Origin of the sequence: Geofilum rubicundum JCM 15548 (genome assembly GCF_000974365.1) — a bacterium.
Lineage (GTDB): Bacteria > Bacteroidota > Bacteroidia > Bacteroidales > Marinilabiliaceae > Geofilum > Geofilum rubicundum.
Window position 1 is genome coordinate 115,343 of sequence record NZ_BAZW01000001.1, and the last position, 115,343, is coordinate 230,685.

Annotated in this window: 89 protein-coding genes, 7 pseudogenes and 2 riboswitches (1 of these 98 cut by a window edge); of the genes and pseudogenes, 44 read left to right on the plus strand and 52 right to left on the minus strand. The window is 47.4% G+C overall.

Features of this window, described 5'->3' with window-relative positions:
• Positions 1–301 precede the first annotated feature (301 nt).
• The 5 genes from JCM15548_RS00490 to JCM15548_RS00505 all read right to left on the minus strand — a co-directional run bounded on the left by JCM15548_RS00490 (position 302) and on the right by JCM15548_RS00505 (position 8,108).
• A complete protein-coding gene (locus JCM15548_RS00490) occupies positions 302–1,909 on the minus strand; it encodes a RagB/SusD family nutrient uptake outer membrane protein (RefSeq protein WP_062121964.1) in 1,608 nt (535 codons plus the stop codon).
• 39 nt (positions 1,910–1,948) lie between these two features.
• A complete protein-coding gene (locus JCM15548_RS00495) occupies positions 1,949–4,996 on the minus strand; it encodes a SusC/RagA family TonB-linked outer membrane protein (protein WP_062121965.1) in 3,048 nt (1,015 codons plus the stop codon).
• A gap of 27 nt (positions 4,997–5,023) precedes the next feature.
• A complete protein-coding gene (locus JCM15548_RS22400) occupies positions 5,024–5,809 on the minus strand; it encodes a cadherin repeat domain-containing protein (protein WP_227625271.1) in 786 nt (261 codons plus the stop codon).
• Entirely contained in the window at positions 5,761–6,459 is a 699-nt protein-coding gene (locus JCM15548_RS22405) for a hypothetical protein (protein WP_227625272.1), read from the minus strand. Before JCM15548_RS22405 ends, JCM15548_RS22400 begins: the two co-directional genes overlap by 49 nt.
• 62 nt (positions 6,460–6,521) lie before the next feature.
• Complete coding sequence (locus JCM15548_RS00505) at positions 6,522–8,108, minus strand: glycoside hydrolase (RefSeq protein ID WP_062121966.1); 1,587 nt, start codon at positions 8,106–8,108, stop codon at positions 6,522–6,524.
• 331 nt (positions 8,109–8,439) lie between these two features.
• Between JCM15548_RS00505 and JCM15548_RS00510 the strand changes: the two genes are divergently transcribed.
• The 9 genes and pseudogenes from JCM15548_RS00510 (at position 8,440) to JCM15548_RS00550 (ending at position 22,912) form a co-directional block, all read left to right on the plus strand.
• Positions 8,440–8,658, plus strand: coding sequence for a two-component regulator propeller domain-containing protein (locus tag JCM15548_RS00510; RefSeq protein ID WP_062121967.1), 219 nt, complete (start codon positions 8,440–8,442; stop codon positions 8,656–8,658).
• A gap of 83 nt (positions 8,659–8,741) precedes the next feature.
• A complete protein-coding gene (locus tag JCM15548_RS00515; protein ID WP_062121968.1) occupies positions 8,742–10,295 on the plus strand; it encodes a ligand-binding sensor domain-containing protein in 1,554 nt (517 codons plus the stop codon).
• Entirely contained in the window at positions 10,262–12,538 is a 2,277-nt protein-coding gene (locus JCM15548_RS00520; RefSeq protein WP_369403659.1) for a hybrid sensor histidine kinase/response regulator transcription factor, read from the plus strand. The genes JCM15548_RS00515 and JCM15548_RS00520 overlap by 34 nt, the downstream gene beginning before the upstream one ends.
• Before the next feature lie 105 nt (positions 12,539–12,643).
• Positions 12,644–16,849 (plus strand): hybrid sensor histidine kinase/response regulator transcription factor, encoded by a 4,206-nt coding sequence (locus JCM15548_RS00525; protein WP_062121970.1) that lies wholly within the window; start codon positions 12,644–12,646, stop codon positions 16,847–16,849.
• Between the two features lie 181 nt (positions 16,850–17,030).
• Entirely contained in the window at positions 17,031–17,759 is a 729-nt protein-coding gene (locus JCM15548_RS00530) for a peroxiredoxin (protein ID WP_062121971.1), read from the plus strand.
• Between the two features lie 292 nt (positions 17,760–18,051).
• Positions 18,052–19,014, plus strand: a pseudogene (locus JCM15548_RS26530) (dihydroxy-acid dehydratase domain-containing protein); the annotation flags it as partial.
• Positions 18,994–19,638: a hypothetical protein gene (locus tag JCM15548_RS26535; RefSeq protein WP_439645436.1), complete on the plus strand. Its 645-nt coding sequence runs from the start codon at positions 18,994–18,996 to the stop codon at positions 19,636–19,638. The pseudogene JCM15548_RS26530 and the gene JCM15548_RS26535, both read left to right, overlap by 21 nt.
• A gap of 478 nt (positions 19,639–20,116) precedes the next feature.
• Positions 20,117–21,385, plus strand: a complete 1,269-nt coding sequence (locus JCM15548_RS00545) for an NAD(P)/FAD-dependent oxidoreductase (protein ID WP_062121973.1) — start codon at positions 20,117–20,119, stop codon at positions 21,383–21,385.
• 72 nt (positions 21,386–21,457) lie between these two features.
• Complete coding sequence (locus JCM15548_RS00550; protein WP_062121974.1) at positions 21,458–22,912, plus strand: protein adenylyltransferase SelO; 1,455 nt, start codon at positions 21,458–21,460, stop codon at positions 22,910–22,912.
• A 92-nt stretch (positions 22,913–23,004) separates the two neighbouring features.
• Here the strand turns inward: JCM15548_RS00550 and cbiB are convergent, their stop codons facing one another.
• The 6 genes from cbiB to cobC form a co-directional block, all read right to left on the minus strand.
• Entirely contained in the window at positions 23,005–23,946 is a 942-nt protein-coding gene (gene cbiB / locus JCM15548_RS00555) for an adenosylcobinamide-phosphate synthase CbiB (RefSeq protein ID WP_062121975.1), read from the minus strand.
• Positions 23,925–24,503, minus strand: a complete 579-nt coding sequence (locus JCM15548_RS00560) for an aminotransferase class I/II-fold pyridoxal phosphate-dependent enzyme (protein WP_227625308.1) — start codon at positions 24,501–24,503, stop codon at positions 23,925–23,927. The genes cbiB and JCM15548_RS00560 overlap by 22 nt, the downstream gene beginning before the upstream one ends.
• Positions 24,389–24,949 (minus strand): aminotransferase class I/II-fold pyridoxal phosphate-dependent enzyme, encoded by a 561-nt coding sequence (locus JCM15548_RS22410; protein ID WP_062121977.1) that lies wholly within the window; start codon positions 24,947–24,949, stop codon positions 24,389–24,391. Before JCM15548_RS22410 ends, JCM15548_RS00560 begins: the two co-directional genes overlap by 115 nt.
• Before the next feature lies 1 nt (position 24,950).
• Positions 24,951–25,748 (minus strand): PhzF family phenazine biosynthesis protein, encoded by a 798-nt coding sequence (locus tag JCM15548_RS00570; protein ID WP_062121978.1) that lies wholly within the window; start codon positions 25,746–25,748, stop codon positions 24,951–24,953.
• Positions 25,749–25,752: 4 nt separating this feature from the next.
• Positions 25,753–27,216, minus strand: a complete 1,464-nt coding sequence (locus JCM15548_RS00575; RefSeq protein ID WP_062122103.1) for a cobyric acid synthase — start codon at positions 27,214–27,216, stop codon at positions 25,753–25,755.
• A 163-nt stretch (positions 27,217–27,379) separates the two neighbouring features.
• A complete protein-coding gene (gene cobC / locus JCM15548_RS00580) occupies positions 27,380–27,916 on the minus strand; it encodes an alpha-ribazole phosphatase (protein WP_062121979.1) in 537 nt (178 codons plus the stop codon).
• Here cobC and JCM15548_RS26540 point away from each other — a divergent pair.
• Positions 27,900–28,244, plus strand: coding sequence for a hypothetical protein (locus tag JCM15548_RS26540; protein ID WP_262486825.1), 345 nt, complete (start codon positions 27,900–27,902; stop codon positions 28,242–28,244). The two genes, cobC and JCM15548_RS26540, sit on opposite strands and share 17 nt — an antisense overlap.
• Here the strand turns inward: JCM15548_RS26540 and JCM15548_RS00585 are convergent.
• The 5 genes from JCM15548_RS00585 to JCM15548_RS00605 all read right to left on the minus strand — a co-directional run bounded on the left by JCM15548_RS00585 (position 28,183) and on the right by JCM15548_RS00605 (position 33,566).
• Positions 28,183–28,671: an adenosylcobinamide-GDP ribazoletransferase gene (locus tag JCM15548_RS00585; protein ID WP_062121980.1), complete on the minus strand. Its 489-nt coding sequence runs from the start codon at positions 28,669–28,671 to the stop codon at positions 28,183–28,185. The genes JCM15548_RS26540 and JCM15548_RS00585 overlap by 62 nt on opposite strands.
• Positions 28,672–28,684: 13 nt before the next feature.
• A complete protein-coding gene (gene cobT, locus JCM15548_RS00590; protein ID WP_062121981.1) occupies positions 28,685–29,680 on the minus strand; it encodes a nicotinate-nucleotide--dimethylbenzimidazole phosphoribosyltransferase in 996 nt (331 codons plus the stop codon).
• A gap of 142 nt (positions 29,681–29,822) precedes the next feature.
• A complete protein-coding gene (gene cobU, locus JCM15548_RS00595; protein ID WP_062121982.1) occupies positions 29,823–30,329 on the minus strand; it encodes a bifunctional adenosylcobinamide kinase/adenosylcobinamide-phosphate guanylyltransferase in 507 nt (168 codons plus the stop codon).
• 155 nt (positions 30,330–30,484) lie between these two features.
• Complete coding sequence (locus JCM15548_RS00600; protein WP_062121983.1) at positions 30,485–31,600, minus strand: DUF5074 domain-containing protein; 1,116 nt, start codon at positions 31,598–31,600, stop codon at positions 30,485–30,487.
• 61 nt (positions 31,601–31,661) lie between these two features.
• Complete coding sequence (locus JCM15548_RS00605; protein ID WP_062121984.1) at positions 31,662–33,566, minus strand: TonB-dependent receptor; 1,905 nt, start codon at positions 33,564–33,566, stop codon at positions 31,662–31,664.
• Positions 33,567–33,668: 102 nt separating this feature from the next.
• Positions 33,669–33,883: riboswitch (cobalamin riboswitch) on the minus strand.
• Between the two features lie 574 nt (positions 33,884–34,457).
• Here JCM15548_RS00605 and JCM15548_RS00610 point away from each other — a divergent pair.
• The 3 genes from JCM15548_RS00610 (at position 34,458) to JCM15548_RS22420 (ending at position 36,667) form a co-directional block, all read left to right on the plus strand.
• Positions 34,458–35,333 (plus strand): pirin family protein, encoded by an 876-nt coding sequence (locus tag JCM15548_RS00610; protein ID WP_062121985.1) that lies wholly within the window; start codon positions 34,458–34,460, stop codon positions 35,331–35,333.
• 171 nt (positions 35,334–35,504) lie between these two features.
• Positions 35,505–35,948 (plus strand): AAA family ATPase, encoded by a 444-nt coding sequence (locus JCM15548_RS22415; RefSeq protein WP_062121986.1) that lies wholly within the window; start codon positions 35,505–35,507, stop codon positions 35,946–35,948.
• Entirely contained in the window at positions 35,945–36,667 is a 723-nt protein-coding gene (locus JCM15548_RS22420; RefSeq protein ID WP_062121987.1) for an ATP-binding protein, read from the plus strand. Before JCM15548_RS22415 ends, JCM15548_RS22420 begins: the two co-directional genes overlap by 4 nt.
• A gap of 7 nt (positions 36,668–36,674) precedes the next feature.
• On the opposite strand, the pseudogene JCM15548_RS26025 reads toward JCM15548_RS22420, so the two are convergent.
• From JCM15548_RS26025 to JCM15548_RS00645, 7 genes and pseudogenes are all read right to left on the minus strand, one after another.
• Positions 36,675–36,911: pseudogene (locus JCM15548_RS26025) on the minus strand (DUF2867 domain-containing protein); the annotation flags it as partial.
• Between the two features lie 168 nt (positions 36,912–37,079).
• Positions 37,080–37,844: a cation efflux transmembrane domain-containing protein gene (locus tag JCM15548_RS00625; protein WP_439645434.1), complete on the minus strand. Its 765-nt coding sequence runs from the start codon at positions 37,842–37,844 to the stop codon at positions 37,080–37,082.
• A gap of 154 nt (positions 37,845–37,998) precedes the next feature.
• Positions 37,999–40,068: a glycoside hydrolase family 88 protein gene (locus JCM15548_RS20845; RefSeq protein WP_083984893.1), complete on the minus strand. Its 2,070-nt coding sequence runs from the start codon at positions 40,066–40,068 to the stop codon at positions 37,999–38,001.
• A gap of 117 nt (positions 40,069–40,185) precedes the next feature.
• The gene (locus JCM15548_RS00635; RefSeq protein ID WP_062121989.1) at positions 40,186–41,016 is read right to left on the minus strand and encodes an ABC transporter ATP-binding protein; all 831 of its coding nucleotides are present in this window, start codon (positions 41,014–41,016) and stop codon (positions 40,186–40,188) included.
• Positions 41,006–41,530 (minus strand): FecCD family ABC transporter permease, encoded by a 525-nt coding sequence (locus JCM15548_RS24870; protein ID WP_262486826.1) that lies wholly within the window; start codon positions 41,528–41,530, stop codon positions 41,006–41,008. The genes JCM15548_RS00635 and JCM15548_RS24870 overlap by 11 nt, the downstream gene beginning before the upstream one ends.
• Positions 41,527–42,021, minus strand: coding sequence for a FecCD family ABC transporter permease (locus JCM15548_RS24875; RefSeq protein WP_262486827.1), 495 nt, complete (start codon positions 42,019–42,021; stop codon positions 41,527–41,529). Before JCM15548_RS24875 ends, JCM15548_RS24870 begins: the two co-directional genes overlap by 4 nt.
• Positions 42,018–42,893, minus strand: coding sequence for an ABC transporter substrate-binding protein (locus JCM15548_RS00645; RefSeq protein WP_062121990.1), 876 nt, complete (start codon positions 42,891–42,893; stop codon positions 42,018–42,020). Before JCM15548_RS00645 ends, JCM15548_RS24875 begins: the two co-directional genes overlap by 4 nt.
• Before the next feature lie 41 nt (positions 42,894–42,934).
• Positions 42,935–43,117: riboswitch (cobalamin riboswitch) on the minus strand.
• 46 nt (positions 43,118–43,163) lie between these two features.
• Between JCM15548_RS00645 and JCM15548_RS22425 the strand changes: the two genes are divergently transcribed.
• The 3 genes from JCM15548_RS22425 to JCM15548_RS00655 all read left to right on the plus strand — a co-directional run bounded on the left by JCM15548_RS22425 (position 43,164) and on the right by JCM15548_RS00655 (position 46,751).
• Entirely contained in the window at positions 43,164–44,681 is a 1,518-nt protein-coding gene (locus tag JCM15548_RS22425; protein WP_262486828.1) for an FAD-binding oxidoreductase, read from the plus strand.
• Complete coding sequence (locus tag JCM15548_RS22430) at positions 44,681–46,090, plus strand: (Fe-S)-binding protein (protein WP_262486829.1); 1,410 nt, start codon at positions 44,681–44,683, stop codon at positions 46,088–46,090. The genes JCM15548_RS22425 and JCM15548_RS22430 overlap by 1 nt, the downstream gene beginning before the upstream one ends.
• Positions 46,091–46,220: 130 nt before the next feature.
• Complete coding sequence (locus tag JCM15548_RS00655) at positions 46,221–46,751, plus strand: GNAT family N-acetyltransferase (RefSeq protein ID WP_062121991.1); 531 nt, start codon at positions 46,221–46,223, stop codon at positions 46,749–46,751.
• 129 nt (positions 46,752–46,880) lie between these two features.
• Here JCM15548_RS00655 and JCM15548_RS00660 read toward each other — a convergent pair whose 3' ends face one another.
• The 6 genes and pseudogenes from JCM15548_RS00660 to JCM15548_RS00685 all read right to left on the minus strand — a co-directional run bounded on the left by JCM15548_RS00660 (position 46,881) and on the right by JCM15548_RS00685 (position 50,881).
• The gene (locus JCM15548_RS00660; protein WP_062121992.1) at positions 46,881–47,246 is read right to left on the minus strand and encodes a type II toxin-antitoxin system HicB family antitoxin; all 366 of its coding nucleotides are present in this window, start codon (positions 47,244–47,246) and stop codon (positions 46,881–46,883) included.
• 84 nt (positions 47,247–47,330) lie between these two features.
• Entirely contained in the window at positions 47,331–47,573 is a 243-nt protein-coding gene (locus tag JCM15548_RS00665) for a type II toxin-antitoxin system HicA family toxin (protein ID WP_062121993.1), read from the minus strand.
• Between the two features lie 96 nt (positions 47,574–47,669).
• Positions 47,670–47,822, minus strand: a complete 153-nt coding sequence (locus JCM15548_RS22435; RefSeq protein WP_262486845.1) for a DprA-like winged helix domain-containing protein — start codon at positions 47,820–47,822, stop codon at positions 47,670–47,672.
• A 156-nt stretch (positions 47,823–47,978) separates the two neighbouring features.
• A pseudogene (gene dprA, locus JCM15548_RS26030) lies at positions 47,979–48,775 on the minus strand (DNA-processing protein DprA); the annotation flags it as partial.
• Positions 48,776–48,817: 42 nt separating this feature from the next.
• Complete coding sequence (locus JCM15548_RS00675) at positions 48,818–49,267, minus strand: hypothetical protein (RefSeq protein WP_062121994.1); 450 nt, start codon at positions 49,265–49,267, stop codon at positions 48,818–48,820.
• Between the two features lie 573 nt (positions 49,268–49,840).
• Positions 49,841–50,881 carry a DUF4934 domain-containing protein gene (locus JCM15548_RS00685; RefSeq protein WP_062121996.1) on the minus strand — a complete coding sequence of 347 codons (1,041 nt, stop codon included), beginning with the start codon at positions 50,879–50,881 and terminating at the stop codon, positions 49,841–49,843.
• Between the two features lie 338 nt (positions 50,882–51,219).
• On the opposite strand from JCM15548_RS00685, the gene aroB reads away from it, so the two are divergent.
• Both aroB and JCM15548_RS00695 read left to right on the plus strand, forming a co-directional pair.
• On the plus strand, positions 51,220–52,293 hold the full coding sequence (gene aroB / locus JCM15548_RS00690; RefSeq protein ID WP_062121997.1) for a 3-dehydroquinate synthase: 1,074 nt from the start codon (positions 51,220–51,222) through the stop codon (positions 52,291–52,293).
• A gap of 6 nt (positions 52,294–52,299) precedes the next feature.
• Positions 52,300–53,523, plus strand: coding sequence for a 3-phosphoshikimate 1-carboxyvinyltransferase (locus JCM15548_RS00695; RefSeq protein ID WP_062121998.1), 1,224 nt, complete (start codon positions 52,300–52,302; stop codon positions 53,521–53,523).
• On the opposite strand, the gene JCM15548_RS00700 is transcribed toward JCM15548_RS00695, so the two are convergent.
• Positions 53,518–54,963, minus strand: coding sequence for an acyl-CoA dehydrogenase family protein (locus tag JCM15548_RS00700; protein ID WP_262486830.1), 1,446 nt, complete (start codon positions 54,961–54,963; stop codon positions 53,518–53,520). The genes JCM15548_RS00695 and JCM15548_RS00700 overlap by 6 nt on opposite strands.
• Before the next feature lie 336 nt (positions 54,964–55,299).
• On the opposite strand from JCM15548_RS00700, the gene JCM15548_RS00705 reads away from it, so the two are divergent.
• From JCM15548_RS00705 to JCM15548_RS21390, 4 genes are all read left to right on the plus strand, one after another.
• Entirely contained in the window at positions 55,300–55,833 is a 534-nt protein-coding gene (locus JCM15548_RS00705; protein WP_083984894.1) for a cold-shock protein, read from the plus strand.
• 274 nt (positions 55,834–56,107) lie between these two features.
• A complete protein-coding gene (locus JCM15548_RS21385) occupies positions 56,108–56,374 on the plus strand; it encodes a hypothetical protein (protein ID WP_157482276.1) in 267 nt (88 codons plus the stop codon).
• Positions 56,337–56,777, plus strand: coding sequence for an Hsp20/alpha crystallin family protein (locus tag JCM15548_RS00710; protein ID WP_062122000.1), 441 nt, complete (start codon positions 56,337–56,339; stop codon positions 56,775–56,777). Before JCM15548_RS21385 ends, JCM15548_RS00710 begins: the two co-directional genes overlap by 38 nt.
• A complete protein-coding gene (locus tag JCM15548_RS21390) occupies positions 56,764–56,949 on the plus strand; it encodes a hypothetical protein (protein WP_157482278.1) in 186 nt (61 codons plus the stop codon). Before JCM15548_RS00710 ends, JCM15548_RS21390 begins: the two co-directional genes overlap by 14 nt.
• Positions 56,950–57,029: 80 nt before the next feature.
• Here the strand turns inward: JCM15548_RS21390 and JCM15548_RS24880 are convergent, their stop codons facing one another.
• The 6 genes and pseudogenes from JCM15548_RS24880 to JCM15548_RS00730 all read right to left on the minus strand — a co-directional run bounded on the left by JCM15548_RS24880 (position 57,030) and on the right by JCM15548_RS00730 (position 61,775).
• Positions 57,030–57,377, minus strand: coding sequence for a type IX secretion system membrane protein PorP/SprF (locus tag JCM15548_RS24880; protein ID WP_262486846.1), 348 nt, complete (start codon positions 57,375–57,377; stop codon positions 57,030–57,032).
• Positions 57,260–58,114, minus strand: coding sequence for a PorP/SprF family type IX secretion system membrane protein (locus tag JCM15548_RS00715; RefSeq protein ID WP_262486831.1), 855 nt, complete (start codon positions 58,112–58,114; stop codon positions 57,260–57,262). The genes JCM15548_RS24880 and JCM15548_RS00715 overlap by 118 nt, the downstream gene beginning before the upstream one ends.
• Positions 58,115–58,124: 10 nt before the next feature.
• Positions 58,125–58,487 (minus strand): T9SS type B sorting domain-containing protein, encoded by a 363-nt coding sequence (locus JCM15548_RS00720; RefSeq protein ID WP_062122001.1) that lies wholly within the window; start codon positions 58,485–58,487, stop codon positions 58,125–58,127.
• A gap of 42 nt (positions 58,488–58,529) precedes the next feature.
• Positions 58,530–58,649 (minus strand): annotated as a pseudogene (locus tag JCM15548_RS26545) (PKD domain-containing protein); the annotation flags it as partial.
• Between the two features lie 52 nt (positions 58,650–58,701).
• Complete coding sequence (locus JCM15548_RS26035) at positions 58,702–59,070, minus strand: PKD domain-containing protein (RefSeq protein WP_083984895.1); 369 nt, start codon at positions 59,068–59,070, stop codon at positions 58,702–58,704.
• Entirely contained in the window at positions 58,986–61,775 is a 2,790-nt protein-coding gene (locus tag JCM15548_RS00730; protein ID WP_157482280.1) for a PKD domain-containing protein, read from the minus strand. Before JCM15548_RS00730 ends, JCM15548_RS26035 begins: the two co-directional genes overlap by 85 nt.
• Before the next feature lie 502 nt (positions 61,776–62,277).
• Here JCM15548_RS00730 and JCM15548_RS00735 point away from each other — a divergent pair.
• Positions 62,278–63,189: a proline dehydrogenase family protein gene (locus JCM15548_RS00735; protein ID WP_062122004.1), complete on the plus strand. Its 912-nt coding sequence runs from the start codon at positions 62,278–62,280 to the stop codon at positions 63,187–63,189.
• 82 nt (positions 63,190–63,271) lie between these two features.
• On the opposite strand, the gene JCM15548_RS00740 is transcribed toward JCM15548_RS00735, so the two are convergent.
• Positions 63,272–64,567 (minus strand): MATE family efflux transporter, encoded by a 1,296-nt coding sequence (locus JCM15548_RS00740; protein WP_062122005.1) that lies wholly within the window; start codon positions 64,565–64,567, stop codon positions 63,272–63,274.
• 152 nt (positions 64,568–64,719) lie between these two features.
• Here JCM15548_RS00740 and JCM15548_RS00745 point away from each other — a divergent pair, with 152 nt between their 5' ends.
• The 3 genes from JCM15548_RS00745 to folE all read left to right on the plus strand — a co-directional run bounded on the left by JCM15548_RS00745 (position 64,720) and on the right by folE (position 66,823).
• A complete protein-coding gene (locus tag JCM15548_RS00745) occupies positions 64,720–65,319 on the plus strand; it encodes a superoxide dismutase (RefSeq protein ID WP_062122006.1) in 600 nt (199 codons plus the stop codon).
• A 152-nt stretch (positions 65,320–65,471) separates the two neighbouring features.
• Entirely contained in the window at positions 65,472–66,047 is a 576-nt protein-coding gene (locus JCM15548_RS00750) for a superoxide dismutase (RefSeq protein ID WP_062122007.1), read from the plus strand.
• Positions 66,048–66,199: 152 nt separating this feature from the next.
• Positions 66,200–66,823 (plus strand): GTP cyclohydrolase I FolE, encoded by a 624-nt coding sequence (folE, locus tag JCM15548_RS00755; protein ID WP_062122008.1) that lies wholly within the window; start codon positions 66,200–66,202, stop codon positions 66,821–66,823.
• On the opposite strand, the gene JCM15548_RS00760 is transcribed toward folE, so the two are convergent.
• Positions 66,817–67,683 (minus strand): DUF4249 domain-containing protein, encoded by an 867-nt coding sequence (locus tag JCM15548_RS00760; RefSeq protein ID WP_062122009.1) that lies wholly within the window; start codon positions 67,681–67,683, stop codon positions 66,817–66,819. The two genes, folE and JCM15548_RS00760, sit on opposite strands and share 7 nt — an antisense overlap.
• A gap of 23 nt (positions 67,684–67,706) precedes the next feature.
• Complete coding sequence (locus JCM15548_RS00765) at positions 67,707–70,052, minus strand: TonB-dependent receptor (RefSeq protein WP_227625273.1); 2,346 nt, start codon at positions 70,050–70,052, stop codon at positions 67,707–67,709.
• Between the two features lie 191 nt (positions 70,053–70,243).
• Here JCM15548_RS00765 and JCM15548_RS00770 point away from each other — a divergent pair, with 191 nt between their 5' ends.
• The gene (locus tag JCM15548_RS00770; protein WP_083984897.1) at positions 70,244–70,849 is read left to right on the plus strand and encodes a porin family protein; all 606 of its coding nucleotides are present in this window, start codon (positions 70,244–70,246) and stop codon (positions 70,847–70,849) included.
• A 9-nt stretch (positions 70,850–70,858) separates the two neighbouring features.
• On the opposite strand, the pseudogene JCM15548_RS26040 reads toward JCM15548_RS00770, so the two are convergent.
• Positions 70,859–73,839: pseudogene (locus tag JCM15548_RS26040) on the minus strand (PEP/pyruvate-binding domain-containing protein).
• A gap of 275 nt (positions 73,840–74,114) precedes the next feature.
• Here JCM15548_RS26040 and JCM15548_RS00780 point away from each other — a divergent pair.
• The 7 genes from JCM15548_RS00780 (at position 74,115) to JCM15548_RS00800 (ending at position 79,817) form a co-directional block, all read left to right on the plus strand.
• The gene (locus JCM15548_RS00780) at positions 74,115–74,699 is read left to right on the plus strand and encodes a TetR/AcrR family transcriptional regulator (protein WP_162198154.1); all 585 of its coding nucleotides are present in this window, start codon (positions 74,115–74,117) and stop codon (positions 74,697–74,699) included.
• A gap of 70 nt (positions 74,700–74,769) precedes the next feature.
• Complete coding sequence (locus JCM15548_RS00785; protein ID WP_062122012.1) at positions 74,770–76,119, plus strand: TolC family protein; 1,350 nt, start codon at positions 74,770–74,772, stop codon at positions 76,117–76,119.
• Positions 76,098–76,256, plus strand: coding sequence for a hypothetical protein (locus JCM15548_RS24890; protein WP_157482284.1), 159 nt, complete (start codon positions 76,098–76,100; stop codon positions 76,254–76,256). Before JCM15548_RS00785 ends, JCM15548_RS24890 begins: the two co-directional genes overlap by 22 nt.
• A gap of 63 nt (positions 76,257–76,319) precedes the next feature.
• Positions 76,320–77,321: an HlyD family secretion protein gene (locus JCM15548_RS00790; RefSeq protein ID WP_062122013.1), complete on the plus strand. Its 1,002-nt coding sequence runs from the start codon at positions 76,320–76,322 to the stop codon at positions 77,319–77,321.
• A gap of 13 nt (positions 77,322–77,334) precedes the next feature.
• Complete coding sequence (locus tag JCM15548_RS00795; protein ID WP_062122014.1) at positions 77,335–78,531, plus strand: ABC transporter permease; 1,197 nt, start codon at positions 77,335–77,337, stop codon at positions 78,529–78,531.
• A gap of 39 nt (positions 78,532–78,570) precedes the next feature.
• Positions 78,571–78,786 carry a hypothetical protein gene (locus JCM15548_RS21400; RefSeq protein ID WP_157482286.1) on the plus strand — a complete coding sequence of 72 codons (216 nt, stop codon included), beginning with the start codon at positions 78,571–78,573 and terminating at the stop codon, positions 78,784–78,786.
• Positions 78,747–79,817 carry an ABC transporter permease gene (locus JCM15548_RS00800; protein ID WP_157482288.1) on the plus strand — a complete coding sequence of 357 codons (1,071 nt, stop codon included), beginning with the start codon at positions 78,747–78,749 and terminating at the stop codon, positions 79,815–79,817. The genes JCM15548_RS21400 and JCM15548_RS00800 overlap by 40 nt, the downstream gene beginning before the upstream one ends.
• Positions 79,818–80,060: 243 nt before the next feature.
• Here the strand turns inward: JCM15548_RS00800 and JCM15548_RS00805 are convergent, their stop codons facing one another.
• The 7 genes and pseudogenes from JCM15548_RS00805 to gdhA all read right to left on the minus strand — a co-directional run bounded on the left by JCM15548_RS00805 (position 80,061) and on the right by gdhA (position 85,961).
• Positions 80,061–80,540 (minus strand): ExbD/TolR family protein, encoded by a 480-nt coding sequence (locus tag JCM15548_RS00805; RefSeq protein WP_062122016.1) that lies wholly within the window; start codon positions 80,538–80,540, stop codon positions 80,061–80,063.
• Between the two features lies 1 nt (position 80,541).
• A complete protein-coding gene (locus JCM15548_RS00810; RefSeq protein ID WP_062122017.1) occupies positions 80,542–81,123 on the minus strand; it encodes an ExbD/TolR family protein in 582 nt (193 codons plus the stop codon).
• 53 nt (positions 81,124–81,176) lie between these two features.
• A complete protein-coding gene (locus tag JCM15548_RS00815) occupies positions 81,177–81,623 on the minus strand; it encodes a hypothetical protein (protein WP_062122018.1) in 447 nt (148 codons plus the stop codon).
• Between the two features lie 9 nt (positions 81,624–81,632).
• Entirely contained in the window at positions 81,633–82,463 is an 831-nt protein-coding gene (locus tag JCM15548_RS00820; RefSeq protein WP_062122019.1) for a MotA/TolQ/ExbB proton channel family protein, read from the minus strand.
• A gap of 300 nt (positions 82,464–82,763) precedes the next feature.
• Positions 82,764–83,789: an asparaginase gene (locus tag JCM15548_RS00825; protein WP_157482290.1), complete on the minus strand. Its 1,026-nt coding sequence runs from the start codon at positions 83,787–83,789 to the stop codon at positions 82,764–82,766.
• A gap of 27 nt (positions 83,790–83,816) precedes the next feature.
• The gene (locus tag JCM15548_RS00830; protein WP_083984899.1) at positions 83,817–84,590 is read right to left on the minus strand and encodes a TatD family hydrolase; all 774 of its coding nucleotides are present in this window, start codon (positions 84,588–84,590) and stop codon (positions 83,817–83,819) included.
• A gap of 34 nt (positions 84,591–84,624) precedes the next feature.
• Positions 84,625–85,961: pseudogene (gene gdhA, locus JCM15548_RS00835) on the minus strand (NADP-specific glutamate dehydrogenase).
• A gap of 436 nt (positions 85,962–86,397) precedes the next feature.
• On the opposite strand from gdhA, the gene JCM15548_RS00840 reads away from it, so the two are divergent.
• From JCM15548_RS00840 to JCM15548_RS24895, 6 genes are all read left to right on the plus strand, one after another.
• Complete coding sequence (locus JCM15548_RS00840; protein ID WP_083984900.1) at positions 86,398–93,669, plus strand: SprB repeat-containing protein; 7,272 nt, start codon at positions 86,398–86,400, stop codon at positions 93,667–93,669.
• 62 nt (positions 93,670–93,731) lie between these two features.
• Positions 93,732–94,523, plus strand: coding sequence for a SprB repeat-containing protein (locus tag JCM15548_RS00845; protein WP_227625313.1), 792 nt, complete (start codon positions 93,732–93,734; stop codon positions 94,521–94,523).
• 473 nt (positions 94,524–94,996) lie between these two features.
• The gene (locus tag JCM15548_RS22450; protein ID WP_369403661.1) at positions 94,997–100,399 is read left to right on the plus strand and encodes a SprB repeat-containing protein; all 5,403 of its coding nucleotides are present in this window, start codon (positions 94,997–94,999) and stop codon (positions 100,397–100,399) included.
• Entirely contained in the window at positions 100,330–103,656 is a 3,327-nt protein-coding gene (locus JCM15548_RS00855; protein WP_062122024.1) for a PKD-like domain-containing protein, read from the plus strand. Before JCM15548_RS22450 ends, JCM15548_RS00855 begins: the two co-directional genes overlap by 70 nt.
• Positions 103,635–108,446 (plus strand): PKD domain-containing protein, encoded by a 4,812-nt coding sequence (locus JCM15548_RS00860; protein WP_157482292.1) that lies wholly within the window; start codon positions 103,635–103,637, stop codon positions 108,444–108,446. The genes JCM15548_RS00855 and JCM15548_RS00860 overlap by 22 nt, the downstream gene beginning before the upstream one ends.
• A 30-nt stretch (positions 108,447–108,476) precedes the next feature.
• Positions 108,477–108,794, plus strand: a complete 318-nt coding sequence (locus tag JCM15548_RS24895) for a type IX secretion system membrane protein PorP/SprF (RefSeq protein WP_062122026.1) — start codon at positions 108,477–108,479, stop codon at positions 108,792–108,794.
• Here the strand turns inward: JCM15548_RS24895 and JCM15548_RS26665 are convergent.
• A complete protein-coding gene (locus JCM15548_RS26665; protein ID WP_500778311.1) occupies positions 108,773–108,874 on the minus strand; it encodes a DUF2740 family protein in 102 nt (33 codons plus the stop codon). The two genes, JCM15548_RS24895 and JCM15548_RS26665, sit on opposite strands and share 22 nt — an antisense overlap.
• On the opposite strand from JCM15548_RS26665, the gene JCM15548_RS24900 reads away from it, so the two are divergent.
• The 4 genes from JCM15548_RS24900 (at position 108,845) to JCM15548_RS00885 (ending at position 111,630) form a co-directional block, all read left to right on the plus strand.
• The gene (locus tag JCM15548_RS24900; protein ID WP_500778312.1) at positions 108,845–109,219 is read left to right on the plus strand and encodes a type IX secretion system membrane protein PorP/SprF; all 375 of its coding nucleotides are present in this window, start codon (positions 108,845–108,847) and stop codon (positions 109,217–109,219) included. The genes JCM15548_RS26665 and JCM15548_RS24900 overlap by 30 nt on opposite strands.
• Positions 109,180–109,548: a type IX secretion system membrane protein PorP/SprF gene (locus tag JCM15548_RS24905; RefSeq protein ID WP_305047366.1), complete on the plus strand. Its 369-nt coding sequence runs from the start codon at positions 109,180–109,182 to the stop codon at positions 109,546–109,548. The genes JCM15548_RS24900 and JCM15548_RS24905 overlap by 40 nt, the downstream gene beginning before the upstream one ends.
• Before the next feature lie 111 nt (positions 109,549–109,659).
• Positions 109,660–110,262 (plus strand): OmpH/Skp family outer membrane protein, encoded by a 603-nt coding sequence (locus JCM15548_RS00880; RefSeq protein ID WP_062122106.1) that lies wholly within the window; start codon positions 109,660–109,662, stop codon positions 110,260–110,262.
• A gap of 81 nt (positions 110,263–110,343) precedes the next feature.
• A complete protein-coding gene (locus tag JCM15548_RS00885; RefSeq protein WP_062122029.1) occupies positions 110,344–111,630 on the plus strand; it encodes a glycosyltransferase family 2 protein in 1,287 nt (428 codons plus the stop codon).
• Here the strand turns inward: JCM15548_RS00885 and JCM15548_RS00890 are convergent.
• The 4 genes and pseudogenes from JCM15548_RS00890 to JCM15548_RS26670 form a co-directional block, all read right to left on the minus strand.
• A complete protein-coding gene (locus JCM15548_RS00890) occupies positions 111,623–111,937 on the minus strand; it encodes a hypothetical protein (protein ID WP_062122030.1) in 315 nt (104 codons plus the stop codon). The genes JCM15548_RS00885 and JCM15548_RS00890 overlap by 8 nt on opposite strands.
• Positions 111,938–111,948: 11 nt before the next feature.
• Positions 111,949–112,254 carry an FtsB family cell division protein gene (locus JCM15548_RS00895; protein ID WP_062122031.1) on the minus strand — a complete coding sequence of 102 codons (306 nt, stop codon included), beginning with the start codon at positions 112,252–112,254 and terminating at the stop codon, positions 111,949–111,951.
• Between the two features lie 92 nt (positions 112,255–112,346).
• Positions 112,347–113,966, minus strand: coding sequence for an L-glutamate gamma-semialdehyde dehydrogenase (gene pruA, locus JCM15548_RS00900; RefSeq protein ID WP_227625274.1), 1,620 nt, complete (start codon positions 113,964–113,966; stop codon positions 112,347–112,349).
• 153 nt (positions 113,967–114,119) lie between these two features.
• A pseudogene (locus tag JCM15548_RS26670) lies at positions 114,120–115,343 on the minus strand (type IX secretion system plug protein) (it continues 134 nt past the right edge of the window).

Genomic DNA, 115,343 nt, shown 5'->3' on the forward strand with positions numbered 1-115,343 from the left:
GACAAAGACAAATAGAATAAAAAGTAAAAACATAGTGTACCATTTAGACGGATTTTTAAACTTGTTTTTATCGATCTGGATGGGTTAACCAGGTTAAACGCGGAAGGTCAAAATTGAAAGGCTTGGGTCAAGATGTTTTTTTCAACAATGGAATAAGGAGAGATGGCCCTGGGGCCAACTCTCCGGTTTAAATGCAGTTGCTGCTGCGCCATTACTAAACGAAACGGTCTGTTACACAAAAAGTTCTTTTGTGCTTTATAGGCAGACGAATCATGGGCAGCAGCACCTGACATTTGGTTGGTTAATAGTTGGGGTTTTGTGTGACAACTCCTTGACTTCGATCTATTTCCGATTGGGGTATCGGCCATAGTTCATGACGTCCGGGCTGGTAACGAATGCCTTTGTCCTGACGCTCTTCCGGATGGATGGTTTCGTAAGGATCCGTGCTTTCATTCAGATTGTACTGAACGAAATAGCCATCGGGTCCCATGGCCTCAGCAATCATGGGTTGGCCCGATACCGGATCGATCTGGCGGCGTAAATCGAACAAACGTAACTCCTCAGAAGCCATTTCCAGACGGCGCTCCTTCCAGATGGCATAGAGCAGGTCGTTGCCCGACAAGCCATCCTTGTCGCCCAGCTCCACCCTGGCGCGAATGGTTTTGATATCGGCTCTGGCCTGAGCCACATTGTTTTGGAAGTAGGCCGCTTCGGCTCTGGTCAGGTACATTTCAGCCAAACGCAGTAATATTTTTGGAAGCGGGATGTGACGGTCTTTGGTCACCAGTTGCTGGCGCATGGCAATGGGTACATAGTATTTACGCCAGACGCGACCCGATTTGTTCAGGTCGGGGTTGAACTGGTAGTTGGGATTGGCTGCTTCATCGCCATATACAGGTTCGCCCAGTTTAATGATGGTGCTTTTTCGGCGAATTTCGTCTCCTTCAGAGATGTAAGCCTGCTCCAAATGTGAAGATGGAACACACCATCCCCAGCCATCCATCACTTTGTCCTCTTCTCCTTCGGGCCACATTTCTCCACGGGCGGCCATAACTACCGAGAAACGGTTTCCCACATTGTAGTTCTGGTCAGAATTGGCTTTGATTTCAAAAATAGATTCCAGGCCATTGTGGTTATACACGCTCCAAATGTCTACAAAATTGGGCTCCAGTTCAAAGGGACCCTCCTTAATAACCGTGTCGGCATAAGCATAGGCATTCGCATAATCCGCCATGAACAGGTACGTCCTGGCTAACAGTGCCTTTGCCGCCCAGCTGGTTACCCGACCGGTGTTGGCTTCGTCATAGGTAGGGGGCAAGACGGCGGCTGCCTCTTTCAGGTCTTGCACCATCTGTGCATAAACCTCCGCTTTGGGCGATCTGGCTTTATTGATACCGCCTGATGATTCAGGCTGTGTTATTAAAACCACATCACCAAAGTTTTGTACCAATTCCCAATAACTGAAGGCTCTGAAAAATTTGGCTTCACCCACCAGTCGGTTTTTCATGCCCTCTGAAATGTTGGCTTCGGGAATGCGGCTAATGGCGATGTTACAGGCCCCGATGTTTTCATATTTGAAGCGGTAATAGTTTTTGAGAGCACCGGGGGCATTGGAAGCTTCCACAAAGTAATGTGCCATGGCAAAGTGATCCCCGGGGTTCTGGCCCAGATTCCCCATCCAGGCATCATCGGTGGCCATGATGTTGGTGATTCTACTCACTTGCTGCCACCATTCGTCCCAAATGGCAAAGGATTTATAAATGCCATTGACGAAGGCCTCCGCCTCAGCATCTGTGGCAAAGTAGTTGTCCAGATTCTGTTGCCCTCTGTCTTCAATTTCGATGAAGTCCTCACACGCAGTCGCGGTGAGCAGGGCAATGGTTAATACTATATTAATCAGTCGTTTCATAAGATTACAATTTATTTTTTCTAAACAGCATGGCTGTTTTTAAAAAGTGATATTAACCCCAACCAGGTAGGTGGGCAAAACCGGGTAATTCCATCCGGCAAAACCAGTATTGAGAACATTGTCGCCGGCCACTTCAGGCTCCACCCCTGAGTAGTTGGTGAGCGTCCAGATATTCTGACCCGAAACATACATTCTTAGCTTGGTCAGTCCCAAGCGCTGGGATACCGATTGGTCGAGCGTATAACCCACCTGAAGGTTTTTTAATCGCAAGAAAGAGCCGTCCTCCACAAAGTAATCGCTGAAACGGATAAAGTTCTGGTTCATATCAGTATGGGCAATGCGTGGAAACTCGTTGGTGCTGCCTTCCCCATTCCAGGTCTTGTCCAGTAGTCCGGCAATCACATTGTTATCAGATCCCTCCGTATTGTATAAATCCCGTCGCAACCAGTTTACCAGGTCGTTCCCGATACTAAAGTAGGCATTGGCCACGAGGTCGAAATTTCTCCAGCCCAGATTCATATTGATGCCGCCGGTGAAATCCGGCCATGGACTGCCCAACTTGGTGCGGTCGTCACCGGTCAGTTCGCCATCGCCATTTACATCCACAAAACGGATGTCGCCGGGACGGGCATCGGGTTGCAAAATATGCCCGTTTTTACTGGCATGCGAATTGATTTCAAAGAGGTTTTGAAACAGGCCATCGGTTTGGTAGCCGTAAAAATGGCCTGGGACATCGCCCTCAATCGTCCGGGTATGTTCATTATTTCCGTATATGACCGGTGTGGATTCCGGGAGGTCGGTCGCCTCCATGGCCACAGAGGTCAGGGTGATGCCCGCATCATACCTGAATTCACCTGCCTGATTCTGATAATTGAGGGCTACTTCATAACCGGCCGATTTCATAGACCCAATATTGGACCAGATCAGGGCATCGTTGGGGTAGCCACTGTAATTGGGATAAGGCAGCTGGAAAAGCATGTCGCGGGTTTTCTTTTGGTAGTATTCGAAAGATCCGTAAACGCGACTGTTGAAAAGGGAAAAGTCGGTACCCAGATTAAAATCTTCTACGGTTTCCCACTTGATGTCCTCGTTTTTCATGCTGTTCAGGTAGGTAGTATTGACCAATGAGCCCTGACCAGATCCAAAAACATAGTGGTCTTTTCCCAATGAAGACAAGTACACGCTGGAAGGCAAGCCGGCATTACCCAGGCGTCCCCAACCGGCACGTATTTTCCAGTCGGTCAGAAAATTCGCACCCGACAGAAAGTCCTCGTCGGACAAACGCCAGGCCACCGAAACGGATGGGAAGGTGGCCCACTTGTTGTTCTTAAGGAATTTAGAGGAGCCATCCAGTCGGTACGTCGCCGTTACATAGTAGCGATTGATATAGTTGTAGGTCAACCTGCCCAGATAGGACTGTATGGAGGTAGCCCATGAGTTCCCCCCAATCTCTGGATTTTCAGTGGCGGCATCAATTTCCCTTAATACATCTGAATTGTTGGGAATGCCTTCTTTGTTTCCTTCTAAATTCCGGCCATTCCACTTTTCAAGCGTGGCACCACCCATAATGGAGGCATTGTGACCATTGTTGCTCAACTCGTAGGTCAGCGTATTGGTCCAGTTCCAGTAGCTATCAAAAGTGTGCTCTCTGGATACCGAATTGATCGTGTTGGCTTCATGGGCACCATCGATGACAAAATCGGGCGCAAAATCGTCCTCATGGTAAAATTTGAAATCCCCGCTAATTTGTGTCCGGTATTCCAGTCCTTTGATTGGTTTTATTTCTGCGTAAGCGTTGGTCGACATGGCATAATAGCCGCCGGTGCCAAAGCTTCTGGCATCACGCGCAATGGGATTCCAGGTATAGGTGTGGTAAGACCGTTGATAAATGCTGTATTCATTGAGGCCCTCACGTTCGTTTTCCGGGCGGTAGATGGGCGTCAACGGGTCAATCATCAGATAGTCCTGGTACCAATTCGGTGTATTGTCCCATTTTTCACGACGGGGGTTTAACATCACCCCTGCGGTCACCCAATCGGCAAAGTTCCAGTCGGAGCTCAATCTGGCCGTGAATTTTTCCCAGTTACCCGATTGATAGAAGGAAGCCTGATCGTAATAGTTGACACTCACGGCATATCTGCTATCTTTTGTTCCACCTGAGGCCTGCAGACTGAAATTGCGTTGGGGCGATGTGTTTTGGATGCCTTCACCCCACCAGTCGGTTCCCTGACCAAACGAGCCCGGGTCGGCAAATTTTTCACTCAAGCCAGCCGTCGCTCTTGAAGCATTCATAATCTCAGCATATTCAGTGCCATTGGCCATTTCAAAGGGTTTCTCAAAAACCTGGATGCCATAGGACAGGTCGGCTGTAAATTGGGTTTTTCCTTCAGATCCTCGCTTGGTGGTGATTAACACAACACCATTGGAAGCACGGCTACCATAAATGGCGGCTGCTGAAGCATCTTTCAGTACCTGCATACTCTCAATCTCGTTGGTGTTAAGAAAGTTGAGATTGCCCCCCATGGGCACCCCATCCACCACATAAAGCGGATCGGTATCCAGGTTAATGGTAGTAAATCCCCGAATCATGACCTTTGGGCTGGCACCGGGGTGACCGCTACCAGCCACCACTTGCACCCCGGGGGCTTTCCCCTGCAGTGCACTGACGGGGTTGCCAACCGACATGCTTTTCATTTCCTCGCCATCTACCGAAGCGATGGAGCTGGTGAGGTCGCTTCTCTTGGCGCGACCGTAGCCAATGGCCACAACTTCGTCCAGACTGATCATCGAATCTTGCATGATGATATTGAAGCGCGACTGGTCGCCCACGGTAATGACCTGATTGTCGAAGCCAATAAAGCTGATCTGCAGCATATCCTCGGGCGCAGCCTGCAGTTGAAAATGCCCGTCGATATCGGTTATGACACCGGTGGTGGTTCCCTGAATAACAATGGATACACCGGGAAGTGGCTCTCCATCTTCTGTTAGGACAGTTCCTTGAATGGATCTGTTTTGAGCCAGCACAGTGAGCGAAAAAGTAAAGAATATCGCTACCAGCCATAGGGCTCTATAAATCTGATTTCTCATTGTTCTGTATTTTGATTTTTATATTTGTTATTCTACACGGATGGCTTTGGCCCTGTTCAGGTGAGAATCGAAGACCACTTGGTAGGTCGTTCTTTCGGGTACATCCATATTCAGGTTGTCACCACCATTGGGAACCGTTCTTTCCGGGTCAACGCTGCGGTCGAACCTCCAGAATGGTTCCGGCCACCATCCCCAAGGATGTTCTGGCTGGAAAATCATTTCCACAGTGCCTTCCATATCCAGGGTTTTGTAGAAACGGTAGTTGTTTTCCGGATCCCTGTCGAAAGGAATAGATGCCCAGGTCGCCCAGTTTTGATCGGGATATTCAGGGAAACCTTTACCCACCATTCCCAAATCGCCGTAGTAGGTGCTGCTGATGTAATCTTCATCATCGGGGAACTCCTTTTTCGGCATAAAGTAGTCGTCGGCAGGTACATAAGACTCCACACTGTAGGTACGGTTTTGCAGGTCGAGTTTTACGCGGTAATAGCCGATTTCTTCCAGCACAATCGGTTCAGCCCTTTCCGGGTCATTGATCAATTTGTCCGGATCATCCGGATCCAGTCCGTAACAGTGCGGATGAAAACTGCTTGTTTGAGGAATAAAACGTATTTCCGTACCCGGTGCCTCTGCATAATATTTGCCCTCAAAATTATAGGGGGCTGTCTTGGAGATCAGCATGGGCACTCCAAACAAATCGGAAACCAATTGGGCATCCGTAGCCACATCGGCGAGGTAAAGTTTGTCAAAATCGTAGGACGCTTTTACCACCCGACTGCTGCTGACGGTGTTGCCGGCACTGTCGGCCACCATAAAGTTAAAGTGGTATTCAGCACTGTGGCCGGCAGCATGACTGTGTTGGAATAGTTAGCGGCTGTCAAACCGCTTCCCATATAGGAGATACTGTCTCTGAATTCGAGGCTGGCTTCCTCCACAATAAAATAGCCCAACTGTCGGGCATCACTCAGATCAACCGACAGGTCTACCGGTATTTCTTCGTCCGGGGCCTGGGTGAGTCCGTTTACCGGACTGTTAATGGTCATGGTTGGGCCATCAAAATCACCGTCCATATAGATAGTGACATTCTGACTGACCGAGCGGTTGCCCATGTTGTAAACCGTTACTTTAATGATATGACCCTTTTCCTCAGCGTCCTCAGGAACAAGAAAGGCATAATCCAGAGGATAGTCCTTTACCAATGAATCACTCGACGAGATAAGGATTTCCCGGTCGAGAAACCATTCGTCGATATTCAGATGAATGGATTTGATACCCAGTTCATCCTTAATGTTTCCTTTAATTTGAATGGTTCGTCCCTGGTCGCTATGTATTTCCTCTGCTGTCAGGGAAAGCTCCGGATCGCTATCGGCGACCCATACTTTATCATCGTCATCGCATCCCCAGGTTCCGAGTCCGAAGAGGAGGATGACAATGATCGTCCAGTTGATTGCTTTTGTTGTCATAAATAAAATCTGTTTGTTTATGTAATTGATATTTACCTGTGATGATATTGTTGCATGGCTGCTTAATAATTAAATACAAAGGTCTTAACACTTTGGGCTGGCAAGCTTAACTGGTTGATGCCAGCCGGGCTGAATAGCAGGTTGCTGGATGCCGATGTGGTATAAGTCTTTACTTCTTTCTCAAATCCCCTTTGGTAGCTCAGGTTGAAAGTTTGCGCCTCCCTGGAATAGTTGACAGCCACCAATACCAATTCCCTGTTGGCCGGGTCTTTGTAGGCGGATACCATGAAGGATTCCGCTTCCTGCATCGGACCTTCAGTGCCTTCGATGTTGGCCTCCACTCTGATCATGCCGGGTCTGACAAAGCGGGAGTAGTTGCCCAGGGCCCACATGAGTTTGGAGTCGTGAAAACGTCCATCTTTTTGCAAGACCTGATTGTCGGCATGCTGTTGATCGCTGATACCTTCATTGCCATTGTCCAGATAGATCAGTCCGTCCTTGTAGTTCACCTGAGTAAGCGCCGTCCACCAATGCCATGTAGCGCTATTGGTCAATACCAAATCATGGTGGATGACTCTGGCGACATACAACGCAGTGGCCATTCCCAAATCCCGCTGATGTCCGCTGTTGACGTCATCGTTTTCTTCGAGGATGCAAAATTCACTCTGCCAAAAATCAATGGATGGATCCAGCTCCTTCATTTTTTGACCCACCAGTTCTCTTTCTTCTATGAGTTTTTCAACAGGCCAGGTGGTAAAATAGCTGTGTCCCGAATAGACGGGTGCTACCATTTCAAATGAGCCCAGATAAAATGGGCTGTCCGGCGACCAGAATGTCTCCAGTTGATTGGATACATCGGGATGGCTTTCTTCCTGTTGATAGAGAAAGTTGTATTCAGCAGCTTCTCCCAAAGCTATTTGCGTGGAAAGGTCTCTGCTGAGGAATGCCTCATTAAGGTGTCTTGTTAAATGAAACATGTCCGCGTTAGAGGCCGGAGAGCCTTCCTGGGAAGGATTGCTCCAGTCCCATTGGGGCTCATTGATGGGGCTCAGGTAATTGAACCCCAAACCAATGCTGTCGAAGTGCTGACATACCTTTGCTAAGAATTCGGCATAATCGTCCAGGTGCCCCTCTTTAATATTCAGCGTGGTTCGGTTCTTGTCTGAGTAGGCTTGTCCGTTCAACGTCATATGCACCGGAGGTGAATTGGTAAATGCCAGCGTATGCTCCACACCATACTTTTTAGCCTGCTGCAAAAACCATTGCTGTCCGGCCTGTCTCGACCAGTCATAAGTGCCATCTGCATTCAGGAAGCTCTCCGTTTTACGCCAGGGGTGGTTGATGTGACTCTCTTCTCCTTGTTCCATGCTACCTGCTCCAATGTTGAAGCGCCAAAGCGACAGGCCGATGCCCAGAGGCTGGCCGTTGTCATCGCTTTCCCGACTAAAAAGCCATTGGGCCATTTGTTCCTTCTTTTCGGTTGGCCAGTGAGCACCAATAAATTGGCAGCGCCAGGCATCTGATGCCCCAAACGAATGAATGGTCTGGTATTCCTTCTGCATATCAATAAGGATGTTTTGTTTCTCCGCATCACATGAGATAAAATTCAGAGCCATTACCATTAAAATGTTCAAATAAATAATTCGCATAAATTTCTTGGTTAACTGTTGGTGTGGATTGTCAAATAAAGTTAATTTTGTGCGCTTGAGTTATTGAAAAACAATCAGTCTTTGTTATAATTCATTCAAAAGTCAATAAAAGTCAAAAATGTTTATATTGGTTAAATCGCTGATAAATTGGTATATTAGAAGTGAAAAGTGATAAATCGTTCAAAAATTACTGGTCGGTCGAATGAATTACAAGAGGAAAGTGTGTAAAAAAGTAAAAGGGGAGGTGTGAAATGGGGCAATCAGGTAGTGGAATTTGGGTAGAATTGTTTGTTTTGGCAGGTCGACTGCTGGGCAAAAAAAACAGCATCGTTTGGCTTTTAATGGTCATTTCTCCTGTTGCCATGCGTCGGGGGTTTATGATATTTCCAATATCAATAGTAGTACCGGCTTACCCTCTGATAATGTGAATGATATTTTCCAGGACTCAAAAGGCTTTATCTGGTTTGGAACCACGGAAGGATTGATTCGGTACGACGGTTACGAGCTGAGAGAATATTCCATTGCCGGATATCATGACAAAGGCTTATAACCAATTGGTTTAATGCGATAGATGAAGACTCGGACGGTAATCTTTGGTGTGCGACCGACCGGGGAGCAGCCCAGTTTAATACCGTGACGGAAACCTTCACTTTTTACAATACGCAAAGTGAATCACCTTATCAGCTTCAATTGGATGTTATCAATACTTTAGTTGTTGATGCCGATGATCATGTCTGGCTGGGCACTGCCGGTGAGGGACTTGAAGTATTGTCCCCCAAAGAAGGCATTGTGGCCTTATATAATTTGTCGGATGGTGTTTCGGGGATGAATTCCGACTGGATCACCCATTTGTATCAGGATTCGTTTAACCGGATTTGGGTGGGTTCCTGGAAAGGCGCCTTAACCCTGATCGATCAGAAGACTAATCAGGTAAGGTCCTGGTCGGCCAGCTACTTTGATCTGGACATTCCCCATTTCTCGCCCTTTAGTTTGGTTGAAAATGAGAAGGGCGATTTCTGGTTGGGACTGTGGGAGGGCGGATTGGTTCATTTGACCCTTCTGGGCGACTCCCTGGCAGTCAGGCAGCACCTGATGCCCCCATCCTCCGGGCTAATCAGTGATGTTATTTATGATTTGATCATTGATCACAATGAGAACTTGTGGGTAGGTACACCTTTTGGGCTGGATTTGATGACCGATCCCGATAGCCGTCAACCCGGCTATCGCTTGTTTAAGAATGCCCCGGGTATCCATCAGATCTCGCATGATGAAGCCTACACCTTACTATGTGATGCCTCCGGATTGATTTGGGTGGGCACCTCAGGTGGAGGGGTTAATATATTGGATGATAAAGTGCAATTGTTCTCGCCCTTGTCCCTTCCCGAAGTTTCTCCAAATTTTCAAAGTCAGTCGGTGACTGCCTTCACCAAAGCGCCCAATAATGACCTGCTGATCGGCGTTCGAAGTCTGGGCTTTGGTCGTTACCATGTCGACAACCAGTCCTTTGTCCAATACACCTCTCTGCCCGAGTATGATGGCTTACCTGCGGATATCAACACGGTGAACTGTTTTTATTGGGATGGTAGCGATCATTTGTGGCTGGGTACGCGTTATATGGGATTGATCAAATATGATCCGGCATCCGGCAGGTCGGTGGTCATCAATAAGGATGTTTCGGAATATGATTTTGCGGCCCGGGAGATTTCTGTCATTCATCCCGATCATTTGGGGAATTTGTGGGTAGGTACTGAAAACGGACTCTATAAAATGGTTCAATATGATCCGAATAATTTTTTAGGCTTTAATATTTTGCATTACGAGCACATGGCGGATAATCCGAAGTCGCTGAGCAGTAACCGCATTTCTGCGATACTCCAGGACCACAATGACACCCTTTGGATAGCCACCTATGATCATGGGATTAATAAATTGGTGTCGGACATCCGAACTCATTTCCCCTTGGTTTTTGAACGGATTTCAGCCTCTGACAAAGCGCGTAACGGGCTAATTACCGATAATATCAATACCCTTTTTGAAGATCGGGACCACCATCTCTGGATAGGTTCAGGTGGTGGGGGATTGTTCAAAAGAGCAAATTCGGATCATCATTTTGTTTCGTATGACCCTACGTATCGGGAAATATCATCTACCATATACAACAGGATGCAGCAGGGTATCTGTGGGTGAGTACCAACCGAGGCCTGACCCGCCTGGCGGTTCAGGACTCTGCGGTTATGGCCAATAATTTTTTGCAGGAGAATGGTCTTCAAAGTAATATATTTAATAAAGATGCCGGGTTTAAGGACGAGGAGGGCTACCTCTATTTTGGCGGTAACAGTGGGCTGAATTATTTTGATCCAACGGAGATACATCCTGATAATTATGTACCGCCCATTGTTATCACGGACCTGCGTGTAATGAATCAGGCGGTGCGTTCTGCTACCAGATATGAATCGCCCCTTGTTTTGAACCATTTAAGAAACAATTTTTCGGTGACCTTTTCAGCCCTTTCGTTTTCTCAACCTGAGAACAATAAGTATGCGGTTATATTGGAGGGACTGGAGACGGAATGGCGCATTTTGAATGCCGATACGCGTACCTTGGATTACTCGAATCTGAGTCCCGGTCGTTATGTTTTAAAAGTCAAGGCTGCTAATAGCAGTGGTTATTGGAGTGCTGAAACAGAAAAAGTTTTTATTAAAGTGAAACCTGCCCCCTATAAAACCTGGTGGGCCTTTGTTTTGTACGGTCTGTTATTGGGTGGCATTCTTCTTTTGTTTTTAAGGATGGAGAAGAAAAATCAGGAAGTCAAACATGCTCTGGAGATTGAACACCTGGAGCGTGAAAAGTCGGATAAGCTGAATCTGTTCAAGCAAGGTTTGTTCGCCAATGTATCGCATGAATTTTTGACGCCCCTGAGTATTCTCTCTTGTCTGATGGACGATTGGAAACATTTGCGCACTGCTCCCAACGGAAAAGATCTTTCTCTGGCCCAGCGTAACATTAACCGACTGACGCGTTTGAACCGACAGTTTTTGTATTACAGTAAATCAGAAGTCAAGGAACTACCGCTGAATGTCACCAAGGGGCGTTTGGATGAATTTGTGAAGCGCATCGGCGGAAACTTTGTTCCATTGGCAAAGCGCAACCAAATTCAATTTGACATCCGGGTCGACTTTCCTGATTCGGAAGTTTGGTTTGATCCCGAGAAGCTGGATGTGGTGCTCTTTAATTTATTGTCGAATGCTTTTAAGTATACGCCTGAGGAAGGAGAGGTCATCCTGCAATTGACCATTGACCGAAACAATGGAAGAAGTGAAGCGGTGATTGAGGTGATTGATTCCGGCACAGGCATTGAAGCAGCAGAGCAAAGTGCCATCTTCAATCGCTACCATGCCCTGAAAGGAAATGATCAATTGGGCGGGGGATTCGGGATAGGTTTGTCTTTGTGCAAAGCCATGGTAGAGGCTCATAAGGGGGAAATAAGTCTCCAAAGTGAGATAGGGAAGGGGACACAAGTGACCTTCATTCTCCCTGTTAACCGAAGTTCTTATGATGATTCAGAGGTGTATAACTCCTTGCGGGCAGAGAAAACTTCCACCAACTTTCTTCCGGAAAAAATAGAAGAGGACACCATTCTTCGTATAAAAAATCTCAACCAGAGTTTTGAAAACAAGCCAACCATCCTATTGGTGGATGACCATGCCGATTTCAGAAATTTACTGAGGACCAACCTGGTTGACTTGTTCACGGTTTTGGAAACGAATAATGGTGTGACTGCCTATGAGATGGCACTGAATAAAAAGGTCGATCTGATCTTGTCCGATATTGTAATGCCGGCCATGAATGGGGTAGAGCTCTGTACCAAAATAAAGTCGAACCCTTCCACCGTGCATCTGCCGGTGATTCTGCTCACGGCCAAATCGTCCGATTTTGATAAGGCGGAAGGCTACCGGGCCGGGGCAGACAGTTTTATGAGTAAACCTTTTAATTTGAATACCCTTCTGACCAGAGTGGAAGCCTTGCTTCAGCACAGAAAGCGGATGGAAGCCAGAATGAAAATGCAAAAGCGGTTTTATGCTGAGGTGTCCACCAATGACAAGGATGATTTGGTTCTGTCAAGGGTAAGAGGGTTTATTGAAGAGAATTTGGCCAATCCCGATTTATCGGTCAAATTAATTTCCAGCGAACTGTCCATCAGCAACTCTATGCTGTACCGCAAGACCTCTGAAATTTTAAACATCAACCCCAATATGCTCATTCGCAAAATCAGAATGATTAAAGCAGTGGAATTATTGGAGGAAAATCAATTGACCGTTTCAGAAATAGCTTATAAATGTGGTTACCGGGACGTCAGCTATTTTGGTGTCTCCTTTAAAAAAGAATATGGAACGAGTCCGTCTCATTTTCAGAGAAATAAAAAGGTTTAACCAGCTGGTTGAGTTGGTTAATTGTTGTTTTGTTTGTCATAATAGTAATTACATATTGCGCTTTCTTTGGTATAGCCCTAACTTGCGCCCTAAATACGGGTGGATATGGGTGTATATGTGTTGTTTCTTTTTCTGATTCTTTGTCTGGAAACCCGGTCACAGAAAGTGACACATGAACCCGTTTACTCCCGAATGGCCGGTGCTGCCAGAAGCATATCCATTGATGACGGACTGTCACAGAATCTCACATCCTGCATCCTTCAGGATCAATATGGATTCATTTGGGTGGGCACCAAGGATGGTTTAAATATGTATGATGGCTATTCTTTTCGCATCTTCCAGCATGTTCCTTTTGAATCAAATACTCTGTCGGATAGTTATATTACAGACATTCATGAAGATGACGCCGGACGGATCTGGGTAGGAACGTTTAGCGGAGGCTTGAATCTTTTGGATCGAACATCGGGCCGTTTCAGGGTATTTCAGCATGACGAAGCCGATGAAAACAGTTTGAGTCATAACCATATAAAAACCATACTCCATGATGCATCCGGGAATCTGTGGGTAGGAACCTACGGGGGTGGATTGAATAAAATACTGCTTTCATCATTTGATGGGGATCTGTTTGGGGGAGAGGTTCCGGAAATACACAGATTTAATGCCCCCGCCGTTTTTCCTGAAAAGGATGCCCGCATCAATGCCCTGACACTTGATGGTGAAAATAGGTTGTGGGTGGGAACTTACAATGGAATATATACACGGGCTGTTGATGCGCAGGAAGAGGTGTTTCGACGCGTTTATTGTAGCAGTGAGAAAAGAAAAGCCCCGGCCTTTGCCCCGGAAAGGGAACAACTGGGTGGCCGGGTGATTTTGGAGACGCCCGGTGGTCAAATATGGATGGGCAATGCCAGGGGCTTATATGGCTATGATGAGGGAACAGAAATGTTTTTTCCTTTCGCCAATTCAGATGGGAAGGTGATAACCGGACAAATTCTGTCAGCCGTTTCCTATTCACCATTCGGTTCTGAAGAGATTTGGATGACTGGTCCCGAAGGTTTGACCATCCTTGCCCTGGAAAACGGAAGGGTCATTTTTTTACCAACCAGTCAAGTGGTCGGTCGTGATAGCCCCAGTGGCGTAATACATACTTTAATCATAGATGAAGGCGGGTCCCTGTGGTTCGGAACCAATGGGATGGGTTTGTATGTCTATAATCCCTATACCATTAAATTCGACTATCCGAATGATCAAATGATGGACAAGAGTGGGGTCAATGAATCTTTGCGTAATGTGAGCATACGCGCCATATGTGAAAGTAGCCGGCATAAAAACTATTTATGGATCGGCTCCAATTCCGGGCTGTTTAAAGTAGACCGCTTAGCTGGCACTTATGTGCCAGTTTCGTTTTCCGGAAATGAACCATTGAAAGAAACTTTGTTTTATTCAATGGTGGAAGGAACCGAAGGGGAGCTGTGGCTGGGGACAGGAGAAGGTCTTGTCAGGTATGATATTGAAAAGGAGACCCATTTTCTTTTTGAGACCAAGCTGGTAGATGCCAACCATCAAATAGATCCCAGGGTGTGCAAAGTGTTTCTTTCCCAAGATGAAGTATGGGTGGTTACGCCCTATACCCTCGCGCGACTGAATCAAACAACCGGGGAGTTTGAACATTTTACCTATAATGATGCGCCTTTTGATCGGTTGGCAGAAGCCGTTTTTCCTTTTGTTTATGAAGATGCTGCGGGAGACTTCTGGCTGGGTGCCAGTAATGGACTGCATCGTTTTAATAAACGTTCAGGAGAATTTTTTACCTGGTCTCACAATAGCCACGATGACACATCCCTTCCGGTAAATGATGTAAGGGCGATTGTTCCGGATGATCAGCATCCTGAAAAATATTTGTGGTTGGCCACTGCGGGAGGAGGACTCTGTCGTTTTGACAGGGAAACACATCATTTTTCGAACTATAGAAAAAAGGAGGGACTACCCAACAATATGGTTTATGGAATTCTGAGTGATGACCACGGTGGTTTATGGTTGAGCACCAACCGGGGGTTATCTCATTTCAATGCTTTAGATGAATCGTTTACCAATTATACGGTGGTGGATGGTTTGCAGAGCGATGAGTTCAATAGTGGTGCATTTTACAAAAGTCCGGACGGCGAATTTTTTTTTGGAGGAATAAAAGGGTATAATTCTTTTTTTCCCGAGACCATTCAACAAAAAACTTATCAACCTCCTGTTCTTTTTACTTCTTTCAGGGTCAGTTCCTCCTCTGAAACTAACGAACTGTTAGCCTTGGGAAACAAACCCACTGATAGGGAGGGTATACAACTCAGGCACCATCAAAATGACATTTCGGTGGAGTTTTCTGCGCTGGACTATGCGGTTCCCCGGAATATCAGGTATGCTTATACTTTAAATGCGGGTCAGGACCATTGGATTTATCTCAATCAATCACGAAATGTCACATTTACCAATTTAAAGCCCGGGAAGTATCATTTGAGGGTTCGCGGAACCAATAGCGATGGCATCTGGAGCCAACAGGTAGCTTCACTGTTTTTTGTGATTCAATCGCCTTGGTGGAACAGTGCCTGGGTATATGTTGTATTGGGCTATCTTTTGTTGTTTCTGGTCTTTGTTATCAGGCGGTATGAGCTTTCTCGCATTAAGCTTAAAAACCGGGTGGAACTGGCAGCTGTTGAAACCAATAAGTTAAAGGAACTTCACCAGATGAAGTCCCGGTTTTTTGCCAACATCAGTCATGAATTGCGGACCCCTCTGACGCTGATAAAGGGGCCTGTGCAAGAAATGATGGAAGACGCCGGAAATCCGGAATTGAAGAAGGGACTAAAAATGGTGTATGCCAACACAAAAAAACTGTTGTATCAAATCAATCAACTGCTGGATTTGTCCCGATTGGAAAGTGGCGATTACAAGGTAAGGGTGAGTACCGGAAATGTCGCGGAACTGTTGAGCGGATTGACCATGGGCTTTGCTTCAATGGCCAGTCAAAAGGGCATTACCCTTATTTGCGATGTGGGTGCTTTAGATAATAAGGCCGAATGGCATAATAACTTTTTTTTCGATCGGGATATTGTAGAGCGGATAATGAATAATTTACTCGTTAACGCCTTGAAATTTACCGACGATAAAGGATTTGTAAGAGTGGCACTGAAAGTTTTTTCAGAAACGGAAGAGGGCGGGTCGATAAATATATCTGTTGAAGACAGTGGAGTCGGAATTCCTGCAGATCAAATACCCTATATCTACGACCGCTTCTATCAGGCCAATGATACCTTTAATCCATCTTCTGAGGGGTATGGGATTGGCTTATCGTATGTTAAGGAGCTGGTAAAAATGCATAAGGGAAGAATCACCGTAAAGAGTGAGGTTGGAAAAGGCACGCTTTTCCAATTGTATCTTCCAATAGGCAGATATTATTACTCCAAAGAGCAGATTGTTGAAAAATCTCTTTTTACGGATAAGCCGCTGGATGAGGGTTTTTGGTTGGATGAACCCTCAGGCTTAGAGGGCGCAAGAGATGACCAAGAAAAGGATAAAGCCCGGGTTCTGATTGTGGAGGATCATGCAGAGGTTCGGGTTTACCTGCAAAATTGTTTAAAAAAGGACTATTTGGTCATTCAGGCTGAATCTGCCTATAAAGGGATTTCGGAAGCTTTGGTCCATATTCCGGATTTGATTATCAGCGATGTTATGATGCCAGGCATGGATGGGGTGGAATACTGTAAAACCATTAAGACCAATGACAAAACCAGCCACATTCCTTTAATTTTGTTAACAGCCAAAGCAGCGGTCAGCGACCGGATCATGGGTTTGGAAAACGGTGCGGATGATTACCTGACCAAACCATTTAATCCCAAAGAGTTATTGATACGGGTCAAAAATCTGATTGAAAGCCGTCGTTTATTGCGTGAAAAATTCAACGTCCGAAGTCTGGTGCAACTTAAAGAAGTGGACGTGACCTCGCGCGATCGTTTTTTTATGGAAAAACTATTGCGCGTTGTAGAGGAAAATTTAGGCAATGAACATTTTTCGGTTAAAGATCTGGCTTTAGAAGCAGGTATGAGTCAGTCTCAAATACACCGCAAATTAAAAGCCGTCGTCAACCAGTCGGCCAACCAGTTTATTCGTTCGGTACGAATGCACCGGGCCAAAGAACTTCTTGAAAAAGATGGCGGAAATATTTCTGAAATCGCCTATTTGGTGGGTTATTCTGATCCCGGCTACTTTACAAAAACTTTTCGTGCTTTTTTTGACGTTCTTCCCTCGGAGGTAAGCAAGGTTTAGGAGTTGGGTTGCATGTGTCTTATTGTTAGCAGCTTGTCTTGTTTTGACGAGGTTGTTCCTAATTCTTATGACAGATTTTTACTGATTTTTGACAGGTTTTTCCTGAAGAAAAGGTCTTTGTCAGCCTTAGCTTTGCTTCATATTTATTTTTAATTCCATCCAAAACTAAAAATTAAGAAAAATGAAAAAGGCATTCTTTTTTACCATGGCCTTGTGCTTAACTGTAGGGCTAAGTCAGGCACAAGACAAAGACAGCAGCATTCCATTAATTGGGTCTAAGGCACCATCCTTTAAGGCGTCAACGACCCAGGGCGAACTAAATTTTCCAAAGGATTATGGCGATAGCTGGAAAATTCTTTTCTCTCATCCGAAGGATTTTACGCCGGTCTGTTCCTCCGAATTACTTGAGATGGCCTACCAGCAGGAGGCTTTTAATGATTTGAATGCAAAATTTGTAGTGATTTCAACGGATAACCTGGACTCACACAACCATTGGAAAGCCGCTTTAGAGGAGGTTGATTTTAAAAACCGGGGGGCGGTGAAAATTGATTTTCCCCTTGTGGATGATCACCAATACAAAGTGTCGAGCACTTATGGAATGATACATTCTGAAGTGAGCATTGAACAAAACATCCGGGGCGTTTTTTTTATTGATCCCGAGAACATTGTGAGGGCTATTTACTTTTATCCCATGGAAGTAGGCAGAAATATGGATGAATTGAAAAGGACTTTAATCGCCTTGCAAAAGACATCTGGTAGCAACACTGCCTTAACACCTGCCAATTGGAATCCGGGGGATGATCTGATGGTATCCTCATTAACAGATGAGGAAACCGCTCTTCTGAATGAGCCTGAGTCGGATCTCTACCAAATATCCTGGTTTATGACCTATATGCGGGATCAGGAATAGTATTTTAAGGTGAGATCATGAATAACCCGGTGTGGCTGACGCTCAGTTCACCGGGTTTATGCTATTTATCATTTCTGGTCCGTTTAAAATGGCCTGGTAGCGGCATATTTTAAGAAAAATTAAAAGACTTATAGGTCAACATTAAGTCATGCCCATTGTTTTACCTACCAGACAAGAGCGTCTTTAATCAGGTAAAACAACAATTATGGCATCAAAATTTAATAAGTACAGTCGGACCATCACCCAGGATGATAGCTTGCCTGCTGCCCAGGCCATGCTTTATGCCATTGGGATGGATGAGAACGATCAGAAGAAGGCCCAGGTGGGTATTGTGAGCACCGGATTTCAGGGAAATCCCTGTAACATGCACCTGAACGATTTGGCCACCGCCGTTAAAAAGGAAGTCGATGTGCAGGAGGATTTGTACGGACTTATTTTTCATACCATAGGGGTGAGTGATGGTATCACCAATGGCACTACCGGCATGATGTATTCCCTGCTCGCGGGAGTTGATCGCCGATTCAATTGAGGCTGTAGTGAGTGCCCAGTTTTATGATGCTGTTATTCCTATTGTGGGTTGTGATAAAAATATGCCGGGGCCATGATTGCCCTGGGGCGACTGAACCGTCCGGCCATTCTGATGTATGGTGGTACCGTAAAAAAAGGCAAGTGGAAAGATCAGGATCTGAACATCGTGTCGGCCTTTGAGGCTTATGGGGAACGGATGCGTGGAAATATATCGGACTTTGACTACAAGGGCATTATCAAGCACAGTATTCCCGGAGCCGGGGCCTGCGGCGGTATGTACACGGCCAATTCAATGGCTGCAGCCATTGAATGCATGGGCATGAGTCTGCCCTATACCTCCTCCAACCCCGCTGTGAGTCCGCAAAAACAAAGCGAGGCAGAGCGGATGGCCAAAGCCATTCAGCTGGTGCTGGAAAAAGACATTAAGCCGCGGGATATCATGACGCGTGCGGCCTTCGAGAATGCCATCACCCTGATTATGGCCTTGGGTGGATCCACCAATGTGGTGATCCATTTGATTGCCATGGCCAAGTCGGTGGGCGTGCCCTTAAATATTGATGACTTCCAGACCATCAGCGACAGGGTGCCGTTTTTGGCCGACTTAAAACCCAGTGGTCGCTTTTTGATGGAGGATCTGCACGACATTGGCGGCATACCTGCCGTTATGAAGTATTTGTTGAACGAGGGATTACTGGATGGCAGCTGCATGACCGTGACGGGCAAAACCGTGGCCGAAAATTTGGCCGAGGTGCCGGACTTGCCACAGGGACAATCCATCATCCGGTCGGTGAAGCAGCCTTTAAAAAAGACCGGTCACCTGCAAATTCTCTATGGTAATCTGGCCGAACAGGGCGCGGTGGCCAAAATTACCGGCAAAGAAGGGGAGCTGTTCAAAGGTCCCGCCCGTGTATTTGAAGATGAATATTCTGCCATAAAGGGCATCCAGTCGGAAGTCCAGCCCGGCGAAGTCATCGTGATTCGCAACAGCGGTCCCAAAGGCGGCCCCGGAATGCCGGAAATGCTGAAGCCTACCGGAGCCGTGATGGGGGCCGGTCTGGGCAAGGATGTGGCCTTGATAACGGATGGCCGCTTTTCGGGAGGATCGCACGGTTTTGTGGTGGGACACATAACCCCGGAGGCCTACGAAGGTGGTTTGATAGGGGTGGTACAAAACGGGGACATCATTACCATTGACATCACAAAAAACCGGATTGATGTGGCCATCGATGCAGCAGAAATTGAAAGGCGCAGGAAGAATTGGGTGCGGCCCGAAGGGAAGGAGCTGATTGGAGTGCTGAAAAAGTTTCGGAGTATGGTGGCGCCTGCTTCTGAAGGCTGTGTCACAGATTAACTTGTTAACTTGTTAACTTGTTTGCTTTTGTTAGCAGATGCTAATGCAACTGTCCTATCTTAAACCATTTAATTTCAATTTAATATTTTTTTTTGTGCTCGAGCCGCACGGGCTTTTCCTTTTTACTCGGGAAGGCTTTATAAATATTCGCCCTCATGATTTCGCTACGCTCAATTGAGCTACAGCCCCAAAAAGGAAACAAAAATGGCCGCCACTGCAAGAAATTTTCTAAAAACCAATTTGATTCTCTAAAATCCAGGAACTCGCTTCTCCCGCTGTGCGGGACTCCGTTCACTCTGTTCACTACGGCTCCCAAAAAAACAGCCCGGATTTTTTACGAAAATCAACTTGATTTTTTTCACGAAAATTTCTTAAGGTGGAAGGGAAGCCTTTAAAATATGCATATTACCTATTAATATAATGCTCGTTTAAGGTTTCAAATGATTAAACCGAACACATCTATAACTATTTAAAAATAATGTCTGAAAATAAAAAGCCCCGTGTGGTGGTTATCGGTGGTGGATTTGCCGGTATCCAGTTTGTGCGTCATCTTGACAAGTCCGTTTTTGATGTGTTGCTGATTGATAAAGTCAACCATCACCAGTTTCAGCCGCTGTTTTACCAGGTGGCTACTTCGCAGATTGAACCTGCGAGTATTTCCTTTCCGCTGCGTAATATTTTTCGGGGGAATATGAGTATTCAAATTCGCATGACCGAAGTGTCAAGCATTGATACGGCCGCGCAAAAAGTGCATACCGGCATTGGTGCCTTTGATTATGATTATCTGGTGGTGGCGGTGGGCTGCCAGACCAATTTTTTTGGCAATGACAACATTGCCAAAAATGTGTTTACCCTCAAATCGTCCTACGATGCCATCACCATCCGCAACCATATTTTAATGACTTTTGAGCGGACCATCACCGCCCAACCGGAAGATAAGGCCTTTTACCAAACGTTGGTGATTGTGGGGGCCGGACCAACAGGGGTGGAGTTGGCAGGGGCCTTTGCCGAAATTCGCAAGCAGGTGCTGCCCAAGGATTATCCGCGCATCGACTTTTCCAAGTTCACCATTTATCTGGTGGAGGGAAGTGCCGATACCTTGAGTAATATGAGTCCGACCGCCCGCGCCGCCTCCCGAAAATACCTGGAGAAGATGGGGGTTCAATTGCTGACGAAGACTTTTGTGAAGGATTATGACGGTGAGCGCTTGCATTTGAGCAATGGCACCACCATTAAAGCCAAAACGGTGATTTGGGCAGCCGGAGTTACGGGCAACCGCATTGAGGGCTTGCCGGCTGAGGTAGAGGGCCCTGGCAATCGCATCCGGGTGGATCGCTTCAATAAGGTGGACGGTCTGGACAATGTTTTTGCCGTGGGGGATATCGCTTACATGGAAACCCCCAGATATCCCAGAGGCCATCCGCAGGTGGCCAATGTGGCCATCAATCAGGCCAAATTGCTGGCATCTAATTTTTCGCAAAAGCGGCTTGGAAAGGCCTTGAAAGAGTATACCTATAAAGATTTAGGTTCGATGGCTACCATCGGTCGCAACAAGGCAGTGGTGGATTTGCCCATTCTGAAGTTTAAGGGCTACGCCGCCTGGCTGGTCTGGATGTTTCTGCACCTGATGCTGATACTGAGTGTGCGCAATCGGTTGGTAATTTTTATTAACTGGGCCTGGCTTTATGTGACCAAGAATACTTCTTTGCGGTTAATACTGGTGCCGGAAAGCAAAATCAAGACCTAAAAGCCCCATTACCGACCTTTAGTCATGTTAAGGCAGCTGCCCCATTTCATGGATACATACATTGGATAGCCTATGCATACAGACAATATCTTTAATTTCGAATATTCTTACCTGTCGCTGCCAGATAGGTTTTACAGTTTGGTTCATCCAACAGTCGCAGGCCAATCTGAAATGGTTTTGAAGAATGCTGCTTTGTTGAAAGAATTGGGCATTCCGACCGACCAGACTACCCGCCTTTTAGCGGTCTTGTCGGGTAACGAAGTGCCTTCCAACAGCACCCCTTTTGCTCAGGCCTACGCCGGCCATCAATTTGGCCATTTCACCATGTTGGGCGATGGCAGAGCGATTATTCTGGGTGAGCATAAGACGGCCGATTTCAAACGTTACGACATTCAGCTCAAGGGAAGCGGACCAACGCCCTATTCCCGAAGTGGAGATGGAAGGGGCACTTTAAAATCCATGCTCAGAGAATATTTGATGAGCGAAGCCATGTACCATTTGAGAATCCCCACTTCCAGAAGTCTGGCGGTGGTTAAAACAAAAGGGCCGGTTTACAGGGAAAGCATTCACCCCGGCGCGGTTCTCACCCGCCTGATGGAGAGCCATATCCGAATTGGCACTTTTGAATATGCCAGCTATTTCGGAGGGACGGATGATTTAAAGGCGCTGGTCAATTATAGCATCCAAAGGTTGTTTCCGGAAATAGGGCAGGACGAGAATCCTGTCTTGAGCTTGCTCCAAAAGGTCATGGATCTTCAGATAGATTTGGTGGTTAATTGGATGCGTGTGGGCTTTATTCACGGGGTAATGAATACCGATAATGTCGCCATCAGTGGCGAGACCTTTGATTATGGTCCCTGTGCCTTTATGAATGCCTACCATCCGGAAACGGTTTTCAGCTCCATAGATGCCCACGGAAGGTATGCCTTTGCGAACCAGCCGGGCATTATTAAGTGGAACCTGGCCCGATTGGCAGAGGCGCTTTTGCCCCTCCTGCACAAGGAGGCCGATAAGGCCCTGGTTATGGCTCAGCAAGCCATTGAGCAATTTGATGAGCACTGGAAGGACAGATACTACCGCACCATGCTCCATAAATTGGGCATCGAAAACAGAACCACCGAAGATGAGGGCTTGGTCGATGAATTGTTGGAATTAATGAAAGTGCTTAAACTCGATTATACCAATACCTTTTCTGCCCTGTCACGGGGTGCTGAAGGGACCGTTAATCCCCAGGATCATCCTGCGCTGAAGCCCTGGCTTGAAAAGTGGCAGATCAGCGTTTCTAAAAACAGCCAGGGTTTGGATACAGCCAAAAGTATCATGAAAGCCTATAACCCTGTTTTTATTCCCCGAAATCATCTGGTGGAAGAAGCATTGGACGCAGCAACTGCAGGAGACTTAAGCCTGATCGAAAGAATGCTGCACATCCTGGCAACACCTTATGAGGATCAAGCGAACTGTGAGAACTATAAAACACCTCCGGAGTCGGATTTTGAAGCGAACTACCAAACGTTTTGTGGCACCTGATGCTGGTTTTGTCGCTTTGTAACTAACTGGTGGTTTATATTTTTGCCGAACCTGGTTTTATGCCACTTTAATGCCTTTGAATGGGCTTAATTTTAGCTGCACAGAACGAGTGACAACAGGGTAAGAATGAGCATCAAAAGGGTGGTTTTGTGATTGATGGCGCAGGCCTTTTGTAGATCTTTTATGGTGAGTTCACGCACTGCTTGTCCGATATAGGGCTTTTTCACCAATTTTCCGTGATATACATTGGGGCCACCAAAGCGACAGCTGAGGATGCCCGCCAGGGCAGACTCGGGGTAACCGGCATTGGGACTGGCATGTTGGTGTCCGTACTTAAAGATAAAACGCAAGCCCCGACCACTCATCGATACAACAATCATCAAAAGGGCGGTCAGTCGGGCCGGCACAAAATTGGCCACATCATCCAGCCTGGCTGCAAAGCGACCAAAGTGCCGGTAGCGATCACTTTTATAGCCAATCATGGAGTCGAGCGTGTTGATCATTTTATAGGCAAACATGAGGGGCAGACCACCCAGGAGATAGTAGAACAGCGGGGCGATTACGCCGTCACTCAGATTTTCAGAAAGCGTTTCCAAAACAGCTGTCCGTATTTGTGTAGGGGTGAGTTGCGAGGTGTCGCGCCCCACAATGCAGGAGAGCTGTCGACGCCCCGCCTCGGTTCCCTCCTGTGTCAGTGCTCCTTCCACTTTTTGGGCTTCATCGATGAGGTTGCGGTTGGCCAGTCCCCAAAACACCATGATAATGGCCACAGGGTAGAAGAGGTAGGTGCTGTGGGCTAGGACTTGGAATAAAAAGTGGAGCCCCGTCCATACCGCCGTTACCAGCACGATGGTCATCAAAGCCCCTGTGAACAAGCGCCTGCTGCCTTTGTTGAGCAAGTGCTCACCGCGACTGATCAGCTTACCGAACAGCTTGACCGGATGGGGCCACTGGTAGGGGTCGCCGAACAGCAGGTCCAGTAAATAGCCCGCGATCAGGGGCAGAGTTTGGATCAGCAGACTTGTCCTATCCATGATTGAATGGCTGAAATGAGTTGGTTGTTTTGGTCGGGTTGAAGCACGGCCAGACGAAAATGTTGTGGGCTTAAGGAGCGGAAGTTGGCTGCATCCCGGATTAAAAAACCATGGTTCTGCAGCAGGTAGCGCTTTAAGTCGGCCGCATCGCCGACCTTCGTTTTCACCAAAAAATAGTTGCAGTCCGATGGGGTGACTTGTAATTGCGGTAGTTTACTCAAAATATTCTGAACCCGTTGGGATTCTTTAAGAATGGCCGCCGTGTCGGGCAGTAAATCCTTGTAATGCGTCATGATAAAGCCAATGGCGGCTTGCGCCAAAGCGTTGACACTCCAGGGCATGCGCAGTTGGTTGATGGCTTGTGCTATTACGGGTGTAGCCACCAGGTAACCGGCCCGGAGGCCCGGCAGACCAAAATCCTTGGTCAACGAGCGCACCACGATCAGGTTGGGGGGCATGGATGTTTGGATGAGCGATTCGGTGGAGGGACAAAGATTGGCGTAAGATTCATCAACGACGAAATGGGTTTGGGGGTTTTGTGCACACAGGTCCTCAATGGCCGCGGGTTGCCAGGTACAGCCATCGGGGTTGTTGGGGTTGGCGAGCAGACCGCGTTGAAATCATCTGTGCGTCGGGATTTCAATTGCTGGTGCGACCAAAAAGTCAGGCGGTGCCGGTGGCAGCGGGCCGCATCTTCATACTCGGCAAAGGAAGGCGTGAGGATGAGGGAGGCCTGTTCCCTAAATAATTGCGCCACCAGATAGAAGGCTTCGGTAGAGCCATTGGTGGCGATTACCTGCACCGGGTCGATGACGTGGTGCCGGGCAATGGCCAGCGCAGCCCCTGCGGCATCTGACTCGGGGTAATTTTCGAGCAGGTGCAGCTGGTCGGCCAGGTATTCTTTTAAAGCCTCCGGCATGCCTCCGGGGACCACATTGGAGCTGAAATCCGCCTTTATCTCAAATCGCTGATGGTGTAAATCGTTGCCGTGACCGTGGAGCATGTTATATTTTTAAAGTAGCCTCGAAGATGGTCAGGGCCTGTCCCTTAATCCCGACCCTGTCGCCCATCAATTTCACTTTTAGTAGGCCGGAGCGGCGCGATACCTGATGGGAGATCATGTCTGTCTTTCCGGTTTTTTGGGCCCATAAGGGGGTGAGCGCACAATGGGCCGAACCGGTCACCGGATCTTCATTGATGCCTGAGGCAGGGGCGAAACAGCGGACCACAAAGTAGGCCTGTGCCGACTGGCTTTTAGCCGTTATCATCAGTTCACCCAGGCCATTGTTCACCATGGCTTCAAAGACGGGTTGGGCCTGGCGCACTTCTTCTTCCGTTTCTACTACGGCAATCACCCAGTTATCATCACTCGCCCAGATTTCAATGGGGGAAACGCTGGTCAGCGCCTTGAAATTTTCAGGGATATCCAGGCGTTTGAGCTGGTATTTGGGGAAGTTCATGCCTATCCAGTCGCCCTCCTTAACAATGGACAATTCAGCTTTCTGAGCTTTAAAACGAATGGTGGCGTTCTCAGCGACCATACCCGTTTCGTACAAAATATGGGCGGCCGATAAAGTGGCGTGTCCACATAGGGGGACTTCCACGGTTGGCGTGAAGTAACGAATTTTGAAGTGGTCGGCCTGTGGCTGGACAAAAGCCGTCTCCGACAAATTCATTTCCATCGCTATTAGTTGCATGCTTTCAGCAGAAAAGGTCTCATCCACTATCATGACTCCTGCCGGGTTGCCTTTGAAGGGACGATTGGTAAAGGCATCTACCTGAAAAATGGTTGTATTGATCATGGCTTTATGGCTTTAAAATTTCATAAATGTACGGCATATTTACTTTTTGGCGAATCAGGTCGGCCAGCTGATTGTAGCCTTTTTCCTTGATGTCGCGGTAGCTGACCGTGACGCGGATTTTTGGGTCAGTCAGCTGCAGGACGGACTCAATGACCGGGGCATTGTCGAAAATGCCATGAATGTAACTGCCCCAGGTGCGGTTGTTGAGGTAGCAACCATCGGTCTCTCCGGTGTTGAGTTTACAAAGCGGCTGCTCACTTTTGGTGTCGCCCATGTGTATTTCATAGCCGGCGCCCTGGATGGCCGGGTTGGCTTCAAAGGAAAAGTGGCATTGCTCCGTTTTTTTGTGGGTTCCCAGCACGGTGGATACTGGAAGAATGCCCAGTCCTTTAATATACGGCGTGCTACCTTCCATGCCATGGGGGTCCGAAATGTCCATCCCCATCATTTGATAGCCGCCGCAGATCCCGTACAGGGGTTTGTTTTGTTGGTGGTGCTGCAAAATGGCCTGTGCCATTGTGCTTTCCTGCAAATAGCGCATGTCGCCAATGGTGTTTTTTGACCCCGGAATTATCAGGATGGCGGCTTGCTCCACATCTCTTGGCTGTTTGGCATAAAAGAGATTCACTTCGGGAATGTGCTGCAGGGTGTCAAAATCTGTAAAGTTGGCCATGTGCTTCAAGAGTACCACGCCAATATTGATTTTGCCCGGTACCGGTTGGTTGTGGATGTGGTCCAGCACCACGGCATCTTCCTGCTCCACAAAGATGTCCCGAAAATAGGGAATGACCCCAATCACCGGCACACCGGTAATTTCCTCGATGATGCGGCGGCCATCGTCAAAGAGACTTTCGTCGCCCCTGAATTTATTGATGAGGATGCCCTTGATGAGCTTGCGGTATTTTGGTGGCAGCAACTGAATGCTGCCGTAAACCGCGGCGAAAACGCCGCCGCGGTCGATGTCCGCCACCAAAATAGTGGCCGCATTCACCGCTTCGGCCACCCGCAGGTTGGTGATGTCCCTGTCCCACAAATTCATTTCCGAAATGGAGCCGGCCCCTTCAATGACCATCGGGGCGTGTTTTTGGGCCAGAACGTGGTAGGATTTCATGGCTTCGGTAAAGAGGGCGTCGCGGTCGGTGCCGTTAAAGTATTCGCGGGCCGACTGGTTGCCCGAGGGCTTACCATTGAGCACTACCTGACTCATTTTTTCGCCGGTGGGTTTCAGCAGTACCGGATTCATCTCCACCGAACAGGGAATGCCGCAGGCTTCGGCCTGCACGGCTTGTGCGCGCCCAATTTCCAAGCCGTCCGCTGTGGCATAGCTGTTGAGCGACATGTTTTGTGCCTTGAAGGGAGCGGGTGTGTAGCCATCCTGCTTAAACAGGCGGCAAAAGGCGGTGTTGATGACCGATTTCCCTACGTCGGATCCGGTTCCGACAAACATGATGGGGCGCAGTTTTTTCATTTTCAGAGTGAAAATTATTGTTTCAATAATAATTGAACCATTTTTTACTGCCAAAACAACCCGTGTTATGGATGCCCATCCACTTCATTTTTTTACGAGAATTCCTTGAGGTGATGTGGTTGAGCTAAAAATGGCAGGGTGTTTCAGATCGTAATGAATGGCATTAAAAATGCAATTGAGAGATGTGGCCGTAAGGCACTTCTCTTTTGAAATAATCCGCTATGGGCAGCCCCTCCGCAAGACCATGAATGATTCTAATGGGGCCTCCATGGGCTACGATGAGCACATTATGCCGGGGGTGTTTGGTTTTCAGTTCCGCCATAAATTGGGCAATCCGATCGGTCATTTGTTGGAAGGATTCTCCCCCGGGCGGCGGCACATGGACGTAATCGTTGAAAAAGACAGCGGCTTCCGGCAAGATTTCAAGGTCCTTCCACAGTTGATTTTCCCAGTCACCAAAGTTAAGCTCTTTCAGTCGTTCGTCAAAAATCACTGGTCGCCCCCCCGCTATGGTATTGGCCAAAAGGGTGCAGCGTTGGAGGGGACTGGCATATAGAGCGTGAAATGCTTCATTCTTCAGTTGCTCTGCCAGTTGGACATGGATGGTTTCATAGCCCTGGGGCAGGGCCACATCGGTCTGACCGTAACACAGGCCTTCAGGAGCGCTGGTTTTAATATGCCGGATGAGGGTCAGATTCATAATCAATGGTTTAGGAAAATTGTATCGCAACCAGCACCAGATAAATAGCCACTTCCACGAGCTGTTGAAGAGCGCCCAGCACATCACCGCTATACCCGCCGGTCCGTTTCAGGATGTAGCCCGAAACAGCCAAAGTATCAGTGCCGAAGCCACCAGCATGCCGACCATTGATGGCCAGTCGAAAAACAGCAGGGGGACCAGGGCCGTGACCAAGGCAATAGCCACCGATGTTCTGGTGGTTTGGTTGCCAATGGGTTTGGCCTTACTCAGGGCATCCTCCGAATGTAAGGGGTGGTGTAAACCAACAGCACGGGGACAAAGCGGCTGATGATATGGGCAGTTATCATGACCAGAAAAATATGGGGCACGGATAAATAGCTTAATGCCATAAATTTGGTGGCCAGCATGGCTGTCAGTCCAATGGTGCCGTAAGTCCCCAATCGACTGTCCTTCATGATTTCCAGCACCTTTTCTTTGGTGAGCCCGCCCCCATAGCCATCGCAAAAATCAGCAAAGCCATCCTCATGAAAAGCGCCCGTCACAAAAATGGTGACCAGCATGCTCAGCAACAGTGCCAGCGGAAAAGGAAAGACCAGCAGACCCAGCCACAAGCTACCTGCACCGATGCCCCCAACAATGCCGCCCACCAGTGGAAAAAACCGCAGCGCTTTATTGAGCAACTCTTTGGAGTAGGGGAGAGTTGCCGGCACCGGAATGCGGGTGAAGAACATTAAGGCTGTTAAGAAGGTATGCATGGTTTATTGGTTTTTATTCCTTTGAGACGCCAGCGTCTTCAAAACTAGCCATTTCATTTAGAAAGGCCAAAGCACTTTGAATAACGGGCAGTGCCACGGCTGCACCGGTGCCTTCGCCCAGTCGCATGCCGAGCTGGAGAATAGGGTTGGCTTTGAGATGTTCTAATAGCAGGCGGTGACCTTTTTCTTCCGACTGGTGGCAAAACAAGGCATTGTCTAAAGTTGAAGCATCGAACTGACAGGCCGTCAGCAAGGCCGCAGTAGCAATGAAGCCATCAATCAGTAATATCATGCCTTGCGCTTTGGCTTCCAGCATGGCACCCACCATCATGGCAATTTCCAGTCCACCAAAAGTGGCCAGGGTTTCCAGGGGGGATTGCGGGTCATATTTTTCCGAGATTTCTTTGAGCACCTGTTGTTTATAGGTGAGTTGCTCACCATGCATGCCGGCGCCGGCTCCTGTGCAGGTCTCAATAGGCAGTCCGGTAAACCGGTGCATCAACAGTGAGGAGGGTGAGGTGTTACCGATGCCCATTTCGCCAAAGCCAATGGTGTTGCAGCCCTTGTCAGCTTCGGCTTTAACAAATTCGCGACCAGATGCCATCGCTTTTTCGCATTCTTCGAGGCTCATAGCCGGCTCTTGGCGCATGTTGCGTGATCCGCGGGCAATTTTGGCCGGAATGATGGGACTGTCGGCCGGAAAGTCATAGTCCACGCCCGCATCAATTACCTTCAATTGGATGTCATTCTGGCGGCAGAAGACGCTGATAGCGGCTCCGCCAGCCACAAAATTCATGGCCATTTGCCAGGTGACGTCCTTTGGGTAGGGACTGATTTTTTCATCGGCCAGACCATGGTCGGCCGCAAAGACCAATATTGTTGGTTGCTTAATGACAGGGGATAAGGTCTGCTGAATGAGGCCTACCTGCAGGGCAATTGCTTCGAGTTGCCCCAAAGCCCCTGTGGGCTTGGTTTTGTTGTCAATCTTGTGTTGTAGCTGGGTTCTCATGTGGATTAATAATATTGAATAGAAAGGAATGGATGATTTTACTGTCTTAGAAACAATAATAACAGTCTATTGTGATTTTTCGGGACAGTATTTGGTGTTTTAAAATTAAAGACAAAGGTGATAAGCTTGGGTTGTTTATTGTTTACTTCACTTTCAGTGGCAGTCCCGCCACCATTAACAGGACCTGATCAGATTTTTTGGCAATGTACTGGTTCATCCAGCCCTGCAAATCGGTAAACTTACGTGAGGCCTCGTCCTGCGCATGGATGCCCATGCCCAGTTCATTGGAGACCACAAACAATTGGTTGTTTTTTTGGATGAAATGGTCCCACTCGTTTTTGGCCACTTTCAGAGCGGCGTCCACATCGTAGTTGTTGTCATGAAAAATATTGGTCAGCCACAAAGTGATGCAATCCAGAAGAATGGTTTTGTTTTCCAGGTCCAGACTGCCCAGATGCTTTTCCTCTTCAACCGTTGTCCATTGCGGGCCCCGATCGTTCTGGTGCCGTTGTATGCGTTGGGTGAAATCCTCGTCCCAGTGTCGGGCCGTCGCCAGATACACGGGTTGGTCACTGGCGGCCTCCGCCAGCTGCTGTGCATAAGAACTTTTGCCGGAGCGTTGGCCCCCGGTAATGAAGGTAATGGCCATAGTTGCAAGTTTTAGGAAAATCCCGGGTGCTGTGCCGTTGCACAGTACCCAGGATCTATCGGACAGATAATCAAATCCAGATTAATCGAGGAATAGCGCCCAGTAGGGGGATATTCCTACAGTGATATCTTTTAGCGCATGTCCCTGCTCAGAAATTAGAAAACAATTCGGGAAGGGCCTATTCCCAATCCATCGCTGAGGGTTTGGGTAAGGACTCCATTTGTCGGATTGTAAATCTCAATGCTGCCGGATTTGTCCCACGCCGGAACAACAAATACATAGAGTTCTCCATTGTCGGGATGGACAGAGAAGCCGTAAAAATTTCCACTGTTCGCAATAAATGGCGCTTCAGGAAACGCTTCAGCATTTATTGGCATGGCAAAGACCCCTCGGCTATCGGCCGTATAAATTGTTTCTCCATCAGGACTGATGCCAATATGTGAAGGGTGATTTTGGTCACTTATTTTAATTTCCCGGACGATTTCCTTAGAAACTCCCGAAATCTTCGCCAAATAGGAGGGGGTTTCCTCAATCAATTCCCAGGTTGCGTTGTCATAAATAGTTGAACCGTAGCAAACCACCCAAATGTAATCTTCCTTATCCACAGCAAAGTGCTTTGGGCCGTCAGGGGTTTGAATGGTACTAACAACAGAATTGGTACCAGGATCAATCACTGATACGGTATTATCAGTGGAATAGCCTCCACTGTTGGCTACCCAAATCAAATCATTATGAACAAGAATGCCTTCTGTTCCCAGTCCTGTTTTAATGGTCTTTACAATCTCATGTCCCACAGGATTGATAACTACTACCTCACCGGTAGCTCCGCCCCATTGTGTTACATACAAATGGTCATTATGCTTTGCTATGAATCTGGGATTGTTTAAATTCTCAATATTGGTGACCCACTCAAATGTTTCTCTGTTGACAACTGAAACATGATTGGATGCGTTCAACACAAGAAAGGCCTCATTATTGGCTACTGTCATATCCATTAATACATCACCAAGTACGGCATCATTGCCATTGGCTGTTTTAAAGATATTGCCGCTTACGTTCTTGTTCTGCTTACTCAAAAAAGAAACGCTCGCGTTACTTTTACCCCAGGCACCTTCGTTGAGAATTATTGCGCCATCTTTGTAGGATGGCTTTGTGCTGTCGTTATCATCATCGTCGTTGCAGGCAACAAATACTGATGAAATCATCAATATTGTTAATATTCTGACTGACAAATTTTGTCCTTTGACAAATAGTGATCTAAAGTTTTTCATTTTTACTAATTTTATTTTTGACAATTAATATATAAACTAAAAGGGTGTATTGAATTTATCACTAGAATCGAATATTTAAGGATGCTTCATAATGACGTAATGGCATGGCATACCATGCCATTATTTGATATCGGGTATTCCAAACATTTCGGATTTTCAGACTTAATTCACTTTTTACCGGCAAGGCCGGTAGGTGAATGGTGGTAAATAAATCACCCAACAGATAAGGTTTTAAGCTGTTCTCGTAATCATAATACCTTTTTCCCGCGCCATTTAAGGAGAAGCCTGAAGTTACAAGCTTTCCGGACCAGGTGAATATTCCGTTCAATCGATGGCGCGGTGTATATATCATCTGCTTTCCATCATATACGTCATCTGTTTTTAACCGGGAATGGGTGTAGTTGTAATGGATCTTGGCACCTATGGCAGATTTACCAAGGGAAATCTGGTTGTTCCATCTTAATTCCACGCCCATTGACTTGCCACTTTTTTTGTTGGTGGGCATCCATATGGCATCTGAGCCCTGCAGCCATACAATCCAATCATCCACAAAAGTCACAAAACCGGTAGCCGAAAAATCAGAAGCGATACTTTCTTTTCGGAGTTTGTATTTGAGACTGGCATCTCCTGACCAGCCTGATTCAGGGCTCAGGTCAGGATTTCCCCTCGACCATGTATCTTCTTTCCAGTAAATATCATTGAATGTAGGAATGCGGTAATTCCGGGAAATGTTTCCCAATAGAGAAAGGGCGGAAGTCAGGGGCAGTTCGCCACCATAGGCGAATACGAATGGATGTATATTGCCGTCCGACATTTCATTCCGCGCGCTGATAACACTGGTCAGCCGTTTGTTAAAGCTCTGAAACTGGAAGAACGAAAAAGCTGCTAGCCGATCCCTGCTTTGGGTTTCTATGTATCCGTCTGACTTTCCGGATTCATTGGTAAAGTTAATTCCAACACTCCATATCTGACCATCGGTCAGATTAAATCTGGTTTCGATTTCGCTCACCAGTGATAAGGACTGGTTGTTGCCGCTGTTGGAGTGGATGGCTAAATCGATGTAATCCACTTCGTTCCAGATGACTCCCTGTTTGATGTTAAGCTGAAAAAACTCGGTGTAATATTTATAATTAAGGGTACCTGTTAGATTATTGTCGATCTGGTTTTGTTCATTTGGCCGACTGTTGGTCATCATTGTTTGGATATTTTTATCATAATGCTGATACCAAATACCGGTGGTGAGGAGTGAATTCCTTGTTGTTCTGATATGGTTTTCCTGAAGAAAGCCATATTGTTGATAATCGGCATTGGATTGTTTCTGTCGTTTATTATCAGGACGGGAAGTGTTGAAAAAATCAAAGTCGTTGTCACTTTCACCAGCAAAAACAGAGATTGTTCCAGCTGCCTTTTGGTTGCCGATCTTCGCTCCAAGCATAATATCCTTTTTACCAAAACTGCCAACTCCGGTATTGAGGTATCCGCCGTTTTTGTGGGTAAAGATATTCGAACCTGATAGATGCAGAACGCCTGCCATTGCCCCACTTCCGTAAAGCGTGCCTGCTCCTCCGTACTGCACTTTTACATCGCCCATAAAGGCAACGGGCATTACGGATAAATTAACGCCACTATTCATGGGGCTTTGAATGTTTATCCCGTTCCATATTACCGCGGTATGGGCACTTCCTCCTCCGCGCATGGAAACTGATGAGAGTCCACCGGGGCCGTAAGTTCTCAGGGCTAGCCCGGTTGATACTGACAATAAATCCGACAGAGAGGAGGATAGAAGCATTTTTGTTAAGGTGCTGTCAGGACTTTCAGTTACGGCGCCCACGGAATAAGCTTCCAGACGATTAGAACGCACTGTTACCTCATTCAGCATCACAGGGTTATCGCCCGAAATTGTCTGACCGTCAGCCACCACATATAGCAAGCTAAAACCAATTAGCAGGATTTGTCTTAAAAACATAGTTACAAATGATTAAAATTAGCTTTAACCATTCGCAACAAACGGATTATGTAAAAATAGAACGAAATGAACGAGTTCTATTCTTCGCTTTTCACCCGAAAGCTACGAACTGAATTTTTGGCAGGTCTTCTGGCTCGCTCCTGTTTTTGACGCCTTCCCATACGCGTTCAGCGCACAGTGGCAAAAGTGGTGTCAAAAACATTAATAGAACTTACAGCTGCGGGTACAGCTCCGGAATCTTCCTTTCGGAATCACCGGATTCCCTCTTCATTTAGTTCCGTGACAACGGGACTAAAACCAAATACGGATGCAAATGTAAGGCTTAATTTTTAAATCGGAAGAAATAGGGGCGTGTTTTTTAGTAACAGGATATGAACAGGCTCATCCATTAATTTATCCAGATCCTCAAAAAAATATCAGTTGGTTTGTATTAAAGAGAGGGTTAAATAAACGCAATATTGTTTCAAAGAGAGGGTTGTTTTTGAATGTGTTTGTATCATAGAGGGGGTAGTTTTTGCAGGGTTTCTAGAAAGGCTTTAATTATCTACAACTGATGCTATGTCTTGAAACAAAAGGACTTGTAAGGTGAACACAATAATTGTTGTTGGATAAACAACAAAACAGTTGGATACAAAAAAACGGTATGGGTCAGGCTGCCACATCCCTGCCGAAATAAAAGATGAAATTTTTATTCCATTTTTCACGACCAAGACCGAAGGCAGTGGTCTCGGGACTCAGTTACTCCCGACAAATCCTAGGGGCCCACGGCTGTACCATTTTCTTTAATTCATCTTCTGGTGCGACTGTTTTTACTGTGCGCTGGTAGGGCAATTGGGGGCTTGGTGGAAAAAGAATTATCTGCTATCTTAGGGTTGAATTGAAAATAGGCCTATGTCAAATGTTGCATTGATTGTACCGGAGCGGGCGGCCGATATCGGTAGCTTTATGGTGGGGCGCTTGCTGCCCTTTCGTCAGAAAAGGGCCGTGGGGCCCTTTGTGTTTATTGATCATATGGGCCCCGCAAAGATGGGTCCTGAAGAGAATCTGGATGTCTTGCCGCATCCGCATATAGGATTATCCACACTGACCTATTTGTTTGAGGGGGCCATCCTGCATCGCGACAATATGGGCAATGAAGTGGAAATCCGGCCGGGGGCGGTTAACTGGATGACGGCCGGAAAAGGGGTGGTGCACTCGGAGCGGACGCCCGATTATATGCGCAAGGCGGAAAAGGCGCTTCATGGTTTGCAAATATGGGTGGCCCTGCCTCTTGATCTGGAGGAAACGGATCCTTCTTTTACCCATGTTGAAGCCAGGGATATCCCTCAACTGGAAAGAGACGGCTTACAGATTAAGCTCATTGCCGGAGAGGCTTTTGGCCAACAATCTCCCGTTCCTGTTTACAGCCGCTTGTATTTTCTTGAAATCAAAAGCAGCATCACTCAAACCATTCAGTTGGGCGACGAGCTTTATGGCGAAAGTGGTCTGTACATTTTGGAAGGTTGTGTTAGGAGTGATGGAAATGCTTATGAGCCGAAGCAGCTGCTGATAGCCAAGGACAGTAAGTTGTGTACCTTCGAGATGGAGGCTGGTTCAACGGTTTATCTTTTCGGCGGTGAACCTTTTCCCGAGGAGCGGTACATCGACTGGAACCTGGTCTCGTCCAGTAAGGATCGTCTCAGTCAGGCACGTGAAGACTGGATCAACCAGCGCTTTCCGATTCCACCCGGAGAAAGCGATTATATTCCTTATCCCACACGGGATTGATGGTGTTTCTATTGTTTCTTAGATCAAAATGTTATTGGCTCAAACCTGCATCGATTTATTGCATTATTCAAAAATTTATCCATGAAATTTTAAAATTAAATTTTAGAATTTCATGGATAAATCTCTATATTTGCCATGAATAGCTTAAATTAAACAAAAGTTTATTTGGCGATGATTGATCGAAGGATTATAGCAGATATTAAGGATTCGTTGGACTTTTTTCCGGTGGTTTCCATTATTGGCCCAAGACAGGTGGGTAAAACTACTCTGGCCAAGCATATTATTTCTCAATTCGAAAAGCCCACATTATATTTGGATTTGGAAATCCAGTCGGATTTATTCAAACTAAATGATGCTGAATTGTTTCTTTCCCAACATTCCGATTATTTAGTGGTCATTGACGAAGTTCAGATCAAGAAAGAATTGTACCCACTCATTCGGGGTTTGGTCGATCAACATCGAGTGCCCTCTCGTTTTTTATTATTAGGTTCTGCTTCGCCTGAACTGATACGTGATTCCTCGGAATCATTGGCGGGGCGCATAGCTATCATCAGCTATTTCCAATTGGGCTTACTGAAATTCCTGATACGATTTCTCAAAACGATTTGTGGGTGAAAGGAGGTTTTCCCGATATGCTTTTTACCGAAAAGCAGAAACTATCATATCGTTGGATGGAAAACTTCATTGGCACCTACTTAAACCGTGATTTGTTGCAATTGGGATTGAAGGCCTCGCCAAAAGTGATCCGCAACTTGTGGACTATGATGGCACATCTAAACGGTCAGTTGTTGAATGCCACAACTATTGGTAACTCATTGGGAGTAACAACACCCACTGTGAAGCGTTATGTTGATTTTCTGGAAGATGCTTTTTTGCTAAAGAGCTTGCACCCGTTTCATTGGAATATTTCGAAACGAATAGTAAAAACCCCTAAAGTGTTTCTTACTGACACTGGGATTTTGCACCATCTACTTGGGGTGAACGACTTTTTATCTCTTTCAGGAAATCCAATTGTTGGCAGTTCATGGGAGTCGTTCGTATTCAATCAGGTGTTGGCTATAAAGCCCGACGGCCTTGACCTTTTTTTTTATCGTACTCACCAAGGTGCTGAAGTCGATTTGGTTTTTGCCCGTGGATTAACCGTTGTTGCTACCGCCGAAGTAAAGTATTCCAACTCGCCGCAATTAACTAAGGGGAATTTTCAAGCATTTGACGATTTGAAAGCACCTATGAATTATGTAATCACGCCATCTTCGGACGAGTTTCAGATGAAGGAAAATGTGCGGGTCTGTCCTCTTAAAAGTTTTGTAATGAGTTATTTGAGTGTTCTTTAATGAAGGCTCAAACCTGCATCGATTTATTGCATTTTTTCAGCGTTGATCGGATGATGAGTCCGTGAAAAGGCTTTACCGGGAGGAAGTACATTTCCCCCATCCCATTGTTAAAATGTACCGCAGTGGTAATGCTGAAGACTTGCTTTTCTTTATCCCTCGGTGATGGAGTTAGCAAAAAGGAGGCTCTGAAATTCAGGTGCTTATCGTTTTCTCCCAAAATGTATTCCTTGTCCGTTCTGGCATAGACCTTTTGGAAATGGACTGGCTACTTTCCTTTAATGCCCAGTTGTTCCACTTTTGCTGTTCGCACCTCTCTTATAGCTGTTGGCCAGTGCAGTGCATAAGCTCTCTTTATCGGGATGCCCGTTGATGATTAGTATGTTGTGCATAAATGATACGTTTTTTTAAAGGTTTATTTCCCCAGTTTCAAAATCCGGAGGGCACCTTGCACCACCAGCAAAAAGACGATGGTGCCGACAATTAAATCGGGGTAGGCCGTTTGGGTCCAGAGGACGAAGAGGCCTGCTGTGATGACGCCCAGGTTGATGATGATGTCGTTGGAGGTGAAAATCATGCTGGCTTTCATGTGGGCCTCTTCCTTGCTTTTGGATTTTTGAAGCAGGTAAAGGCAGATGCTGTTGGCGATAAGGGCCAGAATGGAAACCACTATCATGGTGCTGAAATCGGGGAGTTTTTCCGCACCTAAAAATCGACGCAGTACCTCTAAAAAGCCTAGCGACGCAAGGGTGAGCTGGAAATATCCGGCCACTTTGGCGACTTTTTTCTTGCGGAGCAGCGGTCCACCCACCGCATAGAGGCTGATGGCATAGACAAAGGCGTCGGCCAGCATGTCCAGACTGTCGGCCACCAATCCCATCGACCGGGAAATCAATCCGGTGGTCATCTCAATGATGAAAAAGGCAAAGTTGATGATGAGGACGGTCCACAGGAGTTTCTTCTGATGGCTGTCTTCTAAGAAAGTGGTTTTTGCACTGGCCTGGCTGGACAGCCTGCGGCTGCCCAGGTTCAGACTGCTGAGCGCGGTTTCTATGGGAGTGGGTGGACCTTGATGGTAGATGGTTAGTTGGCGGTTGGACAGGTCAAAGGTCAATTCGCGGATGCCATCCATTCCATCCAGTTTCATGCGGATGAGGTTTTCCTCTGAAGGGCAGTCCATTTTTGTGATTTCAAAAATGCTTTTTTCCATAACTGCTGAATGGCCTTAATTTTTCCGTAAAAAATAAATTGGTCCCTTGCTGCTGCGCGTTAACCGACTTAAGTTTCGGGGGCATCAACATGGTGACTCAAATATACGAAAAAATACGATTGGCCTACTGAACCAGTAGTTTCATTCGGTGGGTGCTCAGATCACTGCCCGTCAGCAGGACCTGATAGAGGCCCGCAGGCAGACTTAAATCGCTCAGGGAGAAAGATGTGCCGGTGGAGGAGATGTCCTTTTGGTACTGCAGGACGCCAGAAAGGGTGAAGATTTGAATTTTTGTCTGGCCCGAAATGACTTTGGAGCTGGAAAAGTTAAGCACCTGTCCCTTTAAAGGATTCGGATGCATGCTAAGCAGTGAGGATGCTTGATAGGCGGTTGGTAAGCCGACTGAGATGTCCGTACTGGTGATCACCACCATGGTGATGCTGTTCCACAAACTTTCTGAGTTACCATATCCGGTAATCCTTACATAACGGGCCCTTTGGGTCGGAAAAGCATAGCTTTCTGTCTCTATGGTGGTGCCGGATGATTGGCCGTTATAGACTTCCATGAAGTTACTGCCATCTTCCGATACCTCTATGCTGAAGCTGGAATAGCGGGTATCTCCCCTGAAAAAAGCGAGGTCCACAGCTGAAACATCCCTGATTTCCTGTAAATCAAAAAGCAACCATTCGCCCATGCCGAAGGCCGACCATCTGGTGTCGGTACTGTGATCGAGGGTTCGCTCCGGGGTATTGGAGGTGCCGCTTTCATAACTGCTGGCAGTTACGGTGAGGTTGCCGGTGTAGACAAAGGACAGGGATTCACCGCTTATGATGGACCCGCCGTGGGTGTTCATCAGGTTCTGAACGGAGAGTGTGTGGCTGCCGGGTGTGAGCGTTGGGAGGGATAAGATCACGCCTCTTTGGTCCGCTGCCAGCTCAATACTTTCAATTTCAACACCCGGAATGGTGTAGTGCGTTTTGTCAAGGGCAGATACGGCATCCAGCTCAGCGTTGAAACGGACTTCCAGGTCGGTACCATCCAAACTGATTGATTCCATGAAAAAGGGCAGATCCCCGGGCAATCTGCGTATCATCTCACTGGTGGCCAAAAGGAAGGCACCTACGCCAAAATTGGCGGTGGAGTTTTCATCGACCACCTGGCCGGGAATGGCCCGGTCGCCAATGGGCTGTACATAGCCCACTCTTCCGTTTTCCTGTAAGGCAATGGTCGTCAAGTAGTCCCATGATTTTAAAGCCAGAGGCAAATAAGTCGCCTCATCCAAAATATCCTGGTTGATGCCCCATAAAAAGCCATAAGTAAAAAAGGCCGTGCCACTGGTTTCATAACCCGGGGCATGTTCCGGATCCAGCAGACTGCGGGTCCAGTAACCTTCTGCTTGCTGACAGGCAGCCAAAGAGGCAGCCATTTCCACAAAGTGTCCCTGAAATAGCGCCCTGTGCGGATGCGCTTGTGGCAGATCCTGCAGCACTTTGGCCAGACCGGCAAACACCCAGCCCACGCCACGTGCCCAGAAATCCTTTTGGCCGTTCACCGATTGGTGAGCGGGATATACGTAACGCTGGTCTCTGAAAAACAGTCCGGTGGCCTCATCGTACATAATGCTTTTGGCGTATTCGAAATAATCCACCAGACGCGTGATGTATTGCTCGTCGCCCGTCAATAAGTACAATTTGGTCATGACCGGCATCACCATATATAAACCATCTGCCCACCAAAGGTAGTCGATGGTATCTGTGGCTATCTGGTATTCCATCACTTCCAGCGTGCGGGCAATCATTTTCTCTTCCTTTTTGATGTTGTACAGATCGATGTAGGTCTGAAAACAAATTTGCCAATCGCCGAACAGCACATGCTGGTCCGTTTCGCCATAATCATAGCGCCAGGTCGATGGGTTGTCCGATTTGGCCCCCATCCACGCATTCATTTCTGCCCATTGCAGGGAGTAATCCAGGTAGCTGGAAATCCCTGTGATCTCGTAGGCCGCCATATTGCCCGTATGGTAGGCCGCATGGTCCCAAAAAGCCCAGCCCGGAACCGGATGGGTCTCCTGCCAGTAGTTATTGGCTTTTCGCAATATTTGAACCGCCTCCTCTTTGGAAGGAAGCGTCGAGGCATTGGCCAGGCTCAGGAAGAGGCTGCCAATAATCAGAAGGATGATAAAAAACACTCTCATGGATGAAGAATTTGTTTAAACAAACCTACACTTCATTCTTGAGGAAGACTGTTTCTTTTTCGACATTTTGTGAAACTCCTTCGTCTTTTGGTGTTTTAGGGAGCTGTTTCGACGAAGTCATCGTTGGATGCCACCGTATTTGGCCTGAATCTCTTTTAAAATATTTTCCGATACCAGAAATATGGCCGGTTTGCCCGAGAGGGGGTTGGTCTGGGTGACGACCACCGTGTCATACACCTGCTCAATTTTTTCGTAGGTGAGCACTTCCTGCGGGCTGCCCTTGGTATGGATGGCGCCGTCCTTCATCATGATCAGATAATCACAATACTCTGCAGCCAGATTGAGATCGTGGATGATCATCAATACCGTGAGGTTCATTTCCTGATTGAGGCGTTGGATGAGGTTGAGGATTTCCACCTGATGGGTAATGTCGAGGTGGGAAGTGGGCTCATCCATGAGCAGGAGCTCAGGCTCCTGCGTCAACGCCTGGGCAATGGCGGCGAGCTGCTGCTCTCCGCCGCTGAGCTGCGACAGGTACTTCTTTCGATGGCCATAAACCCCCGTCAGCCGCATGTATTTGCGGGCGATCACCACATCCTTACGGGGCTCAAAAAACTGGAAGGGCTCGCGATAGGGCAAGCGACCCATCAGCACATAATCTTCCACGGTAATGTCGGCCGTATCCGGGAATTGGGATACCACGGCGACTTTTTTGGCCTTTTCTTTGAGTTTGAGGTGGCTCAGACTGGTATTGTGCAGGTGAATGTGGCCCGATTTGGTGGGCAGCTGTCCCGAAATGCCCTTGAACAAAGTCGTTTTGCCGGAACCATTGGGACCAATAATCCCTGCCAGAGCACCCTGTTCCAGTGAAAAAGAGACTTCCCGCAGGTTAAAGCTATGGCCGTATCCACAGGTGAGCTGGTCTATTTTAAGGTAGTCAGATGCCATGCCGCTTCTTATTTCTGCTTTGGTTCAACACAATGATAAAGAGAATGCCGCCGGCTATTCCGGTAATCACCCCTATGGGCAGCTCGTTGGGCGAGATAATGGTGCGGGCCACAATGTCGCTCAACACCAGAAACAGGCCCCCACCCAAAAAAGACCCGATGAGCAAAAAGCGGTAGTCCGACCCCGCCACAAGCCGTATCAAATGCGGAATAACCAGTCCGACAAAGCCAATGACCCCCGCCACCGATACGCAAATGCCTGTTAGCAGTGATGCCGTAAGGAACAACAAGCGGATGGTGGTCTTGCTGTTGATGCCCAGATAGGCCGCCTTTTCCTGTCCCAGCAGCAAGGCGTTGAGGGGACGGGCAAAGAGGTAGCTGATCAGGAGTCCCGCCAGCGCTGAGTAGAGCGTGATTTGAATGAGCATTTTATTGGGCTCGTCCAGCGAGCCCATGATCCAGAATACAATGCCATGCAGATTTTCAGAGGTGGTGATCGACATCAGAAACATCATGCCGATGAGGCCACAAAGCTGATCATCACCCCAATGAGCAGCATTTTATTGATATCGGTACCGCCCCGCAGAAAACCCAGTACGCCAACGATTAAAATCGTTGTCATGGCCCCCGCAAAACCCGCCAGTGGCAGCATAAACATCCCAATGCTCAGGTGAAAGCCCAGTACAATCACGAAGGCCACACCCAAAGCGGCGCCGCCCGAAATGCCCAGGGTGTAGGGCTCAACCAGCGGATTGCGAAAGATGCCTTGTAAAATGGCGCCGGCCAGACTCAAAGCACCGCCTACGGCAAAAGCCAGAACAATGCGGGGCAAGCGTATCTGCGTGAGAATGAAATATTCCATGCTCTCCTTTTGTTGCAGCAGCGAGGGGATGTCCGTCAGTGAAATAGAAGCTTCTCCAATAGTCAGCGACAACAGGGAGGCGGCTACCAGTAAAATGACCAGCAGCAGCGTAAAGAGCGTCCATGAGAGGTATTTGTTGGTCATTGCAATTCTTTCTGGATGGCTTTCATGGTGTTAAGAAAATCCGGCGGGTTAGGCGTACTGGCCATATCCGATTCAATAAAGAACACCTTATTGTTTTTAACTGCATTCAGGTGGGGGTAGAGCTCCCAGGTCTTTTTTTCGTCTTCACCCACTATGCCCATGTTAACGATGATGATGACATCGGGATTTTTTACCAGCACAAATTCCCGGTTAAGGGTGCCCTTGGTAAGGCCCGATGCAATGTTTTCGCCACCCGAAAAGGTGATGTAATCGGCCATAAAGGTGTTGTCGAGCACCGTAAAAAGCGGCTTGGCCCCAATCTGGAAGAAGAACTGTTGGCGTGGCTGGTCCTGGTAAGAATGCTTGATTAAATCGACCTCCCTTCGGGTATGCTGAACAATAGAGTCGGCCGTGGCAGATTGACCAATCAGATCACCCAGTTCCAGAAACTGGGTGCAGAGCACTTCGAAATTGGAGGGTGTAGAAAGGACTTTGGTTGGGATGCCGGCCCGTCTGATAATTTCCAGTGTCTCGGGATTGGTAATGGTTGAGGCCACCACCAAATCGGGTTTAAGCGTAATGACTTTTTCAACATTGACCGAGATGGCTGTGGCCACCACTTCTTTGTTGTCCTTTTCAGCAATGTGACAGTAACTGGTGCGACCCACCAATTGATCCGCCCCACCCAAATAATAAATACTTTTGGTGAGGGAAGGTGCCAGCGATACAATGCGCATGGGCCGGTCCTGGGCTTTAACAACAATAGGTCCCATGAGGGCGAAAAGAAATAATAAAACTTTCACCTGCCCCAAGCCCTTGCTAAGCAGTCGTGCACCTTTTGATGCGAAAATGATTTTTTGAATGACCTTCATGATAAAAATGTTTGACAACTTTTTCCCCGAAGTTGTGGTTAAACAATAGGATGCGATTGGCAGGTCTTCTGGCTTGTCAGTTATCAGAAAGTAGTGGTTCGTTTTGCCTTTTTTCCATCCCGCTTCGCGGGACTACGCTTCGCTTCGGCTCCGGATTTTAACCGGATTCCCTTTTGTTTTGTGGCGCGGTAGCGACACAAAAACCTAATCGACCGCAAATTTACATTATTATTACTATTTTAGCGCTTCAAACCAATACTTTCTGTTTCCATGGATGATCCGAACCCCCTTGGGGAACTCGATAATCTTTTGAAAGGTGAAGTGCTGACCGATACGGTTTCCCGCACTTTGTATGCTACCGATGCTTCTGTTTATCAAGCCTTACCGCAGGCCGTTATATTGCCGCGTGATGTCACGGATGTTTCCATGATTGTCCGCTGGGCCGCCCAAAAGGGGATCCCGCTCATACCGCGTGGTGCGGGGACTTCCCTGGCCGGACAAGTGGTGGGCAATGGCGTGGTGGTAGACGTATCGGCCCACCTGAACCACATCCTTGAAATCAATGCCCAGGAAGGCTGGGCCGAAGTGGAGCCGGGGGTGGTGCTGGATGACTTGAACCGGGCTGCCGGTCGTCACGGACTGTTTTTTGGCCCGGAGACTTCCACGTCTAACCGCTGCACCATGGGCGGCATGGTGGCCAATAACAGTTGTGGGTCGCATTCCATGGTCTATGGCAGTACCCGGGATCACATTCTGGAGGTGAAGGGATTTTTGGCCAGTGGCGATGAGGTGACTTTCCGACCTATGCAGAAGTGGGAGTTTGACAAGAAGTGCCGGGAAGAAGGCGCTGAGGGTGATATCTACCGTCTCATGCGGGAGATTTATACCGATAACCCGGTCCGTAAGCAAATCCGAAAAGAATTTCCCCATCCCGATATCAAACGACGTAATTCAGGTTATGCCCTGGATGTTTTGCTGGATACCGCCCCTTTTAATCCGCAGGGTGAACTGTTTAATCTGGCCCGATTGATTGCCGGATCGGAAGGTACCCTGCTATTTATGACCTCTGTAAAGGTGGCTTTGGTGCCGGTTCCGGCGCCGCACAAGCTCCTGTTGTGTGCCCATTTTTCCTCTCTGCAAGAGGCTTTGCTGGCAAACATTGAGGCAGTGCACCACCACTCGCCCGATGCGGTGGAGTTGATGGATAAAAAAATACTGGATTTAACGCTCGACAATCCGCTGCAACGGACCAACCGCTTTTTTGTGGAGGGAGATCCGGCGGCTTTGTTGCTGATTGAGTTGTCGGGGGAGGAGGAAGCCACGATCTTTGAGAAGGCAGCCGGATTAACTGCTGCATTCAAGGCATTGGGACTGGGTTATGCTTTCCCTATCGTAACAGGGAAAGAGATTTCCCGGGTATGGGCATTGCGGAAGGCGGGACTGGGCGTTTTGTCCAACATGAAGGGCGATGCCCGACCGGTCACCCTGATTGAAGACACTGCCGTGCGGGTGGACGATTTGCCGGCCTATGTGGAAGACATTAACGCCATGCTGGGCAAATTTGGCAAGAGTTGCGTTTATCACGCCCATGCAGGATCAGGAGAGTTGCACATCCGACCTGTTTTGAATTTGAAGGAGAGTGCTGATATTAAGTTGTTTCGTCAGATCGCCGAAGAAACGGCCGGCATCGTTAAAAAATACCATGGCTCGCTGAGCGGCGAGCATGGCGATGGTCGCCTCCGCGGAGAGTTTATCCCTTTGATGGTGGCGCTGCCAATTATGAATTGATGAAAAGGGTCAAAAAGGTTTTTGACCCGCAGGGTCTGTTGAACCCCGGAAAAATTACCGGCACACCACCCATGGATCAGTCCTTTCGTTATCAGCCAGAAGCTAAGAAGGTCATTGAGCCAACGGCTTTCAACTGGACGGCCGACGGCGGCTTGCTGCGTGCCGTGGAAAGGTGCAGCGGTTCGGGCGACTGCATCAAGAGCAGTCTGGCCGGCGGCACCATGTGTCCCAGTTATATGGGCACCCGCGATGAGAAGCATTCCACCCGTGGACGCGCCAATGCCCTTCGCGCCTTTTTGCAGGGGCAAAAGGAGGTCGATGGCATGGGGCTGGATGAGATGGCCGGCGTTTTGGATCTGTGCCTGAGTTGCAAGGCCTGTAAAAGTGAGTGTCCCTCAGGGGTGGATATGGCCCGGTTAAAGGCGGAGTTCATGCAGTATTTTCATGATCAGCGGGGCGTGGATTTTGGCACTAGGGTCATGGCCCATCTGCCGCTCATCAACCGCTGGCTGTTCCCCTTTCGCCAACTGGCCAATCCCCTGCTTTCAACGCTCTGGTTAAAGCGGCGCTTGAATGGTTTGGCCGGCATCAGCAAGGAGCGCACATTGCCGACCTACAGCGCCAAGCGCTTCGATACCTGGTTTCACCGCCAGGGCGGATTGATTGATGAGCGACCCAACGGTAGGGTCATGCTCCTGGCCGATGAGTTTACCAATTTTTACGACAGTCCGATAGGTATCAAAACCGTTCTTTTATTACATCGTTTGGGTTATGGGGTGGTGCTGGCACCCATCAAAGAGAGTGGTCGCACCCAAATCAGTAAGGGCTTTGTGCGCAGTGCGGGCGTCATCGCCAAACACAACCTTCATAAATTAAAGAGACGGGTGACGGCAGATTTGCCACTGGTGGGTATTGAGCCTTCTACTGTGCTGACTTTTAGAGATGAATACCCCGATTTGGTGCCACAGTCGATGCGCCAACAAGCGCTGGATACAGCCGAACACACTTTCACCATTGAAGAGTTTTTGCACCGCGAAATGAAGGCCGGTCGCATTCTCCCCTCTGCTTTTACCGACGCGGAGCGCGACATACAATTTCATGCCCATTGCTACCAAAAGTCTTTGTCGCACACCAGTATCATTAAAGAAGTCCTTTCCTTCCCCAAAAACTACAGCGCCACCGAAATCCCTTCAGGTTGTTGCGGCATGGCCGGCGGTTTTGGTTACGAAGAGAAACACTATCACCTGTCCATGAAAATCGGAGAACTGACCCTCTTTCCCCATGTGCGACAAACACCTGAAAGTACGCTTTTGGTAGCTCCGGGCCACTCTTGTCGCCATCAAATTAAAGATGGCACCCAGCGTGATGCGGTGCATCCGGTGGAGTTGTTGTTTGAGGCTTTATTGTAGGTGACGGCAATGTCGGCCACAATGCAGTTTCGTTTCACAAAATTGGGCTTGTCGGAAGAACAATGCCAATTAATCTATATATTTGGTCGGAGGTGTTGATTTTAGCGACTATTTGACCAAAAAAAGTTTTATGAACATTGTATTTAAACAAGTCGGGAATAAGGACAAGCAAACGGTTTTGCAACTTTTCAGAAACGCTGCTGAAAAAATTAATAGGATGAATATTGACCACTGGCAGTACTGGATAAATCCACCAATAGAAAAAATAAAATGGGTGGATGAAGGTATCCAGAATGATGAGTTTTATTTTGTCCAGACTTTGAATGGTGAATGTTTAGGAATGGTTAGAATAATGGAGGAGGATTTGTTGTATTGGGGAAAACAAAAAGAAAAAGCAAGATATATTCATTCCTTAGTTGTCACCGACAAGTACAACGGAAAAGGAATTGGCAATCAAATAATACAGCAAATAGAAGAAAATGCGAAGGAGGACAATTGTAGATATTTAAGACTTGATGCGGACTCTAAAAACCCCAAGCTATGCAGTTACTATGAAAAATTGGGTTTTGAAAAAGTTGGAACAAAAGAATTACCCTTGTCAACCTACAATCTTTATGAAAAAGATTTAAAATCTAGCGACCGAATGAAAATAGATATTTGAAATCAATCTCAAATGCAAAGGACTAATCGGCTTCAAAACCGGTCAAGGGTATATAAACGTCTTCGTTCCTCAGCCGACCTTGGCCAATTTTGACAGACTGTTGGTACAATGAATTGAATAATCACCGCTTTACCTACTGGTGCGGGGGGATGATTTTCCAAATGTCCGAAAAACTCTTTCTCTAATAGATTCTGCAACAAAGTTGTTTAATGACATTTTATCCTCCATCGCAAGCAAAGCTGCTTTCTGATGAAGCTCGGCTGAAATCCGCACGTTAAAGCTGCCTTTAAAGGGCTTTTCAGGTGTAATTCCTTCTTCCATACAGTCGGTTAAATAGGCATCGACAGCCTCTTTAAAATCAACTTCTAACTCCCTGCCTGTTTTTCCTTCATAGGATATCAGGCCATTGATGCCAAGAGCTTTTCCATACAACAAATCATCTTCTTTGCTGTATTCAATACTTCCTGTATATCCTTTATATTCTAAATTTTTCATGTGTCTATAATTTGATTTTTAATTGCCACATGGAACTCGCAAATAATTATTTCACTCTGTGAAAAATTTCTCATTTAGCTCGTTTCATAATCCTAATACCTCCTTTAATTGTTTCAACTGATACTGCTTCAAAATACCCGATGGATGTGGCTTATGAAGCATTATGGGCAATCCATGGGGGTTCATAAATTTAACCCGGGAACCCGAGGTTTTCCCTTTCTTTATTTCTCTAAATTCAAAATAGCCTAAAAGCTTAACCATTTCATCGTAATGAAAATCTGATGGCATAGTCAAAAAACGGGCTATTAACTTTTCCCTTTTAGACATAATACAAATGTAACTATATTTAGTTGCAAAATCAACAGCATATATTTTAAAGCATGATATTTCTCCAGTTCTTTCTGTAAGTCCTCCAATGTGCTACTACAGCAACTTAAAAATCCCGCCCGGCCTGCTTTTGATCAGTCCCTTGAACTCCATGTCGAGTAAGGTGGCCGATAGTTTGGGAATGGGGATGCCGCAGGACATACTGAGGAGGTTGAGGTTCATTTCTTTTTCCGTGATCAGGAGATCCATGATGGTTTTTTCTTCGGGACTGTCGGGTGCTTTGAACAGAGCACCTTGGGTGGATTGTTCGTTGTTGGTCTGGCTCTCCCAGCCCAGGGCGTATTCCAGATCTTCAATGGATTCAATAAGGGCCGCAATGTTGGTTTTAATGAGCTTGTTGCAACCGCCTGAGGCGGTGTCGTTGACCCGTCCCGGAAAGGCCAGCACGTCGCGGTTGTAGCTGGCAGCAATGCCGGCGGTAATGAGGGCTCCTCCTTGTGGGCCGATTCAACCACCACCACGGTATCACATATACCGGCGACTATGCGGTTGCGCTTCACAAAATTGGGCCTGTCGGGATTGGTGCCGGTCATGAATTCTGTGAGCAGTGCACCTTGTTGGGTGATTTCACGGGCTGTCTGACTGTGCGTTCCCGGGTAAATCCGGTCCAGTCCGTGTGCCAGAACCGCCACAGTTGGCAGCTTGTTTTTCAGCGCTGCCCTGTGGGCGCAGATGTCGATGCCATAGGCCAGCCCACTCACAATCAAAGTTCCGGGATGTCTTTGGGCGATGTCGGCAATCAGCTTTTCGCAGAGGATGAGCCCGTCGGACGTTGGCCGACGGGTGCCTACAATACTGATGATTTTGGGGAGTTCGAAATCTACCTTCCCTTTAGCAAAAAGCAATAAGGGGGCATCTTCACAATACGATAAGCGACGGGGGTAATTATCTTCCGTAAAAAAGTAGGTTTGTAAGTGGTGTTTTTGAATAAAGTCAATCTCTTGTTCGGCGCGGGCCAGCAGACTCCCCTTATCCAGATTTTTTAGCTTGTGGGCCATGACCGAACCGATACCGGGTATTTTTTCGAATTTTGATTCGGGGGAGAAAACAGCATCCACCGATCCAAGATAGGTGATGAGATTACGGGCCAGTTTGGGGCCAATGCCGTTGATGAGACTTAAAGCAATTTGGTGTTTTAACATGATGGGTTGGGTTATGGGTGAATGGAGGTTGACCAGTAGGGTTTATTTTTCCATCTTTTTTAGGAAGGTCAATATCTTTTCTCTTTCGGCCGCGTTGAGGGCCGAAAAACCAATGGCGGGATAACGTGCCAGTCCTCCCCTGGTCTGCTCATAAATATAGAGGTGATGAAAGAGTCCGTTAAAAGATGGTTTAATTTCATGCTTGCGGTAGCGCGACCACGGAATTTGAATCGACTTGTATTCACGCCCCATCGGGAAAAGATTGAAATATTTAATTCGAAACAGATCTTTCTCCGATTCTATTTCAATGTAGTGATACCCGCCGCTGGCAAAGAACACCGCAATGAGCACCACCAATACACCCAAAGCTATTTGGGCTGCCACAGGAAGGTCGTTTTTAACGACCACCGACAACACAAAAAGCGCCAGAGCTGTGAGCCAGCTAATGGCAAAAGTTTTAATGTACTTACCGGCTGTTTTTTTATTGTTCATTTGAGTATGCTCTTAATTTGGTTGTTGCCCTTTGAACCAGCATGAAGAATAAAGCCAGTCATTTTTTGAACAGGATTTATGCTCATTCAAATTTTATCTTTGTTTATTCTGTTATCGATATAACATTTGGGCATTGCAAAAAACAAAAAAACAAGCTAAAAAGCAAAAGAATTCGGTGACACCAAATAAAACTTCAGAAGCCCTCACCTTAATTTTCCAATGAATAAAATGGGATTGTCATTTTCGTTACAATCAAATGCCAATAGTTGCTCTTTGCTTAAGGAGCTTGGGTTGATGACGCTGACAGCATTCTCGGCATTAATATAATACGGCCAAAATGGAGGCGCCTTTTCAATCAGATCATTATCAAAACCAAGAATTGGAACAGTGTTTTCTTCCTGTTTTAGAAGCCACGGGTTCATTTTTTTGACCGAGTTTGGCTTTTCTTTACAATATAGGTTACCAGTACCGGGTTGTCTTCGGCTTTTAGCTTAGGTTTGATTGAGTTAAAGAGCGAAAAACTGTCACGTCTTATTAAATTTGGTGCAATCTCATTAATGAGCATCTTTTCATTTAAAAGTATAGGCTTAAGGGGCCATGGTGGTCATCTCTCGTACCATATTTTTGAAACAAGTAATCATTGGTCCCTTTTTTATGTGCAATAAAAACCCTCTCATGTCCTTTAACGATGGAAAAAAAGAATAAGTCGCCTGTTTTATGAAAAGTGTTCAAATTGTAGTACAAATCTGATTGTTGGATTTGATTGAAGGTCTCATTGTTCTTAGGGCCAAGCTTTTTAAGTAATTCCGATAGTTTCCGGTTGTTGTCTGGATTGACTTCAAGAAAGGGTTCTACAGATGAAGATGTAATTTTATATACTTTATTTACGCTACGCGGAAGTGATGGAACAAAAAACGTTTCATTATTGAAATTGGAAAAGATAGTATTTGTTATCGCTGACAAATAAGTATGTCCCGACCATTTTTTGTCAAAGGGCATTCCTGACCATTTTCTTTGATAGACTGAATCCGTTGCAACAATAGCAGAGTATTCAATGGTGTCGTTAAAATGGTTCGCGGCTGGTAATGAAAATACGAAACAATTCTCTTCAACCCTAGTAAACGCAGAGGCACAAAAATCAATGCTGTTTTCTTTTAGGAACCGTCCGTTTAAAGAATATTTAAGCACTTTTTTTGAATTACATCCATCTAATAAGTAAATTGTATTACCTTCAAAATCCACATATACATCCGATAGTCGGATGTATTCTCCGGGACCTCTGCCATGTCTGGCTATTCGGGAAACAAAAGAGCCATTCGAGTTAAACACCAAGGCGGAATTACCATGCACATCCAGAATGACAATGTAATCTTCTGATAGAAATATTTTACTGATGTATTTGATGAGTGATTCTTCTGTGGTTTCCAGCTGAATGATCTGGTCTACCGCAAAAATGCTGTCAATAACTAATTCTTTGACTGCGAGTCTTTTAAGGTCAATGGAGTATGGGCTCTCTATTTTGGTGTCTTCACATGATGCTAGAATGAGAAATTTAAAAACCAGCAATGAAGAAAAAACATATAATCCAACGACTTTTAAGTGGTTTGGTTTCATAATGAAATAGGGTTAATTAGGAGGTGGCATGAAGAAGATAAAGATCTGCAATAGCTGAGGTGCAGAAGGCACTTTGGCAATGTTTTAGTGTAGAAGGTGCTTGGGGGCATATTAAGGTGTTAAGGTTGATTTGGGGGTTTTGAAAACAATGAAATACAAAAATAGGACTTTAGTTGTATATACAAAATAAATGGCTGGGCGTTTTCAATTTTTAAAAGAAGGCACTCTCGTTGAAAAGTCTTATTTTTGCAGGGTTGTTGTGCTGGTCGGGGAAATGTCTCAGACGGTGGCCATGAAAGCAACATGTTTTAGTTTCCATTTTAGATACTTTATAGCTCATGCAATCTCTACATACGCAGGAAACCGATGTTTATTTGGCCGAGGATCTGGCCAAGGATTTGGCCCATTTGATGGAACCTTATCAAAATGAAAAGGTTTTTGTTGTAACGGATGAAAATACGCAGAAGTTGTGTTTTCCGATTATTGAGAAGGTGCCGGGAATCAGTGCCGATCGCTGCATTGTGATTGGGGCCGGAGATGAACATAAGGACACGGCGTCCTTGATTCGTGTCTGGGAGGCTTTGGTGGAAGGAGGTGCCACGCGGCACTCTTTGCTGATTAATCTGGGTGGCGGTATGCCCTGTGATTTGGGCGGATTTGCGGCGGCGACTTTTAAAAGAGGCATTGATTTTATCAATATTCCTACCACGCTGCTGGCGCAGGTGGACGCCTCAGTCGGGGGCAAGACAGGCATTAATTTCAAGGGCTATAAAAATGAAATCGGTTCCTTTATGCAGGCCAAACATGTGTTGGTCGATATATCGTTACTGAAATCTCTGGATGAAGCTAACCTGATTTCAGGTTTTGCCGAGATGATCAAACACGCCTACTTAAAAAGCAATGAATTTCTCGATCGCACTCTGGCTTTTGATATCCGGAATCCGGACTGGCAGGAACTGACAGAATTGGTGGCGGCTTCCATTATAATCAAAGACGATGTGGTGACGGCCGATCCTTTAGAGAAAAATATTCGCAAAGCCCTGAACCTGGGGCATACCATTGGGCATGCCTTTGAGAGTTTGGCCCTCAAACGCCACCGTCCGCTTTTGCATGGCTATGCCGTGGCCTTTGGCATGGTGGCAGAGCTCTATCTGGCGCATGCGAAGCTGGGTTTCCCCATGGATTTGGTGGACCAGCTGAGCCTATACACCAAAAGGGTGTATGGTGTTTTTGAATACTCAGCCGCCGATTTTGATTATTTATATGAGACCATGACGCACGATAAAAAAAACCAGTCCGGTCGAATGAATTTTACCCTGTTGCGCCAACCCGGCGATGTGGCCATCAACACCCATTGCGAAAAAGATGAGGTTGTGGCGGCTTTAAACTACTATTTAACATCTAACATCTAAGCATATATGTCCGTTACCGTTCAGGCTCCTCAGCAGTTAAACAAGATTGAAATTGATTTACCGGCTTCAAAAAGTATCAGTAACCGGCTTTTGATATTGAACGCGCTCAGTTACAGTCCGCATCCCATTAAAAACCTTTCCGACAGCGATGATACCGAAGCCATGCTTCGGGTGTTCAACTCTAACAGCCGGGCGTTTGACATTGGTGCGGCGGGGACGACCATGCGCTTTCTGACGGCCTATTTGGCGAAGATTGTGGGCGAGTGGACCATCACCGGAAGCTCGCGTATGAAACAGCGGCCCATTCACGTCCTGGTGGATGCCTTGAACCAACTGGGCGGTAAGGTGGAATACATGGAGAAGGAAGGTTTTCCGCCATTGCGCATTTTTGGGAGCTCACTGACCGGCGGGGAGTTGGAACTGCCCGGCAACGTGAGCAGTCAGTACATCTCTGCTTTGCTCATGGTGGGGCCTTATATGGAACAAGGACTGACGCTGAATTTAACGGGGGAGATTACGTCGCGTCCTTACATTCATCTGACCCTCAAGTTGATGGAGCAGTATGGTGTGAAATGTCAATGGGTGGACAATAAAATAACAGTGCCGGTGGCTGTCTATCAGCCCGTGGCGGCGAAGGTGGAGGCCGACTGGAGTGCTGCTTCCTATTGGTTTGAGGCGGTGGCGCTGGCCGGAAAAGGGGCATCGGTGGTGCTGAAGGGGCTCGACCGCTACAGCTGGCAGGGCGATGCCGCCGTGGCGGAATTGTTTGTGAAATTGGGCGTTAAGAGTAAGTCGTCCCAAAAAGGACTGACCCTTAGCAATACCGGAGAGGTGACGGCGCATTTCAGCCATGATTTTTCGAAGGAGCCGGATTTGGCGCAGACTTTTGCGGTGACCTGTGCGTTTTTAGGGGTGCCGTTTAAACTGACGGGTCTGCATACGCTGAAAATTAAGGAGACGGATCGCATTCAGGCCCTGGTCACGGAACTGGGTCAATTTGGTTTCCTTCTGGAAACCAATGATAAGGACAACTTAGTCTGGAAGGGTGAGAAGACAGCCCCTCAATCGGACATCGTTGTTAAAACCTACAAAGACCATCGCATGGCGATGGCCTTTGCGCCGGCCGCTTTAAAAACGACAAGGGCTTTTGCCATTGAGGATCACATGGTGGTGACCAAATCCTATCCTAAATTTTGGGAGGATTTAAAAATGGCTGGTTTTACGTTATAAAAATTTTCTCCACGAGCTGTTTTCTTCATAGCCTTCCACCACCAGGGCGGTTTGGCTGTAGTTAAATCCGGCCAATAATGAGGAAACTTCCTGTTCCAGCGTGTTAACCGCATTGGTGATTAGCTGCTTGTTAAAGCCGTTTTCTCCTAAGTTGATGACCATTTGTGAAGAAACAATGCGGCTTACAATCTGTCCCAGCTTCACCAGCTTGCGCTGTGGCAGGGAAGTATCCAGATTAAAATCGAGATGCCTGCGGTAGAGTTCGGCCGATTTCTGGGTCAGGGCATTGTTTTTCAAGGCCTGAAACAGATTGCTCTCTTTGGTCTTCTTCATCATCTTAACCAATGCTTCCGAAATCTGGGCATACAGAATGTCGTTGGAACCTTCAAAAATCTGGAAGGGGCGACTGTCGGTAATGCCCCTACCGGCTATGTGGTTGAGCTTGTAGGCTTGGGCACCGACCAGTTGGGTGGTCGATTGGGCCGCTTCCTGCATCATGTCGGTGACGTAACTTTTGACCGAATTGGCTTCAAAACCAATGAGGCTGAGGTCGTTTTCGATGCCGGCTACCTTACTGCTGTTGGCGCACATGGCGGAAGCAATGGTGTAATAGGCCTGCAATTTGGAAATGCGGTGCTGTGCCTGGTCGTAACTCAATAAATCTTTTCCGCCTATCTGTCGTTTTTTGGCATGGTTCAAGGCTTCGTCCAGCATGCGGTGAATAAAGCCCATGGCCATACCCGGAAACTGCATTCTGCTTCGGTGCAGTAAATCCAACATCATTTTTACGCCGGTGGTTTTGGGAATGAGACGCTGCATCTGAGGTATGCGCACATCCAGTTTGTTGCGACCGTAAGGGATTTGATAGAGCCCCAGGTTTTCGTAGACTTCTTCGACTTCTATGCGCTGTCCGGGCTGATTTACGTTGCAGATAAAGAAATCTATGTCGCGTTTTAAATCGCCCGAGGCTGTTTTCTCCCGGGCAGTCAGCAGCCAGTAATCGGCCCATCCTGTTAATCCGGCCCAATGCTTGGTGCCTTTTATATGGTAGTGCTGGTCTTTTTCTGTGAAGGATGTTTGCATGTTAAGGGCATCACTGCCGAAATCAGGTTCGGTTATCATTAAGCCGCCCATGTTCTGGTGGTTGATAAAATCACTGAACACTTTCTTTTTGGATGCTTCGTTGGCGTATTTGGCCACCGGTTGCAGAAAAAGGGCGGAGTTGATGCCGAATGTAAGTGATAAGGCCAGTGATTCATAGGACGCCGTTGCTAGTAGGGCAATGTTTTCATCCATTTTGCAGCCTCTTCCACCATATTCTGAAGGTATGCCCACCGCCAGAGGTTGGATGTCCATTAGTTCACGCATGACAAAGGGGGGCATGCCACGTTTGGTGGCCAGTTGGCTGATGTCCGCCCGCTCATGGAATACGTTTCTCATTCTCGATTTTAGGTTAACCAGAAATGTTTCGAAAGTGTCGTTGGGAGTGGCTTGCTTGTACATTGCTTGTTCTTGTGTTGATGTATTCATATAAAAAAAAGAAAATGAGTATTCTAGGGAAAACATTTCATCTTCAATAAAGTTCGTTAAACGGACCGAATAAATGGATGTTTTTGAGCACCTCCGGATGGGTTATGCGGTAATTTTCAGCCAGTCAATGATACCTGAGGATGTTGTTTGTTCCGACTTTTATTGTACCTTTGTCGGCAGAAATGTTTTTTATTACAGTTTTTCGGACACTTGTACCGGGAAAACATTACAGTTATAATATTATATATGGCAAGATCGCAAGAAACTTTTGGTAAAAAAGAACGAGAAAAAAAGAAGCAGAAGAAGAAGTTAGAGAAAGAGAAAAAGAAAGAGAACCGCGAAAAGCAAAGTGCTGATGATATGATTGCTTATGTGGATGAGCATGGCAACATTACTTCTACTCCGCCCGATCCGGACAAAAAGAAGAAGGAAGTGAAACTGGAAGATATCGAAATCAGTGTTTCACGTCAAAGAGAATTAACACCTGAAGATTTTATACGAACCGGAGTAGTGACGTTTTTCAACGATTCTAAAGGCTACGGTTTTATCAAGGATTTAGAAACCCAGGAAAGTGTGTTTGTTCACCTGAATGGACTGCTGGACAGGGTGCGTGAGCGAGATAAGGTGACATTTGAAACGGAAAAAGGTCCCAAAGGATTGAATGCCATCAAGGTGAAGTTGTATGTTGAGGAGAAGAAGGTGGAAAAGAAGCCGGAGGCGCCTAAGGCAGAAGATCAACCGGAAGCCTCTGATGATGCTGCTGATAAAAAGGAAGAATAGGATTAAAGATATCGCGCCCTTGGGCGCATTGAAATAAGAAACCTGCGGGAAATGTTTAGTCATTTTCGCAGGTTTTCTTGTTAAAAGCGCCGTGCCTCGTTAGACACGGCGCTTTACACACAGGAATTGTTAGGAGATAAATAAATAATCCCGGCACAAATGTCTTCTTTTATTGTGGCGTGAGTGTTACCTCTATGTTATTGCTATTTTAAATTGTGGTGGAAGGCGGACCGGAATGGCAGGCCTTTGAATCTGAAGGGATATTTGGCCGGTAATGTATTCAGAAGATTGTGGCGTCGCAGGATGTGATGGCCTTGTTGTTAATGGTAGTAAGGTGTTGCTGCCATATCGGCAGTTTTTGAAGGGTGGTGAGCGCCAATATGGCACTCGCAAGGTTGAAATAATGACACTATGTCCTGTTTATGAGGTTGGTACAGCCTTTGTAATTTTCCTACCAGAAAACAATCTATTAAAGTTTAACTTAAATTTAGGAGGACATAGTTATGACAATTGTAAGAAGATTCAACAACCAGCTGCCTGACATTTCAAACATCTTTGATGATTTTTTTGGTGGGGATGTTTTTAATACACCCGCTTTTTCAGGCAATCGTTCGGTTCCTGCCGTAAATGTGCGGGAAACTGAAGATGAGTACGAGATTGAGGTGGCAGCACCCGGCCTTGAAAAGAAAGATTTTAAAGTGGAGGTGAACAACAACGTGCTGACCATTGCTTGTGAAAAAGAGGAGAACAAGGAGGAAAAAGACAAAGGTTTTACCCGTCGTGAGTTTAGTTACACCGGATTCCGCCGCTCTTTTGCCATTCCTCGCAATGAGGTGGACGATTCAAAAATCGATGCCGCCTATAAAGATGGTATTTTGAAGTTGACCCTTCATAAACGTGAAGAAGTGAAACCGAAACCTTCCCGCATGATTGAGATTAAATAATTTGGCGGAAGGCGTAAAAATTAAGCCGGAGATCTTTACAGGTCTCCGGTTTTTATTTTTGCCCATTCAGATGATGGACCATTTTGGATGGATTAATTGGACGGGGGCTTTGCGCGATGAGCCGGTAGATTTCGTGAAAGAGCGGGTTCAAATGGTTTTGGATCCAGAATGATACGTAACACAGGACCATAGGCGTGGCTGGCCAGGATGGATAAAAGCGCCGTTAAGGGAATTCGGGATCATAAAGCCACCTTAAAACAAGCGTCTGGATTTCCGGTTATATTTTTTGGAATCATTGATGAGCGGATTGGCTGAGTCGCTACAGGGGACTGCCGGTCGACGGCCGCCCAACCTTAGCTGTGCTTGTTGATTGAATTCAAAAATCAGTGACAGTTCATGGGCACCGGCACTTTGAAGGGCCAGGTTGCTGACGGTGATGTCGTAGCTGTAGCCAATTCTAAAGGGGCCGTATTTGTAGCTCATTAACAGGATAATGGCATCGTGATTGATACGGCTGTCAACTTTTGAGAAAATCGGCAGGCCACGGTACCAGATGCCCAATTCAATGGGACTGTTGAGCCAGTAAAAACCGGCATCCAGCTGGTTGTAGCTGTTCTGGCGCTGAAAGCGGAAACTGGTTGAGAAGGCCCTGTCCATACCAAAGCGCTTGCGCTTTTCGGTCCAGATATTGCTCCGCCAAAAAGAACATATTTGCGGTTCAGTTGCACGCCTTCCCCTAAAAAGGAATGTTCCGGCTGTGCCAGATGGTCAATGGTGAGTCCGGCCCAAAAATAGGGACTGTAAACCAGACCTGAGGCGGCAAAGTCGATGAACTCGGTGTTCTCATTGGCCAGTCGGTCCCATGAACCCGAAGCACCGGAACCGATCTGCTCATCGCCGAATATCAGTTTGCTGAAATCCAAGGCCCGACTGCCGTAGGCCAGTTGAATGCCGGGGACAAACTGCCATGCATCACCCAGACGCACATTATAGGAGTATTGCAGCGCGGCATGGGTAAAGGTGAGGTTGGCACTGCCTGCCCGGTCCTGTATCAGCTGTATGCCAATGCCACTATTAAAAGGTGCAAAAAAATTGTCGAATGAAACGGCGGAGGTTGAGAAGGCCTTGGTAATGCCGGGCCACTGGTTGCGATAGGTCATGGCCAGTCGGGCACCATCGGTGGCGCCAGCCAACGATGGACTCAGATAAAGGGGGGCCGCATAAAACTGCGAAAAATGCATGTCCTGACCCCGGACCGGACCGGTCATTATTAAAAACAATAACGGCATCCACCTTAAGGGTATCCATATATCAAATATTGCCTTCCTATTCATCATCCATCCCTTCTTATCTGATTAATGTCACATCGCCGGCCTTGATTCTTACCTGCCCGTCGGCTGTTTTGTAGCGAACCCGCCATATATAAACCCCTTGCGGCGCCAGTGTGTTGTTGTGATAGCCGTCCCATCCGATTTCAACATCGTCGCTCTCAAAAATAATTTCGCCCCAGCGCGTAAATATTTGCAACTGATATTCTACCACTCCTTTTTGGGTGGAGGGGTAAAAGACGGTGTTGCGGGGACTCCCATACTCGTAACGACCGCCTGAGGGGCCTTCGGGGTTGGGGGTAAAGGCGTTGGGGAAGACGACTTCTCCGCCCTGTTCTACTTTGAGAACTTCGTTGAGGGTGTAGGTGTCTTCACAACCCATTTCGCTGGTGGCGGTAAGAGCGATGCTGTATAAACCCGGTCCGCTGTATTGATGCGACGGTGCAAAGTCGGTCGAGCTATTGCCATCCCCAAAATCCCAGAGGTAGGAGACGGCATTTTCTGAGCGGTTGATAAATACGGGGCGCTCACCTGGCAGGTAAATGCCTTCGGTATTACGTCAAACAGGGCGGTAGGGTTTTGATAAACGGTAACTATTAAATCTTCTGCGATGGATGTACCTCCGGACCGGTCGCGGTAAGTCGTACGTTATAGGTACCGGGGGTCTGGTAGGTGTGGATTGGGGAGGGGTCGTGCGACATGCGGCCATCGCCAAACTCCCATAAATAGGTGGTGGCGTCTATCGTATTATTGTAAAATGGCACCTCCAGGGGTGGGCAGCCGCTGGCGGGGTTCCCGTAGTCGATCAGCGGCGGCATGGGGTGTATCAGAACCGGATGGGTGGCCACGTCGCTGCACAATTCGTTGTAAGCGGTCAGGGTTATGGTATAGCTGCCTGAAAGTGAGTAGCTATGCGAGCCCGGATGGCGATTGGTAGAGTTGGTACCATCACCCATGTCCCACATGTATTCCCACCCTTCCCCCTGGGTGTGTTGGTGAGGGTGACTTCCCTTTGGGGCATGGTCATCTCAGTCGGTGCCACATCAAAACTGGTCTCAGGTGAGGGAAAAACAGTGACGGATGTGATGGCGGAGGCTGTGCAATTGAAAGTGTTGGTGCCAGTTACTGTTATCTCGAAACTGCGGTCGAAACTGCCTGCATTGACAAAGGTGTGTGTGATTTGCCTATCACCGGTTGCCGTGCTGCCATCGCCAAAGTCCCATTGATAATCCGACGCTCCCTGCGTGGCTGTTAATGTCACATCCAAGGGCGAACAGCCCTCTTCAGGTACTGCGGTCAGGGTGGTCCGGAAGGAAGGATAGACGGTGATAGGAACGGGGACTTCATCGCTGCAGCCAAAATCGTTTTCTGCATGAAGGGTGGCCTGGTAGGCGACGACAAAAGAATTGTTGTTCTCAAAGATATGCTGAGGGGTCGCTTCGTTGGAAGGGTCACTGCCATCTCCAAAATCCCATTCGTATAGGGTGGCGCCCACTGATGTGTTGGCCAATTGAACCTGGAGCGGGGCGCAGCCTTCCACCGGATCGGCCGAGGCTCTGGCAATGGGCTTGGGGGCTATTTCAATCGGAAAGGTGAAGCTGTCATTACAATTGTGAGAATTATGGGCCGTCAGCGTTACGTTGTAAGTGCGCAGCTGGTCGGTCAGATTTTCATAGGTAAAAACGGGGGAGGCTTCGGTGGAAGTCACCCCTCCGCCCAACTCCCACTGGTAACTGTCGGCATTTTCGGAGACATTGTTAAAGGTGATTTCGTAGGGCGAACAGCCGCGTTCGGGCAGGGGATCGATCAGAGCTACGGCCTGGGGTAAAAAGGTGATGTCAACGCTGGCTTCTCCGGAGCAGGCGGCGCCGGAGGTTTCTTGCCAGGTAAAGGTATATTCCCCCGGCAAGTTCACCTGCACGTTGGTTTCCGGTGCGCCGTCATCGTCGAAAAGAGCTTCTCCGTCGCTCGCTGTCTTCTGCCATTGGCCGGAGCCCATGTCGGGTGTGGCCACTAGATCTATAGATAATCCGCAAACCGAACTGTCATTCATTATGCCGGGTGTCGGTAACGGCGAAAAAGTAATGGTCACTTCATCGCTGTGCAGGCAGCCATTCAATTCCACACTCCAGAGAAAGGTGTAGCTGCCTGTTTCGGAAACAACAACCTCTGAGGTGGGGTCGGTCAGATCGGTAAAACTCACCGTTCCCGGTCCGGCCGCCAGGGTCCATTCACCTGCTAAAACCGGCTGCGAAGATCCTTGCAGGGTATAGCTTAATTCGCAGACCGCATCATCCTCACCGGCCGAGGCCATGGGTTGTTCTTTGACAATAATGGTGACACTGGCCATGTCTGAACAACCCATGTCATCTGTTACTTCATATGTGAATTCAAAGGTGCCCGTTTCGTCGGCCAAAAATTCCGGGTTCTCAATATCGGTAGCCGATAGCTTGTCGGCTGCGGGCCCCGTCCATTCGTGCAAGATGTAGTTGCGAGAGCCCCCGTCCAATATAGGGGTAAGGGTGGTGGGGGTGTTTTGGCAGACTTCCACGTTGGGTGGACTAAAAGTGATTTCTACGGGTTCTACGCCGATGGATATGGGAAGGTTGGAGCGGCAGTTTTGGTCATCCGTCACCCGGAAGGTCATGTCGTAATCCCCGACTGTGGTGGTTTCAAATAGGGGGTTGGTGATGCTGGTGCTGCTGAGGGGAGTGGTGTCTCCCGTCCAGTTGATGACATAAGGTTCGGTGCCCCCGGTAATATTGACTTCCAATTGCTTGTTGAGTCCGGGACACAAATAGACCGGCGTCCCGTCGGTCAGCGATAAGTCGGGCGCTTCAAACACTTCTATGTCGGTGGTGCCAGTGGCGGTGCAACCGGCGTCACTGGTCACGACATATTCAATGGTGTGAACGCCGGCACCGGCGGCCTCCGGACTGAAAAGTCCGGCAAACTCGTCAATGATCCCGGTTCCGCTCCACATGCCGCCGGTGGTGGCAGGTGTCAGATTAAGGGCTGTTTCGTTGTCACAGAAGGGGCCCACGGCGGTAATGGAACCATCGGGCAGGGCTACGATGAGTGCCATGGCCGTGGTGATTACCGGTGGGTGATCGCCGTTAACGGGGTCGGCCGGCGGACCGGGAATGGTCGGATCATCGTAAGGATTGCACTGGTTCCAGTTGCGGAGGGTGACTTCAAAGAAATCGCCTACGGCATAATAATCCGGAATGTAAATTTCCATGGACTGGTTCATGGGTGGCACGGGACCTTCAATGGGTTGAGGCGTTTTTTCTATAGGGCCGGTGAAAGGGTAGGCGCGTACGGCTCCGCCGACGAGGGCGTCCGGAATGTTGGTGCCTCCTGTGCCATAGATCCATTGTATCCAGCGACTTTCGGTGTTTTTCCGGTCTTCTTCGAGGGGCGGCACACAGTTCCACTGGCTCGCATCGCTAAAGGTCACGGTGCCATCGTTGCCCAGACAAATGGGAAAGACTTCCGGGTCAATACTCATAACCCCGCCATTCTCGTCATCCACATCCCAGACGGTGACCTGCTGGGTCTGGACCGAGCTGGTACACAACACCCCTTCGATCATCAACATGGTTTTTGTGACGTAGTTGCACTTATCGCCCCCTTTCGGATAGGTATGTGATACGGTTGTTTCATACATATCTTCACTTGCGTTGTAGGTGGGAGATACTGTTTCTGTGGTGCCGTCGTCCCAGTCAATGTATATTTTTACATCGGCGCCTGTGTATTTTAATTGCCTATATTTAATATCCCAGGTAGCGATTGCCGGAGCGCAGGCTTATCCTGCACAATATCGTTCCCCCTAGAACCATAATCACAGTTTTGCGCCTCTAATCCGGCACTTCCAAAAACTGCAATCAATATCCAGCAAATAAAAATCTTTTTCACGTGGGTCGGTTTTTTAATGGTTACAATTAGTCAGGTGTTGGGAGGCGGGCGCTTAAATAAGCCAGGTCTTTGATGGGGTGATTGGTCTTCGTAATAGGTTTCTATAAGTTCAGGTATTTTAATGAATATGTCAAATATCAACTTTGGAAATGAGTTTGATCATTTTTTTATTGATGCCTGAAACTGAACTTGTAATAAGGATTTGGGGACTGGGAGGAAGATTTGTATTTAGCAAAATCTTAATATAATAACGTATGATTCACCGACTCATTGCACGGATGTTGCCCTTTTTGCCGAAAAAAGTGGTTTGGCTTTTTTCGCGCCGCTACATATCAGGGATTCATTTGGAAGATGCTGTTAAAGCTGCCATAGATCTGGACCAAAACGGGGCATGGGCAACCGTCGACCATCTGGGTGAATTCATCACGGAACTGGCGCAGGTGGCTGAGGCCCGCGAAGCGTGCCTCAATGCACTGGAGCTATTGGCCCGGGAAGATCTGAACGTGACTTGTTCTTTGAAGCCCACCAGTTTTGGCTTGCTGATCAATTTTGATTTCTGTTATCAGGCCGTCCGCGAGGTGGTGATGCGCGCCGGGGAATTGGGAAAAATGGTGCGTATTGATATGGAAGACGCGACCTGTGTGGATCGGGAGTTGGAATTGTACCGCCGGCTTCATGCTGAATTTCCCAAAAATGTGGGCATTGTTATTCAAAGTTACCTGCGTCGTACCGCAGATGATTTAATTAAGCTGGCCAGCTGGCATTCTGATAAAACGCCGGTGAACGTTCGTTTGTGCAAGGGAATTTATCAGGAGTCGGAAGTCATTGCCTATAAAAAGCGGGATGAAATCAATGAGCGGTACCTGGCTGATTTGACGTTTTTATTCAGCCATGGCATCTACGTGGGTATTGCCACGCACGATAAGTTTCTGGTCAGGGGGGCCTACGATTTGATCGAAAACTTTGGGCTTTCTCCCGACCAATATGAATTTCAGATGTTGTTTGGTGTTACACCGGAATTGCGTGCTGAGATTATTGGCCATGGGCACCACATGCGGGTTTATGTGCCGTATGGGCGCGACTGGTTCGGCTATTCGACCCGGCGCTTGCGCGAGAATCCGAAGATGGTGGGGCAAATCATCAAGGCGCTATTTATAAGGGGGTAGGAAAAGGGAAGGGGAGAAAGGGTAGGAAGGGTGGAACGGGTGGATAGGGTTGAAAAAGGTTTAGGGTTGATTGTTTAGGGGGTTAGAATTTTTTGGTGATGCGGGGGTACATGAGGGTGAGGGCCAGACTTCGGGAGCCCATGAACAATACCATGCTCAGCCAAATGGCGTGGTTGCCCATGTAGGGGTGGAGCAGGTAAAAGGGAAGGAAGAAGAAAAACACTGCGGCCAGTACAACGGAGTTGCGCATGGCTTTGGAGGCCGTGATGCCAATGAACACGCCATCCCAGATAAAGGAACCAAAACTGGCCAAAGGGATGAGAATGACCCAGAAAAGATAATTGCTGCCTTTATCCAATACAATTTCTTGTTCGGTAAAAAGTTGCAACAGGGTGTCTCCCATTAACGCGTAGCCCAAGGTGAAAAGCACTGCAAAACCAAAACCCCATTTTAGAAGGAGTCGGACTGTTTTGTTGAGGTTTTTTCGGTCGCTGGCACCGAAAAACTTGCCAACAAGGGCTTCTCCGGCGTATGCAAAGCCGTCCAGGAAATAGGAAAATAAAAAGAGATACTGCAAAAGCACACTGTTGATGGCCAGGGTTACGTCGCCTATTCCGGCCGACCGGGAGGTGAAAAAGGTGAAGACAAAGATGATGAACAGGGTGCGAATGAAGATGTTGCCGCTGACATCCAAAAAGTGACGCAGGTGACTGAGCAGGGGGGCTATTTTTAAAGTGAAATGGGGCACGATCCATCGATACTTCCTGAAGAACAGGAGGATGGCCAGGAGAAGACCGGCGTATTGCCCACAGACCGACCCCAAAGCGACACCCTGGGCTTGCATGTTAAAGTGCTGCACAAAGATGAAACTGGTGAGGATATTGACAAGGTTGACGGTGATGGCGATGGCCATGGGGTAGAGGGCATTTTGCATGCCCAGAAACCATCCGTACATCACCATTAAGGAGATGGCTGCCGGAGCGGCCCATATTCTTACGAAGAAATAGTCCTGAGCGATGGCCTTGACTTCTGCACTGCCCTCGAGCAGCCAAAAGCTGAAATGGGCCAAGGGAACCTGCAACAGCAGTAGCAATAGGGAGCCGGTAACCGAAATGAGCAGACCCCGCTCCAGTACCAGGGCCATCTCGCTTTGGTCGTTCCTGCCAAAAGTTTGTGCGGCCACGCCACTAATGCTCATGCGCAAAAATGCAAAACCCCAATAAACGAAATTGAATATAACGCCGCCGAGCGCCACGGCCCCCATAAAGTGGACCGAGTCCTGATGCCCCATTAAATACATATCCACCATGCCCAACAGGGGAACCGTAAGGTTGGTAAGTATGTTGGGGATGGCGAGTCGGATGATCTGTCTGTTCACTTTTTCGTGCCCTTATTATTCTGGTGCAAAAATAGCAATTTGTTCCACCTTCCCTGAACATTTCACTAAATAGTCTGTTTGTTATAAAGAATCAGTCTTGATAATGACCGATCGTTTATTTTATACCAAGTTGAATTTAAAAAATACGAATTATGGCTTTTGAATTACCGAAACTCGATTATGCATACAATGCATTAGAGCCGAACATTGATGCAGCAACGATGGAGATACACCATACCAAACATCACGCTGCCTATACCGATAAGTTAAATGGCGCATTAGAAGGTGAAGATGCCAAACTGAGCATTGAAGCTTTGATGGCCGACGTTTCGAAGCGCAGCGTTGCGGTTCGCAACAATGGTGGTGGCTTTTACAACCACAACTTATTCTGGAAGGTGATTGGTCCCGACGGTAACGGAAAACCCAAAGGGGAGTTATTAACCGCCATTGAGCAAAGTTTTGGCTCATTTGATAGTTTCAAGGAAGAATTCAGCAATGCAGCTGCCACGCGCTTCGGCTCCGGCTGGGCCTGGCTGGTAAAGCAGCCCGGTGGCAAATTGGTGGTCAGTTCCACCCCTAATCAGGACAATCCCTTAATGGATGTGGCCGAGGTTAAAGGTACGCCCATTCTTGGACTGGATGTGTGGGAACATGCTTACTATCTGAACTATCAGAACCGTCGTCCCGAATACATTCAGGCTTTCTGGAATGTGGTGAACTGGGATGAGGTAGCCAAGCGATTTTTGGCCTAACAAAACCTTCAGGTTTTGTTAAATGACATGGTTTTATGTGGGTAAAAGGGCGCTCTTTTTGAAGAGCGCCTTTTTTCGCTACCACCGCTATTTCCTTTTTCTGAATATTTGGCTAATTTTGGCTATGATGTAAATATTTAAAAATATCAGCCATGACATTTAAATTACCAGAATTGCCGTACACATTGGATGCCCTTGAGCCCAATATTTCGAAAAAGACGCTGGAATTCCATTACGGAAAGCACCACCAGACCTATGTGACCAACCTCAACAATTTAGTTGCAGGGACTGAATTTGAGACGGCCGATCTTGAAACCATTGTAAAGAAAGCCGAAGGCGGTATTTTTAATAATGGGGCTCAAGTGTGGAACCATACTTTTTACTTCATGTCGCTTTCACCCAATGGCGGGGGTGCCCCCACCGGTGCTCTGGCAGATGCCATTAACAAAGAGTTTTCATCGTTTGAGAAGTTTAAAGAGTCCTTTTCTCAGGCAGCTGCCACACTTTTTGGCTCCGGCTGGGCCTGGCTGGTAAAGAAGGCGGATGGTTCTCTCGAAATCATTAAAGAGAGTAATGCAGGCAATCCTTTGAGGAAGGGACTGACGCCTATTTTGACTTGTGATGTGTGGGAGCATGCCTATTATCTGGACTATCAAAATAAGCGTCCCGACTATGTCAAAGGGTTTTGGGAGGTGATCGACTGGAAGGTAGTTGGTGCGCGTTTTTAATTTTTTTTTGCGGTTCCCCTGCCATTTTGCCTTATATTTGAAGAATTTTATAAAGTTTCATAACCAAAAGCACCCTTTTGTTGTTATATTATTTGTAGTTAAATGTTGAACACTTTTGGTTCATGGAAACGGTTTTTTTAATTTGAAACTATATGGAATTTTCTTTGAATAATGGCAAAGGATATGTGAAGGTGGAATCCTACGATGATGAAACCACCCATCAATTGGCCCGGGTTTATGAGCAGTCTTTGCGACTGCTGGGGGAAGACCCTACACGTGAGGGGCTTGAGAAAACCCCGATAAGAGTCGCTAAGGCCATGCAGTTTTTAACCCAGGGGTACAATATGAAACCCGATGAGATCATTCGCTCTGCCATGTTCAGGGAAGATTATCAGCAGATGGTGGTGGTTAAAGACATTGAATTGTATTCTATGTGTGAACACCACATGCTTCCCTTTTTTGGCAAAGCGCATGTGGCTTATATTCCGAGGCATCATATCACCGGATTGAGTAAAATTGCCCGGGTGGTGGAGGCTTTTGCCCGACGCCTGCAAGTGCAGGAGCGACTAACCACTCAGATTAAGGATTGTATTCAGACTACCCTGAACCCCTTGGGTGTGGCAGTGGTCATTGAAGCGCAGCACATGTGCATGCAAATGCGGGGGGTTCAGAAACAACACTCGGTGACCACCACTTCTGATTTTACAGGGGCCTTTTTGAAGAATCTGGCGACCCGAGATGAATTTTTCAACATCATAGGTTCCCGACTTCACTGATTGTGAATTTCTGAGTCGAAAATGATTTCGAACTCAGAAATGGCCGTTATGGCAAATATACCCAGGGCATGGCCGCTGATGTTCCCCGGAACATTGGCGGGAGGTCCTGTAAACAGCGGTGCGCCGGTACTGATTTCCTGATGAATGGCATAGATGAAATCGTAATAGCTTTCGGTGATGGATATGAGCTGGAGGGCTACCCTATCGTCATCGGAAAATTGGGATTGGTTATTGCTGGCATCTATGCTGTGTACCCAAACACCGTTGACATAATTGCCATTGAACAACTGGTCGTTGCTGATACGCATGTCATCTGGCCGACGGGTGACGGTATAGTCGTTTTGTACCACCTTGAACTGATAAAAATTTTCAACCTCCGGCGGGTCCTGAAAAAAGGCAAGCATTTGCCACGTTTCCCGAATGCCGTTGTAGCGAATCTGTGCTGAATCCAGCGGCACCACTTCCGGCACAAGAGCAGAGGCACGATGGGTTTCCATGGTTCCGTTTCCCTTTAAATCAACATGACTTATTTTTAAATGAATGGTTTCTCCGGGCACCAGAATTTCCGGTCTGGCTTCGGCATAGTAATGACCTGAGAGCAGACTGTCTTCTTCGAGTGTCAAACGTTGGTTGGTGCGTTCATGAATGATTTCAACGTGGGCGTGGTTGACCGGAGGGGCTGCCTCGGTCGCGAAGTAGGGAGCCGATCTGGATAGTTTAACCACGAAGAACCGGTCCTGATTGCTAAGGATGGCATCAACGACCAGTCGTTCCGTGTCGGTGTTCAGATCCAGTTCGATTATTTCGGTGCAGCGCGTCATCCCGCCCAATAAGAGGAGGAGCAGTAGGCTTCTGACCATATGGAATAGGTTGGACGGCATGTTTAAAATTTTATGTTGTAAGTAATGGACGGCACTACTGAGAATAAGTAGGTCTTTTCTGCTTCCTTGTAATAAGCGTCCAGGTCATCGTCTCCCACAAAATTAATGGTCCAGGCATTTTTTCGTCCATAAAGGTTGTAAACCGAAAAGTTCCATTCGCCCTGCCACTTTTTACCAGGCTTTGGTGTTTCACGCCAGGTCAGAGACAGGTCCATTCTGTGGTAATCCGGCATTCTTTCAGCGTTTCTTTCAGAATAGAATGGTACTACGCCTCCCTGAAAATCGAACCTTCCCACCGGCAGTGTGACCGGGTTGCCTGTAAAATAGACCCAGTTTCCGGCGATGGTGAGCCGGTCATTTATCTGGTAGGATCCCACTATGGTCAGGTCGTGCAAGTGATCGTAAGGCGAAAGGTAGGGCCGAGCATTGTTGATCCATTGACTTTGTCTTTCGGAACGCGAAAGGGTGTAGGCAATCCACCCTGTTATTCGGTTACCGGTATATTGGCTCATCCATTCAAGACCTTTTGACCGGGCATTGCCGGGACGGATTTCTGCTTCGAGGGCCTCGTTGAGCAGGAGGTTGGGGTGGTCTTTAAAGTCGATGGCCTGACGAGATTTTTTATAGTATAATTCCAGTGTGTGCTGCCATTGATTGTTGGTGGACAGGTAGTTGGCGCCGACCGAGAATTGATGGGCTATCTGGGGTCGGATATTTGGCGATGAGGTAAACCAGACATCCAGGGGGGTGGAGGAGGTGGAGTTGCTGGCCAGGTGTATGTATTGACGGGTCTGGGAGTAGCTCGATTTTAGGGTGATATGAGGTGTGGCCAGCCATGAAATGCCCGCCCGTGGTTCCAATCCGAAATATTGATTATATATTTCTCCTCTTCTGTGTTGCAGGGTATCTGTGATGTTGAAGCGGTCATCGAAGCGAAAGGACTGGCCTTTTCCCACATTCTGAAAGAGCGAAAGCCGGAAGCCGTAGCGTGCCGTCCACCGGGGCGCGGGTTGAAAAGTATGTCCGTAATAGAGGCCGTGCTCCAGAGAACGGGCACTGGGAACTTTGATTTCCTGGAGAGTGGATGCCGGGTCGGGTGAGCTGATGTGAGCGGGTTGTATGGTGTGGAAGATGCTCTGAAGGCCAAAATTGACCTGATCACCCGCTTTTGGATAATAGGTGAAATCATATTTTAGGCTGTAATCGGTTAAATTGGACCGCCAATCGATGTTTTCTATTTCGTCGCCTGTGGAACCCAGGTAGTAATTGTATTGGCTATGAACCAGGGAGAGATGACTGAAGATTTTGGGTGAAAAAAGGTGGTTCCAGCGCAGGGAAAGGGTGCTATTGCCAAAGTCCATGCGGGCATCATCGTTGTAGAAGGCATCCAGACCATGGTAGGCACTTAAAAAAATGCGGTCGTTGTCGCCCAATATGTAATTGGCTTTCAGATTGAGGTCGTAGAAGTAGAGCTGACTTTGCTGTATGTTTTCATCGCTGGACAGGGGAAGAAACAGATCGACATAGGTACGGCGACCGCTGATCAGCAGGGCCGATTTGTTTTCTATCAGGGGACCGTCCAGGGTCAGGCGGCTGGATATAAGGCCAATTCCACCGGCCCCTTGCCATTGGGTGAGATTGCCATCTCTGGTTCGGATATCTACCAGGGAAGCGATGCGACCGCCGGCGCTGGCCGGCAGGTCGCCTTTGTAAACGGTCACCTCCTTGATGGCATCGTTGTTGAAAATAGAGAAGAAGCCCAAAAGGTGGCCGCCATTGTAGACAATGGCTTCGTCCAGCAACAGGAGGTTCTGATCGGGATTTCCGCCCCTGACTGAGAATCCGGAGGCCCCTTCGCTGGTAGCCGCTATTCCGGGTAACAGTTGCAAGGTTTTCAAGGGGTCTGTCTCCCCAAAAAGAACGGGCAGGCTTTTGATGGTAGCCGCATCCAGTTTTTTGATCCCCATTAAAGGTGTTTTTCGTTGCTCATTTCTGTCAAGGGCGCTTATTTCAACCTCGGAGAGTTCCTGCGTATGTGGATCTAGTTGTATGGGCAGACGAAGCTCGGCCTCGTTGGTGTTTATGGGAATGGATTTTTCGCTATAGCCGACGAATGCTGCCGTCAGGGTTTGTTCCCCGTCTATGGTCAACGAATAATAGCCATAAGCATTGGTCGAGGTGCCTTTGCCGGTTCCCTGGATAATAACCGTTGCGCCGGGTAGTATCTCCCCGCTAATGGCATCGGTGATGTAGCCACTGACCACAACGGACCCGTTGGTGGATGGTATTTGGCCATACAAGAACGGACTTGTCAGCAGTAGAAATATTTTCAGTAAATACCTTATCATGTTTCGTTTCAGGATTTGTAAAATACAGAAAATAAAGCTGCTTCAACAAGTTTTTTGTGGACGGCTTTGGCATTTTGGTGGAATTCTATTAAAAAGATGAGTAAATTGTAGGGAGATGGAATTTATTGGATGGTACGCTTTTTGAAAGCAACACTAAAGGTGAAAGTGATAATATTTAAATCCCAATAATTATGAAAAAGAAAATAGCGTTGTTGTTTATGTTCGGAATGGCTTTTGGTCTTATTCAGGCTCAGTCGTTTCAACTCGGAATTAAAACGGGTTTTAACTCAACCAGTTTTGATACAGATGCCGGGTATGGCCTGGATAAGGTTAAAGATGAGTTTAAGTCGGGCTATCTGATTGGGGGCTGGACCAGAATTGGTCTTTTGGGTAATTTGTCGGTTCAGCCGGAGCTTTATTATTCCAAAAAGAGTGGCGCTACAGATTTTGAAACACGAGGGTCCGAATCTTTTTCCTATTATAGCTGGGACATCCCCTTGTTGGCGCATTTGGAGGTCATAGATCTTAAATTGCTAAAAATTTATGGGGTTGGTGGTCCCGTCGCCTCTTTTCGTGCCAAGGATGAATCAACCTTATCTATCGCCTCTGTGGACTTTGATTACGATGGTGAAGATTTTAAAAGCACCAACTGGAATTTCCAGCTTGGTGCCGGGGTTCAGTTGATGCGTTTTACTTTGGATGCCCGTTACGAATGGGGTTTGAATGATATGTCGCATACCGATATGGACCGTAAATCCAAATCCTTGATTTTTGCTTTGGGATATCGACTGTTTTAGACCATTGAGTTATTCAGGTTTTTCCTTTTTTGAATAATGCATCACCGCTTTTCCTTCACGTCCGTCGATGTTGAGGGTAAGCGGTGATTTTGTTTGCACATGGCGTATTTTGTCGCTTTCGTTAACGGCTTTTAATGAGTTGAGCCAGTCCATATCCAACTTGCCCTGATTCAGGTGGGTGTTGGTGTAAATGTAGGCCACGCGCAGGGAAGTCAGGTTTTGAAAAAAGTGGGTGCCCTGACTGGGTTCTACATGGTAGTTTTCCAGACCCATTTCTACAATGGCCCTGGCACCGCATATCTGTCCCCATTTGACGGGTACACCCAGCCATGGGTCCTGTGAACCCCAGCGGCCCGGACCAATCAACAGGTAGGGACGGTTGGCTTTTTGTAATTGGTCGTTGATTTTTTCAATTTCACGGGCAATTTCCGGATTGTGCGCTGGTTTGTAATTTTCGGTGCGGACGTAAATAACATCACAAATATCCGAAATGGTTCCGTTGCCCAGTGTAGATTCACTGTAGATAAAGGCATCGGATGAGTTCTCAACATGGACGCTTGGTCCCAGGGAGGTGCGACTGTCGACGATGGGCCTGATTTGTAGCAGGTAGAAGACCGATGGCGAATCTGACGGCGTTTGAAGATCCACGGCAAATTCAATTTCCACCGGTTGGTTCATTTCTTTTTGCCCAATTTGAAGAACCTCCTTCATAATGGCAGCCAGCGGAAAAGTGTCGTATTTCAACACGTTGGCAAAAGTGACCAAGGGATAACCTTCTGCCATGGTGCCGTCGCGCACCACGTGGTTCTGCATATCCAGAATGGATCCAATCCAACGTAATGAGCCATCTTTCAGGGCATCGCGCAAATCCAGCTTTTGTATGTTCATGCCATCGTCAACGGAGGGTTGAAAACGGTTGGTGTCCAAATCGAGGGCATAGAAACTTTTCTGTGTTTCTTTGATGGTCATTTCCGGGGACGAGAGCTGTATTACTTTTTGTGGGTACTCTGGTGAAAAGCGCAGTGAAACGCCACCTTCTACAATGTATTTACCTAATCCAAGGGCGACATTGACGATGCCTTCTTCCGACTGCTCAGGTGGGATGGGATAAAAATTAACGGATCGTCCCACACCTGAAAAAGTGGGGTAGAAGCGGTTCTCATGTTCCTGACCTACAATTTCCTGTAAAACAATACCCATGCGCTCTTCATCGATCAGGTTCAGCGTGCTGGTCATGTAGGCCTTGCTCGATTTAAAATAAACCGAGGCATAGACGCATTTAATGGCCTCGCCCAGTTGCACCGCCATGTGCTCGTCGTCCTGGTTATGGGGCACCATGTAGGTGGAGTAGATGCCGGCAAAGGTTGGTGGTGGCTGTCCTCCAGCATGCTGGAGGAACGAATGGCGACCGGTCTTTTGATGACCTGTGCCAGTTTTAACAACTGTTTTTGAACTTCTTCCGGGAGCTTGGCTTTTACAAACTGGTTAAGAATTTCTTCATCACTGGCATCCGAAAGTCCCAATGGATAAAGATTGTTGAGCTCCATAAAGGCCTCAAATATATCCACACCCAAAACAATGGTTCGGGGGATGGTGATGATGACGTCGGGGAAACTCTTAAAAACGGGATATTTTTTGATAAGGGTGCTCAGAAAAGCCAGACCTCTGGCTTTTCCCCCAATGGACCCTTCACCTATTCTTGAGAAATTGACATATTCATCATAGCGTTCGGTGTCAAAGGTGGCAATAACGCCACGTCCCTTATACATCCTAAAATGGGCGATGATGTGGAAAAGCTCCTGTTTGGTTGCTTCAATGTTGGCATCCTCGGTTACTTTCAGCTCCTTAACCACCATGGCGATGGAAAAGAGAGCCCGGGCTGTGAGCCATTTAGAAACATGGTCGCGCTTAAAGTGATAGAGCAGTGAGTCGTTGGGAATGGTGAGGAGGTTCTCCTGCAGTTGTTGCAAGTCGCTTACTCTCGCCACTTCCTCTCCGGTGTTGGGATCCACGAAGATGAAATCGCCAAAGGCCAGGTAGTTGTTCAGAAACTCCTTGAGTTCCTGAAGCAGAAGTTTGGAGTGCTTGTGTATAAAGCCTACCCGGATATCTTTGGCAATGCTCAGAAATTTATTGTCTGAAGATTGAAGCAGAAAGGGCATAAAGGGGTTGTCCTTTTTTACCTTACGGGCAAAGCGAACGCCTGCCTCCGGGTCTTTTTTATCCTTGCGGTTAAAAGAAACATCGGAAATGATGCCGAGTATGTTCTTTTGGTATTCGTTATAAATATTTACCGCCTCTTCGTAGTTCCGGGCCAGAAGGATTTTTGGCCGCCCGCGCATCCGCATCATTTGCTGGTGTTCATTCAGGCCTTCGGTCATGAATTTGCGCGATTGTTTGAACAGAATTTTATAAATCAGCGGCAGGTAACTGGAATAGAAACGAACGGAGTCCTCCACCAAAATAATGGCCTGTACCCCAATTTGGGTCACATCGAAGGGGGCATTCATTTCATCTTCTATCAGTTTGATAATGGCCAGCAGAAGATCCGTATTGCCCAGCCAGCAAAAAATATAGTCCACCGCACTGGTATCCTCCTTGCTGAGTTTCATGGATACTTCGCGAGAGAAGGGGGTAAGGACGACAATGGGAATTTCTGCGTGGGTGTTTTTTATTTTCTTGGAGAGCGAAAAGGGATCCATGCCGCCCACGCTCAACATCGTAATGACCAGGTCTATCTGGTTTTCTTCAATGGCTTTAAAGGCACCTTCCGCCGAGGAGACCTGAATGAACTGGGGTGGGTGACGGAGGTTCAGCGAGACGTATTCGTTGAAAATCTGCTCATCTATGCGTCCATCTTCCTCCAGCATATAGGCATCATACGAACTGCAGATCAACAAGACTTTGTGAATGCGTTTCTGCATCAACTGGTCAAAAGCTGTTTCTTCAAAATGATTTTGCGCGTTATGGTATATCTGTTCTAATGTCATAGTCCCGATTTTAACCTGTTCTGTAAATGAATGACTCAGGTTTTGTAAAAATACAAATTTTCAAGCAGCATCTATAGGTTTACACGGCATGTATTGTTTTTTCTGTCGCTTTGCCTGAGTGGTTTATTTGTCGGGTTCAGCATTAAAGTTTGTTAAAACCTTTTGAACAAAACGTTTAAATAGTATATTTGCAAATAAATGAATGAACGGTCATTCATTTATTGATGAATTCGGTACCTGTTTTAATAATAAACCCAATAACCATTCACAAGAAAATGGCAAAAGTTGTTGATGAGAGTAAATTGTTAAGAATTAAAGAAGCGGCCATTGAACTGATCGTTCACAAGGGATACGGAGGTGCGTCCATCTCAGCCATAGCGCGTCAGGCCAATGTCGCTGCTGGGTACCTCTATCGGTTTTATGGTAGTAAATACGAATTGGTGAGTGACCTGCTCGATGATAAAATCAAAGATATTACAGGGCAGTTGGAAATCATGATGGATCAATGCAGCACCATTGAACAGGTGATAACCCCTTTGGTGAATTATTTTTTTGAACTGGCCTGGCACCATCCGCACCACATCCGTTTTATTTATTCCTTAATCAATGACTATCGCTTTTCAATTCTACCCGCACAGCTTCAGCGCATCGATCAACTTTGTCGGCAGTTGTTGCTCATTGGCCATGAAACCCGGGAAATTTCTGCAGCATTTACAGCAGAGGAAATTTATTTGATGACGGTCATTTATCCGGTAGAATTCATCAATGTGCGTTTCAAGCACTTATTTTCTGAGGACGGTCTGATTCAGGCAGATAAAGATCGTGTGGTGCGATTGTGCATGGGCGCTTTAAAGGGTTGAACAGGTGGGGCCGTAGGGTATGGACCAGAAACGTTGATTGATGAATGATTGAAAACAAAAAAACAGATATATGAGAAGAGCAGTTTTGCTGGCAGGCATTTTTTTAGGGGCATCAGGCGTCAGGGCCCAGCAGGAAGTCGTGCCCATGACATTTGACCAGGCTTTACAAGCCACCTTAAACAGTAATGAAACATTGCAACAGGCCGTTTTACAGAAACAGGAGGCAGAAGCCGAATGGAAAGCGGTTCGCACCCTTCGTTTGCCGCAGTTATCGATAAAGGCCAACTACCTCCTGTTGTCGGATGATATAACCATTGATATGCATGGGGTAAAAGATGCCATTACCCCTTTGTATGGGGCCATGGCGGAGTACGGAATGTTTAGCGGAGTGCCCAATCCGGACCCGGCTACTTCCGCGGTCATGCCCGTTTTACCCGATGATGTTTCAACGCAGGTGGTCCGTCAGCAGTTGTCCGACGGATTACTCAAAGTGGAAAACGGTGAGTGGGATAAGCTCATCCAACAATCACAATTTGGAACGGTGAGTGCCGGTGTTACCTGGCCGCTTTTTACCGGAGGAAAAATCAATGCGGCCCATGCAGCAGCCAGGATTCGAATAAGCGAAGCTGCTCAGGTGGAACGCCAGAAAACGGGTGAGTTGATGTCCCAATTGGTGGAGCGTTACTTTGGATTGGCATTGGCCTTAGAGGCCGAACAAGTGCGCAGTGAGGTTTTGGATGCCATGGCGGCCCATCTTTCTGACGCTGAAAAATTGTACGAAGAGGGCATGTTGGCCAAGGCAGAATTACTTCATGCCCAGGTTTACCATGCGCAGGCCGACCGGGAATATAAGCAATCGGTCCGCAAGCGACGCGTCCTCAACGAAGCCCTCGCCAATACCATGGCCGAAAGTCCCGAAATCCATTACCAACCCCTCACCGCCTTGTTTTTTAATAACAACATTGAGTCGGTTGATTTTTTCAAACAACAGGCCCAGGCCTCCAACCCTTTATTACAGCAAGTCGGTGCCAAGCAGCAATTGGCCAAACAGGCCGCACGCGTCGAGCGATCCGGACTGTTGCCAACCGTCGCAGCTTTTGGTAATTATAATTTGGCCAACGTGGATTTGTCGCCCAATGTGTCCGATTACATGGCAGGCCTTACCCTCAGCTGGAAGATATTCGGTGGTACATCGGCGCGACATAAGTACCAGTCGGCCCGCTTTGTAGAAGACCGTGTGGAGCAGGCATGGTCTAAAGCGTCCCGCGATCTGTCCACAGCTATAGAAAAACACCATCAGGAGATACAGATGATATTGGAGCAGTTACATGAATTGCTACTGCCGAAACCTTTGCCGATGAGTACTTCCGGGTGCGTAAGAAAGCCTTTAACGAAGGCATGGCTACCAGTACGGAAGTAACGGATGCCTCTCTGGCGGTGGCAAAAGTGCGGATTGAAAAACTGCAGGCCATGTACGCCTACGATGTGGCCCTGGCGCGATTGCTTGAGTTGGCGGGGATGCCTGAAATGTTTGAAGATTTCTTATTGAACCAATAAAAAAATAGATCCTAGCTGGTCATGTAAAACTCGGTACGTGAAGCTTGCATAAAACAAAATAAAATGAAGCAGAATAGAAACCTTATTGTTGGCGCCATCGTGAGTGGCTTGTTGATATTTTTGATTTACACCACCTGGTTGCTGGCTCGTCCGGTACCCCTGGAGGTGCAAGGGCAGGTAGAAGCCCGTCAGGTGAAGGTCTCCTCAAAAGTCACCGGGCGAATTGACTCTCTGGCCGTGTATCGGGGCATGCAGGTGACGAAGGGCGACTTTCTTTTTGCCATTGAGAGTCCCGAAGTCGAGGCCCGGCTGGGTCAGGCAGAAGCGGCCCGCATGGCTGCAGAAGCGCAGCAGTTGAAAGCCATGGTGGGGGCACAAAAAGAAGATATTCAGGCGGCCTACAATACTTACTTGAAGGCAGCGGCGGCTCTGGAGTTTGCAGAAAAGAGCCATCAGCGGATAGAAAACCTGTATGAAAGTGGAGTGGTTCCTGCCCATCGGCGTGACGAAATGGAGATGCAATTGACCATAGCCCGGGAAACAGCTGAGGCCGCCAGGGCTATTTGGAGCAAAGCCAAAGGCGGTGCCAGAAGTGAAGATAAGGATGCGGCCACGGCCCTGGTGCAAAAGGCCGAGGCGGTGATTGCCGAAGTCAATGCTTTTGTCAATGAAACCCGTGCCTATGCTTCCATCTCAGGAGAAGTGGCCAATGTAATGTCAGAGCAAGGTGAGCTGACACCGGCCGGTTTTCCGGTCGTGACGCTTGTTGATTTGGAAGATGTTTGGGTGGTATTTCATCTGCGCGAAGATTTGCTGGCAGCCATAAGAAAAGGGGACCGACTGTCGGCTCGCTTCCCGGCCTTGGGCATGGAAAGTGTGCAGCTGGAAGTCACCTATATGCATCCTTTGGGTGATTTTGCCACCTGGAATGCCACTAAAACATCGGGTGATTTTGACATGAAGACCTTTGAGGTACATGCCCGTCCCGTTGAAGCTGCGGCCGGTTTGCGGCCGGGGATGAGTGCCCTGGTGGATTGGGATCAGGTCAATGCCACAAACCGATAAGTCTGCCCATAATATGCCAAATTTTCAAATGGAACGCTTAAAGAACAATGGTTTTTTCAGGGTATTGAACCGTGAAATCACGCGCATAACACACAGCAAAGTTTATTTGTTTCTCTTGCTGGTCGGACCCATGCTCTCTTTTCTGTTGGTGATGAATATTTTTGTGGCCGGCGTACCGTCTCATCTCCCCGTGGCCGTGGTCGATGAAGATTTCAGTGCCTTGTCGCGACAACTGACCCGTATGGTCGATGCTACCCGCATGGCAGATGTTACCGAAAGGGTGAGCTCTTTGCAGGATGGGCGGGAAAGCATGCTGAGTGGCCATGCCGAGGCCGTCTTGTACATACCGGATGAATTTGAAAAGACGGTCTTAAAGGGTGAGGGGGCTCAGATACAGCTTTACATCAATAATACCAATGTGCTGGTGGGTGGACTTCTGAAAAGCACCATCTATCGGGTGATGGCTACCTACTCAACTGGCGTGAAGCTGCAGGTGGCCATGAAACAAGGTCTGCCTGTTGAGCAGGCATTGGGGCAAGTTCATGCGGTGCAAATGGACGGACATGTGCTTTTTAATCCCTATACCAATTATGCCTATTTTTTGGTGACAGCGCTGATGCCTTTGCTGGTGGTGTTGTTCACGCTCCTGGGAGCTATTTTTGCCATTGGTATGGAAATTCGGGAGGGCACTTCTCCTGAGTGGCTGAAGCAGGCCGACAATAGTTTATTGGTGGCCTTGGCCGGGAAGCTGTTGCCCTACGTTTTTTTAATGCTGGTCAATGTAGCGGTGATGCATTTCATCATGACCCAACACCTGGGTTTTCCTTTGCGTGGTTACTGGGGCGCCATTATGCTGTCCCAGCTTCTGATGATTCTCGCCTATCAGATGGTGGCGGTTATGTTATTGGCGATGACGGCCAATACCCGATTGTCGCTTTCACTGGGAAGCGCATACTCCATGATGGCCCTGACATTCTCGGGGCTGACCTTTCCGGTTTCCGGCATGCCCATGGTATCACAGATGCTTGCTCAGCTTTTCCCCTTCTATCATTGGATGGAAGTGTTTATGGGGCAGGGCATGAGGGGTGAGCCCTTGTTGCAGACCATACAGCCTATGGCTTTTCTGCTTCTTTTCGTGATGGCCGGATTCCTGTTTTTTCCCCGCTTAAATCGTGTTCTGGCTGATACCCGCTTCCAACACCGTTGTTAAAGCCCTGTTTTTGACCCAAAAGAACTTAAACCAATAACTATGTTCAAATATATTTCTACAGGACTGACCTTAAGCCATCGGTTTTTCAAAGAGGAACTTTTGGCTATTTTTAAAGATACAGGTGCTCTGCTGATTCTTTTTTTGGCATTGATCATCTACCCGGTCATTTATGGCGTGCTTATAAAAAGGAAGTTTTACGGGACATTCCTGTGGCCATGGTCGATTTGGATGGAACAGCTTCCAGTCGGCTCTTAACACGCATGGTCGATGCCACTGAGGAAATGAAGGTCACACAGTCGGTCGGGTCACTGGTAGCAGCGGAGCAACTTTTTTTTGAAGGCCAGGTGGGAGGGGTTCTTTTGATTCCGGCTGGTTTTGAAAAGAAAGTGATGAGTGGTCAACAGGCCTCGGTTAGCGTTTACAGCGATGCAGGTTATTTTTTGGTTTATAAACAAACACTCACAGGGGCCATGCAATCCATCGGGACTTTCTCAGGTGGCGTTGAAGTGCGCCGTTTGATGGCCAAAGGAGCTACTCCGGAGCAGGCAGTTGAAAAGCGTGATCCAATCGCGCTCAATTCTGTGATGTTGTTCAATCCCGCCGGTGGTTATAACAGTTTTATTATTCCCGGATTAATCATGGTCATACTGCAACAAACCCTTTTGATTGGTATCGGGTTGTTGGGGGGTACGGATAAGGAAAGGGGGCGCTTTAGGTTTGCGGTGCCTCAGACCTTGACGAAAGGGGGCGTTATTCCTGTTGTTGTTGGCAAGGCCGGCGCTTATTTCGTGCTATACACCGTCAATATCGTCATCACCCAGCTCTGGGTGTATCACTGGTTCAATTTGCCCGATAAAGCTACCCTATTGCCGGCCTTGGCCTTGATGGTACCTTTTCTTTTGGCGGTGATATTTCTGGGTATGGCGTTGTCGACTTTCTTTTCACGGCGGGAACACTCTATTTTGTTTGTGGTGTTTTTGTCGCCCATCGCCTTGTTTTTATCCGGATTGTCGTGGCCTGCCTCCGCCATCCCACAATGGTTGCACGGGGCGGCACACGTTCTGCCATCTACCGTTATGGTCCCGGCCTGGTTAAGGGTGCGCACCATGGGCGCAGAATTACACCATGTAGGGGATGCTTTCTGTTTTCTGACCTTACAGGCGATGGTTTATTTTGTGTTGGCTGTGGGACTTTATTGGTGGGTGGGGAAGGGGAAGAAGGGTAGGAAGGGTAGGAAAGGGAAGGGAGGAAGGGCTAGTAGGGTTGATGGGATAATAGGTCAATAGGTCGTTAGGTTGTTAGGTTGGGGGGTGGAGTGAAGCGGAATCCCGCAAGGCGGGACAAAGCGAAGCGCTTCCGAAAAATCGGAACTTCGCCTGCGGCTTGAGGCCCCGCGTAGCGGGATAATAGGTCAATAGGTCAATAGGTTAATAGGTCAATAGGTCATTAGGATATTAGGTTGTTAGGAGAAAACAAAAAAAGCTGCCTTTGCGGGGCAGCTTTTTTTTGTTTTTAGCCAATGGGATGTGCTAGTTATAGGACATCTCGTCCATTTGACGCGCTGAGTAACTAATCTTAAGTGCCATTGCTTTACGCAAGGCCTGTTTAATGTCAGTGATGATGCCCATGGGGCACTCAGTATCAGCTTTAATAGAGACCGTCATTAATGGACGTTCATTTTCTTTTAGCGACTCTCGTTCCTGAACAATATAGCTCTGAATGTCATCCACAGAAGCAAATTGATCGTTGAGCTGAACGCGGGGTTCTGTTCCGTACCGTCCCTGATATTGTCTCATAGGCACACCCACATATATGTAGGTGACCAGTGATTTTTTTTCAAGTTTGGACAGTTCTGTTGCCTGTGGTGCTTTCATTTGCACTTTCAAATCAACCTCTTTCATCGTAGTACTAACCATGAAGAAGAAAAGCAGCATGAAAACAATGTCAGGTAACGACGAGGTGTTAATTGCACCTGGTCCTGATGGTTTTTTCTTTTTAAACTTTGCCATTTTAACTTCCTCCTCCTACGTTACGTGGTTCAGCTTCAGATATTTTCTGCGGATATACTTCGCGAATGGCTTTTTGAAGCTCAATTTCCAACTCATCATACGATTTGTTGAAAGTTTTTCGCGCCAATTCATCCCGCAATTCGTTGTAGGCTCGTTGCAACTCATTCTGCACTGACAAGTAGGTCTGATATTCTGTTCCCCTGTCATTTTGAAGCGAAATTACCGCTTTTGGTGTGGTAGCTATCGTTCCAATCTCGGGTATCTCAACAATTACTACTTCAGGCATAGTTTCAAGATTCATTGGGTTTTCAATGAATTCCTTAGCTGCATCCTTTAAATCCCTTAATTCCATCGGGCTGCCCTCTACCAGCAACTGGTTGTTGGCATTGATAAGCACTTCGAATACGTTTCGCTCACGAATTGGTGGCGGTGGCTCTTCGTCTGGCGGAATTGGTTGTGGCAACGTCCGTCCAAGACCAGAGTCTGTATCCATGGTGGTGGTCATAAGGAAGAAGATCAGCAGCAAAAAGGCAATATCCGCCAATGAGCCCGCATTTACTTCCGGTGTTTCTCTTTTTGCCATAGAATACTAGTATTTTATCAATTAAGAGCCACACAATGCAGCTCTTTTTGGGTTTATCGGAACATCCGGGATACTTCTGTATAGATGATCGCTAAAAAAGCGCCCCCGAATAAAAAGTACATTGTATAAAGGAATGTGTCCGAAAGGATTAACATGGAAGGAACGTTGTCTGATCCATCGTATCCGGGCAAGTTCAGGATGGTTGCATCACTCAAACTATAGGCGATAAAAACTACCAATCCAATAATTGCAATAGACACCAATGAACGAACCGCATTTTTGGGATTCAAAACAAGTCTGACAATCTCAAAAAGAAGTGTAATAACAGCTGTTCCTATTACCAATGCTACTCCCCAGTTTAAGAAAGTCTCGGTGTAGACGGGCGTTACGTAGGTAGTCCCCTCTTCTTCACCACCGAAGTAAAATAAACCGGCGAAAACAAGCGTTATCGCCAAAATGGCGTATAACAGAATGTTTAATATTTTTGAAAGCTTGGTCATAATTCTGTCTTATTTTTTCATGTTATATTTTACCAAAATATCCAGAAGAGAGATAGAAGCATCTTCCATAGTGTTTACAATACCGTCAATTTTTGATACGATATAGTTGTAGAACACCTGAAGAATGATAGCTACGATCAAACCTGATACTGTGGTAATCAAGGCCACTTTAATACCTCCTGCAACCGCTGAGGCAGAAATGTCACCCATGGCTTGAATCTGGTCAAAGGCATCAATCATACCGATTACTGTACCCATGAAACCAAGCATAGGAGCAATAGCAATAAATAATGAGATCCAGGTAAGACCTTTTTCTAAAAGACCCATTTGAACAGAACCATAGGAAATAACTGATTTCTCAATTACTTCGATGCCTTCGTCGTAGCGGTCCAAGCCCTGATAGAAAATAGAAGCAACTGGTCCACGTGTGTTACGGCAAACTTCTTTAGCTGCCTCAACGCCACCTTCCTGAAGTGCTTCTTCAATGTTTTGAAGTAATTTCTTTGTGTTGGTTGTTGAAAGGTTCAGGTAAATAATCCTTTCAATACAAATAGCCAAACCAAAAATAAGTGCTAAAAGTACGAAACTCATAAATACAGCACCACCTTCAATGAATTTTGATTTGATCTGTTTGTGGATACCTTGCTCTTCTGCTGCCAAGGCCTCTTCATCGACCTCGCTTGTAGATTCAACTATTTCAACTTCTTCTGCTTCGGCTGTCTCTTCTACAACCACTTCCGTGTCTGTAGTAGTCGTTTCATCCTGCTGAGCAAAAATGGCTGATGCCCCTGCAAAATTAAGCATCCCAAAAACTGCTAAAAACGCAAATAGCTTTTTCATAATCTGTTCTTAATTTGAATTTGTATTGGTTTGTTAATACTCAATGATTATATTCCTCTTGTGGTTGTTATAATAAGGACAAAAATAAACGTATCATTTGCGAAAAACAAATATTTTAATTTACATTTTGTTGTTTCCTTTTGGAAAGGGTCCTCTTTTATTGATGATGATGATTTTTGTGCTAAGGTTTTGTAAAGCTGTTAAATAACTTGTTCTAATGATTGTTTAGGATTTCCCGATGATCAGCTTTGGTCATTTTGGGGGGTGCAAAGTACAAAAAAAATGGTAAAACCAATTTTTCTAGATACTAATTTCACCCTTTAAGGATTTGTTCATATTCTGCTTTATTTCATCGATGTTGTCACAGTTGGCCAGAAGGTACATTACCTTTGTTATAGCGGCTTCCGTGGTCATGTCGTGTCCGCTGATGATGCCTAAACCGGACAGATGAATGCCCGTTTCATAGCGCCACATCTCCACGCTTCCCGCTAAACATTGTGTAACATTAACAATAATTAACCCTCTTTTAACAGCATTCTCGAGGGCGTCGATGAACCATTTATGAGTAGGCGCGTTTCCCGAACCATAGGTCTCAAGGATGACTGCCTTAATGCCGGCCGCTTGCAGCAGGGCATTCAGCACCCAGGGAGTGATGCCGGGGAATATTTTTATAAGCGCAATGGCTGTATCCATTTTTTTGGTGACAAAAAAATGCCCTTCCTCAGTGGCATATCTGATGTAAGGGTAGTTGTATTTGATGTGAATCCCCACTTCCGCCAGAGCCGGGTAGTTGTCGGAACGGAAGGGATGGAAGTGTTCAGCGTTGTATTTGGTGGTGCGTGTGCCTCTGAATAACTTATCCTGGAAGTAAATACAGACCTCCGGAACCAATGGTTGTCCGTTTTTTTGCGCCGAGGCAATTTCCAGGGCTGAGAGCAGGTTCTCTTTGCCATCTGTGCGAATGGCGCCCATAGGGAGCTGACTGCCCGTAAAAATAACCGGCTTATTGAGGTTGTGTAACATAAAACTCAAAGCACTGGCCGTGTAGGCCATGGTGTCGGTCCCATGGAGCACTACAAAGCCGATGTATTGATGGTAATTTTCCTCGATAATGGTGGCCAGTTTGATCCAAATTTCCGGATCCATCATGGAGGAATCTACTACCGGAGAAAACGAAATGCTCTCCACATGAAAGTGAAACTTCTTCAATTCAGGCACCCACTGGTAAATGTTTTGAAAATCGAAAGCTCTCAGGTAGTTGGTTTCCGGATCTTTGACCATACCAATGGTACCGCCTGTATATATGATAAGTAGTTTTTCTTCCACCGAATGCTTTTTTAAGATTTTTCCGTTTTATTGAATGGTCAAATTGAATAGCTTTTGGGCGTTTTGCGTGGTTTTCGCTGTCAGAATTTCTGTATCTACATCAAATATCCCAGCCAGTTTATCCCTTGTATAAGCCACATAGGAAGGTTCGTTCCGCTTGCCGCGGAATGGGACCGGTGGCAAGTAGGGTGCGTCTGTCTCCAACAGCAGTCGATCGTAACCAATCTCGCCGAGCACCTGTGGTAAAGTTGAATTTTTATAGGTCACTACGCCGTTTATGCCCAGATAAAAATTGGGCATTTGCAGAATCAAGCGGGCATCCTCAATGGTGCCCGAAAAGCTGTGAAACACTCCTGAGAGCCGACGGTCATAATTCTTTTCAAACACCTCAAATATCTCGGGAAACGCCTCCCGGGTATGGATAACTACCGGTATTTCCTTTTCGGCGGCCCATTTTAGCTGAGTCGCCAATACCTCCTGCTGTTGCTTTTTAAAGGTGGAGTCCCAGTACAGGTCCATCCCAATCTCCCCAATGGCAATGAATGGCCGTTGATGCAGCCATTTTTCTACCTTTTTGAGCTCCTCGCTGAAGTTTTCTTTGACCGATGTGGGGTGCAGCCCCATCATGGCCTGACAAATATCCGGGTACTGCTTCTCTGTCTCCAGCATGGCTTCTATGGTGCTGCTGTCAACGTTGGGTAATAGAATGTGCGAGAGGCCCGCGTTGCGGGCCCTCTCTATGGTCTCATCTCTGTCTTTGTCAAATTGTTCTAAATAAATGTGTGAATGGGTGTCTATCATATATATCGTGTTTTTTGAGGCCGGAGTGGCCCATTTACACCACCCCCTGCGCCATCATTGCCTCCGCCACTTTGACAAAGCCGCCGATGTTGGCCCCCTTGATGTAATTGACTTTACCGTTGGGTTCCTGGCCAAATTTAACACATGTATTGTGAATATTGACCATTATTTGATTGAGTTTGGCATCTATTTCTTCGCGGGTCCAGTCAATGCGCATGCTGTTTTGACTCATTTCGAGCCCGGAAACCGCCACACCACCGGCATTCACTGCTTTTCCGGGGCCAAACATTATTTCTTTGGTGGCCAGGTTGGCCGCTTCCGCCGTACAACCCATATTAGAAGCCTCTGCAATTAAGTAACAACCATTGTCAATAAGTGTTCGGGCATCCGATTCATCGAGTTCGTTCTGAATGGCACAGGGAATGGCAATGTCCACCTTTTGTTGCCAGGGGCGCTGGCCGATAAAAAACGGCACGCCGAATCTTTCGGCAAAAGGCTGTACGATGTCCATATTGGAAGCGCGCAATTCCAACATATACAATATTTTGTCACCGGATATCCCTCCGGGTCGTAAATGTAACCGTCAGGCCCCGAAATAGTCACCACCTTTGCTCCCAGCTCTGTGGCTTTAAGGGCCGCACCCCATGCCACATTGCCAAAACCTGAAAGGGCAATGGTTTTACCTGCCATGCTTTCATTTCGTAAGGCCAGCATTTCTCTCACAAAGTAAATGGCACCAAAACCGGTGGCTTCCGGACGAATCAGGCTGCCGCCATATTCCCGTCCTTTGCCGGTAAAAACACCGGTGAATTCGTTGCGCAGTTTTTTATACATGCCAAAGAGATAGCCAATTTCGCGACCACCAACACCTATATCTCCGGCAGGAACATCGGTATTTGGGCCAATGTGGCGGTACAACTCGCTCATAAATGACTGGCAAAAGCGCATGATTTCCATGTCGGACTTGCCACGGGTGTTGAAATCAGAACCTCCTTTGCCACCACCCATGGGCAGGGAAGTCAGACTGTTCTTGAAAGTTTGCTCAAAGCCCAGAAATTTTAAGCCGCTGAGATTCACACTGGAGTGAAACCTTAAGCCACCTTTGTAAGGCCCTATGGCAGAGTTAAACTCCACCCGGAATCCCCGGTTCACCTGAATGTCGCCCTTGTCGTCCACCCACGGCACCCGAAACATAATTACCCGCTCCGGTTCCACCATGCGTTCCAGTATTCTGGCTTTCTGATATTGGGGATTTTGCATGTAAAATTCCCAGATGGTTTCCACCACTTCCTGAACGGCTTGTAAAAATTCATCTTCGCCGGGATTCTTCATCCGGACGTTATCCATAAAGGCTTTCAACTTAGTATCCATAGTTGGTACATTTTTATTTGGTTGTTCAAATATATGAATATTTTTATATCAATGATAATTTGATAGTTGGTTTTTTAAAGAAATGAATTATGTTTAAGTGTTAGTAAATCAGTTGTTAGTGGTCTTTTAAAATTGTTTAAAATATTATTTGTTTCTTTTTTACCATATACGAAGTTATAATTCGTAAGTTGTGTTCGTGGAATATGAGTTTTATCAATTTATGGGCTTTTCACTAACTTTTTTTGATAGATTTGCGTAAGAATGTACACCGCTATAATTCAATTGTTATTTTGCAATTAGTTGGTTGGGTAAAAATGATTATCCAAATGACAGAAATGCCTTTAAATACGACAAATTCTTACCTGAATTAATAGAACTTATTTCATTTTAAGTTAGATTAGTAAAGTGTTTGGGTTTTATCAATATGTAACGCCTTATGGAATTAAGATTTTTACGCTTTAGGTTTCTTATTATATTAATGGTGCTGGTCGGCTGGCCAGTAAATAGCGTAAGCGCACAAACAGTGTGTGCCGGAGGGTCGCTTTCCGGTACTGAGATGATGGATTTGATGTCAACTGCCCCAGGACAACGGGAAGGTGGAACATTTAGTTTGACCTCAACAGTTCCTGCAGGGGGCACTATAACCATTGATGATACTGCTCCATCAAACGAGAATATTGTTTTTTCAGGATTTGAAGCGGCATATACTTCATATACGTTTTTTTATGCTAGAGGGCCAGGTTATTCTGTTACAATAAATGTCTCCGGCACAGCCCCAACAGTCACCTTTTCTTCTCCTGACCCCACCAATCTATGTTCCGGAAATATCATCGATTTGGAGCTTACCCTTTCGGGTGTGGATGGTAATTTTGATGTAACAATAGATACCGACCATCCTTCCGGTAATGTAACCAGTACATTTTCTTCCTCTGTTGCTGGTGATACACATACTTTGCCTTATACTTTAAACGCAGATGCTTCATTTGAAATCACTTCAGTTGTAGACAATTCAGGAGCAGGCTGTGATGTTGCTCCGGCTGATTTGCCGGGCCCCATCTCTTTTAATGTTTTGCCAAATGCGGCTATTCAAACGGTTACAGGAACCAGTGTTTGTGCCCCCGGATCCATTGGTGACATTGAATTGCAAAGTTCGGAAGTTGGCATTGAGTACCGACTGATGTATGATGACGGAACCAATCCGCCATCCGCAATGCGAACATGGACGAGTGCTGCCGATGGACAAACCCATACTTTTGCTCCTGCTGTAACTTCAGTGGGAAGCTATACTGTGGAGGCAACAGGTTGTATAGGTGGCATAGCCGTTGATGTTGATATGAATGGTGGGCCGTTTGGTATAAGTAATGCACCTACCGTCTATACTATTTCCACTCCAAGTCCAGCCTGTGTTAATTCAAGTTTGAGTCTGGGTGGTTCAGAAACGGATGTTGAGTATTATTTGCTTAGAAATGGTTCCAGAACCGGTGCTTTTATTGACGGCTCTGTGGGAGCAGTCGTTTTTGGAAGTTTAAGTGCTGGTGATTATAGGGTTGAGGCTGAGAGAAATGGTTGTGTAAGGCTTATGGATGGAATGCTTCGGGTTCAGGCCTATCCGCAGCAGTTTAATTTAACAAGCAATAAAAATTATTTTTGTTCTGTTGTTGCCAATAGTGGTGTAGACTTAAGCTTAAGTGGTTCTCAAAGCGGTATTAAATATCAGTTACAGCGGAATACCGGCAGTGGATTTTCTGACTATCCTGCTGCAAACACTGCGGTAGATGGTACGGGATCGCCTTTGATTCCTGCATGGCAGAATGTTCCAGAAGGGACTTATAAGGTTGTGGCAAGGACAACGGCCGGCTGTCTAAGTGAAATGTCCGGATCGCCTAATATAATTGCGCTGCCTCCTCCTACTGCTGCAATATCTGTGGCCTCTGCTACCAACAGGCGTTGTGAAGGTACTAGTGCCGATTTTCGTTTGGGTGTAGCGCTAACCGGGGTAGCTCCTTTCAGTTTCGATATTGAGAATGATGCAGGCTTACCCACCATTCCAATTGTCAACCATCCCTCAACCAATTTTACACCTCTTCCTGTTACTCCCGACCGAACGGTCAGGTATTTTATAACTAATTTATCGGATGCTTCCGGATGTGCAGTGGTGGCCGGTACGGGCAGTGCCCAGTTTTTTGTCGATCCATTACCATCAATAACATTTAGTCCAGAGAATCCAGATTTGTGTTTTGGCAGTCCGGCAATTCCCATCACAGCTCAAGGTGCAGGAGCAGGGGGTAGTTATTTATGGAGTGATGGATTGGGTAGTGGACAGACCATCAATGTTTCTCCCCCCGCTACCCAGAATTACACCGTTACCGCCAGAACAGTTAATAACTGCGTTGCTTCCCGTGACGTTACTGTTACAGTTCATCCGCTTCCGGTCCTTGACTTTTCGCCTCCGGGGAATGATTACAGCGTTTGTGAAAATGGCGGTATCATTAGCTTATCACCTTCTCCAACAGGCGGAAGCTTTTCAGGAACAGGAATTGTGCCTTCGACTTACGATTTTGACCCTGCAGCAGCTGGGGCAGGTTCGCATAATATTACCTATTCCTACCAAGACGGCAATACCTGTACAAATTCTATTTCCAAGTCAATTGTGGTGACGGCCCCGCCGGTAATTTCCATATCTGGTTTACAAGGCAGCTATTGTGCCGATGAACCTGACGTCACTATTACCGGTAATCCCACCAATAACCGGGGGCAATTCACTCTTTTGGAAGAAAGTACAAACCCAGGTGTCATTTGGAGCGACAATGGAAATGGCACCATGCAATTGTCTCCTTCCAATATTATAAATACCGGTTCGGGCCCTGGGCCTTACACAATACGGTACACTTATGCCGATTTAAATGGTTGTGTTTCGTCCATTGACAGAACGACCGTGGTTCAGCAAGACTTAGGTAACGTGGTGCGATTTAGAAATTTGCCAGCATCCAGTTGCCAGACAGCAAGCACTATTACCCTGCAGGCCTTTCGTGATGAGACACCCAATGTGGATATCATCACTGGCGATGGAATTTTTTCCGGCCCAGGCATAACTGACAATGCCGATGGCACGGCGACCTTTGATCCTTCAATAGCCGGCAATGGCAGTCACACCATTTATTACAATTATACAGACCCAGTTACTCTTTGTACCAGCGAATATTCCGAAACGGTTCAGGTCGGAACGGTGCTCGACATTCCATCACTGAATGCTCTCTATTGCCTCGACGATGGCAATCAGGATATTTACGGAACGCCTATCGGTGGAACCTTGAAAGTATACAAGGGCTCTGTTGATCCGACCAATCTTCTTTCGACCAGCGTTGCTAATTCAGACATTAATCCCTTGGGGTTCGATCCCTCAATTGCTGGATCAGGAACTTACATTTTTCAATACGAATTGACGGATGGTACATGTACCAATACGATAGAAGAATCGGTAGATGTTCATACCGTAATCGACCCTACCTTTGAAACTGTGTCCGGCGAAACGCAGTTTTGCGAAACCGAGACCAATGTTGTTCTAAAGGCAGCTCAACCTGGAGGGAGTTTTTCCGGGCCCGGTGTTTCATTGAACGTTTTTAATCCGTCGGTGGCCGGACCTGGCACCCACAACATTACTTATACCATTAATACAGGAGCTTGTACCGATACGGACGATCTCAGTTTAGTGGTGGTACCTGTGCCCACCGTGGATTTTACCAATCTCAATGATACCTATTGTGAAAACGAGACTGATTTTAAGATTGCGGTAAGTAACATGCCGCCTGTACCAGCGGTTCCGGGAGCGAAATTCTCCTTTTCCGTTACAGCCAATGCGGCTGGCAAGGTTCCTATTTATGTAACAAGCGGCACTTCTCTTGCGATCGCTGATATGCCTGTGGAAGATGAAGAGGTTTTCTTTTCCCCTTCTTATGCGGGTGTGGGCACCTACTCCATTACCTACACCTATGACAATTCTGCCAATAATGGTTGTGTGGCTTCTGTGACCAAGGCCGTTGAAATATTGGAAGCTCCCGGGGTGAATTTTGGCGTGCATGATCCAATATCGGGGGGCACCACTTTTACTGATCCGCTTGAATTTTGTCAGAATGCCGATCCAGTCTATCTGCGGGGGAATATTTTTACCGATCCTGGAGATCTTACCAATATAGGTTCTGGTTTTTATACCGGCGTGGGCATTGATAATGATGCTTATATGACTTCTGGCACGGACGGTTATGCCCTTTTTGATCCGACACTTGTTTCGGTTGGAGATGATCATTCCGTTAAATATACTTACACCCATTACAATGGCTGCGTTACTGAGCGGACCAGAACCTATGATATTTTACCTGCCCCAATCACCCATTACAATGTTGTTTTTGATCCGGTAAGTGGCATCTATTGCTTTGAAGCTCCCCCGGTTGACCCTGCGACTTATGGGGTTGAGATAGGTTTGGAATATTCTCAGCCAGACGTGACTTATCATTTATTGAGAAATGGAGCACTGGCTGATCCGGCACAGACTGTAGCTGGCGCTACAGCTGGAACTGAAGTGAATTTCCCAAATCGTGTAACAGAGCCAGGTACATATACTGTCCGTGCGGTTTTCACCAGTCCCCCACCTTCCGGGACTTGCAGCGATATCATGGCCGGTTCAGTAGAAGTAAGAAGAAATTATGTGACCGGTTCCATTGAAGAGTTGCGACATGAGAGTTGTGACGGTTTAGACGATGGTTATTTAAGATTATCGGCAGGCGGCGGAACAGCACCGTATGTATTTACAATAACTGATGGCGCGAATACCTTTACAAGTGGCACGGGCGAGTTTTTAAATTTGGAGCCCGGCAATTACGCCATTAAAATAGTTGATAATGTGGGTTGTGAGTGGAATTCGCCCAGTGATGCTACATTAAATTCCGGTAGCAGCTTGACTTTAGATGTCATACCCACTTCGGTCATTCAATTAACCTGTAATGGTGTCAACAATGCTTCGTTTACGGTTGAGGCAGGTGGTTTAGGTTCAAGTAATTATGAGTTTCGGCGCGATCCGGCTGCACCATGGATTAGCCACGGTTCAGATACCTATACGTTTACAGATTTGGCTGCAGGAACCTATGTGGTGTCTGTTCGGGATGCCGATAATCCTGGTTGTCAGGCTTCTGAAACAGTTGTGATTAATCCGGAACCTGCTGCCATTACCTTGTTTAGCTCGCCAGTTGTCACGCCTGTAGGTTGCTCAGAAACGCCTATTGGTGAAATAGGGATAAGGGCTCAGGGAGGAATCGGCTCAGGACAGTTTCATTATGTTTTATACGAATTGAAGCCCTGGGGAGATTGGGTACCCATTAAGGTGGAAAGCGAAAATATTGGAGTTGAGGCCACTTTCTCTGGTCTGAATGGTGGTGAATATCGGGTGGACATTACCGATGACAATGGCTGTGGCCCATTGCAAGTTCCCATAACCATTGACGCCGCTGCGAGTTTGCCTGTTGTTCAATTGAGTGGGGACGGAATTGTTCATGTTTCTGAACCCGGATTTTCAGACGGCTCTATTCAGATTGCCATTACTGGCGGTGAAGTGCCTTATAATATTGTTTGGTCAGGCGTTGATGGCTTAGGTAGTTCAATTGCTGGTCTGGTGGATGATGTGTATCGTCAGGAAAACCTGGTAGCGGGGACTTATAAAGTGGAGGTTACCGATGATAATGGTTGCCCTGCCGAGCTTCTGGGTTTGCAGGTGATCGAAAATCCTGATTTCGGTATAGTATTTACCAAAAGCAACCCCGGCCCATGCTACGGTAGCAGTAATGGCGAAATTAACCTTGGTGTCACTGGAGGAGTTCTGCCGTATCAATCGCTGACCCTCACCAATTCTGCAGGTGATGTTTTAATACCCCATAGTTCGGGTGGAAGTTTTGCCAACTACAACAATTTGCCGGCTGGCAACTATACGGCTGTGGCCATTGACGATCGAGGTGTTTCTGTTTCTGAACCGATAGAACTTGTGGGCCCCACAGCGCCGGTCCAATTGGCTTACACAAAAACGGATGCGGCCTGTTTTGGGGAAGATGGAAGTATTGAGTTCAGTGCTACAGGCGGAACTCCGACTACTGGTACACCCAATACCTATACCTACTCAATCATACCGACTTCCGGTACTCCCTTGTCTGGGACTCTGAATGAAGGAGGTAATGTTTCCCAAACCTTACCTGCTGGCAATTTTCAATTAACGGTAACAGATGGCGTTACCTGTTTCGATGCGGTGAGCTTCACCATAAATGAGCCTGCACAAATGGGCATTGTTGTGGAAGATGTTCAAAATATTAAATGTTTTGGTGGCAATGATGGTTCTATTACCGTTTCTGTAAATGGTCGCCCCGGCGGCACTGCTTTTACTTACGAGTGGCAACGCTACGATGAAGTTTCTTTCAGCTGGCAACCTGATACCGAAACCACTGCAACCATGACAGGTCTTGCTGCAGGTAGTTATAGGGTTCGCGCATTTGAACCCGGAAATCCAACATGCTTTTCAGTTTGGTCAGGTTCTATATCCATCAGTCAGCCCTCGGCAGACATGGTTGTGACTCCCGCAGTCAATAATATTACCACTTGCCATGGTGATAATTCAGGTAGTATTGTCCTTTCGGTTACCGGCGGAACTGCACCTTACATAATTAAGCTCGGTACAAATGAATATTTGTGGGATGGTCTTAATCCTTATGTGTTGAGTGACCTCTCCGTTGGTACTTACCATGTTGAAGTTGTTGACGCCAATGGATGTTCTGAGCCTTTGTCAGAATCTGTATCTGAACCGGATCCCTTCGTGGTGAGTAATTTTGAATACGGCATTGAGTGTGATGTTCTTTCAAGTGGCTATGTAGCCTTTGATATTTCCGGTGGATTGCAGGTTGGTGGCACTAATGCCTCTCACGCCCTTTTGGTACGTAATGATAACAATCAGGTTTATTATAATGGAGCGGTTGGAGCTATCAATGATCCGCTGGTTGATAATTTAATAGCCGGCACCTACACCATCCGCATTACGGATGCCAATTCTTCTGATCCATCTGTCTGCCTGTTCGAGCAGCAGTTCGAGCTACGCAACATTTCTGTTTCGGCCAATGTGATTGCTCCTACCTGTTCAGGTCAGGATAATGGCAGTATTGAGCTTGCAGTAGAAGGAGGATCAGGTAATTATGATTTTAGTTGGACTGATTTAGCGCTTAATCCAATCTCAACTGACCAAAATGTTTATGATCTGGAGCCCGATACTTATATCGTTACTATTACAGATGTTGACGAAGGTTGCTCATTTACGCGTCCATATACCATCGCCTATCAAAATACCTTATCAGTCGATGAAGTTGTTTCGGATGTAACCTGTTATGGCGGGTCCAATGGTAGTATCACGGCTACAGCCAATGGTGGGGTAGCACCTTACAATTATTTGTGGGAAAAGTACAATGGATCCGATTATGTGCCATTGATTAATACCCAGACCCTGAGTAATCAGAGCATTGGGACTTACAAGGTTACCGTCACCGATTTTAATGGGTGTCAGATTTCTAGGGATGCTATTGAAATTGAGCAGCCGGATGATTTTACCATTGATAGTCATACATTTAATGATGTAGATTGTTATGGTGCAGCCAACGGTAGTTTTACTGTTGTACCGATCGGGTAGGTAATTTCGAATACAGCATTGATGGCATCAACTGGCAGGTATCGCCGACCTTCACCTCTTTGGTGGCGGGTGGTTATCAGGTGGCCATGCGCGATCTGGATCAACCTGGTCCGGATTATTGCGCCAAGTATGATGTTGAAGATGTGGTAATTTCCCAACCAGTTGCTTTGGCTGTGAGCTTAGAAAACATTACCAATGTCAGTTGTTTCACTGAAGCTGATGGTGCCATAGAAGTCACTGTTAGTGGCGGCACTGTGGCCGTAGATTATGACTACCAATGGTACCGGGTAACCGGGACGGGCAATATCGCTCTTTCCCTGGGTTCGGTTAATCCTGCTACGACACTTACAGCAGGTGATTACCGCGTGCGGGTTACCGATGACAATAGTTGTAGCATATGGTCAGATGTCTATACGGTTACTGAACCGGCTTCGGCACCTGCGATTACCGTTGTGGCCAATAATTCTGTTACCACGCCGGGCGGAAATGATGGTAGCATCACTATTAGTATTTCGGGTGGTACGCCGGGTTATGATGTTACTTGGTATGATGTGGATGGAACCACTGTTTTAGACAATGATGTTCTTTCTATCTACAATCTGTCAGAAGGGACTTATAATGTTGAGGTAGAAGATGATAATGGATGCCCCGTTTCGCGGGATATCACGGTCAGTGACCCCGATGCTGCTTTAAACTTGTCCGTGCTATCGGCTGTTAACCCCGTCTTGTGCCCTGTGGCTCAATCCGGATCGATAGAACTGGAAGCAAACGGAGGTACACAGCCTTATACCTTCACTTTAACCAAGCGCCTGGTATTGCTGTTACTACGGGAATTGTATCGGCCAACTATGTAGCTTACAGCGGTTTGGGTGCCGGCATTTACGATGCCAGGGTGGTGGATGACAATGGTGTTGTAGCTGAAGTAAATGGGATTACGCTTGAAGTGCCCGATGTTCTTGATTTATCCATCGTTAATATAGCGGATGCGGTTTGTTTTGGTGAAAGCAATGGAGAGATTTCTTTTAGCGCGGCGGGTGGAACACCTTTTGATAATGGTACGCCTGCTGATCCAACCGATGATTACCATACTTATGTGATTGTCTCGGAAGTTGGTCTGCCTTCTTATAGTGGCCAAATCGATGATGGCGACACAGAGCTTATCAGCACCTTAGCGGCAGGCGATTATTCGTTGACCGTTACCGATCGTAATGGTTGTAGTGCTACCACTGATTTCACGGTATCTCAGCCCGAAGATTTAAGTATTGATGTTGACAATATTTCTCCGGTCACCTGTAATGGAGGCGACAATGGTGCCATTAGCACCATTGTGAATGGCCGTCCGGGTGGGACCCTGTTTACTTATTCATGGGAATTTTCAACAGATCAATCCACCTGGATTGCCTACCCAGGAACTTCGCTTTCAATCAGCGGATTGGAAGCCGGTTGGTACCGGGTTACTGCGACGGAGACAGGCACCAGCTGCAGTGTCACTTCATCTGATATTCGGATCAATGAACCCGCCGCTGCCAGTCTGGCCATTGTTCAGGAAAATGATATAAGCACCTGCCATGGGGATGATTCAGGCAGCATTGTTCTTTCGGTGAGCGGCGGAACTGCGCCTTACATGGTCAAATATGGAACGGTTGAAGAGCCTTGGAGCGGATTGAATAATTTTGTGGCGGATGGATTGGTTGTCGGTGATTATACTTTTGAAATTACAGATGCTTTAGGTTGTACAAGCAATGCGGTCACAGGAAGCATCCTGGAGCCTGACTTGTTTGAGGTCTCTCTTGATTCTGGTATCGGGTGCGATTTATTAGTTAATACCGGATGGATTGAACTTGATATTTCAGGCGGATTGCAGTTGACGGGAGCTTATAATTATGAAGTAAGGGTTATTCGCAAGGATAATAATCAGGTGGTTCATAATCGTGATTACACCGATGCTGAAACTCCTGTGAATATATCAGGTTTGGCGCAAGGGGATTATTTAGTGTATGTCTGGGATGCCAACTCTACAGATGCCGTTGGTTGCAGAAAGCAATTTGACGTGGCGCTCAGAAACATGGTGGTTTCGGCCAATGTTGTTCATCCAACTTGTGACGGACAGGACAATGGCTCTTTAGAGGCCGTCGTGACTGGTGGTTCGGGCGATTATAGTTATCTGTGGACAGGCCCTGGCACTTTTACTTCGACTGCCTCTTTGGTTGATAATCTCGAGCCGGGCACCTACGGGCTAACGGTTAGGGATAATATTAATGGTTGTGATGTCATACTGGATCCAATTGTTATTGACTATGCCTTTACTTTAGCAGTCGATATTGATAAAACAGACGTGAGTTGCGTTGGCGGCAACGATGGTTCTGCTACTGCCATTCCTTCTGGCGGTACTGAGCCCTACTTCTACTTGTGGGAGCGTCTGGATGGGGCTATCTGGTCATCTCTAACGAATACCGCGACACTGAGTAACCGGACGGCCGGTACTTACCGGGTAACGGTGACGGATATCAATAATTGTGAGGAGGTGAGTGCCAATGTAGTGATCGGTGAACAAGCTGATTTCAATGTGGCTTCAATAACTTACAATCCGGAAACGGTTTCTTGTTTCGGGGGTGCCGACGGCAGTTTTGAGGTGCAGGTGTCTGGAGGTTCGGGTAATTTTGAATACAGCATCGATGCAGTCAACTGGCAAATATTGCCCACTTTCGATAATTTGGCAGCGGGTAGTTACCTCATTTCTATTAGGGATATGGATCAGCCTGCGCCTTACTGTCCCAAATACGAAGTGGCTACGGCCACTATTTTGGAGGCCAATCCTGTCGTTATTTCACTGGACAATCAGGTGAATGTGGAATGCTACGGTGAAGATAACGGTGCTTTGAGCATCAGCGCTTCAGGTGGAACAGGCACCTATACGTACCAATGGTTTGTGGTGACCGGTACCGGAAATATTCCGCTGGCGGGTGAAGTCAATGATGCGGTGACTGGCCTGGTAGCCGGTGATTATTTTGTGCAGGTGCGGGATGGTAATTCTTGTCTTAGCACTTCAGAGGTTTACACACTTACTCAGCCTGCTGCCCCGCTTGTAGTGAGTGAATTCAACAATCAGCCGGTCAGTGCCTACGATGGCAATGATGGCAGCATCACGGTTGCCATTTCCGGAGGTACCCCAGGTTATTCCATTGTCTGGACGGGTGTGGATCATAATGGGATTGATGTGACGGGCTCGCTGGCTCAGAATGTGGTCACTTTAAATAATCTGAAGGCGGGTGTTTATATAGCTACTGTTACAGACGGTAATTTATGTACCGATGCTGTTAACATTACCGTATCTCAACCCGGTGATGTCTTAACGCTTAGTGAAATTCTCGCTCATCCCCAACCATGTAATGGAGCCACCAATGGTTCGATTGAGTTGACAGCCGCTGGCGGAGTCTTGCCCTATACTTTTACTTTGGTTCGCAATCCGGGAACGGAAATGACGGTGGCCTCTGTGTCTGGCAATAAGGCTACTTACAATGGCCTGGCCGCCGGTTTCTATACCGCACGTGTACAGGATGCCAATGGCAATGTGTTTGAGTTGCCTGATTTGGAGCTGATTCAGCCGGATCCGGTGGAAATTTCTTATTTCGCACCGACCAACATTTCTTGCTATGGGGCCACTGATGGCAGCATTCAATTCAGTATTGAAGGGGGTAACCCGGATGTCATCAACGGATACTCCTATATTCTTCGACCTGAAAACGGAACAGATATTCTCGGTAGCGGAGATGTTAATATTTCGATTGCAGGTTTAAATCCGGACAATTACACACTCCGGGTTTTCGATGCCAGTAATGTCTGTTTTGCGGAGCGCAGCTTTACCCTTACGCAGCCCGACGAAATGGTCCTTACAGAGACCATTACACCGGTTTCGTGTAATGGTGAATCGGATGGCAGCATTCGTATTGAAGTGTCCGGTGGTATTGGTGGGGGCTATACCTACGAATGGTTTGTCGAAAATACAGCAACTTCCACTTGGGATGCCATACCGGGCAGCAATACCGCCTGGTTGCAAAATCAGGCCGCCGGTCGTTACAAGGTGGTAGTGACCGAATTGGGTGGTGCCACTTGTTCTAAAGAATCGGCAGAGTTTGACCTTGAAGAGCCCGATGCGCTCAGTGCGACAGCTACGCCTTTTGAGGTGAATACTTGTCCGGGTGATAATTCCGGAAGCATCACGCTTGTGGTTAGTGGTGGTGTTGCACCCTACGTGGTGGATTATGGCACCGGCACGCAGTATGGCAATGGTCCCGAGTTCTTTATTGAGGATTTGGTGGCGGATGATTATACCATCGTGGTGACGGATAACAATGGTTCTGGTTGCCAAACGGTGGCTACTGCCACTGTTGATGAACCGGCCGAGGCGCTTTCAGTGACGCCGCCGGTGGTAACTTACAGTTGTGTTCTGCCATTATCAGAGACCTATTCCGTCTCCTTTGATATCAATGGAGGTGTGGGTATGGACAATGGCACGAATGATGAATTCTCCTATTATATTGAAGTCACGAACTTGCTTACTTCAGGTAAGAAAACCAAAATGGTGGCGGCTACCATTGATCAGCCGGTGGCCGTTAATTTAGACGATCTGAATCTGGGTTATGGCAACTATCGACTAGTTGTTAGCGATGCCCAGGCGGCAGTCTCGGCGTCCTGTGGCGCTGTGGAGCATCATTTTAGCATTTCGGGAATAAGTGTTACGGATGTCATTACTCCTGTTTCTTGTCCCGGAGCGGCAGATGGGGCCATTGATATTACCCTTACCGGTGGATCCGGTAACTTTGACTATGATTGGGCCAAAGATGGTGTGGCGATGACCGAATCCTCTCAAGACCTCAGCGGTCTGTCCGATGGGGAATATTCTTTAACGATTACAGATCTGGGACAACCCGGCAGATGTCCGGTCACCCGCATTTATACCGTTGGTAATGCGAAAGATTTGGTGGTGGAATCCAGTATTTCGCCAGTTAAATGTTTTGGTGGCAGCGATGGAGCTATCCGTATTACGGGTGTGGCCAATGCCGCTCCCGGACTGAGCTATTTCTGGAATGGTTCGGCGGTGGCAGGATTCAATGAATTAACGGGACTGGCAGCTGGTGATTACTCTGTGGAGATCATCGATGGTGATGGTTGTAGCATTACGGAAACTTTTACGGTGACGCAGCCGGTGGCTGCTTTGTCGGTTAACTTATCGGCAACGCTTGACTGTGCTACCGACACCCGCTCTATTACAGTAGTGGAGGCCGGGGGTACCGCACCATTTACAGCAACCAGTTTTGCCTGGTCGGGTCCGGGTGCTTTTACGCGCAGTGCGGATGGTCGCACCATTTCCGGCATTACCGTCGGTGGAGAATATAGCGTGCAGGTGACCGATGCCTATGGTTGCAGTGTAGCCGAGTCGATCGCTATGGACGGTGCCATCAACCTGGTGGCCGATGTTACGTCGATTGATTGTAATGGTGGAACCGGTGGCAACATCGTCCTGAATGTGGATGGGGGCAGTGGAGACTATACTTACGTTTGGACCAAGGATGGTGACGCTTCTTTTTCTGAGACGACCAAAGATTTGGTTAATTTGGGAGCGGGGATTTATGCGGTAACGGTCACTGATAATCAGCAGGATTGTGATGCGACGACTAAGTACAGTGTAGATCTGGACAATATTGTTGTATCGCAGCCTTCTGCGATCCAAATGGATGGTAATGTGACCAACAACGAATGTTATGGTGAGGCGGAAGGCCGCATCAATTTGCATACGGTGACTGGTGGAACGGCGCCTTATAGTTTTATATGGACAACCACTGATGGCTCGGGACTGACTGCCGGAGCGCGTGATCAGAGCGGACTGACAGCAGGGACTTATACTGTTCAGGTGCGGGATGCCAAGGGATGTCTTTCCCCAACGCAATCATTTACCGTAACTGAATTGCCCGAATTGGCGTTTGATCTGCTTGTTTCAGATACCGATTGCGATAATAATAACAGCATTGAAGTTACCAATGCCACAGGCGGCTCAGGCCTAGCAGCCAATTACCAGTTTATTTGGGATGGTCCCGGTGCTACAGTGGGGACGCCTCTGCTGAAGGAGGAATTACCGGGTGGTACTTATACCATTACCATGGTGGATATGGGAACATCCGCCAGGTGCTTCCTGACTCAAACGGTAGAATTGGCACGGCCCCTTAAGGTGACAGAGGCGGTTCAACCAGAGAGTTGCTCCGGATCTAATAACGGCGTTATTACTTTGGATGTAACGGGTGGTACAGAGCCCTATTCCTTTGTTTGGGATGCCGCACCTGGTATTGAGGTGAACGACCGTAACCAGGCGGCTTTGCCGGCCGGGACTTACCATGTAATGGTGACCGACAGCAGAGCTGGTGGTGGCTGTCCGGTACCTTTGGAGGTAGTGGTGCCTTTGCAATACAATCTGCAACTGCAGGCGGCCATCGACGATGTGGAGTGTTTTGGAGGAAACAATGGTGCTATTTATGTGACAGTACTCAACGGTTCGGGTGATTATACCTATCAATGGACCAAAGGGGCTTTCAGTGCTATTACCGAGGATATTGAGGGTTTGGAGGCAGGCGACTATACCTTGCAGGTGACCGACAATGTGTTTGGTTGTACGGTTACCGGGGTCTATACCGTTACTCAGCCGGCTGTGCCAATGGCTATTACTGTGTGGATGTGACAGATAACGACTGTTTCGGAGATAACAATGGTGCTATAGATATTAACGTCACCGGCGGAACTGCGCCCTATACTTATCAGTGGACGGGTCCCGGAAATTTATTAGTGCCAACGGATCAGGATCAAGCGGCTTTGTCGGGTGGCGACTATTATGTGTCGGTGACCGATGCCAATGGTTGTGAACTGACTAATTATGGTCCAATAACTGTAGATGAACCGGCAACGCCTGTGTCCATTTCATTGGTGGAAGTAACGCCTGTGACTGCTCTGGGAGCTGGCGATGGTACCATTACTGTGCAGATAAGCGGTGGCTCTGGTTCCTATACATCCATTAATTGGTTAGATCCTTCTGATGTTGTTATTCCTGCTTTGGAAGGTTCAACTTTTGCCGATGAGTTAGCAGGTGGCACCTATACCATCCAGGCCATGGATGCCAACGGCTGTCCTTCTGAGGAGCTGGAGGTGTATGTTTATGAACCAGGTAATGCCCTGGAATTAGATATCGAGAAGCAGTCCAGTGGTCCGTGCTATGACTCGGCCAACGGGAAAATATTTGTCACGGTTAAAGGTGGTGAATTGCCTTACCAGTCCATTACCCTGTCGGATGGCACCGGAGTATTGGAACAGTTTATCGAGGTCAATAGCGCGACTTTTGATAATCTGGCGCCGGGCGACTATTCGGTGACGGTTCTGGATGCATTCGGAAATAATGTGTCAGAGGGCGTGACCATTCATGAGGTAGCTGCTCCATTGGCGGTGACCGCAACAGTTACCACGCATGTGGACTGTCGGGGTACTTCCACCGGGGTTATTACAGCCAGGGTAACGGGTGGCATCCCTAATGCCAGTGGTCAGTACCGTTTACTTTTGTCCGGTGGTCCTGCGGGAACTTCTGATGAGGTTTTGGTGGCCGCCAATACAGATCATCTTTTTGAGAATTTACCCAAAGGTACCTACACCGTCCGGGTGATGGACGATAGCAATGTGCTGCGCGTGGCGCATGATGAGAACGATCTTCAGAATTTGTTTGGAAATGAGATTTTTAGTCTCACAAATGACTGCTCGGCCGCTGTGCAGAACCTTATTGTGCGGCAGCCCGAAGCGTTGGTGCATCTGAGTGTGGAGCCCGGTAGTGAAGAACTGTGTGCAGGTGAGGCGCCCCGTTTGGTGGTTTCTACCAGTGGATGGGACTTTGCAGACGGGGATCTTGGTGTAACTTTGAGTAACGGAGAGGCTTTTGTGGTCACTTCCGCTTCTCAGGTGCTGACTTTGACCACCCTGCCTGAAAATACTTTTACGACTTATTCCATTAACCATGTGACCAGTGCCGCCGATGCTTCTTGCGAGAAGGGTATGGGTATCGGTCAGGCCATTGTGGAGATGAACGAATTACCGACGGCGACCTTGTCGGGCAACCAAAGCATTTGCCTCGGCGCCAATGCTCCGCTGCAGTTGAACCTGACGGGCACAGCTCCATGGCGTGTGGAATACAGTGATGGCACCAATGTGTTTGTGGTGGATGATATTCTGAGTTCGCCCCATACGGTTTTGGTGAATCCGCTGACCGATACGAATTATTCGCTGGTTTCTGTAGAGGATGTGCATTGTACGGGTAGCGTATCCGGTGGAGCCACTGTGGCGGTTGCGCAACCTGTTACGGTTGAATTTTCGGGTGCTGACAGCTACAACGAGGTCTGTGGCAGTGCCGATTTTGGTTTGGCGGTGAAGTTTACGCCGACCGATAATGGCCCATGGCAGCTGACCTATAGTGCAGTGGCTTTGGTGAATGGTCTGCCGTCCGGAATTTCCGTGGAACATAGTATCGCTGTTTCGGCTGCGATGTTGAATGCCGAGGGGGAATATGAATGGACCGTCGCTCCATCTGCCAGTACGCGTTACCGCATTGTGTCGGTGATGAGCCAGGGTTGCGAAGGTATTGTCACCGGATTGCCCGTGGACTTGATGGTCCGTAATCTTCCATCTCAGCCGGAGGCGATTGTCGGACCGGAGGAGGTCTGTCAGGGAGCATCGGCGACCTACACCATTCCTGAAATTCCGAATGTGAGCACTTATGTCTGGATACATCCCGATGGAACGCAGGAAAACAGTTCCAACAGTCTGACCATTCATTACGCCGACGATGCTGTAGGTGGCCGTTTGTACGTCTATGGCGTCAACAGCTGTGGCGATGGTCCGGTCCAATATCTGGATATTACGGTGAATCATTTGCCGGACACGGATAACCTGGTAATAAACGGTCCCGCTGATATTTGCCAGGGCGCCAAGCGTGTCAGCTTTATGGTGGATGCGGTGCCGTATGCCACAACTTATAATTGGACGGTGCCCGACGATTGGGATTTCGACGGAGATGGCGGACGTCAGATATTGCTGGATATTCCGGATGAAATCATGAATTATTCGGGTGTGATTACCGTTACCCCTGAGAATAGCTGTGGAGAAGCGGTTACGCCCATTACTTATGATATTTTCGTACGACCTAATCCATCGGCCAATGCGGGGGCGGATGTGCCCGACTATTGTGGCAGTTCGGTGATGTTGAATGCCACGGCTGTGAATGCCGGTGAGACCGGTCAGTGGAGCAGTCTCCCCATTTATGGTTCGGCCGATGCGATAACCGATGTTAGCAACCCCAATGTGATTGTAACCAGCTTGAGTCAGGGCGATGTGACTTTCCTTTGGACCGTTACCAGTGCCTATGGTTGTGAAAGTTCCGATGAAGTGACGGTGCGCAACAATCAGTTGCCGGTGAATGCCACGGCGGATATGACCAGTGTTTGTGATGGCAATACCACTTTGCGTGGCACGCCGCTGAATCCTAACTTGAATGTGACGGGACAATGGACGGTTGTGGCACCTGCCACTTCCGGGGCCATTTTCTCGGATGCGACTTCTGCCAATGCGGAGGTTTCCAATATGCCGGTGGGCGAGAATAAGTTCCGCTGGACGCTCAACCAGAATGGCTGTGAGAGCTTTGCGGAGGTGACCGTTATGAATCGTCAGGCGGATGAAGCCGTCATTTTAGGTCCGGAGGTGGTTTCCACCTGTGGGGAAGAACTGACCTTAGAGGCTGTGGCCCCGCGTCCCGACTGGGGCACGGGTGAATGGTCGCTGCTGAGTGGCTACGCGGAAATTGTTTCACCTGAGAGTGAAACAACGCTGGTGCGCAACATTTCGCAGGGTAATGTGGTGGTGGTGTGGACCGTGACCAATGGCCAGTGTGCCAACACGGCTCGGTGACCATTCGCAACGATAAGTTGACGGTGGATGCCGGACCAGATCAGGACATTTGCTCTGCAACAACCGTTCTGGCAGGGTCTGTTATTCCTGTTTTACCTCTTGGGATTCAAGGTTCCTGGCATGTGATTTCGGGCAACGCCAGTTTCGCCGATGGCAGTGATCCTAAAACTGCGGTGAGCAATCTGGCCCGCGGAGTCAATGTGCTGGAATGGCGTCTGACCAATAGTGGTTGTGTGAGTGCCGATAGGGTGACCATTACCAATAATATGGCCACCACGGCCACTGTGGGTAGTCAGGAATTGATTTGTGGCGACATTTACACCTTGACGGGGAATCCGACTGTTTCCGGGGAATCGGGCTTTTGGAGTGTGGTAAGTGGCAGTGGCAGCTTTGACGATGCCAATGATCCGGAAACGGATGTAAGGGGAATGGACTTTGGCGAGAATGTTTACCGCTGGACGATCAATAACAACAATAAATGTTCTTCTTCGGCAGATTTGAAAATTACAAATCTGAAGACTTTTGTCGATGCCGGCAGGGATACGGTGGTCTGTGACAATACCATTACCCTTCGTGGTAATCCGGTGCCTGCGGGTATGACCGGTGCTTGGCGGGTTGTTTCCGGCGGCGCGACTTTGGGCATCCTCGATGCCTCTAAACCACACATTGTTTTAGCAGCCGGATTGAATCAGGGCCCCAACACTTTTGCCTGGGTTATCGAAAACAAGGGGTGTTATTCTGAAGATGAGGTTGTGGTCATGAACAGTCGACCCTACCCGGTAGATGGCGGAAGTTCCTACCGGATGGTGACGGGTTCGGTGGTGGACATGGAGGCTACGGCGGTGGGCGCAGGCATGACCGGTACCTGGATTTTGCAATCGGGCGGCGCTACCATCTTAGAACCCAATAATCCGGAAACCCGGGTGACCGACCTTAGAAGAGGTGAAAATGTATTTTGGTGGGTGGTGACCAATGGTAATTGCTCGGATTATTTTGAGGTGATTATTGTGAATGGAGATGTGGTGCAGGCCAATGCCGGTCGTCCACAGACCATTTGTACCAATTCAACCCGTTTGGAAGCCAATGACGCTGAAGGCGCCATTGGGTCCTGGACAGTGATTAGCGGTACGGCCAATTTCGAAGACCGTTATGAGCCCAGAACAAGGGTTACCAATTTAGCTCCCGGGGAAAATGTTCTGCGGTGGACCATTAGTTATGGAACCAGTGGAAGTTCCAGCAGTAGCTCCGACGACGTGATTATTACCAATAACCGTCCGGATGAAGCCAAGGCTGGTAACGATGTGGCCTTCTGCACCGATGAATATCAGCTTAGGGGCAATACACCGGCACTTATTCCTGAGGACATGGGAACGCCGCTATGGACCATTATATCAGGTGGCGGTGAGCTGGCGAATGCCTCTGATCCAAATTCCATGGTGACGAATTTGGCGAAGGGGGTTAATCAATTGGTGTATTCGATCACCAAAGGGGAGTGTATTTCCCGTGATACAGTGGAGATCATTAATGGCTTACCTACAGAACCGATCGCGGGGGATGATATAGCTATTTGTACGGACCGCTATCTGTTGAATCCCAATACGCCCACGCATGGTACAGCCGAATGGCGTCCGGGATCTACCGGGGGTGCCCGTTTCGATGGCAATACGGTCTATGATTTGGCCCAGGGCGATAATGAGTTGATTTATGAGATATATACCGAATGGTGTTCACTCACGGATACGGTGGTCATTACCAACAATAAACCCAGTGCTTCTTTTGCCGGACAAAATCGGGATATATGTACCGACACCTACCAGCTAAGAGCGGAAGCTCCTCAATACGGTGTGGGGACTTGGGAATTGGTGGCCGGTGCGGGTGATATTGATCCTGCTGAGGTGAATGAGGCCAATGCCACAGTTACGGGGCTGGCCAGTGGTTCCAACCGCTTCAGGTGGGTCGTGGATAACAATGGATGCAAGTCTTCTTCTGAGGTGGAAATTCGTTACAATTTTATTGAAGCGGATGCGGGGGATCAGCAGGTCATCTGTGAGGATTTTACCGAATTGAGGGGAAGCAATCCCATGCAGGGAACCGGCACCTGGGGTATTAAAGGCGGATCAGGGACGGCTGTCTTTGAAGATCCCAACGACCCGTTGACACGTGTTACGAATTTAGACAGGGGAGAGAATGTATTAACCTGGACCATTGATAACCGCAACTGTTCCGATGTGGATGAGGTGATCATTATCAATAACAAGCCAACCGTGCCCAATGCCGGTGATGATCAGGCGCTTTGTGATCCCAACACGGTATTGCAGGGCAATGTGGATGTGGTGGGAGAGGGCCGCTGGACCGTGAGAAGCGGAAGTGCCGCTTTCTCGTCAACCACCCATGCCGATCCGCAAATGGACCCCTCTGCCAACATCAGTGGCTTAACTTTTGGTCCGAACATCCTGCGTTGGACCATCGAAAACGAAGGTTGTGCGCTTTATGATGATGTGGTGATTGAATACAACCGCATTGATGCCCACGCGGGCAGCGATCGGGCAGTGTGTGCCGATGAAATAGTTCTGTCGGCCCAAAGTCCCCTCCCCGGAACCGGCTCCTGGTCGGTACCTGGTGGACAAGGGGCTGCTGTGTTTGAAAGTCCCACATCACCAACCACCCGTGTAAGCAATTTGGGACGTGGCCCCAATACCTTGCGATGGACGGTTTGGCACAAAGGATGTCAAACCCATGATGATGTGGTGGTGGTAAATGAATTGCCAAGCACCCCTTATGCGGGTAATGAGCAGGTTATTTGCCGTGATTTTACCACGCTGGATGCCACTGTACCTGCAATGGGTTCAACGGGTTATTGGCGGGTATTGACCGGTTCTGCGCAGTTTGAGGATGAAACCCTTCACAACACTTCGGTCACCAATTTGGCTGAAGGGGATAACATCTTTGTGTGGACCACTTTGAAGGAGGACGGTTGTGCCATGGAAGATCAGGTGCTGATTCGCAACAATGAGCCCTCTGACCCATACGCCGGGGCTGATTATGAAGAAGTCTGCTCATCTACCTTTACCCTGAAAGCTTCCACACCGGATTATGGAACCGGCATCTGGAGCTTCGAACAGGGAGGTGGCAACTTGTCGGACCCCAACAATCCCAAAGCAACCATAACTACTTTGGCACGGGGGACTAATAAGTTGCGCTGGACGGTGAGTCAGGGACATTGCAGTAAATATTCGGAAATTACTTTGGTAAATAATACGCCTACTACGGCCAATGCCGGACCGGATATTGAGGATTGTAAGGATGTTCAGACGCTGGATGCCAATGTGCCGGTACATTACGACAATGCCTATTGGGAGCGCATCAGTGGTTATGGCGAGTTGGATGATTTGAACGATCCCAAAACAACTGTGCGAAATCTGGCTTTTGGACCCAATGAGTTTCAGTGGGTCATTGAAAATGGTTCCTGTACCTCTACCGATCGGGTGGTTGTTTTTAATAAGATTCCCGACAAGGCTTTTGCGGGTTCTGATCAGTTAAATGTCTGTGATACTTATACGGTCTTGAATGCCAATGATCCGGAGTCGGGCGTGGGGCAGTGGAGTGTCATTAAGGGACAGGGTTCTTTTGATGATGCCGGGCAGTATAATACGGTGGTACGCAACATGGGCTTTGGCGAAAATATTTATCGCTGGGAAGTGGCCTATGGGGAATGTTCTACCGTGGATGAAGTGGCTGTTGTGAGTTATAAAACAGAGGCTTATGCCGGTGAAGATCAGGTGGTTTATGAGCCTGAGGCGGTGCTGAACGCCAACAATGCAGGGGAGCTGGATGCCCGATGGATTATTGTGGGTACCAGTACGGCTACTTTTGAGGATGAAACCTTTTTTAATACTCCTGTGTATAACTTGAGCGAAGGAATTAATACCTTTGGATGGGAGATCGATGTCAACGGATGTATCTCCTACGATCAGGTGAGTGTTGATTTCCGCCCTGTACCGGATGCCGGGTTTATTACCGATGTGGATGAGGGGTGCTATCCCTTACGTGTTCAGTTTACGAACTATTCGGTGGGTGGTTCTGTTTACCAATGGAGTTTTGGTGATGGAAGTACCTCGGGTGACAGGAATCCGGTCCACACATATACGCAACCAGGTCAATACACGGTGCAGTTGAATGCACCGGGGCCGGATGGAATGGATGGTGTTTATACCAGAGAGATCATGGTATATGATCATCCGATAGCTGATTTTACGGTTAATCCGACGGTTGTATACGTGCCAGGGGAGAATGCCCGATTCTATGATTTATCGACCAATGCTGTGAGTTGGTATTGGGATTTTGGAGACGGTAACGTTTCTACGGAAAGGAATCCCGCGCACCAGTACAGCGATGAGGGTGTTTACGATGTGATGCTTACGGTGAGCAATACTTATGAGTGCAAGGATACCCTTTTGGTCGAAGGGGCCGTGACGGCAGAACCGCAGGGCTTTGTGGTGTTCCCAAATGCCTTTAAGCCCCGGCCCGGAAATGCTTCCGGTCAGGTTGATCCTTCTGCGGAGTATGTGGTGGTGTTTAAACCTGCCTTCCGGGATGTGGATTCGTTTACACTTGAGATTTTTAACCGTTGGGGACAGAAGATTTTTGAAACCAATGATATAGAGAATGGCTGGGACGGTATGTATGAGGGACAAATGGCACCACAGGCCGTCTATATTTATAAGGCGACCGGAAAATATTACAATGGCCGTGAATTTAGAAAGTCGGGCAGTGTTTTATTGGTAAGGTAACCTTTCAGCTTTAGTTTTAGAATAATTATAATGGTGTATTCTATAAAGAAGAAAGATTTGAAATATTTAACCATGACCATTTTGCTTCTGGGTCTGCTGGGTAATAGCAGACTCATGGGGCAGGATGTGTCTTTTTCACAGGTCTATTCTTCTCCGCTTTATTTGAGTCCGTCTTTTGCGGGTTTTACCAGTGGTGGCCGACTGGCCCTGAATTACAGGGACCAATGGCCGGGTGTTGCCAATACTTTTCGTACCTATGCTTTTTCTTACGATGAATACCTGAGTGGTTATAACAGTGGGGTAGGTTTGTTGTTTTTACGCGATGATCAGGGGGTGGACAATTGGTGACGCAGAATCTGGGGATTGTTTATGCCTATGAGCTGGCGGTCACGGAGGATATTTTTGTGCGGCCCGGTCTGCAATTTCAATATGCGGAACGTAAAATTGATCCCTCTCGTTTATCTCAGGTAGGTCCGGGTGGAGAGACCTTTCCCTGGATCAATGCAGAGTTCCCCATAGAGCAGTATAAAAAATTGGATGCTTCTGCCTCTGCGATGGTTTACAGTGATTTTTTCTGGACCGGTTTCACCCTGGATCATCTCGTGAAGAACGATGTGGGCTTTACCGATATTGAATCTCCTTTACCCCTTAAGACAACTGTTTTTGGGGGTGGTAAGTGGATTTACCAGCCGGTAGTCGTTTTCGGGATGAGCAAAGTGCTACGCTGGCCTTCATGTACCGTCGGCAAATGTCCTTTCAGCAGTTGGATATAGGGGCCTATTGGTACACCAATCCCATTGAAGTCGGTTTATGGTACAGAGGCATCCCCGGTGTTAGCAGTGAAACGCTGACCAATAACGATGCTTTGATATTTAGTCTGGGCATCAATGTCGGCACCATTCATTTTGCCTATAGTTATGATTTGACACTTTCCGGACTGGCGGGTTATACAGGTGGGAGCAATGAGTTTTCGCTGATTTATCGCTTTAACCGTGGCCCGGTAGTCAATCCGCCAAGGGGTCCCATTCCTTGTAGTGAGCCGGCTTATGGATTGGGAGAAGGTCGTTCTAATTATCGACCGCAACGACGAAAATTATTTTAACCAATTTTGTGAACAATTTCGAAATTTCGCCGGAAAACTGTTTTTATATGTGTGTTATAAAGTTATATTTGTTCTCGTTAAAAAACTAAGGTAAACTACATGGTGGAACGTATGAAAAATGCATCATTAATTGTCAATGTTATTCTGATAGTATCTGTTATTGCTTTGTTTGTAATAGTTTTGACGGATGGTAAAGGGGATTCCGGGGAGTCCGGAACCAAAGATCAGGAAGTTGCGGCTGATAGTGGAATTGTTTATGTGAATACAGATTCGCTGATTATCAGGTATGAATTTGCTCGTCAAATGAGCGAAGAACTCATTAAAAAAGAGGAGTCTTCACGGACCGATTTTAATGAAAGAGCAAAGGTTTTTCAGCAGGATATGGTGGAATTTCAGAGGAAGGTTCAGAACAATGGATTTTTATCTTTGGAAAGAGCTCAAAGTGAAGAGCGTCGTTTGCGCCAAAAGGAGCAGGAGCTTCAGGAGTTGAATACGCGCTTTTCTAATGAATTAATGGTTCACCAGGATCGTATGAATCAGCAATTGCGGGATACCATTACCAGTTTTCTGGATGTGTATTGCAAGGACAAGGCCTATAAAATGGTTTTAAGCAACACCATGGGTGATAATCTGCTTTATGCTGAGCCTGAGTTGGATATTACTGATGAAGTGGTACGCATACTCAATCTGCGTTATGAAGCGTCGAAGCAATAACGCGCTGTAATAATTTTCTTAACAGGGGCTATCCATCGGGGCAGTCCCTTTTTTTATTATTAAGTAAACTGCTTTTCGGTCATGACTGTTAACGCCCATCTTCTCGGTAAGTATTTGACCCGTCATCCGCTCAAATATGGTACTTTGAGCCATCTGTCCGATGCGGCTATGGTAGTGGTTATTCCTGCTTACAAGGAGGAGGGATTTTTGTTTGATACGCTGAACGCCTTATATGCCTGTCAGCAGCCTAAAGGAAAAGTGGGTGTGGTGGTGGTTTTTAATGCCTCGGAAAAGGATGCGGTTGAATTGGTCGAGCGACAGGAATGGTGTGCCCAACGGGTTCGAGAGGTTTTGGCACCCATGGCGCCTGACTGGATAGAGGTGGAGGTGTTGGAGGCCTACCGACTGTCGGCCAAGCATTTTGGGGCGGGACTGGCACGGAAAATCGGGATGGATGCGACGGTGCAGCTGTTTCATCGGGAGGACCATCCGGAAGGTATTCTGGTTACGCTGGATGCAGATACGAGCGTTCGATCCGACTATTTTACAGCCATTGAGCGATGGTTTGAAAACCCCTCAAGACTGGGAGCCAATATTTATTTTGAACATGCTTTGGAGGGCCGGCTTTTCGCCCCTGAGGTCTATGAAGGGATTACCAAGTATGAACTGCATTTACGCTATTACATGCAAGCGCACAGATATGCAGGTTTTCCTTTTGCCTTTCATTCAATGGGATCAGCTATGGCCATGCGGGCAGTGGCCTACGCGCGTGCCGGAGGCATGCCGCGAAAGCAGGCCGGGGAAGATTTTTATTTTTTGCAGAAGCTGATTCCACTGGGTGGTTTTGGTGAGATTTCTTCCACGGTGGTGTACCCGTCTCCCAGACCATCCGACCGGGTGATATTTGGCACAGGTGCGGCTATTACGGGTCATCTGGATGGCCGGGGTAATGTGGAGGTCACTTATAACTTAAAGGCCTTTGAAGATTTGCGCGTGTTTTTCGAACGAAAAAGTGATCTGTTTGCCTTGGAGGCGGATGCATATGAGAACTGGACCTATCAATTATCCGGCCCCATGCGCAGCTTTTTGTTGAATTCCCGTTTCTTTGATGAGCTGGCGGTTCTTAAAAAAGATTGTGCCCGGCAGGAAGGGTTTGATAAGCGTTTTTTTGAAGTGTTTAACGCTTTTAAAGTGGTGAAGTATCTCAACTATGTTCATGAACACTTCTTCGAAAAGGCGCCCGTGTTTGATATGGCGCTGGCATTGCTGGAACGGAGGGGTGTGGCTACCGATGAATTTTTACTGGAGACCGAACTGTTGGCGTATTACAGAAGCATGGAGGTGGAAAATCCGGCTTTCATCAGCTGAACTTTCGAAAGCTGATGTACATGTCCAGCACGGCCGAAATGGCGATAAATATGACCCAGTAGGTTCTCTCGTAGAACATGGCACCCCCGGCCATTGTTAGCGCAAAGGCGCTAAGCACCAATATCACATTTTTTCTAAAATTTTCCGGTTTCCCTACTATCAGATTGAAAGCTCGGACGCCAAATACCGGAATTAATCCGATAAGGTAAATCCAAAAAGCATATTCCAGTTCTGCCAAATGTAAAATAATGCCTGTTAACAGGACTACCATCCCCAGGTAATAGGATGTCGAAAGCACTTTGGTCATAATTCAGTCAATTATTCTTCTATGATGATGAACAGTTCCTCATCGGGCCTTTTCATCAAATATTGCTCGCGGGCAAATTTCTCCAGGTTCTCGTGGCTGCCTTTGAGTTCTTCCATGCGGTTGATGTTGTCTTCTATTTGCGCCTGGTAATGCGTACGTTGCTTTTCCAGATCGCTGATGCGGCTGTTCAGTGAAAACCTGTCAACCAGATTGTTTTGATCGAAAAAGCCTATCCAGACCATAAATACCAAGCCGGTTATTACGTATTTGTTACGTAACAAGGGGAGAACAATATTTACTTTTTCCTTCCAGCTCATGATTTCATATAAAAATCCGTTGAAACGGTATCAAATTTATACCGTTTCTTAAGTGCAAAAGTAAGGGAATATTTTGATAATATTTTAAATCTTCATAAAGGGATATTTATAATCGTGGGGTGGGTTGAAGTTTTCTTTGATGGTGCGGGGGAAACCCAGCGCAGCATGTTCAGGTAGGAGCCGGCTTTGTCGTTGGTGCCGGAACCTCTGGCTCCGCCAAAAGGCTGCTGGCCCACTACAGCGCCGGTGGGCTTGTCGTTGATGTAGAAATTGCCCGCGGCATTGGCCAATCGTCGGGTGATTTTTTCTATCACATACCGGTCCTGCGCAAACACGGCTCCGGTCAGGGCATAGATGGAGGTCTTGTCCAGCAGGTCAAGGGTTTCGTCGAGTTTTTGGTCGTCATAGATATAGATGGTCAGCACGGGACCAAAAAGCTCTTCCTGCATGGTGCGGTAAAGCGGGTCCGTGGTCAATATCACCGTGGGTTCAATGAAATAACCCACTGTTTTGTCGCAACGCCCGCCAAAAAGAATTTCTGCTTCAGGCGCCGCCTGTGCGGCTTTTATTTCACCTGCCAGTTTGTCAAATGAGGCCTCATCAATTACCGCATTGACGAAATGCGAAAAGTCGCAAGGATCTCCCATGGTTAGGTCCTTCAGTTGTCCCAGGAAGTGTTCTTTAATTTCGGACCATTTGCTGGCGGGCAAATAGGCTCTGGAGGCCGCAGAACATTTTTGTCCCTGGTATTCAAAGGCCCCGCGGGTAAGAGCTGTAGCCACTGCCCGGGCGTCACAGCTTTTGTGGGCTATCACAAAGTCCTTGCCGCCGGTTTCACCCACAATGCGTGGATAGGTTTTGTATTTAAGGATGTTGTTGCCGATGGTTTTCCATATGTCCTGAAACACGGCCGTGGAACCTGTAAAATGAATGCCGGCAAAATCGGGATGATCAAAAATAACCCTTGCGGCCACTGGTCCGGAAGCAAACACCAGGTTAATAACGCCATCCGGCACGCCTGCTTCCCTGAATACTTCCATGATGATATGGGCCGAATAAACGGCGGTTTTGGAGGGTTTCCAGATGACGACATTGCCCATCATGGCCGGAGCGGATGGTAAATTGCCGGCAATGGAGGTGAAATTGAATGGGGTTAAGGCAAATACAAAACCTTCCAGCGGACGGTACTCTACCCGATTCCATACACCCGGGGAAGAGGCCGGCTGGTCGGCATAAATTTGGGTCATGTAATTTACATTGAAGCGGAGAAAATCGACCAACTCACAGGCCGCATCTATTTCTGCCTGGAAGGCGTTTTTCGATTGCCCCAACATGGTGGCCGCATTGATTTTGTCGCGGTAGGGACCGGCAATAAGATCGGCTGCCTTCAGGAATATGGAGGCCCGGTGTTCCCAAGCCAGATCCGCCCATTTTTGGTGGGCGCCCTGGGCCGCATCAATGGCGCGGTAAATGTCTGTTTCATCACCCTGATGGTAATGTCCCAGGGTATGTTGGATGTTGTGTGGCGGATGTATGGAAATGGTATGGTCCGTACGAACTTCTTCGCCGCCAATGACCATGGGGATATCCAGGGTGGTGGAGAGGTAGGCATCCAGTTGTTGTTGCAGAGATGCGCGTTCGGGAGAGCCGGGTGCATAACTGTAAATGGGCTCGTTTTGAGCGGTCGGCACATTGAAAATTCCTTTAGGCATAGTATTAAGCTTTTATGTTTTATCTACGATCAATAAAAAAATCAATTTTCAGTCTTTTGTAAGAAGGCGTCAAAGACAAGGCTTTCTTAAAAAGACTATCTAAAGATAAATAAAACGTATGCCTGGTGCTATGAATTTTGTCAGTGTTCTGTTTTACTCATTCCGTCTCATCGAGTTCACCAGTTGTGAGCCAATTAAGCGATGCGTACGGTCGTTAAAATTTTTGTAATAGACCAGGATGAGATAGTCGTTTTCGGTTTCGTGAAAGCTGTTTTCCATGGGAAACAGCTGGCCCGCTGTTTCGCCCTGTTCAACTACCAGAAACTGGTAGTTGTAGTAGCCCTGTTTCAATAGTAAGGATATCCGGTAGGCATTGATGTCGGCATCGAATTCCATTTCGGATTGACTGTTCAGCGCCCAGTTGGTCAGGGCCCCATTAAGGAAAACTTTCTGTGATGGCTGGGGACGGTCGGTCATCAGGCGGAAATGGACAAAGAGGTAGTCGGCCTCCAGATCGTCGTTGTCTTTATCGTCCACCTCAATGTAATAGCGGCCGTTTAAATCCTGTCGGTATTGGTAGGAGGAAGGGTTCCGGGGAAAGTCGGGCACGGCGGTCACATGAAAAAAGGGATCCACCAATTCAATGTCCTCTACCCGGTCGGTATAGAAACGGGTACTGCGGATATCCAGGTAGCGGAATTCGTTGCCACCTTCCATGATGGTTTCCCTTGTATAGTTGAAATCCATTATGTCGCCACTGAAAAATTGGGGTTTCAGACCGGTGATCTGATTGTCGGTTCGTCCGTTTTGCATAATGGTCACAGAGATGTTCTCATTGGGATTATGAATGGTGAAGCCTCATAATCTATTTCAAAATTTATTTCCTGATGCGACCCTCTGATGGCGGATTGGGCCGTGTTTTTAATGTGGGTCAGGATATTGACTTTGGGCTCGTGTACCATAAATTTCTTTGTCAGCACCGGGTTTTCCTGGTCATAATCTTCGAACACCACCAGCATGTAGTTGCCCGAACGCAGGGGCTGTATCGACTCATTGGGGAAGGTGAGTCGGTAATGAACGTAATCAAAGGTGGTGTTAAAGGCGTATTGGTAATCTGTAATGGGAAGTATGGAATTCCCTCTTATAAAGTCGGTGGGCATCAAGGGTGAGGGCGCCCAGTTGGCATTGCAGTGGATGATGGTGTATTGATACCTTTTTGTTGAGCTGCCAGGTTCATCAAAAGAGAGTTGCAGACGCTGGTCGCTATCCAGGCGGATAAGGGGATAAGAGAAAGGCCATCCCTGACGGTGAAATTGAACCGTTTTAAGGGCAGGCGAAATATATTCCGCCATGGGTGTCTGGGCTTGAACTTTTTGC

Coding starts and splice junctions, on each gene's coding strand:
- JCM15548_RS22405 (WP_227625272.1), bottom strand. CDS start 6,459: ATGACAACAAAAGCAATCAACTGGACGATCATTGTCATCCTCCTCTTC.
- JCM15548_RS00570 (WP_062121978.1), bottom strand. CDS start 25,748: ATGATCAATACAACCATTTTTCAGGTAGATGCCTTTACCAATCGTCCC.
- JCM15548_RS00820 (WP_062122019.1), bottom strand. CDS start 82,463: ATGAAAAAGCTATTTGCGTTTTTAGCAGTTTTTGGGATGCTTAATTTT.
- JCM15548_RS00625 (WP_439645434.1), bottom strand. CDS start 37,844: ATGGACTGCCCTTCAGAGGAAAACCTCATCCGCATGAAACTGGATGGA.
- JCM15548_RS00600 (WP_062121983.1), bottom strand. CDS start 31,600: ATGAAAAACTTTAGATCACTATTTGTCAAAGGACAAAATTTGTCAGTC.
- JCM15548_RS00575 (WP_062122103.1), bottom strand. CDS start 27,216: ATGAAAAAACTGCGCCCCATCATGTTTGTCGGAACCGGATCCGACGTA.
- JCM15548_RS22410 (WP_062121977.1), bottom strand. CDS start 24,949: ATGCTCCACGGTCACGGCAACGATTTACACCATCAGCGATTTGAGATA.
- JCM15548_RS00805 (WP_062122016.1), bottom strand. CDS start 80,540: ATGGCAAAGTTTAAAAAGAAAAAACCATCAGGACCAGGTGCAATTAAC.
- JCM15548_RS24875 (WP_262486827.1), bottom strand. CDS start 42,021: ATGACCAACAAATACCTCTCATGGACGCTCTTTACGCTGCTGCTGGTC.
- aroB (WP_062121997.1), top strand. CDS start 51,220: ATGCAATCTCTACATACGCAGGAAACCGATGTTTATTTGGCCGAGGAT.
- JCM15548_RS00830 (WP_083984899.1), bottom strand. CDS start 84,590: ATGATAGACACCCATTCACACATTTATTTAGAACAATTTGACAAAGAC.
- JCM15548_RS00815 (WP_062122018.1), bottom strand. CDS start 81,623: ATGACCAAGCTTTCAAAAATATTAAACATTCTGTTATACGCCATTTTG.
- cobT (WP_062121981.1), bottom strand. CDS start 29,680: ATGAGAACCCAGCTACAACACAAGATTGACAACAAAACCAAGCCCACA.
- JCM15548_RS00810 (WP_062122017.1), bottom strand. CDS start 81,123: ATGGCAAAAAGAGAAACACCGGAAGTAAATGCGGGCTCATTGGCGGAT.
- JCM15548_RS00495 (WP_062121965.1), bottom strand. CDS start 4,996: ATGAGAAATCAGATTTATAGAGCCCTATGGCTGGTAGCGATATTCTTT.
- JCM15548_RS00675 (WP_062121994.1), bottom strand. CDS start 49,267: ATGAACAATAAAAAAACAGCCGGTAAGTACATTAAAACTTTTGCCATT.
- JCM15548_RS22400 (WP_227625271.1), bottom strand. CDS start 5,809: ATGGTGGCCGACAGTGCCGGCAACACCGTCAGCAGCAGTCGGGTGGTA.
- JCM15548_RS21385 (WP_157482276.1), top strand. CDS start 56,108: ATGTATTCAGAAGATTGTGGCGTCGCAGGATGTGATGGCCTTGTTGTT.
- JCM15548_RS00895 (WP_062122031.1), bottom strand. CDS start 112,254: ATGAGCTGGAAGGAAAAAGTAAATATTGTTCTCCCCTTGTTACGTAAC.
- JCM15548_RS00800 (WP_157482288.1), top strand. CDS start 78,747: ATGGTCGATTTGGATGGAACAGCTTCCAGTCGGCTCTTAACACGCATG.
- JCM15548_RS00735 (WP_062122004.1), top strand. CDS start 62,278: ATGATTCACCGACTCATTGCACGGATGTTGCCCTTTTTGCCGAAAAAA.
- JCM15548_RS20845 (WP_083984893.1), bottom strand. CDS start 40,068: ATGAGAGTGTTTTTTATCATCCTTCTGATTATTGGCAGCCTCTTCCTG.
- JCM15548_RS00610 (WP_062121985.1), top strand. CDS start 34,458: ATGTCAAATGTTGCATTGATTGTACCGGAGCGGGCGGCCGATATCGGT.
- JCM15548_RS00655 (WP_062121991.1), top strand. CDS start 46,221: ATGAACATTGTATTTAAACAAGTCGGGAATAAGGACAAGCAAACGGTT.
- JCM15548_RS00705 (WP_083984894.1), top strand. CDS start 55,300: ATGGCAAGATCGCAAGAAACTTTTGGTAAAAAAGAACGAGAAAAAAAG.
- JCM15548_RS00605 (WP_062121984.1), bottom strand. CDS start 33,566: ATGTTTTTAAGACAAATCCTGCTAATTGGTTTTAGCTTGCTATATGTG.
- JCM15548_RS00505 (WP_062121966.1), bottom strand. CDS start 8,108: ATGCGAATTATTTATTTGAACATTTTAATGGTAATGGCTCTGAATTTT.
- JCM15548_RS00685 (WP_062121996.1), bottom strand. CDS start 50,881: ATGAAACCAAACCACTTAAAAGTCGTTGGATTATATGTTTTTTCTTCA.
- JCM15548_RS00585 (WP_062121980.1), bottom strand. CDS start 28,671: ATGCATACCTTCTTAACAGCCTTAATGTTCTTCACCCGCATTCCGGTG.
- JCM15548_RS00710 (WP_062122000.1), top strand. CDS start 56,337: ATGACAATTGTAAGAAGATTCAACAACCAGCTGCCTGACATTTCAAAC.
- JCM15548_RS00790 (WP_062122013.1), top strand. CDS start 76,320: ATGAAGCAGAATAGAAACCTTATTGTTGGCGCCATCGTGAGTGGCTTG.
- JCM15548_RS00785 (WP_062122012.1), top strand. CDS start 74,770: ATGAGAAGAGCAGTTTTGCTGGCAGGCATTTTTTTAGGGGCATCAGGC.
- cobC (WP_062121979.1), bottom strand. CDS start 27,916: ATGAATCTGACCCTCATCCGGCATATTAAAACCAGCGCTCCTGAAGGC.
- JCM15548_RS24890 (WP_157482284.1), top strand. CDS start 76,098: ATGGCTACCAGTACGGAAGTAACGGATGCCTCTCTGGCGGTGGCAAAA.
- JCM15548_RS24870 (WP_262486826.1), bottom strand. CDS start 41,530: ATGATGTTTCTGATGTCGATCACCACCTCTGAAAATCTGCATGGCATT.
- JCM15548_RS00765 (WP_227625273.1), bottom strand. CDS start 70,052: ATGATAAGGTATTTACTGAAAATATTTCTACTGCTGACAAGTCCGTTC.
- JCM15548_RS22435 (WP_262486845.1), bottom strand. CDS start 47,822: ATGGATCTCCTGATCACGGAAAAAGAAATGAACCTCAACCTCCTCAGT.
- JCM15548_RS00770 (WP_083984897.1), top strand. CDS start 70,244: ATGAAAAAGAAAATAGCGTTGTTGTTTATGTTCGGAATGGCTTTTGGT.
- JCM15548_RS21400 (WP_157482286.1), top strand. CDS start 78,571: ATGTTCAAATATATTTCTACAGGACTGACCTTAAGCCATCGGTTTTTC.
- JCM15548_RS22430 (WP_262486829.1), top strand. CDS start 44,681: ATGAAAAGGGTCAAAAAGGTTTTTGACCCGCAGGGTCTGTTGAACCCC.
- cbiB (WP_062121975.1), bottom strand. CDS start 23,946: ATGGATAGGACAAGTCTGCTGATCCAAACTCTGCCCCTGATCGCGGGC.
- JCM15548_RS00885 (WP_062122029.1), top strand. CDS start 110,344: ATGACTGTTAACGCCCATCTTCTCGGTAAGTATTTGACCCGTCATCCG.
- JCM15548_RS22415 (WP_062121986.1), top strand. CDS start 35,505: ATGATTGATCGAAGGATTATAGCAGATATTAAGGATTCGTTGGACTTT.
- JCM15548_RS26035 (WP_083984895.1), bottom strand. CDS start 59,070: ATGTGGGACATGGGTGATGGTACCAACTCTACCAATCGCCATCCGGGC.
- folE (WP_062122008.1), top strand. CDS start 66,200: ATGGAATTTTCTTTGAATAATGGCAAAGGATATGTGAAGGTGGAATCC.
- JCM15548_RS00645 (WP_062121990.1), bottom strand. CDS start 42,893: ATGAAGGTCATTCAAAAAATCATTTTCGCATCAAAAGGTGCACGACTG.
- JCM15548_RS00890 (WP_062122030.1), bottom strand. CDS start 111,937: ATGACCAAAGTGCTTTCGACATCCTATTACCTGGGGATGGTAGTCCTG.
- JCM15548_RS00730 (WP_157482280.1), bottom strand. CDS start 61,775: ATGTATGAAACAACCGTATCACATACCTATCCGAAAGGGGGCGATAAG.
- JCM15548_RS26540 (WP_262486825.1), top strand. CDS start 27,900: ATGAGGGTCAGATTCATAATCAATGGTTTAGGAAAATTGTATCGCAAC.
- cobU (WP_062121982.1), bottom strand. CDS start 30,329: ATGGCCATTACCTTCATTACCGGGGGCCAACGCTCCGGCAAAAGTTCT.
- JCM15548_RS26535 (WP_439645436.1), top strand. CDS start 18,994: ATGACCGTGACGGGCAAAACCGTGGCCGAAAATTTGGCCGAGGTGCCG.
- JCM15548_RS00720 (WP_062122001.1), bottom strand. CDS start 58,487: ATGGGTTGTGAAGACACCTACACCCTCAACGAAGTTCTCAAAGTAGAA.
- JCM15548_RS00530 (WP_062121971.1), top strand. CDS start 17,031: ATGAAAAAGGCATTCTTTTTTACCATGGCCTTGTGCTTAACTGTAGGG.
- JCM15548_RS00750 (WP_062122007.1), top strand. CDS start 65,472: ATGACATTTAAATTACCAGAATTGCCGTACACATTGGATGCCCTTGAG.
- JCM15548_RS00635 (WP_062121989.1), bottom strand. CDS start 41,016: ATGGCATCTGACTACCTTAAAATAGACCAGCTCACCTGTGGATACGGC.
- JCM15548_RS00665 (WP_062121993.1), bottom strand. CDS start 47,573: ATGTCTAAAAGGGAAAAGTTAATAGCCCGTTTTTTGACTATGCCATCA.
- pruA (WP_227625274.1), bottom strand. CDS start 113,966: ATGCCTAAAGGAATTTTCAATGTGCCGACCGCTCAAAACGAGCCCATT.
- JCM15548_RS00550 (WP_062121974.1), top strand. CDS start 21,458: ATGCATACAGACAATATCTTTAATTTCGAATATTCTTACCTGTCGCTG.
- JCM15548_RS00780 (WP_162198154.1), top strand. CDS start 74,115: ATGGCAAAAGTTGTTGATGAGAGTAAATTGTTAAGAATTAAAGAAGCG.
- JCM15548_RS22425 (WP_262486828.1), top strand. CDS start 43,164: ATGGATGATCCGAACCCCCTTGGGGAACTCGATAATCTTTTGAAAGGT.
- JCM15548_RS24895 (WP_062122026.1), top strand. CDS start 108,477: ATGGTGTATTCTATAAAGAAGAAAGATTTGAAATATTTAACCATGACC.
- JCM15548_RS00660 (WP_062121992.1), bottom strand. CDS start 47,246: ATGAAAAATTTAGAATATAAAGGATATACAGGAAGTATTGAATACAGC.
- JCM15548_RS00490 (WP_062121964.1), bottom strand. CDS start 1,909: ATGAAACGACTGATTAATATAGTATTAACCATTGCCCTGCTCACCGCG.
- JCM15548_RS00545 (WP_062121973.1), top strand. CDS start 20,117: ATGTCTGAAAATAAAAAGCCCCGTGTGGTGGTTATCGGTGGTGGATTT.
- JCM15548_RS24905 (WP_305047366.1), top strand. CDS start 109,180: ATGTACCGTCGGCAAATGTCCTTTCAGCAGTTGGATATAGGGGCCTAT.
- JCM15548_RS00745 (WP_062122006.1), top strand. CDS start 64,720: ATGGCTTTTGAATTACCGAAACTCGATTATGCATACAATGCATTAGAG.
- JCM15548_RS00840 (WP_083984900.1), top strand. CDS start 86,398: ATGGAATTAAGATTTTTACGCTTTAGGTTTCTTATTATATTAATGGTG.
- JCM15548_RS00760 (WP_062122009.1), bottom strand. CDS start 67,683: ATGGTCAGAAGCCTACTGCTCCTCCTCTTATTGGGCGGGATGACGCGC.
- JCM15548_RS00700 (WP_262486830.1), bottom strand. CDS start 54,963: ATGAGAAACGTATTCCATGAGCGGGCGGACATCAGCCAACTGGCCACC.
- JCM15548_RS00880 (WP_062122106.1), top strand. CDS start 109,660: ATGAAAAATGCATCATTAATTGTCAATGTTATTCTGATAGTATCTGTT.
- JCM15548_RS00525 (WP_062121970.1), top strand. CDS start 12,644: ATGGGTGTATATGTGTTGTTTCTTTTTCTGATTCTTTGTCTGGAAACC.
- JCM15548_RS00695 (WP_062121998.1), top strand. CDS start 52,300: ATGTCCGTTACCGTTCAGGCTCCTCAGCAGTTAAACAAGATTGAAATT.
- JCM15548_RS00795 (WP_062122014.1), top strand. CDS start 77,335: ATGCCAAATTTTCAAATGGAACGCTTAAAGAACAATGGTTTTTTCAGG.
- JCM15548_RS00715 (WP_262486831.1), bottom strand. CDS start 58,114: ATGATGAATAGGAAGGCAATATTTGATATATGGATACCCTTAAGGTGG.